Source organism: Luteimonas suaedae (assembly GCF_008312895.1).
Lineage (GTDB): Bacteria > Pseudomonadota > Gammaproteobacteria > Xanthomonadales > Xanthomonadaceae > Luteimonas > Luteimonas suaedae.
This window is the reverse complement of record NZ_VSSP01000006.1, coordinates 113,159-226,440: the sequence shown is the minus strand read 5'-3', so window position 1 is coordinate 226,440 and position 113,282 is coordinate 113,159. Positions and strand designations below refer to the sequence as shown.

The following is a 113,282-nucleotide window of genomic DNA, read 5'->3' as shown; positions in this document are numbered from 1 at the left end:
CGCGGCCGCGGTTGGGCCCGCCCTCGCCGCCGGTGGCGGCGATCGCCTCCATGCCGTTGACGCGCACGCGGGTGAATTCGCCGGACAGGCCACGCACGGAGATGTTGCGGCCCTCGCCGGAGTCGCGGGTGATGGTGATGCCGGGGATGCGCTGCAGCGACTCGGCCAGGTTCTGGTCCGGGAAGTCGGCGATATCCTCGGCGACGATCGCGTCGATCGCGCCGACGCTGTCGCGCTTGAGGTCGAGCGCCTTGACCAGGCTGGCGCGGTAGCCGACGACCTGCACCGTGTCGAGTTCGGTGGCGTCGCGCACCGTGGCAGCCGGTTCCGCCGGCGCCGGCTGCGATGCAGGCTCCTGGGCGATCGCGGTGGCGACCGTCATCTGCAGTGCCAGCCCGATCGCTGCGGCAAGCAAGGTAACCGGTGTCTTTTTTGTCTCGATTGGATACCGCATCACAACCCTCCTCTGACGTCATTCCGCTCTTTGGGCGGTTCTTGACTGGATGAACCCGCTTGATATGGTGTACCGAGCGGCCAAAATGACACCGCTGGTCAAAACCGTAGCAAAACTCGCCCGCCGAAGCATGCTGCGTTGCGGCAACGGTTTCCGGGCACTCTTGGCACCCACACTCTGGCCTCCATGAACGGCATCGGACGACTGACATGACGCAACGACGGATCCTGTGTTTCGGCGAGCTGTTGCTGCGGCTCGGGGCCCCCGGCCGCGAACGGCTGCTGCAGACGCCGGCATTGACGGTGCATGTCGGCGGCGCCGAGGCCAACGTGGCGGTGGCGCTGGCGCGGTTCGGCCATGCCGCGGCGATGGCCGGCACCGTGGCCGACAACGCCCTCGGCGAGGCCGCCCTCGGCGAGCTGCGCCGGCACGGGGTCGACACCCGCGGCGTGCGCCGGACCGGCGGGCGCATGGGCCTGTACTTTCTCGCCACCGGCGCCGGCCTGCGCCCGAGCGAGGTGCTGTATGACCGCGCCGGTTCCGCGTTCGCGCTGGCCGCGGCGGATGCCTACGACTGGCCGGCGCTGCTGCGGGACATCGACTGCTTGCACCTGTCAGGGGTGACGCCGGCGGTCGGCGCGGATGCCGCAGCCGCGGCGGTCGCCGCGGCCGAAGCAGCCGCCGCCGCGGGCACCCTGGTGTCCTTCGACGGCAACTTCCGGCAGCGGCTGTGGGCGGCGTGGGACGGCGATCCGGCAGCGATCCTGCGCCGGCTGCTGGCCGCCGCCGAGCTCGCCTTCGCCGACCATCGCGACATCGCCGTGGTGCTCGGCGAGGATCCCGCGACCGGCGCCGACGTTCCCCACGAGGCCCGGATCGTCGCCGCCGCCGGCCGCGCCTTCGCAGCGTTTCCGCGGCTGCAGCGCATCGCCAGCACGCTGCGCACCCAGCACAGCGTCGATCGGCACACGCTCGGCGCGATCCTGGTCACCCGCGCCGGCGCCGTGCACCGCGCGCCGGCGCGCGAGCTCGAGGCGATCGTCGACCGCATCGGCACCGGCGACGCCTTCGCCGCCGGCGTGCTGCACGGCCTGCTCACCGACATGGGCGATGCCGACGCCCTGCGTTTCGGGCTGGCGGCCGCGTGCCTCAAGCATGCCCTGCCCGGCGACTTCGGCCTGGCCGATGCCGAGGACATCGCCGCCTGCGCGCGCGAGGACCGGCTCGACGTCAGGCGCTGAGCGCGGCCGTCCCGGGCAAGCTTGCCGACGTTTCGTAGGAGCGCGCCATGCGCGCGATGCCGCGGGTGCCGGCAGGATCCGGTGGATGCCGCGATTCCAGGCCGGCAGGCGCGCCGGTCATCGGAATTTACGGCCGGCGAACTGCCCGCGGCATCGCGCGCATGGCGCGCTCCTACGAAACTGCGGCACGCGATTGCGATGCCGCATTGAGCCGGGGCGGCCGATTTAGAACACCGGGCAGAAGCAGTACGCCATGGCCTTGGCCGGCGTACCGCGGTCGTTCGCCAGCGCCTGCTCGAACACGCGCACGTGTCGCTCCATCTCCGGCACCGTGCGCGCCAGCAGCACCTGCGCCAGGCCGGCGTCGTGCAGCAGCGAGGCACCGATCCGGGTGCCGGCCAGGCCGGACAGGAACTGCGCGAACGGCGACGGCGCCTTTTCGATGTAGCGCACGCGGTAGTCGCCTTCCTCCAGCTCGGCGCGGCGGGCGGCATCGGCGATCGCGTCGCGGAAGCCGCCGAGCTCGTCGACCAGACCGCGATCGCGGGCCTGCGCCCCGCTCCAGACCCGGCCGCGGGCGACACGGTCGATCGCCGCCGGCTGGGCACCGCGGCCGGCGGCGACCTTGGTGACGAAGTCGTCGTAGATCTTCTCGACGCTGGACTGGATCAGGCGCCCGACGTCCGGCTCCAGCGGCCGGGTGATGTCGAACGCGCCGGCCAGGCGCGTGGTGCCGACGCCGTCGGTGTGCACGCCGATGCGGTCGAGGGTGCGGGTGATGTTGGGGAACAGGCCGAATACGCCGATCGAACCGGTGATGGTCGAGGGATCGGCATAGATGCGGTCGGAGTTCATGCTGATCCAGTAGCCGCCGGACGCGGCCACGTGGCCCATCGACACCACCACCGGCTTGCCGGCCGCTTTCAGCGCCTCGACCTCGCGGTTGATCTGCTCGGAGGCATAGGCGGAACCGCCCGGCGAGTTGACCCGCAGCACCACCGACCGGATCTGTTCGTCCTCGCGCGCCTCGCGCAGCAGCGCGGCGGTGGATTCGCCGCCGACATTGCCCGGCGGCTGGTCGCCTTCGCTGATCGCGCCCTCGGCCACGACCACCGCCACCTGCGGCTCGCGGCCGAGCTTGGGACCGTCGCGATCGACGTGGGCGAGATAGCCGTCCAGCGCGACGTTGCGGTAGCCGCCTTCGGCATCGTCGTCGGCGACGCCACGCTCGGTCAGCAGCTGCTCCACTTCCTCGCGCGTCTTCAGGCCGTCGACCAGCTTCCGCTCCAGCGCGTAGCGCGCCAGGTCGCCGCCGAGCGCGGCAACGCCGTCGGCCATGCCGTCGATGCCGGCTTCCAGCTGCTCGACGCTGAGCTTGCGCGCCCGGGCGATGTCGCCGAGGTGGCGCTGCCACAGGTCGTTGAGCCAGTACAGGTCGGCCTCTTTGGCCTCGGGCGAAGCGGCGTCGAGCACGTAGGGCTCCACCGCGGATTTGAATTCGCCGACCTTGAACACGTGGATGTCGACGCTGAGCTTGTCCTGCAGCGCCTCGCCGAAGTACGGGCCATAGCTGGCGAAGCCCTCGAGCACGACGCCGCTGCCCATGGGGTCGATGTAGACCTCGTCCGCCTGCGCCGCCAGCAGGTAGGCGCCCTGCGAGAAGCCTTCGCCGTAGGCGACGAGCTGCTTGCCGGACGCGCGCAGGTCGCGCAGCGCGCCGGCGACCTCGCGCAGGGTGGCGATGCCCGACGGCTGCAGCCGGTCGACGCGCAGAAACACGCGCTCGATCCGGTCGTCGTCCGCCGCCGCCTCGATCGCGCGCAGCAGATCGCGCAACTGCACTTCGACGGCACGCTCGTCGCCCATCATCTTCGCCAGCGCGCGGGAAGCCGGATCGGCGGTGTACTGCTCGACGATGCGTCCTTCCGGCGCGATCACCAGGGTGGTGCGATCGAGCAGCGGCCGGCCGGCGCCGCCCGCCGCCAGCGCCAGCAGGATCAGCAGCACGACGAAGAACAGCAGGTTGAAGACCAGTTGCCGGGTGAAATTGATCGCGCCCCAGATGCCTGCCAGGACGCGGACAATGGGACCGCGACGACGCGGTTCGTTCATCGGGTGGTACTCCGGGGGGAATCGGGACTGTCCACAGCTTAGCCGGCCGGCGGCCGGCTTTCATGCGCCGGAGGTCACCGTGCCCTAGGCCACCCGCCGGCTGCTGCGCAGGAAGCGCAACCCCAGCAGCAGCGCGGCTACGGTGAGGCCGGCGATCAGGCCGATCCACATTCCACGCGGGCCCCAACCCAGGCCCAGCCCCAGCCCTGCGCCCAGTGCCATGCCCACGCCCCAGTACGCCAGCGCCGCCAGCACCATCGGCACCCGGGTGTCCTTGAGCCCGCGCAATGCCCCGGCCGACAGCACCTGCACCCCGTCCGGGAACTGGAACGCCGCGGCCAGCAGCAGCAACGAGGCCGCCAGCGTGGCCACCGCCGCATCACCGGTGTACAGGCCCGCCAGCAGCTCGTTGCCGGTCAGCAGCGCCACCCCGGTGATGCTCTGGCTCGCCAGCACCAGCAGCAGGCCGGCGAAGGCGGCACGGCGTACCCCGTCGGCGCCGTGGCCGCCGCCGATTGCGTGCCCGACCCGCACCGTGGTCGCCTCCGCCAGGCCGAACGGCACCATGAAGCACAGTGCGGCGACGTTGACCGCGATCTGGTGCGCCGCCGCCGGCACCTCGCCGAGGCGGCCGATCAGCAGCGCGGTGACGATGAACAGTCCGCCCTCCATCGCCACCGTGACCCCGATCGGCAGGCCCACGCGCAGCAGTTCGCGGATCGACGCCCAGCGCGGCGGATCGAACCGCGCGAACAGGCCGAGGTCGGCGAAGCGTCGCGCGCGCCGCAGGTACAGTGCGAAGGCGATCGTCTGCGTCCACATCATGATCGCCGACGCGGCGCCGATGCCGCCAGCGCCGAGCTCGGGCACGCCAAAGCCGCCGAAGGTGAGCAGGATGCCCAGCGGCACCAGCAACAGCAGCCCGCCGAAGCCGAACACCATCGTCGGCAGGGTCCAGTGCAGGCCGTCGCTGAGGTAGCGCATGCAGTAGTAGAGGGTCAGCGCCGGCACGCCCCAGCGGATCCCATGCAGGAATGCGGCCGCACCGGGGCGAATGCCCTCGGCGATCCCCAGCGGCGCCAGCGCATGCACGCTGAAGGTCATGAACGCGAACAGCAGCAGGCCGAGCGCCGCCGCCAGCCACAGCGACTGCCGGAACAGCGCGCCGATCTCGTGGCGGCGACCGCCGCCGTCGAGCTGCGACACCGACGGCGGCAGCGCCATCAGCGTGCCCATCGGGATCATGATCGGCAGCCAGAACATCGCGGTGCCGATCGAGACCGCCGCCAAGGTGGCGGTCCCGTGGCGGCCGGCGATCATGCTGTCGACGAAACCGATCAGGCCGGTGGCGACGTGACCCACGACCAGCGGGCCTGCGAGCACCGCGGTGGTGCGCACCTCGCGGCCGAAACGCGCGCGGGGAGAAGCGGAAGAAGACATGGGGAGACGGCTCGGACGACTGCGGCCGCGCGGCCGAACGGATGTCGGGCGCTGGCGCCGGGTCGCCGCGGACCGTTATCTTAGCCGTCCGGCAAGCCGGTCGGAACCGGAGCGCATGCCGTCCGTGGTTCCCGCGGCGCCGACACCGGCGCGGGACCGCGCACGCGGCGGACGCCGCACCAGGCGCCGGACGCACGCCGCATGCGGCATCACGGAAATCACGGGGGACCGCACGCATGTCAGAACCCGATCCGCGCAATCCGGCACCGCTGCCGCTGCGCGTCTGCGAAAACTGCAGCACCGCCCTGCAAGGCGCCTTCTGCCATCTCTGCGGCCAGTCCGAGCACAGTCCGACGCGGCACCTCGGCCACGCCATCGAGGAGGTGTTCGAATCGTTCTGGCACCTGGACGGGCGCATCTTCCGCACCCTGCGCGACCTGTTCGTGCCCGGCCGCATCGCCGTGCGCTACCTGTCCGGGAAACGAGTGTGCTACGTCGCGCCGATGCGGCTGTTCGTGATCCTGAGCCTGTTGACGGTGTTCGTGGCCAAACTCGCGATCGGCGATGCGCTCGCGCTGCAGGACGCCGAGCGCATCGCCGAAAGCCAGGCGGTGGCGACCTATGCGGTGGACAAGGACAGCTTCGCCGCTGCGGAATCGACCACGGCGGTGGATGCGCTGCGCGAGCGCGAACTGGACCGGCTGGCCGCCGAACGCGCGGCGCTCGGCGCCGATGCCTCCGCGGCGACGCGCGAGGCGATCGCCGCCGCGGAGCGGGTGGTCAACGCCGAGGCCGAGACCCGCAAGCGGCGGCTGCAACGCGCCCCGAAGGAAGCGTCTGCGGACGCCCCGGAGCCCGATGCGAACGGCTTCAGGGCGCGCTTGGATCGCAACATCGAGGCCTACTCGTCGCGTCGTGACGGTGCTGCCGCGCTCGCCCGCACCCTGATCGGCGCCGCGCCGGTGACGCTGTTCATCCTGGTCCCGCTGTTCGCCGTGCTGCTCAAGCTCTTCTACATCCTCGGCAAGCGGACCTACCTGGAACACGTGGTGGTCGGTCTGTACAGCCACGCCTACCTGATGCTGGCGCTGCTGCTGGTGTTCGCGCTGTCGCTGCTGGCCGGCTGGCTGGGCACGCACGTGCCATGGGCATCCCGGCCGATCGGCTGGCTCCAGGGGCTGCTGCTGATGTCGATGCCGCTGTACCTGCTGTGGATGCAGAAGCGCGTGTACGGGCAGGGCTGGTGGATGACCCTGCTCAAGTACGGCGTCATCGGCCAGATCTATCTGCTCATGTTCCTGTTCGTCGCGCTCGGCACCGGCATGTACGCGCTCGCCGGGATGTAGCGGCCATGGTGATCTACGAAGTCGACATCGAGATCGCCTCCGGGGAGGCCGCCGCGTACCGGAAGTGGCTGGCCGAGCACGTGCGACAGATGCTGGCGCTGCCGGGCTTCATCGGCGCCGAGGTCTTCGAGGTCGCCGATCCGTCGCCCGCGTCGGGGTGGATCGCGCTCTGTGTGCAGTATCGCCTGCGCGACCGCGCTGCGCTCGATGGCTACCTTCGCGATCACGCCGCACGCATGCGCGCCGACGGCGTGGTCCGCTTCGGCGACCGCCTCCGCGCCCACCGCCGCATCCTGCGGTCGGCCGACGCAATCCCTTAGGAGCGCGCCACGCGCGCGATGCCGCGGGCATGGCGCGGCCATGGCATTCCGGCCACCGACGCGCCATTCCGGCTCGTGCCGGGAATCCCAGCCGGGCTACAGACGTCACCAGCATCGCGTATGCGTGTTTTCTAGGGGGCGGCGGCGGCGCGCGCGGGAATCGCGAATTGCGTCGGCGCGGCTATAGCGGGGGCATCGCGCGCATGGCGCGCTCCTACGGAAATCGTGGCCGCTGGTCAGGGCGCCGGACCGGCTTGCCGCCGCAGCCAGGCTGCGCGGCCTTCCGGCGGCGTCGACAGCAGCGCGCGGCGCAGGGCGTCGCGCGCTTCGGGCGGCGTGCGCTGCGCCAGCAACGCCAGGTCCGCGCGCTCGCGCTCGTCCATCGTACGCAGCGCCGCCAGTAGCGGCACGCGCTCGTCGGCCGGCACCAGCGCGAACAGGCCGTGCAGGTTGCCCCAGTCGGCACCGAGCTCCGGGCCGAGCAGCCAACCGTCGCGCTGGTAGCCGTCGAGCTCGGCATAGCGTTCGTTCAGCGCCTGCTGGCGATCCGTCGGCAGTTCGGCATAGGCGCGGGCGGCCGCCCGCAGACGCGCCTGCGCGGCCGGCGCCAGCGCCTGCCAGGCGGCCCAGGCGTTGCGCCGCTGGCGCCGTTCGGCCAGCGGCAGCGCGTCCCATTCGGCGGCCCGCCGGCGCAATGCCTCGCGCTCGGCGGGCGGCAGCGCACGCAGCGTCGCCTGCCGCTGCAGCAAGCGGGCACGCTCGGGCTCCGGCAGGGCCTGCGCGTGCCGCTGCAACGCCGGCGGCAGCGCCGCCGCGGCCGGCAGGGCCAGCAGCAACGACAGCGCAGCGGCGAAGGCGGGCCTAGAGCGCATCGTCGGTTTCGAGTGAGGACTCGTCGACGTCCGCTTCGGTCTCCTCGCGCTGCGGCCGCGCGATATCGCCTTCCTCGCCGCGTTCGAGCTGCACCGACAGCCAGGCATGGAAGGCCGGATCACGCATCGCGGCGTCGCCACCATCGCTCGCCAGCAGTTCGAAGTCGGGATGGGTGAGCAGTGCCGCGTCGGCGTCGTAGGTGGCGGCCGGCGCCCGCGCCGGGGGAAGCGGCTCGGCCAGGATCTCGCGCAGATCACCGTTTCTGTTTGGCGACGACAATGGCCACTCGACGGTCGCTGCCAGCGCGGCGAGCGTGAGCACCACCACCGCGACGGTCGCCGGCCATACCCAGGGCGCCCTGGCGCGCACCGACCGGTCATCGTGTGCCTGCGCCGCGTGCGGCACGTGGACACGCCCCTGCAGCGCGGCCTCGCGCAGGCGCGCCAGTTCGGCCAGGCGCGTGGGCGGCAGTTGCCGCACCGCCTGCTGCGAGGCCTCGCCCAGCGCGCGCCAGGCCTCGGCGTCGGCGCGTCCGTCGGCGTCCCGGGGCAGGGCCCGCTGCAGCGCCAACCGATAGGTCGCGCGCGTCACCCCCAGCACCGCGGCGGCGTCGGCTTCCGAGACGTTCGCCACCAGCCGCAGCAGCAGCGCGGCACGCGGGCCATATCCGGCCTGTGCCAGATCGTGGAACTGGGGCGGCCAAGCCGGCGCCGGCGGCGGTTCGTGCATGGGCCCGGCGGACAGCAGCAGCGCCCAGAAACGGCGCGGCCAGTCGCCGAACGGGACCCGCACCGCAACATCACGGAACGCGCCCATGGCCGCGGACAGGGCGGTGTCGCCGGCCTCGGCATCGCCGATCTGCAACTGCGCGAACACCGCAGCGCGGCGCTCGACGCCGCGCAGGAATGCGGTGAGGGCGGCCGACGCCGCGGCGGCGTCGTTCACGGTGCGGGCGGTCATCGGATCGGCTTCATCGAGCCCGTCATGATAGCCACGCTGCCGCCGAACATGCCTCTTGACAGGGTTCACAAAAAGGCATCACCGGGATTCGGCACGGAAATGGTTGTGCACAGCGGTCACCGGGCCGTCATAGACAGGACCTGCACATTGATGACTCGCCATGTTTCCGAACTGTTTCACGGCTAAGTGGCTGAATCCCATGCGTTATCTTCGATTGGCGTTTTTTTAGCCAACCTCCCCTTAACGCGATACGTGATGGCCGCAAGGCTGCTTCCGGCACTGCCATGCACAGGCTTATCCACAGTGTGTGTGGATAACGGCAAATCTTCTTTCACCACCGTAGCTTGCGAGCGAAACATGGATCCGCTTGCAGCATTCGCACGCAACCTTGCGAGCGCGACGGGCGCCTCTGCGGCGGCGCCGCGCAAAAAATCCCGAGCCGGTGAACGCTGTGGGCCGTGGGTCGCGTGCCCATGGCGTTGGCAGGCCCTAGACTGCCGCGATGCCTGCTGACTCCACCGCCAGCGACGCCGTTCTACGCGTCGCCCTGCCACTGCCATTGCCGCGCCTGTTCGACTATCGCGCGCCGGCCACGGACCCACCGAGCAATGATGACGTCGGCCGTCGCGTGCGGGTGCCCTTCGGACCGCGCGAACTGGTCGGCGTGGTGGCCGACGTCGGTCCGGCCGACGGCACCGCACCCGAGCTGCGCGAGCTGCACGCGCGCCTCGACCCTGAACCGCTGTTCCGCGGCGAGCTGTTCGACTCCCTGCACTGGCTGGCACGCTACAGCCACGCGCCGCTCGGCGAGGTGCTCGCCACCGCGTTGCCGGCAGCGCTGCGGCGGGGCGAACCGCTGCCCGACACCCACGCTTGGGCCTGGCGCCTGACCGAGGCGGGCGCCACCGCGCACGCGGGCATGCGCCAGGGCCGGCCGCGGCGGTTCGCCGACCTGCTGCAGGTCGCCGTGCGCGACGAGGAAGCGCTGGACGACCTGCTCGACGACTGGCGCGGCGCGGCGCGCACCCTGGCCGCGCGCGGCCTGGCCGAGCGCATCGCAGTGCCGGCCTCGCAGCTGGCGCCGACGCCGCAGCCCGGCCCCGCCCCGAACGACGAACAGGCGCAGGCGATCACCGCCCTCGCCGCCGGCGAGGGCTTCGCCCCGACGCTGCTCGACGGCGTCACCGGCAGCGGCAAGACCGAGGTGTACCTGCACGCGATCGCCGACTGCCTGGCGCGCGGCAGGCAGGCACTGGTGCTGGTGCCGGAGATCGGCCTGACCCCACAGACCCTGTCGCGCTTCCGCGCCCGCCTCGGCGTGCCGGTGCACGCGCTGCATTCCGGGCTCAACGACAACGAACGCGCGCGCGTCTGGACCGCGGCCTGGCGCGGCGAGGCGCGGGTGATCGTCGGCACCCGCTCGGCGGTGTTCACGCCGCTGCCCGATGCCGGCCTGATCGTGATCGACGAGGAGCACGACGGCAGCTACAAGCAGCAGGACGGAATCCGCTACCACGCGCGCGACTTCGCCCTGGTGCGCGCCAAGGCACTGGACGTGCCGGTGTTGCTGGGCAGCGCCACGCCGTCGCTGGAGACCCTGCACAACGCCCGCGCCGGACGCTACGCGCACCTGCGGCTGTCGCGCCGCGCCGGCGAGGCCAAGCCGCCGCCGGTGCGGGTGCTCGACCTGCGCAAGCGCACGCTCGACAACGGCCTGTCGCACGAACTGCTGGAGGCGATCGATGCCGCGCTGGCTGCCGGCGGCCAGGTGCTGGTGTTCCGCAACCGCCGCGGCTACGCCCCGGTGCTGCTGTGCCACGACTGCGGCTGGAGCGCGCAGTGCCGGCGCTGTGACGCACCAATGACCGTGCACGGCGGCGGCCGGCGCCTGCAGTGCCACCACTGCGGCCATCGCCAGGCGGCGCCGCCCGCCTGTCCCGACTGCGCCGGGCTCGGGCTGCAGCCGCAGGGCGTGGGCACCGAGCGGCTGGAGGAGGCCCTGGCGCAGCGCTTCGGCGCGCGGGTGCCGGTGCTGCGCATCGACCGTGGCAGCACCCGCGGCCGTGATGCGCTGCAGAAGCACTTCGACACGCTCGGCGACCGCCCCGGCATCCTGGTCGGCACGCAGATGCTGGCCAAGGGCCACGACCTGCCCGGCCTCACCCTGGTGGCGGTGGTCGGCATCGACGAGGGGCTGTTCTCGGCCGATTTCCGTGCCGCCGAGAAGCTCGCGCAACTGCTGATCCAGGTCGCCGGCCGCGCCGGCCGCGCCGAGCGCGCCGGCGAGGTGCTGCTGCAGACCCATCATCCCGACCACCCGTTGTTGCAGACACTGATCCACGGCGGCTATCACGCCTTCGTCGACAGCGAACTGGAGCAGCGCGCCGCGGCCGGGTTCCCGCCGTTCGCGCACATGGCGCTGCTGCGGGCCGAGGCCAAGCAGGCCGATCCGCCGATGGCGTTCTTGCAGCGGGCGAAGGCGATCCTGGCCGAGGCCGCCGCCACCCGCGCGCGCGACGACGGCGAGGGCCTGGTCCTGCACGGCCCGCTGCCAGCGCCGATGGCGCGCCGCGCCGGGCTGTACCGCGCGCAGCTGCCGCTGTCGGCGCGACAGCGACGCGACCTGCACGTCGCCCTGGATCGGGCGCTGCCGGCGATCCATGCGTTGCCCGAGGCACGCCGCACGCGCTGGTCGCTGGATGTCGATCCGGTGGATTTGTACTGATCGGCATTCGTGCCGATATCCGGCATTCGTGTCGCGACTTCCCAGCTGCGGCATGCCGCAGCCACTCCCGCAAAGAACTGCAGCCAATCGATGCGCGGAGGTTGCAGTAGCCGTCCTTCGCCTCCGTGAGGTTCAGAAGTGGCCGTACGGTTCGGCATCGACGTAGTAGAACGTCACCGTCCAGTCCAGCCCCCTGTGGTATCGGCTGTGGACGGCGACGGCAGCATAGTGCTGCAGCAGGTTGGTCGTGCTCGCCTGCTGCCAATAACCGTCGGAGCCGTCGGTCCAGTTGGCCTGCACCTGCCACCCGACCACCAGGAAGCGTGGGTCGGCCGCGAATTCCATCGTCTTCGCGCGCCAACCGACATGCTCTCCTTCGGCGTAACGGTTCGCGGCGCTGAAGACATGGATGTTGTCGGGGTCCGGCGAAGCCAGGGCGCCATAGGCCCAATGGTTGTCGGTACGGGACTCCTCGGTCTTGATTCCCTGTCCCGGCTCGCTATTGCGCGCCTGAAGTACCTGGCCGTGGAAGCGTTGCCGCGAACGCACTGCCATCAGCTGCGAGAACAGTGCGTCGCCTTGTCCGCGAAGAGCGGCGCGTTCCTGCCGGTCCTTCGGCAATATCGCGTGCTTCGCCACGACACTGGAGTCGAATTCGTTGAAGGCATCCGAATAGAACTCCGCGTAGTACTTCGGCAATGAGCCGTACAGTCCACGGATATCCCAAAGCAACGAGTACAGATTGCGCAGTTCGACGAAGACGGAAGGACCGATGTCCACCGAACGCGGATAGCCGGGCTGCAGGGCGCTGTAGTGCACCAGTTTCGCCAGTTGCGGCACGCTCGCACGATGCGCCTTGAACCACCGCAGCGCCCCTGGCACGTCCTGGGGACTGGAGACGACCGGCTGGTCGGCAATGTCGGACACACCCAGCATGTGTACCGACGAGGTGACCTCGATGTCGAGCGCATTCGCCTCGCTCTCGAAATGGGTGCTGCCCGCTTTCGAGAAAAGCCCCTCTGCCGAGACGCCGGCACTGCTCTCGAATTGCTTCAGGTTCGCCTCGGACCGGGCCTTGAGCGCGTACACCGCCCGGAACGAGGAGCCGGTTTCCCGTGATGCGACGAAGTAGTCGCCATACGCGGCACGAAAACGCGCCGGATCGCGCATCAACCGCTGCGCGTCCTCGGTCAGCCTGTAGCCTGTTTCGGGAGCCTCATCGTAAGCGGCATCCACGACGACGTACTCCACGACATAGGTGATCTCCAATGCGCTTTGGCGAATTTCCGTCAGGTACCGCGTCGATTCGTCGATCGCCACCGCACCGATGTTGTAGTCGCCCTTGGTGGCGATTTCCAGCCTTTTCCGCATCGACGCGAAATCGAGGATGGTTTCTATCGTTTCGGTGCTCACCTGCGATCTGCCCGGAATCGTCCGGAACGGCTCGAGAGCGCCGACGGAAATCGTGTTGCCGGTGATGGCATCGACACCGGCGCCGAGGTGGAAGACGTCACGCCAGGCGACGCCTATCAGGGTTGGCTCCAGACTCGAGCTCGTCGTTTCCGGAGCGGCTTCGCTGTTGTTGCATGGAACCTGCGTATCCATTTGTCAGTTTCCTTCTGATTGAGCCGCGTCGCTTTCCACCGTCGAAGGCAGCGGCGACACGACGCAGTATTCATGGCGGCGTTTCTCCCGGCCATCCCCGAAAACGGGTAGCCGCGCCACGGCGCCTACCAGCTGAAACCGGCGCCCGCCGCGACGTTGCTCTCGCTGCCGGCGAAGCCGGCCGAGAGCGAAACGCTCATCCGCGGCCCGACCAGCCGCTGGTAGCCCATCGCGAATGCGGCCTCACCGCCCTGCGAGCCCACGCCCACGCCGAGACGGTTGCGGCCCGGCAGCCCGGCGGTGTTCATCGCCGCGGCCGACATCGCACCGCCCATTGCGCCGACCCGGTCCAGACGCCGGTCGAAGCCGTGCAGGCGCGCATCGACGTCGTCGGCCAGGGAGTCGAACCGGTCGTTGAGCATCGCCACCTGGGTGTCGGTATGGACATTGGCGGACTGCAGCGCGCCGGCTGCAGTGGAGCGGGCGTAGGCCTGCGCGGACTGCAATGCGGCGGTGTCGCCAGCCTCCATCTGTCCCTTGTTGACGGCATCGCCGGCGGCCACCGCATCGGCGAGGTTGGCCACGCGCGTGCCCTGCCCGCCCGCCAGCGTCATGACCCCGCGCCCGGCATCGTCGTACTCGGCGGACAGTTCGCTCCCGGGACCGGACGGTCCCTGGGGGCCTTGCGGACCTTCCGGTCCTTGAGAGCCTCCCGGGCCCTGGGGACCTTCCGGTCCTTGAGAGCCACCCGGGCCCTGCGGACCTTCAGGACCCTCGGGCCCTTGCGGCCCGGGCGTGAATTCGATGGCATCGATCTGGCCCTGCAGGCCGGACAGGCGGGTATCGACCGCGGCGAACGCGGACCCGACGTCGCCGTAGGTCGTTCCCTGGACGTCGTAGCTCGGCGCGGTGAACATCCCGCCGCCGAAGCCGGCGCCACCGCCCAGCGCGGCGGCGAAGGCGCCCAGCTGGCCCACCGTCGCCGCGTCGCTGGCGGCAATGCCGTCGGCCAGGTGGACCATCCGTCGCTTCAGTTCGCTGCCGTAGGCGTTGCCCAGGAAGTCCAGGTCGTCGGCACCATGGCCCACGGACACCACGTCCGCCTCGTCCGCCGCCGAATACGCGCCCAGCGCCACGCTGCCCGCGCCGCGCGCCTGGCTGGCCGTGCCCAGCGCGGTGGCCCGGTAGCCGCCGCCGAAGGCTGCCGAGCCGAGCGCGCTGGCCTGGTCCGCGGAGGTGCGGGTGTAGCGCCCGATTGTGTGTTGGGTCCGTGTATCGCCCAGGAATCCACCCAGCGCGACGCTGTTGTGGCCCTCCGACCGCGCATAATAGCCAACGGCGGTGCCGTACAGCCCGTGCGCGGCGCTGAACCCGCCGACCGCGGTGGCCCCAGAGTTGTGGGCACCGGCTGAGCCGCCCAGTGCCATTGCCCAGTTACCGGAGGCGTTGGCATGGGCGCCCGCCGCGAGCGCGAACACCCCCCCACCCGCCTGCGCCTGAAAGCCGATCGCGACCGCTCCGGAGCCTGTCGCCTGGGCATTGCCACCGAACGCCGCGGCGGCGGTGCCCGCCTGGCTGCCGCGCCCGCAGGCGATTGCGTTGACCTGGCCGGCCACGTCATCGCCCGCGTCGGCCCCGCCGTCGCCGATCCCGTTCTCGGCCGGATCCAGCAACTGGCAGGTCGCGCCGGCCAACGCCGGCGTGGGGGCGGCCGCCGCCAACGCCAGGGCGGCGGCGAGCGCGAGCGGGCGGCAGGAACGGATCGGGTCGGACATGAGGCAACTCCCTGGCTGGAGGAATGCCGCCAGGGCCTTGCGGCGGCGCGCGCCGCGGCATCGACCGTCCCCGGCGGCGAAGCCAGGAGTCTGCGATGCCGGTCGCCATCCGCACATCCCCGAAACCGGGTATCCGGCCGCTCAGGCCGCGAGCGGAAACTCCAGCCCCACCGTGGTGCCGTCGCGGTCGGAATCGATCCGCAACCGCCCACCCAGGCGCATCGCACGCTGCCGCATGCTGGCCAGTCCGGCGCCCCCTTCCGCGGCAGCGGGACCGGCGGATCCCAGGCCGGCGCCGTCGTCGCGCACCTCCAGCCGGATCCGCCCGCCATCGCATTCGACCGTTACGTCCACCCCGCGGGCACGGCTGTGCCGGAACGCGTTGGTCAGCGCTTCCTGCAACAACCGCAACAGGTCGAGGCTGCGGGCGCTGCCGAGCTCCACCCCGTCCAGTCCATGCAGGCGCCAGCGCGCGTCGATGTCGGCCGCCTCCAGCAGGCGGGTGTTGCGGTGGCGCAGCGGCGCGATCAGCGCCGCCAGGTCGTCGTGCTCGCGTGCGGTGCTATCGATCACCAGGCGCAGGTCGTCGCGCATTTCGCGCAGCAGGTCGACCACGGCCTCGCGCGGCATGTCCGCCGGCGCCTGTTGCAGCCGCGCGATCGTGCCCACCAGGGTGCCGCCGAAGCCGTCGTGCAGGTCGCGCACCAGTTGCAGGCGCTCGCCGGCACGGCCGTGGGCCAACTCCAGCGCGTGCTGACGGTTGAGCGACTCGGCCAGCTCGCCGGTGGCCTGCCGGACCTTGCCTTCCAGTTCGGCGTTGAAACCTTCGACCCGCCGCATCGCGCCGACGAAGCGATGGGCGAGCACGAAACCGATCCCGGCCAGGGTGAACACCGAGGTCAGCCCGAGCAGGTAGGTGTCGCCGCGCACCCAACCCATGAACAGCGCGAAGTCGTGGAACGAGACCAGCACCGGGGCCACGACGCACAACGCCAGCACCGTGGTGTCGACGCGCCGCAGGCGCCAGGCCCGGACCAGGAAAAAGCCGATCGCGGCGTAGAAGAACAGCGCGCCGGCCATGATCCAGGGCGTCCGCCCCGGCCCCATCCAGCCCGGCGCCAGCAGTGCGGCGAGCAGCGCCGCGGCACAGGTCGCGCCCATCGCGCGTTCCAGCCGCGGGAACCGGCGTTCGCTGTAGCGAAGCAGGAACATCGCGTAGCAGGCGCCGGTGCACACGTACATCGCCGCGATGAACGCCTGCCAGCCGTCGGTGGTCGGGAACGGCCACGGACCCGACACCAGGAAGTTCGCGCCGTACAGCGAGCCGCTCAGTTCGGTCAGCGCGAACCAGCCGAACACGCTGTCCTGCCGACGCAGCAGCCAGATCAGCAGGAAGAGCGCCCCCAGCACCGCCGCCATCGCCAGGTTGACCAGCTTGATGTCGAAGCGACGGAAATGCTCGCGCTCGAATTCCGCCCGCACCGCCGCCGGTTCGCCCACCGTGACTGTGCCGAAACCCGGCTGGTATGCCGCCAGCCCCGAGACCCGTACCAGCAACGTGTTCTCGCCCTCGCGCAGCAGCGGCGGCGACAGCAAGAAGTACTTCGGCGCCACCCACGCGCGCGACAGCGGTTCCACCAGTTGCCGGTCGCGCGCAACCAGGCTGCCGTTCACGTACACCGCACCGGCCATGCACAGATAGTTGACGAGCAGGCCCGCCGGCCGCGTCGCATCGTCCTGGCGCCAGCGGACGCGGTACCAGACCACGCCGTCGTGGTCGGGCCAGCGCCCGGTCCAGACGTCCATCAGTTCCACCGGCACCCAACCGTGCGCGGGAGGCGCCTCGTCGTTCCAGCCGCCGCGGGCGGCTTCGGCATGCAGCAGCGTGCGCGTCGCCGGCGGCGCGGCCGGCGTGCCCGCGGGCACGTTCCCGCAGGCCAGCATCTGCAGGCACAACAGCCAGGCCCACCACTGCCAGGGCGTGCGCATCAGTTCAGCAGGCCCATGGCGCGCGCCTCGAACACGGCCGCGGTGCGCGAGCCCACCGCCAGCTTGCGGTAGATGCTTTTAGTGTGCCCCTCGACGGTCAGCCGCGACAGGCCCAGCAGTTCGGCGATCTCGCGATTGCTCAGGCCGCGGGCGACCAGGTGCAGGATCTCGGATTCGCGGCCGGAGAGCGGCGCCTCCGTGGGCGGCTGCGTGCCGGCGCCGGAGGAGGCGTCGCCGGCGGACAGCACCTCGAGAATGCGCCGAGCGATCATCGGATCGATCGGGGCGCCTCCCCGCTGCAGGCTGCGCAGCGACATGCGCAGCTCTTCGTCGTCGCTGCTCTTGAGCAGGTAGCCAATGGCGCCGGCACGGATCGCGGCCAGGATCGTATCCTCCGCGGCCCAGGCCGACACGATCACCGCCGTGGTCTGCGGGGCATGCCTGCCGATCCAGCGGATGAGGTCGATGCCGTTGCCGTCGGGCAGCTGGACGTCGACCAGCGCCAGCGGGTACCCGTTCCCGGTGAGCAGCGCGCGCGCCGCGGCCAGGTCCGGCGCCACGTCGATGCGGGCGTCGCTCCCCGCTAGGTCGGCCAGCAGGCCACGCATGCGCCGACCTGCCGCCTGATCGTCCTCGACGACCAGCGCCGGACTCAACGCGACCGGCTGCGGTGTCATGGCTGCGGTTCCCCCTGTCCGGGCGGTACATCGCGCATCCGCCCATAGGGCAGTCTACGCGCATCTGCTCGCCGCAGCCGCTGCGGGACAGTGGCATCTACCTGCCATGACGGCCGTCACACGAAGCATGCTGTGCCGCCCGGCGGCGCGGCGCCGGGTGCTATTTCGCCGCCTTCTTGCGCGTGCGCGATTTCGGCTTCGGCCGCTCGCGAATCTCCACCATCTGGCCCTCGCGGCGCAGCTCGAACAGGCCGGTGGCCTCGATCAACGCACTCAGGTTGCGATACCCGTAGTTGCGTTCGTCGAACGAGGTCTGGTTGCGGATGTGGCTGCCAACGACGCCCAGGTGCGACCAGCCGTCGTCGTTCGCGGTGGCGCTGACCGCGTTGCGCAGCAGGTGCACCAGGGTGGCGTCGCCGCGCAGGTCGGCGCTGCGCTTGGGCCGGACCGCCGGCGACTTGTCCTCGTCCGCCGCCGCGCCCAGCTTCTCCAGGTACAGGAAGGTCGAGCAGGCCTTGACGAAAGGCAGCGGGGTCTTCTCCTCGCCGAAGCCGAACACGCGCATGTTCTCGTTGCGCAGGCGCATCACCAGCGGGGTGAAGTCGGCGTCGCTGGAGACGATCGCGAACCCGTCCAGGGTGCGCGCGTACAGCAGGTCCATGGCATCGATCACCATCGCCATGTCGGAAGCGTTCTTGCCGCTGGTGTAGGCGAACTGCTGGATCGGGCGGATCGCGTAGGCGTGCAGCGTCTCTTCCCAGCCCTTGAGGTGCGGGTTCTTCCAGTTGCCGTAGGCGCGGCGCACGTTGGCCACGCCGTGCCGCGCCAGCTCGGTCAGGATCGGCTCGATCCTGGCGGCCGGTGCATTGTCGGCATCGATCAACAGCGCGATGCGCAGTTCGGTTTCGGCCATGGTCTCGGGTTCCGGATGCGTTGCCGGCAGCCTACCCCATCATCCACCGGCGCCGCATGACGCCCGCCCATTCGCTGGCAGTGAGCGCGACGATGCCGCACAAACGGGAGGCGCCTGATCAATCGCGAGCGCATCGCTGACGCATGTCCGGCAACCACCGTAGGAGCGCGCCATGCGCGCGATGCCGCGGGTGCTTCACCGCCCGTGGATCTTGGTCCTCCGGTCTGCTTTCCGGCTTGCGGCGGGACCGCTGATAACCGAGACCGGAGACGCCCGCGGCATCGCGCGCATGGCGCGCTCCTACGAAGTGCCAGGGCGTCGCGGCGCGTTATTCCCGCTCCGGCGTTCCGGACTGCGACCCGGCCCGCCCGATCAGCGCATATCCCGGGTCGTCCGGCACCGACTTCAGCGCTTCCAGCGCCGCCTGCAGCGCGTCGGACTCGGTGTTGTCGAAGCTGAGCGCACCGTCGCCCTCGTACAGGTTCAGCCCCTGCTCGAGCAGGTGCAGCAGCGCCCGCTCCATCTCCCAGCCATGGCGCTCGGCCACCCGGCGGATGCGGTCGGCGAGCACCTCGTCGACGTCCTTGAGCACGATGTCGGTCATGCCTGCTGCTCCCGCCGCTCCCCCGCGGCCGCGCCGGTGTCGCGGACCGGCTTGTAGATACGCTGCCACAGTGTGGCGAACCACGGCAAGATTGGGGGCACGGTCGCCTCGCTGGGGAAAGTCATGCTGAACGGAGTGGCTCGACGCTGCGACTGCGGCCACCGAGTCTAACCAGTCCGGCTGGCTGGCCGGGACGGGACTGCCGGCAAGGCGAGGCGCTCAACGCCGTTCCCGCCGATAACATTATCAAGGCGTGTTCTGCTACGAGCGCATCGCGCGGCCATGGAGCCATGGATGCCGCCCGCGCTTTTCGGACGCCGCAGTCTCGGGCGGCTCGGTTAGCATAGCTGCATGACGACTCCCCCACCTGCGGCGCACAGCGGCGATCCAATCGCCTGGATCAGGCCCTATCTCGAACGCGCGCCGCTGGGAGCCCTGTTGCTGGGGATCTCCTCCGGATTTCCCTATGCGATGATCGGCGCCACGCTGACCACGCGGCTGGCGCAGGATGGCATCGACAAGAAGAGCGTGACCGCGTTTGCGCTGGCGTTCCTGGTCTACAACATCAAGTTCTTGTGGGCCCCGCTGGTGGATCGGATGCACCTGCCGCTGCTGGGTCGCTTCGGCCAGCGGCGCTCGTGGCTGTGGTTGTCGGCGGCATTGGTCGCGGCGGCGACCATCCACTTGGGCCTGCTCGATCCGAAGGCCGACCTCACGCGGGTCGCATTCGCGGCAGTCGCGCTGGGCGTGGCCGGCGCCACCTTCGATGTCGTCATCGACGCCTACCGCATCGAGCTGCTGAAGCCGCAGCAGCTGGGCGTAGGTTCTGGCATGTCGCAGTACGGCTGGCGCCTGGGCGCGGTCGGCGCTGGCGCGCTGGCATTGCTGGTCGCTGCGCCGCTGGGTTGGAGCGCGGCCTACCTCATCTGCGCCGCGTTCGTGCTGCCGGCGGTATTCGTGGGTTTCTGGCTGGGCGAGCCGGAACGGCATCGCGAACCTACGCCACACCGCGGACTGGCCGCCGCATGGGCTGCCGTCGCCGGGCCGCTGGGCGAGTTCTTCCGGCGCGATGGCGCGATGCTGGTGCTGTTGTTCGTGTTGCTGCACAAGATCGGCGACACGCTGGCCAACCTGACATTCCGCCTGCTTCTCAACGACCTCGGATTCAGCAACACCGAGATCGCCACGTACGACGTCGGCGTAGGCTTCGCGACGATGCTGATCGGCATCTTCGTCGGCGGCATCCTGTATGCGCGCATCGGCCTGAAGCGATCGGTATTCCTCAGCCTGGTGCTGATGGCGGTGTCGAACCTGTCGTTCGCGGTGCTCGCGCAAGTAGGCCACAGCAATGCCCTGCTCGCGTTCACCATGGGCTTCGAGAATTTTGCCAGCGGCGTCGGCGGCGTGGTCGTCGTGGCCTACCTTTCGGCGCTTTGCAATCTGTCGTTCACCGCAACCCAGTTTGCGCTGCTATCGGCGGCGGCGTCGATTGTCGGCCGTTTCGTCACCGGCACCACCGCTGGTGGCCTTATCGAGCAGATGGGCTTCGTCAACTTCTACCTGCTAACCACAGTGCTCGCGCTGCCGGGCGTGGCACTGTTCGCATGGATGATGAAGGCCGGCCTCGTCGATGCGTCGATCGCCGAACAGGACGTTCGCCGCGCGGCGCAGACCGACGCTACGCGCTAGGCAGGGCGCGGGCCCGCTGCCGGGGGCCGACGCTCGCGCAGACCTGTATTCGTCGGAATGCGCTCGCTGCCGCCGTTGGTCATTCGCGATAGTCCACGACGTACGGCGCGTGGTCGGAGAAGCGCGGCTCGCGCAGGATCGAGCAGTCGACCAGGCGCTCGCGCAGCGATGGCGTGACCAACTGGTAGTCCAGGCGCCACCCGACGTTGTTGGCACGCGCGGCGCCGCGCTGGCTCCACCAGGTGTATTCCACCGCCTCGGGTTTGAGCGCGCGGAAGCTGTCGATCCAGCCGTGCGCCGGCTGCGGCGAGCCGTCGCCGCAGGCGTCGGCGATCATACCGTTGAGCCAGGCGCGCTCGGGCGGCAGGCAGCCGGAGTTCTTCTGGTTGCCGGTCCAGTTCTTGATGTCGTTGCGGGCGCGCACGATGTTCCAGTCGCCGCACAGCACGTAGTCGCGGCCGCTGGCCAGCCACTGGTCGAGGATCGGCTTGAGCCAGTCCATCACCTGGAACTTGAAGCCCTGCCGCAGCTCGCCCGACGAGCCCGAGGGGATATAGAACGAGACCACGCTCAGGTTGCCGAAGCGCGCCTCCAGGTAGCGGCCCTCGTCGTCGAACGGCGCCCAGCCCAGCGCCGGCAGGATCTCGTCCGGCTTGCGCCGGCTGTAGATCGCCACGCCGCTGTAGCCCTTCTTGGTGGTCGCGTCGCGGAACACCACGTTGTAGCCGCGCGGGCGGAACGCCTCGCCGGAAAGCTGGTGTTCCTGCGCCTTGGTCTCCTGCACGCACAGCACGTCGGCGTCCTGTGCGGCGAACCAGTCGAAGAAGCCCTTGCTGGCGGCCGAGCGCAGGCCGTTGGCGTTGAAGCTGACGATTCTCATGCGATGACGTCCGGGGATCCGCCGCCAAGCCTACCGGATTCGCGGCCGCGGCCGACACGGTGCCGGGCGGGCCCTGTCCCGTGGCGCGTCTCGTCCGGCACCCGGGCCGCTGCGAAGCGAGGCCCGCAGCGGCCCGGACGGACGGGAAGCGCTTCAAGACGCACGACACGCTCTATGATCGGCCATGGCACTCCCGTCCGACGTCCGCGTCACCCGGCTGGCCCCCGCGCTGGCCGGGGCCGCACGACGATTGCGGCTGGCACCGGGGCAACAGGGCTACGTCGGCGACGTGGCGTGCAACGTCACGCTCGCCGTGGCCGCGCCCCGCTGCGACGCGATGGCGATCCTGTGCGGCGACGAGCTCATTGGTTTCTACCGGCTCGACTATGCGCAGACCATCGTGGCGCGGCGATGGCTGGGCCGGGCGACCGTCAGCCTGCGCTCGTTGGTGCTCGACCGCGGCGTGCAGGGTCGTGGATTCGGCACCCTTGCGGTCGCCGCCTGCTGCGCGGACCTCGAACGGCGACGGCCGGCGCGCCGCCTGCTCGCACTGAACGTGCACGTCGGCAACTGCGCCGCACTGGGCGCCTATCGCAGCGCCGGTTTCATCGATACCGGCGAACTGCACGCCGGCGGCGACGCCGGCCCGCAACACCTGCTGGTCCGACGTCTGGGCATGGGAGAATGGCCGCCATGACCGATCACCGTACCCGCTTCCTGCAACTGGCCGTCGCGGCCGAGGCGCTGCGCTTTGGCGAGTTCACGCTCAAGTCCGGGCGCATCAGCCCTTACTTCTTCAATGCCGGGCGCTTCGATTCCGGTGTGGCGCTGGCCGGGCTGGCCGACTGCTACGCCGAGGCCGTCGACGCCGCGGGAGTCGAGTTCGATCTGCTGTTCGGCCCGGCCTACAAGGGCATTCCTCTAGCCACGGCGCTTGCCTGCGCCTATGCCCGCCGCGGCCGCGACCTGCCGCTCGCGTTCAACCGCAAGGAGGCCAAGGCCCACGGCGAAGGTGGCGCCCTGATCGGCGCGCCGCTTGCCGGGCGGCGGGTGCTGGTGGTCGACGACGTGATCACCGCCGGCACCGCGATCCGCGAGGCGCTGCGGCTGATCGCCGACGGCGGCGGGCAGGCGGCCGGCATCGTGATCGCGCTCGATCGCCAGGAGGTGGTGGACGAATCCGCCCTGCCGCGCCGTTCCGCCGCGCGCGCGGTGGCCGAGCAGCACGGGATTCCGGTGATCGCGGTCGCAACCCTCGGCGATCTGCTTGCGTTCGCCGCCGAAAACGCGACACTGTCATCCGAGCACGGCCGGCTGCGCGACTATCGCGCACGCTACGGCTGCGACTGACCACCGTGCATTCGACCGACCGGGGGGACGGGAGATTGATGAAAACGATCGTCCACATCGCCTGCCTGGCCGTGCTGCTGGCACCCGCCGCTGCCCAGGCGCAGCGGGGCGATGCCAGCAGGCGCCTGTACTGCTGGGAAGAGGACGGCCGCAAGATCTGCGGCGACGCGCTGCCGGCATCGGCGGTGGACAGCGCACGCACCGAAATCAGCGCCAAGACCGGCCTGCGCCGCGACCAGGTCGACCGTGCATTGAGCGAAGAAGAGCGGGCTGCGGCCCGGCTGGCGGCCAGAGTGGTTGCCGCCGAGGCCGAAGTCGAAGCCGCCCGCCGCCGCCGTGACCTGGCCATGGTGGAGTCGTACGACACCGAGGCCGACTTGCGCCGCGCCTACGGCGAGCGCATCGCCCTGGTCGAGGCGTCGGTGAAGACCTCGCAGATGAGTATGGCCAACCTGCGCCAGAGCCTGCTCACGCTGCTGCGGCAGGCGGCGGAACTGGAACTGCAGGCCAAGCCGGTGCGCAAGGCGCTGGCGGACAGCATCCGGCAACAGCACGCCGACCTGCTGCGCCAGGAGACGATCCTGGAGCAGCAGCGGGACGAGCGCGCGCATCTGGGCGCGGACCTGGAGGACGCACTGGAACGCTACCGGGCACTCAAGCGGCCGAGCTCAACGGACGCTGGATAGGCGCACAGCGCGGAACCGCGGTGGCGGTCCGTTGTGGCACCCGCCCTGGCGAGACGCAGCCAGGTGCCGGACCGTCGCGATAACCTCGGCCGCAACCGTCGCGAGCTTTGTCGTAGGAGCGCGCCATGCGCGCGATACCCGCGCGGCCAATCCGCGCGCATAGCCACGACGCACGGCATCACTCCCGCTCCTCCGGTCAACCGAATGGGTCTCCCGTCCAAGGCTGCCGGGACGCGCGGCTATTCCGGATCCGGCGGCGGCATCTCGTGGCGCTGGCGCAGGAACCGCGCGAAGCGCGGCACGCCGTTCGCGGTCAGGCCGTTGTAGCGATAGGTGACATGGCTGCCGATCGGCGGCGGCGCCGCGCGCTGCACGTCGCTGAGGCCGCTGCCGAGACGAAAGCGCACCCCATCTGCGCGTTCCACCACCAGCGCACCGACCATGCCGGCGTACTTGCCCTTGCCGGCGGTGTACCCGATCACGCGCGCCTCGGCGTCGTCGAACGGCTTGAGCTTGAGCAGGTCGTCGCTACGCCCGACGCGGTAGCGCGCGTCGCGCCGATGCAGCATCAGCCCCTCGCCACCGCCGGCCACCACCACACGCAGCCGTGCCTCCAGCTGCGCGGCATCGTCCAGCCGCGCCTGCGCGACGGACCGCAGCCAGGGAATGCCCGTGTCGGCCAACAACGTCCGCATCCGCAGCACCCGCTCGTCGAACGTCCCGCCGCGGTCGGGCAGGTCGAACACCATGAAGCACACCTGCCGCCAGGCCGCGTCGTCCGCGCGGCCGGCGCGCACGATACCACTCACTTCCCCGAAGCGGCCGCGCCCGATCCACAGCTCGCCGTCCATCGGCTCGACCGGCCAGCCGGTGGTGAACCAGGCCGGGGCATCGATGCGATGCCCGCCCCGGGTCCAGAGGGCGCGCCCGTCCCAGCGGCCACGCACGCCGTCGAGTTTTTCGCTGACCCGGTAGTCGGAGACGTCGATACCGGCCTCGTACGTCGAGGCCAGCATCATTGGCGGCGGCTCCGCTGCGCCGGCCGCCGATGCCAGCGGCCACAGGCACGCCAGCAGCACGATCGTCCGCAATGTCATCGCCACCTCCATGTGTGCACGTTGTCCGGCCCGCAGCCTGCCACGGCGGCGGCGCCCGAAGTCATCGGCCGATGCCGCCATGTCGTGTCGGAAAACTCCGCACCGCCATGAACCGGACCGGCGCGCCTGTCACCGGCATCAGCCCGGTGACGGGTATCGCTTCGCTCCATCCATCCCGCGCGGCTTGCGCCTGTCTTGCCCCTTTGAATCAGGAGGTCGGGCGGGCCGAGGGGCAGCCGTTTGCAAGCCACCGGCTTGCGGCCGGTCGAGCGCCCTCGCGCAAGCGGGGGCCGGGAATCGCGCGGCGATATGCCTTGGCTGTGGCCTTCTGGGGACGAAACGACCGCCGGCGGCGCATGGACGAACCCGCCCACGTCCGGCCACCTTGTGGGATAGCATCCGGTGACGCACGCCGGCAAGGGGGGAATCGATGCTGCATCCGCTGCCATCCACCATGGCCGAACGCCTGCACTTGCTGCGCGCCTTCGATCTGCTCGAGGAGCTGCCGGAGGAGGCGCTGGCCGCACTGGCGCACGTCGCGCAGCCCGGCATGCTGCACGCGGGCGAGGTTGCGTTCGCCGAAGGCCACGGCCACAACGCACTGTTGCTGGTGCTGGATGGCGCGCTCGAAGCCATCGAAACCGATGCCAAGGGCGTTACACGATGCGTGCGCCGCATCGGGCGCGGCGAGGCGGTGGATGAACTGCAGACGCTGGCCGGGCTGCTGCACGGGGTACGGGTGCGCGCCACCGCGCCGGTCCGGGCACTCGGCGTCCCGGCACGGGAGATCAACGCCTTGTGCCGCCAGCACGATGCGCTGCGGCTGGTACGCGAACGGATGCACCGCCGACAGCTGCTATGCCGGCTGTCGCCGGTATTCGGCACGTGCGATCGCGAACTGCTCGACACGGTCGAAGAGATGGGGGCGTGGTTGTCGCTCGCCCGGGGCACGACGACGCCTGCAACGACCGGCGGCACGCTGCATCTGGTGATCAGCGGACGCGTGCAGGCGGTCGAGCACGACGCCGGCGACGCATTGCGCGTGATCGACGAAGCCGGACGCGGCGACGCGCTTGGGGAACACACGCTGTTCAACGACGCCGCCGCCCCGCTGCAACTGCGGGCCGTGCGCGACAGCGTGCTGGCGGCGTTCACGGCGCAGGAGATCGAGCAACTGATCGCGCAGCGTCCAGCCATGCTGCGGAATGTGCTGCGCCTGGCGACCTCGGGCAGTCGCGGCAACACCGGGATCGGCATGCCGGCCGGCTGCGTCACCAACGTGGCGCTGATGCCGGCGACCGAGGAGGCGCCGGTCCGCGAGCTTGCTCCGCGCCTCGCGCAGGCCCTGGAAGCCTACGGTCCGGTGCTGCGCCTGACGGCCGAAATGGTAGATGCGTTGACCGGCGAGCCCGGCCTGGCACAGAGCCTGCCCGGCACCGCCGCCGAAACCGCGCTGTTGGCCTGGCTGGACGTACAGGAGAGCGCGTACCGCTTCGTGCTGTACCAGGCCGACGAGGCCGACACGCCATGGGCGCGTCGCTGCGTTCGCATGGCCGATCGCGCGCTGGTGGTCGCGCGGGCCGGCGGCGATCCGGCACCGAGCGCGCTCGAACGCGCATTGTTCGCCGGACAGGACCTCGGCGCGCACGAGACGCTGGTGCTGGTGCATGCCGACGGCACCCGGCCGCCCGGGGGCACGCGGGCCTGGCGTACCGCACGGCCGACGTTCGAGGACCACCTGCATCTGCGCTGGGACCGCGACGCGGACATCGAACGCCTGGGCCGCCTGCTCGCCGGCCGCGCCGTCGGCCTGGTGCTCGGCGGCGGCGGCGCGCGCGGCTTCGCCCATATCGGCGTGCTGCGCGCCCTGGAAGAGGCCGGGATTCCGGTCGACGCCATCGGCGGCACCAGCATGGGCGCCTCGCTCGCCGCGCAATACGCGATGGGCATGAGCCCGCAGCAGATGGCGCAGATCAACGAACGCGTGTGGCTGCAGTTGCGCCCGCATACCAAGTACACGCTGCCGGTGCTGTCGCTGGTCGGCAACCGCAAGTCGACGTTCTGCGGGCAGCTGATGTACGGCGATATCGACATCGAGGACTGCTGGCTGCCGTTCTTCTGCGTCTCCAGCAACCTGACCACCGCCGAGATGCACGTGCACCGGCGCGGCTCGCTGCTGTGGGCCGCCACGGCGAGCGCCTCGATCCCGGCCTTCGCCGTGCCGGTCCTGGATGGCGCCCACCTGCTGGTCGACGGCGGGCTGCTCAACAACGTGCCCGCCGACGTCATGCGCGCGCTCGGGTGCGGGACGGTCATCGCCGTCGAGGTCTCGCCGGGCGCCGACGACGCGTTCACCGCCGAGCGCGTGCCGTCGCCGTGGGAGGTCATCCGCAGCCGCTTCCTGTCGCGCGGGCCGCGGTTGCGGTTTCCCTCGCTCCTGGAAGTGGCCATGCGCGCCACCATGCTCAACAGCGTGCAGCGCGAAAAGGTCGCCATGGCCGACGCCGACCTGTGCCTGCATCCGCCGATCGACGGCTTCGGCCTGATGGCGTTCGACCAGCTCCATGCCATCGTCGAAACCGGCTACGCCTATGCGCGCAACGCGCTGCGGGACTGGCGACCGCCGCACACGAGGCCGTCCTGATCGGGCCTTTACGTTATCTGCTTGGAGCCGCTTGCGCGCCGCCGCCCGCCCGCAGGCGCATCCCGCCCTTGTCCACTGGAGGTCCCCAATGGAATCGAAGTTCAACCGCCTGGTCCGCGCCCTGCAGAAGCGCCCCGCCGTGATCGACGCCGTCGGCGCCGCCGGTGGATTCTCGCTGCGCCTTAAGCAGGGTCCGGCCGTGAACTTCGGCGGCGCTTCGGACTTCACGGTCGTCATCAACGAGCCCGCGGGACTGAGCGCGCTGAGCACCCTGGACGTCACCGCCGCCGGCGAGGCCTACCTCGCCGGTGCGCTCGACGTGGAGGGCAACATCGCCCGGCTGCTGGCGATGCGCGACATGTTCAGCGACCGCCACCCGCTGCGCTACCTCTATCGCTTCGTCAGGCCGCTGCTGTTCGGCCAGGTCAGCACCGACAAGGCGCACATCGCGCACCACTACGACGAGGATCCCGACTTCTTCCGCCTGTTCCTCGACACGCGGCACCGCTGCTACTCGCAGGGCGTGTTCACGGGCGACGACGACACGCTGGAGGACGCGATCACGCGCAAGCTCCGGTTCGCGCTCGACGCCATCGCGGTCAAGCCCGGCGACCGCGTGTTGGACATCGGCGGCGGCTGGGGCGCCTTCACCGAATTCGCCGGCCGGCACGGCCTGCGCGTCACCTCGTTGACCATCTCGCAGGAATCGGAGGCCTTCATCCGCGACCTGATCGACCGGCAGCAACTGCCCTGCGAAGTCCGGCGCGAGCACCTGTTCGAGCATCGGCCCGAGGCGCCCTATGACGCCATCGTCAACCTCGGCGTCACCGAACACCTGCCCGACTATCCCGGAACGCTGAAGCTGTACCTGTCGTTGCTCCGCCCGGGCGGGCGGGTCTATCTCGACGCCAGCGCCGCCCGCACCAAGCACGCCGTCTCGGATTTCTTCGAGCGCCACATCTTTCGCGGCAACGGCTCGCAGCTGTGCCTGCACGAATACCTCGAAGCGGTGAGCCGCACCCCTTTCGAGATCGAGACCGTGCTCAACGACCGCCACAACTACGGCCTGACCTGCCGCGCCTGGGCCGAGCGCCTCGACGCGCACCGCGCGGCCATCGAAGCCCGGTGGGGCCGCTCGCTGTACCGTCGCTTCCAGTTGTACCTGTGGGGCTGCGTGGACGGCTTCGATCGCGACCTGCTGCAGGCGTACCGGTGGGTGTTGCGCAAGCCGGACTGACCGGGCGCGGCGCCGGACAGCGGCGCGGTGGGGGTATCGCTTCGCGCAACCCCTCCTACGAGGGCACCTTCCGTGCACCGTTGCGGGACGTGCCGGCATGCACCGGCATGCCGGCGCACGTCGATTCCCCGTCGGTCGTGCGATGGCTCAGAACGGCAGCGGCAGCTCCGGATCCACCGACAGCAGTTGCTCACGGAACATCTGCTGGATGCGCTTGAGCGCTTCCTCGTCGTCGGCATCGAAGCGCAGCACCAGCACCGGGGTGGTGTTGGAGGCGCGCACCAGGCCCCAGCCGTCGTCCCAGTCGGCGCGCACGCCGTCGATGGTGGACAGGCGCGCGCCTTCCAGACGGGCGTTGTCCTGGAAACGCTTGACGAAGGCGTGCGGGTCGCCACCGGGGGCCTCGACCTTGATCTCCGGGGTCGACACGCCGTTGGGCAGCGTCTTGAACACGGCGTCCGGCGTTTCGTCGCGGGCGGCCAGAATCTCCAGTAGGCGCGCGGCGGCGTAGATGCCGTCGTCGAAGCCGTACCAGCGTTCCTGGAAGAAGAAGTGCCCGCTCATCTCGCCGGCGAGTTCCGCGCCGATCTCGCGCATCTTGGCCTTGATCAGAGAATGCCCGGTCTTCCACATCAACGGGCTGCCGCCATGGCGCACGATGTGCCCGGGCAGGTGCCCGGTGCACTTGACGTCGTAGACGATCACCGCGCCGGGGTTGCGCTCGAGCACGTCGGCCGCGAACAGCATCAGCAGGCGGTCGGGGTAGATGTTCTCGCCCTCACGGGTCACCACGCCGAGACGGTCGCCGTCGCCGTCGAAGGCGATGCCGAGGTCGGCGTCCAGGCGCTGCACCATGCGCACCAGGTCCTCGAGGTTCTTCGGTTCGCTGGGGTCCGGGTGATGGTTGGGGAAGGTGCCGTCGATCTCGCAGTACAGCGGCACCACCTCGGCGCCGATCGCCTCCAGCACGCGCGGGCCGATCTCGCCGGCGACCCCGTTGCCGGCGTCGACGACGACCTTCAGGCGCTGGCCGACCTGCACGTCGCTGGCGATGCGGTCGACGTAATCCTCGTCGATCACGCGCTGCGACAGCCCACCGGGCGCGCCGGCCGTGTACAGGCGGTCTTCGGCGATGCGCGCGTAAAGGTCGGTGATCGCGTCGCCGGACAGCGTCTCACCGCCGACCACGATCTTGAAGCCGTTGTAGTCCGGCGGATTGTGGCTGCCGGTCACCGAGATGCAGCAGCCGGTGCGCAGGTGGAACGCGCCGAAGTAGATCACCGGGGTCGGCGCCATGCCGATGTCGATGACGTTGCGGCCGGCCTTGCGCAGGCCCGCCACCAGGCCGGCGACCAGGTCCGGACCGGACAGGCGGCCGTCGCGGCCGACCACGATGTCGGCCAGATCCTGCTCGCGCATCAGCGAACCGATCGCATGGCCGACCAGTTCGGCCACGCCGGCATCGAGCGTCTGCCCGACCACGCCGCGAATGTCGTAGGCACGAAAGATGCCGCTGTCGATGCGGACGGGAACGGGCTTGGGCATATCCTGGACCTCGATGGGGGATTCGGGGGGTGTCTGGTTCGGCGTTTCGGCCACTGCCTGCAGCAGCGTCGGCGCATCCTCGGCGTCGTCGACCGCCTCGCGCCCCAGCCGCGGCAGCACGCGCCAGACGAAGAACGCCAACAGCAGCAGCGCGGCCGCGACCGCGAACGCCGGCATGCCGCTCAGTCCGAACGGCATCCCCGCCATCTGCGGCGTTGCCGCCACCACGCGCAACCCGGTTCCCGGCACCGCGGCCGCCATGCGCTCGGCCGCCGGCATGTAGTCCTGGTTGCCGCGCTCGAGCAGAGTCACGCTGCCCTGCCGCAGCGCGAGGTACATCGCGTCCTCGTCGAGGTGGGCGTGCTCGGTGGCCAGGGTGGCGCGCGCCAGCGGCAGGCGCACGAAGGCCACGCCGACCAGCCGCTCGCCGCTGCGCGCCGGCGCCGCCAGCGCCACCCGCGGACTGCCGTCCTCGCGGATCACCCAGCTCACCGGACCGTCCTCGACCAGCGCGCCTTCCAGCGCCGCGGCGCGTCCGAAGCCGCCCTCGCCCAGGCCGCCGTAGACGCTCTGCAGGTCCGGAAGGTAGATCGCCGCTTCCTCGAGGTTCGGCCAATCCGCTGCCAACGCAGCCGCCGCATTCTCCAGATCGCCGGCGGCGAGCGCCTGCTGCACCCGCGCCGAGTCGAGCCGTTCGGCCAGCTGCTTCAATTCCGCAGTCAGCGTCCGCGTGGTCGCCTCGACCGTGGTGTCGCGGGTCTGCTGCAGGGCGGCGCGGTTGCCCTCGCCGCGGATCTGCTGCCACCCGCTCCAGGCCAGCCACAGCGCCAACCCGGCCAGCAGCGCCGCGGCGATCGGCAGGTAGGGGCGCAGTCGCACCAGCAGCTGGCGCACGGCGTGCGGTTGCGTTTCGCTCATCGTCTCGTCCTCGTCAGCGCGTGCCGGTGTGACCGAAGCCGCCGGCGCCGCGCGTGCTGTCGACGAAAGTATCCACCAGTTGCAGGGCGGCCCGCACGATCGGAAGGATGACCAGCTGCGCAATTCGGTCACCGGGTTCGATCCGGTACGGATCTCGGCCGCGGTTCCAGGCGCTGATCATCAGCGGCCCCTGGTAGTCGGCGTCGATCAATCCGGTTCCGTTGCCGAGCACGATGCCGTGCTTGTGGCCGAGCCCGGAGCGCGGCAGCACCACCGCGCACAGGGCCGGATCGGCGAGATGGATCGCCAACCCGGAGGGAATCAGCGCCGCATCGCCCGCCTGCAGCGTCAGCGGCGCGTCCAGCGCCGCGCGCAGGTCGAGCCCGGCGCTGGCCTCGGTGGCGTAAGCCGGCAATGGCCAGTCGCTGCCGTAGCGGGAATCGAGTCGCTTGACCTGGAGCGTGTGCTGCATGCGAATTCCGAGAGTGACGTTGGGCTTGTGATCGGCATCCCGGTTGCGGCACGGGCGCGCGGGTCAGTTATCCGGGTGCGCTCGCGGCCTGCATGCGGGCGATGACGAGATCGAGCAGGGCTTCGGCCAGCTGCGTCTTCGGCAACGGGCCGAGTTCGCGCGAGCCGCCGTGCCAGTACACCGACAGCGCATTGTCGTCGCACTCAAAACCGCTGCCGGGCACGCCGACGCGGTTGGCGGCGATCAGGTCGAGCTTTTTCTTTTCCAGCTTGCCGCGCGCGTAATGCTCGACGTCGTCGGTCTCGGCCGCGAAGCCGACCACCATCGCCGGCCGCCGCGGATCGGCAGCCACTTCGGCGAGGATGTCGGGCGTGCGCACCAGTTCCAGCGTCAGCGTGGCACCGGTCTTCTTCATCTTGCCCTTGGCGATGCTGCGCGGCGCGTAGTCAGCCACCGCGGCGGCGCCGATGTAGAGGTCGGCCGGCAGCGCCGCCAGCACCGCCGTGCGCATCTGCGCCGCGGAACGCACGTCGATCCGCAGCACACCGGTCGGCGCCGGCAACTGCACCGGCCCGGCGACCAGCACCACTTCCGCGCCGCGCGCGGCGGCGGCGGTGGCGAGCGCGAAGCCCATCTTGCCGCTGCTGCGGTTGCCGATGAAGCGCACCGGATCGATGTCCTCGTAGGTCGGGCCGGCGCTGACGACGACGCGCTTTCCCGCGAGCATCGCGCTCATCCGGCCAGCTCGGCGACGATCGCGTCGGGTTCGCGCAGCCGTCCCGGACCGGACTCACCCTCGGCCAGCGGGCCGTCGTCGGGGCCGATCACCTGCACGCCTCGGCCCCGCAGGGTGTCGACATTGGCCTGGGTGGCCGGATGCCGCCACATGCGATGGTTCATCGCCGGCGCGATCGCGACCGCGGCCTCGGTGGCCAGGCACAACGTGGTCACCAGGTCGTCGGCGAAGCCGTGCGCCAGCTTGGCGATGGTGTCGGCGGTGGCCGGCGCCACGATCACCCGGTCGGCCCAGGCGGCCAGCTCCAGGTGCCCCATCGCCGCCTCGGCGGCCGGATCCCACAGCGAGGTGCGCACCGGCGCGCCCGAGACCGCCTGGAACGTGGCGGTGCCGACGAACTGCTGCGCGTTCGCGGTCATCGCCACGCGCACCTCGGCGCCGGCGTCGCGCAGGCGCCGGACCAGCTCGGCGGCCTTGTACGCGGCGATGCCGCCGCACACGCAGAGCAGCACGTGTTGTCCCCGCAGTCGGGCGGAATCGACGGTCATCGGGTTCGGAAAAGTCCTACACGGAGCCGGGCTCACAGCTTACCCGATGCCGCGGCGTCCCCCGGCTGCGCCGCCCGGCCACCGGGGGCCTAATGAAGTCCGACGTTGGCGGCCGGTACGGCTCCCCGGCCCGGCTCCACGGCGCATCCCCTGTCGTGACGGCCACCCGACCGCCAACGTCCTTTGTCACCCGCCAGGTATCTCGTCCATGCACATCCGCGACTGGCCCAGCAGCGAGCGTCCTCGCGAGAAGTTGCTCGCACGTGGCGCGACGGTGCTGTCCGACGCCGAACTGCTGGCGATCTTCCTCGGTTCCGGGCTGCGCGGGCGCGATGCCGTCGCCACCGGGCGCGACCTGCTGAACGCACACGGTCCGCTGCGCACACTGCTCGAACGCGGCCCCGTCGAACTGGCGGCACTGCCGGGCCTCGGCCCCGCCCGCGCCTCGCGGCTGGCGGCGGCACTGGAACTGGGCGGCCGCTACCTGGCGGCCGGCCTGGAGCGCGGCGAGGCGCTGACCGACCCGCAGGCGGCCGGGCGCTATTTCGCCCAGCGCCTGCGCGGCCACCCGCACGAGGTGTTCGCGGCGCTGTTCCTCGACACCCGCCACCGCGCGCTGGCGTTCGAGGAACTGTTCCGGGGCACGGTCGACGGCGCCGAGGTGCATCCGCGCGAGGTGGTGCGTCGCGCGCTGGCGCACAACGCCGCGGCGCTGATCGTCGGCCACAACCATCCCAGCGGCTGCAGCGAACCCAGCGCCGCCGACCGCGCGGTGACCGTCCAGCTCAAGCAGGCGCTGGCCCTGGTCGACGTGCGCCTGCTCGACCACCTGGTGGTCGGCGACGGCGCACCGGTGTCGCTGGCGTCACGGGGGTGGGTGTAGCGGTCTGCTGGGCGGAAGATCATCGCCCCGGCCGACCAATGCCTACCGAGACGGATTGGGGCTGACCTGAACATTCCTTGGTCGACATTCACATTGTTCTGCGATTCGGCATCGCCTCGGTCGCCTGTATCGTCATCCCGGCCAAGGCCGGGATCCAGTTGCTTTCGAGGCATATCAAGATGCCCCCGGCTTGACCAGCCATTCGGCTGTTGGAAGCCGCCGGAATGACGAATCGAAAGCCTCTCGCTGAGCCAGTCTTGAGATTTCTGAATGTCTGGATTCAGGACCCCTTCACCTGAAAAGGGCCCCGAGCTACCGGCGGCAATCACGGCTCCATGCCCCGCCCGGGCCTCAGCTACAATGGCGGGCCATCGCAAGACCGCCGTTCACTCCGTGAAATCCCAACTCCGCGCCCTGATCGAACAGGGCATCGCCTCGCTGCGCCAAAACGGCACGCTGCTGCCGGACCTCGACCAGGGGCAGGCCGCCACGCCCGAGTTCGTGGTCGAGCGACCCAAGGACCGCAACCACGGCGATTTCTCGACCAACGCGGCCCTGCTGCTGGCCAAGCACGCGCGCAGCAATCCGCGCGCGCTGGCGCAGGCACTGGTCGCGGTGCTGGACGGCAGCGGGATGATCGCGTCGATCGAGATCGCCGGCCCCGGTTTCATCAATTTCCGGCTGTCGCCGGATGCCTGGCAGCAACAGCTGCGCGAGGTGCATGCACGCGGCGCGGACTTCGGACGCAACGACAGCGGCCGCGGCCATCGCGCCGGCGTCGAATACGTGTCGGCCAATCCTACCGGCCCGCTGCACGTCGGCCACGGCCGCGCCGCGGTCATCGGCGACTGCATCGCACGGGTGCTGGCGGCCAACGGCTGGGACGTGGTGCGCGAGTTCTACTACAACGACGCCGGCGCACAGATCGAGAACCTGGCGCGCTCGGTGCAGGCGCGCGCGCGCGGGCTGACGCCGGACGACGCCGGCTGGCCCGAGGACGGCTACCGCGGCGACTACATCCGCGAGGTGGCGCGCGCCTACCTGGACGGCGCCTCGGTCGAGGTCGACGAGCGCACCGAAACCGCCGCCGGCGACATCGACGATCTCGACGCCATCCGCCGCTTCGCCGTGGCCTGGCTGCGGCGCGAGCAGAACGGCGACCTGGCCGCGTTCGGGGTGGCGTTCGACGTGTATTTCCTGGAGTCGTCGCTGTACACCGACGGCAAGGTCGAGGAGACGGTGCGGCGGCTGGTCGATGCCGGCCACACCTACGAGGACGGCGGCGCGCTGTGGCTGCGCACCACCGACTTCGGCGACGACAAGGACCGGGTGATGCGGAAGTCTGACGGCAGCTACACCTATTTCGTGCCGGATGTCGCCTATCACCTGTCGAAATGGCAGCGCGGCTACGAGCGCGCGATCACCGAGCTCGGCGCCGACCACCACGGTTCGCTGGCGCGGGTGAAGGCCGGCCTGCAGGCGCTCGACGCCGGCATCCCGGGCGGCTATCCGGAGTACGTGCTGCACCAGATGGTGACGGTGATGCGCGGCGGCGAAGAGGTGAAGATCTCCAAGCGCGCGGGCAGCTACGTCACCCTGCGCGACCTGACCGACGAAGTCGGCCGCGATGCGGTGCGCTGGTTCCTGGTCGCGCGCAAGCCGGACTCGCAGCTGGTGTTCGACATCGACCTGGCGCGTTCGCAGTCGCTCGACAATCCGGTCTACTACGTGCAGCTCTCGCACGCGCGCATCTGCGGGCTGCTGCGGCAGCTGCGCGAGCGCGACCTGCCGTTCGACCTCGACAACGGCCTGGCGCAGCCACAGGACGTCGACAATCCCGCCACCCGCGAACTGCTGACGGCGCTGTCGCGCTGGCCGGAGACGGTGCAGGCGGCCGGCCACCAGCTGGAGCCGCACCTGATCGGCGCGCATCTGCTGGAGCTGGCACAGGTGTTCCAGAGCTACTACAACGACCACCAGTTCCTGGTCGACGACGCCGACCTGCGCGATGCGCGTCTGGCGCTGGCGCTGGCCACGCGCCAGGTGCTGGCCAACGGCCTCGACCTGCTCGGCGTCGCCGCTCCGGAGAAGATGTGAGCGCCCGGCCCGTTCAGCCATGCCGCCCCCATCGCCTCGCGGCGATGGATCGGCATACACTCGTCCATGCATTCCCGCGCCGCGTACCGACGATGACCGGCGCGAACGTCGCAATCGATCGGGGCAGGCGCTAGTGGCAGTCAAACGCGGAAAATCACAGGCGCGTCGCAACAGCGGCGGCAACGGCGGCCTTCCCGGCTGGGCGTGGATGGTGCTGGGCGTCGTGCTGACCATCGGCGTGATTCTGGCGGCACCCCGGCTGCTCAAGTCCGATGGCGAGGACGGCTTCTATCGCCCGCGCCCGAATCCCGACGCGCAGCCGGCCCCGGCCAGCGACGACGGCGAAGACAGCGTGGCGCCACCGGCCGCCCCACAGGGCGCGACCGAAACCCCGATGCCCCAGGAAGTCGGCGCCGATTACGACTTCTACACCCTGCTGCCCGGCCAGGAAGTGCCGATGACCGATGCCGAGCTGGCCGCCAGCACGCGCGCGGAGGCCGAGCGCCAGCAACGCGCACAGGCACAACGCGACGCGGACGCCGCCGAGCCGGCCGATGCCGCGACGACGCCGACCACTTCCACGGCCGCCACCGTCACGCCCAGCACTGCACCCACACCAACCGCGGCGGCGACCGGCAGCGACACCTCGGCGCGCTACCTGCTGCAGGCCGGCGCTTTCAGCGCCTCCGGCGACGCCGAGGCATTGAAGGCGCGCATCGCGCTGCTCGGCCTCAGCGCGCGGGTGGAATCGGCCGAGATCGGCGGCAAGACCATGTACCGCGTGCGCATGGGCCCGTATGGCACCGCCTCCGAACTGGCCGCGGCCAAGCGCAAGCTGGGCGACGGCGGCCTGCCGGCGATGGCGATCAAGGTGCAGTAGCCACGATCGATGCGAAGGAGCGCACTCATGATTCGCCACCTCGTCCATATCCGCCTGCGCGCCGGCCTGCTCTCTGCCGGCCTGCTGCTCGGTGCCGGCGCGAACGCGGCCGACGACACTCTGGATTGCGACGCGCCCGGCTCCTGGGCCGAACGCACCGTCTGCCGCACGCCCGCGCTGCGGGCGCTCGACGCCCAGCTGCGGCAGCGGCGCGCGGACGCGCTGCTGCGCAGCGACGACACCGCCGCCTTCACCGCCGAACAACGCGACTGGATCCGCGACAAGCGCGATGCCTGCACCACCGTGCGTTGCCTGGAGACCAGCTACCGCACGCAAATCGACGCGCTCGGCATCCGCATCGCCAGCAGCGAACCGCCACTGCTGCAGCCCGGCGAATACCATCAGGTCACGCGCAGCGGACCCGTGCCCGGCGCCCCGGTACTGCGGGTCGAGCGCCGCGGCCAGCGCCGCTATCTGCTACGGGTGCTCGACGGGCCCGACGCGCCGGACGGCGCGATCGAAGGCGCATTCATCGAGCAGGTCGGTGCCGCGGACTTCAGCGCCGGCGACTGCCGCCTGCACATGAGCTTCGCGCCCGACCTGATCGCGGTGTCCGCGGCCAGCGGCTGCGGCGATGCGCTCGACGGCGCCTATCGGCGGGTGCCATCCGAACCGTGATCGCGGTCCGGCGCGGTCGCGACGGCTGAGAGGCGGCCGCCGCAGAGTGTGGCACCCGGGGAGACGCCCACCATGCCGATCGAAGCCATCCTGATCAAACCCGTCGTCGACGCCCTGCTGGCGCTGTTCCGCCAGGCCGACGACATCACCCTCAAGCGCAACGCCGAAGCCGCCATTCGCGAGGCCATCCGCGAGCTGCTGCAGGCCAATCCCAACGAAAGCCGCACCGAGGCGCGCATCGGCATCGCCAAGGCCGCCGGCATCCTCAGCGAGGACGTGGTGCTGGCCGAGGCGATGCTGAAACGCCATCGCGCCACCCGCGCCAGAACGCGCGGCAAGAGCGCCACCGGCCGCGCGCGCAAACCGGCACCGGCCGAGGACGGCGACAAGACCGGCAAGCCCGCAGCCGGGGCCTCCGCTCCCAGGAAGAAGACGGCGAGGAGGACGGCGAAGCGGACCGTACCCCCGACGGTCCGCACGCCTTAGAGCAATTTCTTATCAAGTGTTTGCACATGTCGCAGGAATGCCCCTCTCCCGCTTGCGGGGCGAGTCCGCACAGCTTGCGCGGCACTGCCGCGCGTTCGGATGAGCGCCCGCGCCGCTGGCGCGGGCCGGGGCGCGGAGCGAGGGTTGGGGTGAGGGCGCTTTTGGCGAGAAATCAAAAGCGCCCTCATCCGCCCTCCGGGCACCTTCTCCCGCAAGCGGGAGAAGGTATCTGTCAGCACTTGCGCCAAGATCGACGTAGCCGCACACGGCTGACACCTCGCGCATACGGCCGAACTGGACAACAACGTCGGCAAGTCGGCCGTGGGCGGTCGCCGTCACGATCGCGTTCTACAATTGCGGGATGGACAAGACCGTACTGATCACCGGCGCAACCTCCGGATTCGGACGCGCCAGCGTCGAACGTTTCGTGCGCGGGGGCTGGCGCGTGATCGCCTGCGGCCGCCGCGCCGAGCGCCTGCAGGCGCTGGTCGAGGCACAGGGTGCCGCCATCCATGCCGCGGCCTTCGACATTCGCGACCAGGACGCGATGCAGCGCGCGCTCGACGCGCTCCCGGCCGGATTCCGCGACATCGACGTACTGGTCAACAACGCCGGCCTCGCCCTCGGCACTGCGCCGGCGCAGCAGGCGGACCTGGGGCAATGGCGGCAGATGATCGACACCAACATCACCGCATTGGTCACCCTGACCCATGCGCTGCTGCCGACGCTGATCGCACGCCGCGGCGCGATCCTCAACGTCAGCTCGATCGCCGGCAGCTATCCCTATCCCGGCGGCAACGCCTACGGCGGGACCAAGGCCTTCGTCACCCAGTTCTCGCTCGGCCTGCGCTCGGACCTGCATGGCACCGGTGTGCGCGTGACCTCGATCGAACCGGGGCTGGCGGAGACCGAGTTCACCCTGGTGCGCACCGGCGGCGACGCGGCCGCGTCGGACGCGCTCTACGCCGGCACCCAGCCGATCACCGCCCCAGACATCGCCGAGACCTTGTGGTGGATCGCCAACCTGCCGCCGCACCTGAACATCAACCGGCTGGAAGTGATGCCGGTCGGCCAGTCCTTCGCCGGCTTCCAGATCCACCGCGACGACACGGAATCGGCCCCGTAGGAGCGCGCCATGCGCGCGATGCCGCGGGCATGTCGCCGCCCGCGAATTCCGGTGACTCGCGCGCCTGCCGGTCCGGAATCGCGGCATCCACCGGATCCGGCCGACCCCGCGGCATCGCGCGCATGGCGCGCTCCTACGGCGTTACGCCAGCGGGGAATCGTCCAGGTAGGTGTATCCGGTCAAGCCTGCCTCCAGCGCAGCGCGCAGGTGCACGGCCTCGGCGCCCGGCAGGCGCGCCGCTGCCACTTTGTCGTCGTAGGCGCGACGCAGGTCGTCGATGCGGTAGCCGACGTAGTCCAGCATCACGTCGGTAGTGTCGCCGCGGCGCTGCTGCTCGATAGCGAAGCCGTCGCCGTCGCTGCGCACCTCGATCGCGTCGGTGTCACCGAACAGGTTGTGGATGTCGCCAAGGATCTCCTGGTAAGCGCCGACCAGGAAGAAACCGAGCCGGTAGGATTCGCCGGCCCTGAGCGCATGCAGCGGCAGCGAGCTGTCCAGGTCCTCGTTCTCGACGTAGGTGTCGATCTTGCCGTCCGAGTCGCAGGTCAGGTCGGCGATCACGCCGCGGCGGGTCGGCGCCTCGTCGAGCCGGTCGATCGGCAGGATCGGGAACACCTGGTCGATCGCCCACACGTCGGGCATCGATTCGAACACGCTGAAGTTGACGAAGTACTTGTCGACCAGGCGCTCGTTGAGCTCGTCCAGCAGCGGCCGGTGGCTCTTCTCGTCGTAGGTCAGCCGCGCCCTGACCGCATGCGCGATGGCGTAGAACAGGTCGTCGATGCGCGCCCGATGCACCAGGTCGACCTGGCCGAGCGCGTACAGCGCCAGGCCTTCGGCGTGGTGATGCTGGGCCTCGTGGAACAGCTCCACCGCCGGGCGCGAGGTCAGCTCGTCGTGGATCTCGCGCAGGTGCCGGATCACCGCCGGCTCGTCGTCGTGCAGGTCCGGCACCCGGCCCTCCGGGGCGGCCTCGACTTCCGACACGTTCGCCACCAGCACCGCGTGGTGCGCGGTCATCGCGCGCCCGCATTCGGTGATGATGCGTGGCGGCGCCAGGCCATGTTCGGCGCAGGCGTCGGCCAGCGGCTGCACGATGCTGCCGGCGTACTGCCGCACGCCGTAGTTGACCGAGTTGTAGCTGCGCGAGCGCGTGCCCTCGTAGTCGATGCCGAGCCCGCCGCCGACGTCGACGTGGCTGATCCGCGCGCCCAGCTTCGACAACTCGACGAAGTAACGGGTGGCCTCGCGCATGCCGTTGGCGATGTCGCGCACGTTGGAGATCTGCGAGCCCATGTGGAAATGCAGCAGCTGCAGCGCATCGGCCATGCCGCCGTCGCGCAGCGACTTCCACAGGTCCAGCAGCTGCCGCGGCGAGAGCCCGAACTTGGCCTTGTCGCCGCCGCTGTTCTGCCACTTGCCGGCGCCGAGCGAGGCCAGCCGCATGCGCACGCCGAGCACCGGCGCGACCCCGAGCGCCGCGGCCTCCTCGATCACCAGCGGCAGCTCCGAGGGCTTCTCGATGACGATGAAGGTCTCGAGGCCGAGCTTGCGGCCGATCAGCGCCAGGCGGATGTATTCGCGATCCTTGTAGCCGTTGCAGACGATCACGCCGCCGGGGCGGCTGAGCGCCATCACCGCCATCAGTTCCGGCTTGCTGCCCGCCTCCAGGCCGAAGCCGTCGCCGGCGTGCGCGGCCAGCGTGCCGGCCACGCCCCGATGCTGGTTGACCTTGATCGGGTAGACCGCGGTGTAGCCGCCGGCGTAATCCCAGTCGGCCCGTGCCTGCGCGAACGCGGCCTGCAGCGTGTGCAGGCGGTCGCCGAGGATTTCGGGGAACCGCACCAGCAGCGGCAGCTGCGCGCCCGCGGCGAGCGCCGCGTCGACCACGTCGGGCAGTGGCAGCTTCGGGCCGTCCGCGCCGGCCGGGGCCACCACGACGCGCCCGGCGCCGTCGACATCGAAATAGCCTTCGGCCCAGTGCGGGATCGAGTAGGTCTTGCGGGCGTGGTCGGGCGACCAGGCGGTCATCGGCGTGCATCCGGGCGACACAGGGGACGCCCATTCTAGCGTCGCGCTGCCGGCGCCCCGTTTATCCCGGGCGCCTGCGATAGACCGGCGCGGCGCACAGCCGCCTGACCCGGCGCGCCAGCGGGCGCTGCCCGCTGCCGGTGAAGACGGTGAAGCTGCCGGGCAGCGCGAGCGCATCGGTGAGTCGCTTGAGCCCGGCGGTCTCGCTGGCGACCGATCCGCGCCAGTCCAGCAACAGGACGTAGTGCGGCGGCGCCTCCGCCATCGGCATGCGCTTGCGCGCCAGCCAGGCCCGGACGATGCGCGGATCCGCCGTGAGCGCTCCGGCCAGCGATTGCAGGGCGGCGGTGTCGAGGTCGTGCGGCAGCAGCTCGTCCCGGGCGTCCGCGGCATCGCGCGCATCCAGTTCATGCGCCGCCGGCGCGAAGGCGTCGCGCAGCGTACGCACCGCTTCGGCGCTGGCCGGCGCCAGGTCGGGATCGCGGTCGAGCGCCTCCAGGTCCGCCAGCACCGGCCGGATGGCGCCGGGATCGAGCGCCATGGCGCGCCGCAGCCCGGCGGCGCCCGCTGCCGCATCGCCGCGGCGCAGCGCCAGCAGGCCGGCGCGATAGTGCGCCATGGCGCTGTCGGGCAGGGCCGCAATCGCGCGTTCGTACAGCGGCGCGGCATCGAAATCGATGCGCAGCGACTCCACCAGCTGCGCATGCTCGAGCCGCTGTTGCGGCGACGGGTCACCCACGCCCTCAACGACGGCCAGGCGGGCACGATCCGCCGCCGCGGCCGCATGGCGTTCGCGCCAGCGCGGGCGGTTCCGATCGCGCCAGTGCTCGTCCAGGCCGCGCTCGATCTCGGCAAGCAGCGCCGGACCGAGCAGGCCGGGCGCGGCCGGCGCACCGCGTGTACGCAGACACGGTTCCGCCTGCATCGCGGCGATGCGCTGCGGCAGGACGGGGTGGGTATCGTCCGGATCCGCGTCGCGGCTCGCGATCGCCAGCAACCGCTCGAGGTCGATCGGCGTGTCGTCCTGCAATACGCGCGCGAGCTGAGCATGGACCTGCGCCGGCGGATGGTTCTGCGCACGGGCGCGACCGAACACCTGCGGCCAGAACCGGCCATGCGCACGCCGTGCGCCGAGTTCGAGCCGGATCAGCGCGCTGGCGGCCGCCTCGCCGCCGACGGTGGCGGCCGCGATCGCATCGGCCTGGTACTCGTTGCGCCGTGCGAGCACGAAGCTGTAGGCGTTGAAGTACGGCACATACCACCCGTAGAACGCCAGCAGCAGGCGGCTGAACAGGAAGCCGCTGTCCGCCAGTCCTTCCAGCACCCGGTGCCAGCTCATGCGCACGCGGTAGATCCAGGCGGTGAAGCGGCCATGGCCGGCGCCGAAATGGCCGAACTCGTGCGCGACCACCGCGGCCAGTTCGTCGCGGTCGAGCAACTGCATCAGCGGCAGCCCCAGCACCAGGTAGTGGCGATGGCCGAGCAGGCCCAGCGCCCGCGGCAGGTTGGCGGCGGCGGCGTTGAGTTCGCCGTCGATGACGATGCCATGCAGCGGCGGCGCCCCGGTCGCCCGGCGCAGGCGTTCGACCTCGGCCTGCAGCGCCGGCGCCTCGTCCGCCGCCAGCACATAGCCTTCGGGTACGCCGAAGCGGATCCACAGCGCCCGCAGCAGCACGCCCCCGAACACCAGCGGCACCAGCATCACGTAGGCCAATTCCGGCCCCGGGCGCGCGCCGTTGACCACGACGTGGCCGAGCATCAGCAGCGGCAATCCGAACGCGATCGCCAGGAGCACCAGCAGCAGCGCGTAGCCAAGCCCCGCCAGCAAGGCCAGCCGGAGCAGATAGCCGCGCGGCGAGCGCTGCGCCTCGGCTTCCAGCCGCTGCGCCAGCTCGCGATGCGCCTGCGTCGGTGCCATGTCCGTCCCTCTCCGGCGCCAAGGCCGTTCCGGGTCACATGTTAGGGCCTTGCCGCTCGCGCGACGGTCCGCTTCGCTACAATTCGCGGCCCTGCCGCCGGCGCCGAACGCCGGCGTGCGCCCTACAGGACGCCGCCATGCCCGCCCCCACCTGGATCCACGAGCAGTTCGCGCCGACCGGCTCGGCGATCGGCTTTCGCGTCACCCGCAAGCTCGACGAGGTGCAGTCGCCGTTCCAGAAGATCGAGATCTTCGAGACCACCGACTGGGGCAACCTGATGCTGATCGACGGCGCGGTGATGCTGACCACGCGCGACAATTTCCTCTACCACGAGATGATGTCGCACCCAGCGCTGTTCACCCATCGCGATCCCAAGCAGGTCGTCATCATCGGCGGCGGCGACTGCGGCACGCTGCGCGAGGTGCTCAAGCACCCGGGCGTGAACAAGGCGGTGCAGTGCGACATCGACGAGCAGGTCACGCGCATGGCGGAGAAATACTTTCCCGAGCTGTGCGAGTCCAACGGCGACCCGCGCGCCGAACTGCTGTTCGACGACGGCATCGCGCACATGCGGAGCGCCGCCCCCGGCAGTCTCGACATCGTAATCGTCGACTCCACCGATCCGGTGGGCCCGGCCGAAGGGCTGTTCAACCGCGTCTTCTACGAAAGCTGCTTCCGTGCGCTGAAGGACGACGGCATCCTGGTGCAACAGTCGGAGTCGCCGCTCGCCCTGCTGGACCTGATCAAGGAGATGCGCGGCGAGATGCGCAAGGCCGGCTTCACCGCCTTCCAGACCCTGCCGTTCCCGCAGCCGTGCTATCCCACCGGCTGGTGGAGCTGCACGCTGGCGCGCAAGTCGGGCGGCTTCGAGTTCCGCGAAGGCGATGCGCGCGGCAAGGCGTTCGACACCCGCTACTACAGCGTCGACGTCCACCACGGCGCGACGGTGCTACCTCCGTTCGTAGCGGAGGCGCTGGGCGGCTGACCGCGAGCCGCCGCGCCCCCCTTGCCCGGCCCTTTGCGCGACGGTGGCCGGGCGCCGGGCGGGCGTTTGCCATGCAGCCGAATCGCGAGAACGCCGGGCAGGACAGGCTTACCAAGCTTCGGGCCGGCCTCCGTTGCCCTCGCCACAGCCCTCACAACGGATGTCGCGTGCCCCAATCGCCGTCTGGCCCTGCTCGCGCTCGGTGCGCAGCTGCGCGACCGTCTTGCAGACGTTTTGGGTGCGATGGCTTCCCGTCGTGCGCTCACGCCGGCAGACCATCCGCTCGTCTTCGGCCTTGTTGACGATCGCCTCGATCGATTCCAGAGAATTGAACAACGTGGTCTGGTCGATTTTCGACAGTTCCGTCGAATGCTCCTTGCCGTCCAGCAGGTCCATTACCTTGTCCTGCTTGGCAAGCAGGTCCCGAATCGTGCGCTCATCCATGTCCTTGTAACGCCCCTTCCGGGCCACGGCTTCCGCACGGATTTCTTCCTGCTGGGCAATGATCGACTTGGCGTCGGTATTGACCAGCACCGGCTGCTCGGCCAGCGCGCCCGCCGATGCAAGCACTGCTGCAAAGCCAACTGCCATCAGTACGAACTTCATCGTCTTCCCCTCTCCATTTCCATTTTGGCTGTTCGGTCAAGATTAGCCCGATCGGGAGTGGTTCACCAACACCAGCAGACACCTTTCCGTCAAGGCCAGGGACGCTGTCTTTCACGCCCCCATTCAGTTTTCTTGGGCCACGCAGGCGCGGGGCGACTACAGCGCGTCGCCGTCCAGCTCGCCGGTGCGGATCCGCACCGCGCGCTCCAGCGAATAGACGAACACCTTGCCGTCGCCGATCTTGCCGGTGTTGGCGGTCTTGAGAATGGCCTCGACCACGACGTCGGCCTGGTCGTCGGTGACCGCGATCTCGAGCTTGAGCTTGGGCAGGAAATCGACCACGTACTCGGCGCCCCGGTAGAGCTCGGTATGGCCCTTCTGGCGGCCGAAGCCCTTGACCTCGGTGACGGTGATGCCGGCCACGCCGGCCTCCGCCAGCGCCTCGCGCACATCGTCGAGCTTGAACGGCTTGATGATCGCCATGACCAGCTTCATCACGTGGTCTCCATACGAATTCACGGCAGCATACCGCCACCGCCCATTGCGGGACACGACCGACTACAATGCGCCGCCCCTCGACCTCCGTCTGTCGGATTTTTCCTACACCCAAATGCGCATCGGCCCGACTGCACGCCATGGCCGCAGGCGGCATGCTGGGCACGTTGCCGCAGGAGTGAGCTTCATGATCGACCTCAACCACATCGACGACCTGGCGCGACGGCTCAGCGGCCTGGTGCCGCCTGCCATGCGCGACGGCCGCGAGGAACTGCAGGAAAACTTCAAGGCCGTGCTGCAATCCGGCCTGACCAAGCTGGATCTGGTCTCACGCGAGGAATTCGAGGTACAGCGGGCGGTGCTTCTGCGCACCCGCGAAAAGCTCGAGGCGCTGGAGCAGGCGGTGGAGTGGCTGGAGGCGGAACTCGCCGCTCCGGAACGCGGCACGCAGACGCCGCAGCACTGAGTCCGGCGCCATGGGACTCGCACTCGTGCATGGACGCGCGCGTGCCGGGGTATCGGCGCCGGCGGTGCAGGTCGAGGTATATCTCGGCGGCGGGTTGCCGTCGATGTCGATCGTCGGACTGCCCGAGCCCGCGGTGCGCGAAGCCAAGGACCGCGTGCGTGCCGCCATCCAGTGCGCGCAGTACGAGTTCCCGCAACGCCGCATCACCGTCAATCTCGCCCCGGCCGACCTGCCCAAGCACGGCGGCCGCTTCGACCTGCCGATCGCGCTCGGCATCCTCGCCGCCAGCGGCCAGGTCCCGCTGGATGCGCTGCGCGACTGCGAGTTCATCGGCGAACTCGGCCTGACCGGCGAACTGCGCGGGGTCGACGGCGCGCTGCCGGCAGCGCTCGCCGCGGCCCGGATCGGGCGCCGGCTGGTGGTGCCGCAGGCCAACGCCGCCGAGGCGGCGCTGGCCACCGGTGTCGATGTCCGCCACGCCCGCACCCTGCTCGAGGTTTGCGCGCAGCTCAGCGGCAGCCGCGAACTGCCGCAGGCGATCGCACTGGCCGCGGTCCGCACGCCCGGCCCGGACATGCGTGACGTGCGCGGCCAGGCGCATGCGCGGCGCGCGCTGGAAATCGCCGCGGCCGGAGGGCATCACCTGCTGCTGGTCGGCCCGCCCGGCTGCGGCAAGACCCTGCTGGCCTCGCGCCTGCCCGGGCTGCTGCCGGAAGCGTCCGAGGCGGAGGCGCTGGAATCGGCCGCCATCGCCTCGGTCAGCGGCCGCGGTCTGGACCCGGCGCGCTGGCGCGAACGGCCCTTCCGCGCACCACATCACACCGCCAGCGCCGCCGCGCTGGTCGGCGGCGGCGCCGAGCCGCGGCCGGGGGAGATCTCGCTGGCGCACCATGGCGTGCTGTTTCTCGACGAGTTGCCGGAGTGGGATCGGCGCGCGCTAGAAGTGCTGCGCGAACCGCTTGAATCGGGCAGCGTGACCATTTCGCGCGCAGCGCGGCAGAGTGAGTTCCCGGCGCATTTTCAGCTGGTCGCGGCGATGAACCCCTGCCCATGCGGCTGGGCCGGAGACGTCTCTGGCCGCTGCCGCTGCAGCCCGGACGCGATCCAGCGCTACCGCGCCCGCATCTCCGGGCCGCTGCTCGACCGCATCGACCTGCATGTCGACGTGCCGCGGCTGCCGCCTGCGCAGCTGCGTCCGGATGCCCCCGAAGGCGAGCCGAGTGCGGCGATCCTGGCCCGGGTGGAGGCGGCCCGCGCCGTCCAGCGCGAACGCACCGGCAGCACCAACGCCGGCCTCGACCAGGCCGCGACCCTGGCCGCCTGCCGCCTGCGCGAGGCCGACCAGCAGCTGCTCGAGCGCGCGATCGAATCGCTGCGGCTGTCGGCGCGCTCGATGCACCGCATCCTGCGCGTCGCACGCACCATTGCCGACCTGGCCGGCAGCGCCGACATCGCCACGCCGCACCTCACCGAAGCGCTGGGTTATCGCAGCCTGGATCGCGGCCCAACGGCGCTGGCGGCCTGAGCAGGCGATCCGCGGGTCACCTGCCATCGGTCACCAGCTGGATTTAACGCCTGTCGAACACGGGCGCGGGGTGGCGACGGTAATGTGGCGCGACAAACCACAGCTCCTGGGGACCGAACCGATGCGACACCTCCTGCTCGCGGCCTGCGCCGCGACCGTGCTTGCCGCGTGCGGCAACCGCAACGACGACAATTCCGAAGCCATGAAAGCCCAGCCACAGACCGTCAACTCGATCGACGATGTCGCCCTGATCCCGCGCGACGCCCTGTTCGGCAATCCCGAGCGCGCCAACGTGCAGATCAGCCCCGATGGCAAGACCCTGAGCTGGATCGCGCCGGTCGACGGCGTGCTCAACGTCTGGGTGGCCCCGGCCGACGATGTCGACGCCGCGCGGGCGGTGACCCGCGATACCGCCCGCGGCATCCGCAACTACTTCTGGTCGCACCATCCCAACACCCTGCTGTACTTGCGCGACACCGGCGGCGACGAGGATTTCCATCTCTACGCGGTCGACCTGGCCAGCGGCGAGAGCCGCGACCTCACGCCATTCGACAAGACCACGGCGCAGGTGGTCAGTGTCAGCCATCTGCATCCGGAATCGATCCTGGTCGGCATGAACGATCGCGATCCGCAATGGCATGACCTGTACCGGGTCGACCTGGCCAGCGGCGAACGCACCCTGGTCGAGGAGAACACGCAGCAGATCGGCGGCTATCTCGCCGATGCCGACTACACCCTGCGCTACGCGCTGCGCTCGCGCCCGGACGGCGGCCAGGATGTCCTGCGCCGAGACGGCGACGCCTGGGTCGAGCACGACGAAATCCCGTTCGAGGACGTGTTGACCACCTCGCCCGCCGGGCTGACCACCGACGGCAAGACCCTGTACATGGTCGACTCACGCGAGCGCGACACCGCCGCGCTGTACGCCATCGACACCGCCAGCGGCGAGAAGACCCTGGTGCACGAGGACCAACGTGCCGACGTCGGTGGCAGCCTGTCCGATCCGCGTACCGGCCAGGTGCAGGCGGTCGCGGTGAACTACCTGCGCGAGGAATGGGCCACGCTGGACGACGGCATCGCCGCCGACCTGAAGAAGCTGGAGGCGATCGGCCCCGGCGAAGTGTCGATCAATACCCGGACCCTCGATGACCGCACCTGGATCGTCGCCTATTCGGCGGCCGAATCGCCGCTGGTCTACTACCGCTACGATCGCGGCGACGCCAATCCAGGCGACGGCAAGCTGACCGAACTGTTCTCCGGGCGCCCGGCGTTGGACGGCCAGCCGCTGGTGCCGCAATGGCCGGTCGAGATCGCCTCGCGCGACGGCAAGACCCTGGTCAGCTATCTCACCCTGCCGGCGCACGCCGACCCGGACGGCGACGGCAAGCCGGATGCGGCCACGCCGATGGTGCTGCTGGTGCATGGCGGCCCCTGGGGGCGTGACGGCTACGGCTTCAGCAGCTACAACCAGTGGCTGGCCAACCGCGGCTACTCGGTGCTGCAGGTGAACTTCCGCGGCTCGACCGGGTTCGGCAAGGCCTTTACCAATGCCGGCGACGGCGAATGGGCCGGCAAGATGCATGACGACCTGATCGATGCCGTGCAATGGGCGGTGCAACAGGGCGTCACCGGCGAGGACCAGGTCGCGATCATGGGCGGCAGCTACGGCGGCTACGCCACGCTGGTCGGCCTGACCTTCACGCCGGACACGTTCGCCTGCGGCGTGGATATCGTGGGCCCGGCCAACCTCAATACCCTGTTGGCCACGGTGCCGCCGTACTGGGCGAGCTTCTTCGAGCAGCTCGCCCGGCGCATGGGCGATCCGCGCACCGAAGAAGGCAAGGCCTGGCTGACCGAGCGGTCGCCGCTCACCCGCGCCGACAGCATCAGCAAGCCGCTGCTGATCGGCCAGGGCGCCAACGATCCACGCGTCAAGCAGGCCGAGAGCGACCAGATCGTCGAAGCCATGCAGGCCAAGAACATCCCGGTCACCTACGTGCTGTTCCCCGACGAGGGCCATGGCTTCGCCCGCCCCGAGAACAGCAAGGCCTTCAACGCAGTCGCGGAAGGGTTCTTCTCGACCTGCCTCGGCGGGCGGGCGCAACCGATCGGCGAAGACCTCGCCGGCTCCAGCATCACCGTGCCGACCGGCGCCGACGGCGTCCCGGGACTGGCCGAAGCGCTGCAGGCGCATACGCAGGACGTGAGGAAGTAGGCCCTGCGGCACGCGAACGCAAACGGGAGACGCCGGCCACGTCCGGCGCTCCCGCATGCCATGGCTTCTGTGGGAGCGACGGAAGTCGCGGCGCTTTTGCCGGCGCTGTCGGATGTCACGGCTTCCGCCGCCCCAACGGGGCCGGATTGAAGCCGCCGACGTCGTAGAGGTCGACGATTGTCGGGGCCTCAGGGTCCGCGAGTTCCCGCACCCTGCCATCAGTCACCCCATCATTTAACGCCGCGCAAACGCATCGCGCACGGCGCGGCGCTAGCTTGGCGTGATTACATCCGTAATCCTTGGGGGAACCGCCATGTCGTGCCGCCTGATCCTTGCCTCGAGCCTGGCGCTCGCGCTCGCCGCCTGCGGCGGTCGCCAGGACGATGCTGCCGCGCCGACCGCTGCGGCCGACAAGCCCGCCACGCCGACCTCGATCGAGGATGTCGCCCTGATCCCGCGCGACGCCCTGTTCGGCAATCCCGAGCGCGCCAGCGTGCAGATCAGTCCCGATGGCAAGTACCTCAGCTGGATCGCACCGGTCGACGGCGTGCTCAATGTCTGGGTCGCGCCGGCCGACGATGTCGGTGCAGCGCGCGCGGTGACGAAAGACGACGCCCGCGGCATCCGCCAGTACTTCTGGGCGCACCAGCCCGACACGCTGCTGTACCTGCGCGACACCGGCGGCGACGAGGATTTCCACCTGTACGCAGTCGATCTGGCCAGCGGCGAGAGCCGTGACCTGACGCCGTTCGAAAAGACCCGCGCCTACGTCAGCGGCGTCAGCCACCTGCACCCGGAGTCGGTGTTGGTGGCGATGAACGATCGCGACCCGCAGTGGCACGATCTCTACCGGGTCGACCTGGCCAGCGGCGAGCGCACCCTGGTCGAGGAGAACACGCAGCAGTTCGCCGGCTACCTGGCCGATGCCGACTACAACGTGCGCCTGGCGACCCGCGCCCGCCCCGACGGCGGACAGGACGTGCTGCGTCCCGACGGCGACGGCGGCTGGGAACTGGCCGAGGAAATCCCGTTCGACGACTTTCTCAGCACCAGCTACATCGGCTTCACCACCGACGGCAAGACCGCCTACCTGGAGGAATCGCGTGGGCGCAACACCACCGCGCTGGTCGGCGTGGACCTGGCCAGCGGCGAGAAGACCGTCATCTCCGAGGATCCGCGCGCCGACGTCGACGACACCCTGACCGATCCACGAACCGGCGTGGTGCAGGCCGCGGCCTCCAACTACCTGCGCAAAGAATGGACTGCCATCGACGACGACATCGCCGCGGATCTGGAAAAGCTCGAGGCGATCGGTCCCGGGGAAGCCTCGGTCAGCGCGCGCACCCAGGACGACCGCATCTGGATCGTCGCCTACTCCGCGGCGGAAGCCCCGGCGGTGTACTACCGCTACGATCGCAAGCAGGGCAGCGGCGAACTGACCGAGCTGTTCTCCTCGCGCCCGGCGCTCGACGGCCAACCGCTGGTGCCGCAATGGCCACAGGAGATCACCTCGCGCGACGGCCTGCCGCTGGTCAGCTATCTCACCCTGCCGGCGCATGCCGACCCGGACGCCGACGGCAAGCCGGATGCCGCCGTACCGATGGTGCTATTCGTCCACGGCGGTCCCTGGGCGCGCGACAACTACGGCTACAACCCGTACGCGCAGTGGCTGGCGAACCGCGGCTACTCGGTACTGCAGGTCAACTATCGCGGTTCCACCGGCTTCGGCAAGGACTTCGTCAACAAGTCCAACGGCGAATGGGCCGGCAAGATGCACGATGACTTGATCGACGCCGTGCAATGGGCGGTGCAGCAGGGCGTCACCACCGAGGACCAGGTCGCGATCATGGGCGGCAGCTACGGCGGCTACGCGACCCTGGTGGGCATGACCTTCACCCCGGAGGCCTTCAAGTGCGGCGTCGACATCGTCGGCCCGTCCAACCTGATCACCCTGTTCGAGACCTTCCCCGCCTACTGGGCCAGCTTCATGGAGCAGTGGTACAAGCGCGTCGGCGACCCGCGCACCGAGGAAGGCAGGCAGCTGCTGCTGGACCGCTCGCCGATCACCCATGTCGACCGCATCAGCAAGCCGCTGCTGATCGGCCAGGGCGCCAACGACCCGCGCGTGGTGCAGGCCGAGAGCGACCAGATCGTCGAGGCGATGCAGGAAAAGAACATTCCGGTGACGTATGTGCTGTTCCCCGACGAGGGCCATGGCTTCGCCCGGCCGGAAAACAGCAAGGCTTTCAACGCGGTCGCCGAAGGCTTCCTGTCGACGTGCCTGGGCGGCCGCGCGCAACCGATCGGCGAGGACTTCGCCGGTTCCAGCATCAGCGTGCCGGTCGGCGCCGACGGCGTGCCGGGCCTGGCCGAAGCAATGGAGACGCACGAACAGGCGGTCCGCAAATAGGTTCGTGAGGAGCGATGGCGGTATACCGCCGGAAAGTCGCGACTGCCGTCGCTCCCACACGATTCTCCTTTCACCGTCTTTGCATCGGCCACGAACCGCCGATCCCACACGGAGTCGAGCCGCCCGGCGTACCCGGAACCTGCGCAGCGGGGCAGGACCGTTCTGGCGCGCGGAAGCGATGCGCTATCGTGCCGGAATCCGCATGCATGCTCGGGAGCACCCATGACCACCGCACACGCCCAATGCTTCTGCGGCGACATCCAGCTGCACGCGGAACTGCCCAGCCAATGGGTGGCCCATTGCCACTGCAGCATGTGCCGGCGCGCGCACGGCGCCGCGTTCGTGACCTGGGTCGGCATGCGGGCCGATCGCTGCCGTATCGAGGACCCGCATGCCCGTCTGTGCTGGTACGCCTCCTCGCCCGGAGCCGAACGCGGCTTCTGCAGCCGCTGCGGTACGATGCTGTTCTTCCGCTCCGAACGCTGGCCGGGCGAGCTGCACATCGCCCTGGCGCACTTCACCACCCCGGTCGATCGCGATCCGCAGCTGCACGCCTATTGGGACAAGCACGTCGCATGGGCGGCCATCGACCCGGACGACGGCCTGCCGCGGGCGACACCCACTTGACCACGGGAAGCGTGCGGCGCGCGGTCCGCCAGGCCGACCCGCGCCGTTGCCCATCGGGTGCGGGCCACATCTTGTGGCGCTATGCCGCCCTGGAGGCGAACTGTTCCTCCTCGGTGGAGCCGGTCAGGGCCGTGGTCGAGGACTGCCCGCGCTGGATGGTCTGGGTGACCGTGTCGAAGTAGCCGGTGCCGACCTCGCGCTGGTGCCGGACCGCGGTAAAGCCGCGCTCGGCGGCGGCGAACTCGGCTTCCTGCAACTCCACGAAGGCGCTCATCTGCCGGCGCGCGTAGCCATGCGCGAGGTGGAACATGGAGTAGTTGAGCGCATGGAAGCCGGCCAGGGTGATGAACTGGAACTTGTAGCCGTAGGCGGCGATCTCCCGCTGGAAGGTCGCGATCGTGGTGTCGTCCAGGTTCTGCTTCCAGTTGAAGCTCGGCGAACAGTTGTAGGCCAGCAGCTTGCCCGGGTACTGCGCGTGGATCGCCGCGGCGAACTTGCGTGCGAACTCCAGGTCCGGCTTGCCGGTCTCGCACCAGATCAGATCGGCGTACGGTGCATAGGCCAGGCCGCGGCTGATCGCCTGGTCCAAGCCCTTGCGGGTCTTGTAGAACCCTTCCGGGGTGCGCTCGCCGGTGCAGAACGGCCGGTCGTTGTCGTCGATGTCGCTGGTGAGCAGGTCGGCGGCCTCGGCGTCGGTGCGCGCGATCAGCAACGTCGGCACGCCGGTCACGTCCGCGGCCAGGCGCGCGGCCGCCAGCTTGTCGACCGCCTCGCGTGTGGGCACCAGTACCTTGCCGCCCATGTGGCCGCACTTCTTCACCGACGCCAGCTGGTCTTCGAAGTGCACGCCGGCCGCGCCGGCCTCGATCATGGCCTTCATCAGTTCGAAGGCGTTGAGCACGCCGCCGAATCCCGCCTCGGCGTCGGCGACGATCGGCTGCAGGTAATCGATGTCGTCGCGCGCGCCATCGCCGCCGTTGCGCTCGGCGTGCTGCAACTGGTCGGCGCGCAGTAGCGTGTTGTTGATGCGCTTGACCACCGCCGGCACCGAGTCCGCCGGATACAGCGACTGGTCCGGATACATCTGCCCGGCCAGGTTGGCGTCGGCCGCCACCTGCCATCCCGACAGGTAGATCGCCTTCAGCCCGGCCTTGACCTGCTGCATCGCCTGGTTGCCGGTAAGCGCGCCGAGTGCATTGACGAAATCCTGCGTCTGCAGGTAGCCCCAGAGTTTCTCGGCGCCGATCCTGGCCAGCGAATGCTCGATCGCGACGGTGCCGCGCAGGCGCACCACGTCGGCAGCCGAGTACGGGCGGGTGATGCCGGCCCAGCGCGGATTGTTGTTCCAGTCCAGTTGGACCTGTTCGGCGGTGGGGAGGGTGTGCTTCGTCGGGGCGGGTCTCATCGGAGCATGTTCCATCGGTGTGTCCTCGATTGGAGGTCGGAGAAGCATGTGATCCCTGTGGGAGCGGCTTCAGCCGCGACGGCGCGCAAGCTGACACCTGGCGCCCACCGCAGTCGTTTCCCTTCGCAACAGGCGGTGGCGCGTTCATCGCAGTCGCCGCTGGTGGGACTGCCTGCCGTGGTCGCGGCTGAAGCCGCTCCTACATGGGAAATCAGTCCAGGCGTTCGTAGGCCGGCAGGGTGAGGAAATCCTCCAGCGCGTCGCGGCGGGTGAGTTCCTCGAGCAGGGCGATCGCCTCCCGCACGCGCGTCGCGCCCGGGAGCGCCTGCCCGGCCAGCCGCGAGGGCAGGCCCAGCAACACCGCTTCGAACAGCACCCAGTCGATCGCGGTGCCGTCGTCGAGGCACAAGCCGTCCAGGAGCCGGCCGTCGCCAGATCCGCCGTTCGCGCGATCACCGTGATGCAGCCATTGCCACAGTTGTGCGCGCGCGATTTCGGCGGTGGCGGCGTCCTCCATCAGCCAATGGATCGGCACGCAGCCGTTGCCGTCGAGCCAGGCCGCCAGATAGCGCACGCAGACCTCGACGTTGCCCTCGAAGCCCGCGCGGGTGATCGTGCCCGGCGGCGCCTGGATCAGGTCGTCGCGGATCACCAGCACGTCGTCCCGGCGCTCGTGCTGCTGGTGCGGCGTCGGCATGCGCTCGTCGAAGATCTGCTTCGCCACCGGGATCAGCGCCGGATGCGCGACCCAGGTGCCGTCGTGGCCTGCGGCGACCTCGCGCAGCTTGTCGGCGCGCACCCGCGCAAGCGCACGGGCATTGGCGTCCTCGTCGCCGGCGATCGGGATCTGCGCGGCCATGCCGCCCATCGCGTGCGCGCCGCGGCGGTGGCAGGTCTGGATCAGCAGTTCCGAGTAGGCCTTGAGGAACGGCTGGATCATCGTGACCTGGCCGCGCTCGGGCAGCACGCGCTTGCGATGGCGGCGGAAGGTCTTGATGTACGAAAAGATGTAGTCCCAGCGCCCGCAGTTGAGCCCGGCGATACGGTCGCGCAGCACGTACAGGATCTCGTCCATCTCGAACGCCGCCGGCAGCGTCTCGATCAGCACCGTGACCCGGATCTGCCCGTGCGCCAGCCCGAGCATCGCCTCGATGTGGGAGAGCACGTCCTGCCACAGCTGCGCCTCCTCCATCGACTCCAGCTTCGGCAGGTAGAAGTAGGGGCCGCGATCCTTCGCGGCGAGCGCATCGGCGTTGTGGAACGCGAACAGGCCGGCATCGAACAGCGCAGCGGACAGGCGCTCGCCGTCGACAAGCACGTGCTTCTCGTCCAGGTGCCAGCCGCGCGGGCGCACCAGCAGCACCGCCTGCTCCGGATACGGTCGCAACGCGTAGCGCTTGCCCGTGTCGCCGGTGAACGATAGGGTGCCGGCAACGGCTTCGCGCAGCGCCCGCTGCCCGGTCAGCAGCGCGTCCCAGGTCGGCGCGGTGGAATCCTCGAAGTCGGCCATGTAGCAGCTGGCGCCCGAGTTCAGCGCATTGATGACCATCTTCGGATCGACCGGCCCGGTGATTTCCACCCGGCGGTCGCGCAGCGCCGAGGGCAGCCCGGCCACCCGCCAGTCACCCTCGCGGATGGCGCGGGTGTCGTCGCGGAAATCGGGCAGTCCGCCGGCGTCGAAGCGCGCCTGGCGCTCGCGGCGCGTGGCCAGGCAGCGGCGGCGGCGCGGCTCGTAGCAGCGGTGCAGGTCGGCGAGAAAGGCCTGCGCCGACGGATCCAGCAGATCCTCAGGCGCCTGCGCGGTGAAAACGATCCCGCCAGCGGCGGCTTGTTCCTTGAGTACAGCGGACATGGGGGGGTGTCTCCTGCGTTTACGGCACAGGCCCACCATCCGACCGGGTACTGTATTTGACAACACAGTTTTTTCAATGCTTAGTATTAGTTACATTTATATCGATGGCAGATATGGCCGAAAAGCGCGCCGTGCCAACGCATTTCGCCTACAAGGGCGACCGGCTCAAGCCCCTGCGGGCGTTCTGCCAGACCGCACGGCTGGGTTCGGTCTCACGCGCGGCCGAGGCGCTGTTCGTCAGCCAGCCCGCCATCACCCTGCAGCTGCAGGCGCTGGAGCGCGACCTCGGCGTGCGGCTGTTCGAACGCAGCGGCCGGCGCCTGATCCCCACCCGCGAGGGCGAGGCCCTGTACGAACTGGCACGGCCGCTGGTCGAAAGCATCGACGCCCTGCCCGCCACGTTCCGGCAGCAGTTGCGCGGCCTGGATGCCGGCGAACTGCAGATCGCCGCCGGGACCTCCACGATCCTGCATCTGCTGCCGCCGATCATCGAAGCGTTCCGCCAGGCGCAGCCCGACGTGCACCTGAGCCTGCACAACGTCACCGGCGCCGGCGGTCTCGACCTGCTGCGCTCCGACGCCGTGGACCTTGCCGTCGGCTCGATGCTCGACGTGCCCGCCGATCTCGACTACGCGCCGGTCTACCGCTTCGACCCGATGCTGATCACGCCGCCGGACCACCCGCTGGCGCGCAAGCGGGACCTGGCGCTGCAGGATCTCTCACCCTACGGCCTGATCCTGCCGCCGCGGCGCCTGACCACCTACCGCCTGGTCGACATGGTGTTCCACCAGCAGCGGGTGCCGTACACGGTGGCGTTCGAGGTCGGCGGCTGGGAGGTGATCAAGCAGTATGTCGCCATGGGCATGGGCATCAGCATCGTCACTGCGATCTGCCTGAGCGACGCCGATCGCGAACGGCTGGCCGCGCGCTCGCTGGCCGACTGGTTTCCGCAACGCAGCTACGGCGTGGTCGTGCGCAAGGGCAAGTACCTGTCGCCGCAGGCGCGCGCGTTCGTGGAGCTGATCAAGCCGGACCTGTTCGTGCGCGGGGACTACTACGACAGCGGGCATTCGGAGCGGTGACCATTGCGTCCGGGGCGCCAGGCATGAACTAGTTCATGCCCCTATACCGTTCCGCGGTTGCGGCCCATCCACGGCTGGTACCACTCGCGCAGGCGGGCGATGTCGGCGTTGGCATCGTCGCTGGCGTGGAACAGCTCGCCAAGGCCGATGGTCTTGTTGGGATAGTGGAAATACGCCGGCAGGATCGGCACGCGGGCGGCGTGGGCGATCTTCCAGAAGCCGGTCTTCCATTTCTTGACCTGCTTGCGCGTGCCCTCCGGGGTCACCGCGAACCACAGGTGGTCGGCGCGCACCATCATCTCCACCACCTGCCCCACCGTGCCCTGCGACACGCTGCGGTCGATCGGGATCACCCCCAGGCGCCGCAGCAACGGCCCCAGCGGCCACCAGAACAGCTGGCGCTTGCCGAGCACGCGGATTTCCAGCCCCATCGCCAGTTTCGCGGCGAAGCCCCACAGGCCGTCCCAGTTCGACGAATGTGGGGCCACGATCAGCACCAGCTTCGAGCAATCGGGAATCGTGCCGGCCACGCGCCAGCCGCCGAGGCGCAGTACGCTGCGGCCAACCCAGCGGGTGAAGGCGTTGGCGCGCACCCGCGGCACATTGGGCGGCACGACCGGAATCAGCGGTTGCGCGTCGTCCAAGCGCTTCACTCCAGGTCCGGGGCGCCGCGACCGCGCTTGACGTCGGCACGCTGGCGCTTGCTGTCCAGGCGCCGCCGCTTGGCGGCGCGGCTTGGGCGGGTGGCGATGCGCGGCTTCGGTGCCTGCAGGCCGGAGGCGATGAACGCCTCCAGGCGTGCGCGTGCGTCCTCGCGGTTACGCTCCTGGGTACGGAAGCGCTGCGCGCTGATCACCAGCACGCCGTCGTCGGTGAGGCGACGGTCGCGCTTGGCCAGCAGGCGCGCGCGCACCGCCTCGGGCAGCGACGGCGACCGGGCGACGTCGAAGCGCAACTCGACCGCGGTCGCGACCTTGTTGACGTTCTGCCCGCCCGGGCCGCCGGCGCGCACGAAGCGCTCGACGAGTTCCTGTTCGGGAATGTGCGGCATCGGCTGCGACATGCGACCTCCGGGCGCGATTGTAGTCATGGTCCGCGACGCCGTGTTGACGCGCTGCGATGCAGGCACCACCATCCGGGCCTCCATCCGAGGGAGACGCCCCGATGAAGCCGATGTTCCGCGCGCTGGCACTGGTCGCGCTGTTGCTGGCCGCCCCGTTGGCATCTGCGCAACAGGCCAGCCAGGCCCAGGTCGATCGCCTGCTGGAAGTGATGCGGGCACAGGAGACCGTCGATGTGATGCTGCCGCAGGTGCAGGCTTCGCAGCAGCAGATGGTCGCCCAGCTCACCGCCGGCCAGGAGATGAGCGAAGCCGATCGCGCCAAGCTCGAGGCGACCATCGCCAAATCCAACGAACGGATCGCGGAAGCGCTGTCGTGGGAAACGCTCGAGCCGCTGTACCGCGACATCTACGCCAAGACCTTCACCGGCGAGGACATGGACGCGATGATCGAGTTCTATGGCAGCCCGGCCGGCCAGAAGCTGCTCGACAAGATGCCGCAGCTGATGCAGAACACCATGACCGCCGTGCAGCAGCTGATCGTGCCGATGCTGCAGCAGCTGGAGCAGGACGTCCGCGAACAGACCGCGGCGGAATAGCGACCGCCGCCGTACGACGGAGCTTGGCTCCACCCCGCGCCCTCCGGAGCCGCGCGTAGAGCCTCGCTTGCTCGGCTGCGTCGGCTCCGGAATCGAAGGCAACGCCTACGCAGCGAACAGCGCCAGAGCCCTGGCGAACTCCGCATCCGGCGGCGCCTCGACCGCAATGCGACGGCCATCGGCCGGATGCAGGAACGCCAGGCGCTGCGCGTGCAGCAGCATGCGGTGCACGCCCAGCATGCGGAAATGGCGGTTGTGGCGGCCGTCGCCATGGCTGGTGTCGCCGATCAGGTGATGCGAGGCGTGCTTGAGGTGGCGACGGATCTGGCGGAAGCGTCCGGTTTCCGGAACCGCGCGCAGCAGCGCATAGCGCGAAGTCGGAAATCGGGCCGACGGCAGTTCGAGCTCGGCGGTGGCCAGGCGCACGAAGCGGGTGAGCGCCGGCTTCTTCTGTCGTTTCCCGGGCCCGCCATCGAGCGGGTGATCGATCGTGAACGCCGGTTCCGGCCAGCCCCGGCAGACGGCCAGATAATGCTTCTCGACGGTGCGCGCCATCAGCTGTTCGCCGAGCGCGCCGGCGGTGGCGCGGTCGAAAGCCAGCAGCACGCAGCCGCTGGTGGCCCGGTCGAGTCGATGGGCCAGGAACACCGGCCGGCCGAACTGGGCGCGCACCCAGTCCACCAGGAATTCGGACTCGCGGCCGGCCAGTCTGCTGTCGTGGACCATCACACCGGCGGGCTTGTCCACCACCGCGAGCCGCTCATCGGCGTACAGCACGCCGACGGCTGCCGTCGCGCATGGCGGCGGCGGCGCGGCAGCATCGATCCGCGCCGCATCGCAGCCTGCCGTCACTGCCCCAACCCGGCACGAGCCTGGTGGTTCACCATCGATGGCCCCATTGCAGCCGGCTACCGCCGCGGCCAAGCGGCCAGTAGCGCCCACAGTCCGCCGAGGCCCGCGACCCAGGCCGCCGCCGGTATGCCGACAAGGGTCGGACCACCGGCTTCCAGCGCGTACAGCACCGCCGCCGCGATCAGCAGCCCGGTGCCGAGGATCGCCGCCACCGTGCGCCGCTGCAGCGCCCGCATCACCTGGGTGAGTTGCGCCAGGTCGTGCGAACGCAGGCGCAGTTCGTGCTGGCCGGCGACCTGCTGGGTCAACCAGGTGTGCAGCAGCCGCGGCATGTCCGGCGCGTGGGTGATGAACTCCGGTAGCCGCTTGCGGAACTCGCCGGCAAGGCGCTGCGGGCTGTAGCGCTCGACCAGGATCCGCTCGAGCACCGGTCGCGCCACCGCCCAGATGTCGAGCTTCGGATCCAGCAGCCGGCCCACGCCCTCGATGCTGAGCAGCGTCTTCTGCAGCAGGATCAGCTGCGGCTGCAGGGTGAGCTCGTAGCGCTGCGCCGTGCGGAACAGCTTGCCCAGCACCTCGGCCAGCGAGATCTCCGACAGCGGCCGGGTGAAGTAGGGCTCGCACACCGAGCGTGCCGCGGCCTCGAGCTCGTCGATGCGGATGTGCGCCGGCATCCACCCGGCCTGCACGTGCAGTTCGGCGATGCGGCGGTAGTCGCGGTTGAAGATCGCCATGAAGTTCTCGGCGAGGTAGTACTGATCCTCGCTGGAGAGCTGGCCCATGATGCCGAAGTCGAGCGCGATGAAGCGCGGGTTGGCCTTGCGCTCCAGGTCGACCCAGATATTGCCGGCGTGGGCATCGGCATGGAAGAAGTTGTCGCGGAAGACCTGCGTGTAGAACACACGCACGCCCTTGGCGGCGAGCGCCTTGCGGTCGATGCCGGCCGCGTCCAGCGCGGCGATGTCGTCGCTGGGAATGCCGCGCACACGCTCGAGCGTGAGCACGCGATCGGCGGTATGCGACCAAATCACCTCCGGCACGTAGAGATCGTCGGAATCGAGCCAGAAGCGCCGCAGCACCGATGCGTTGGCGCCTTCGCGCTGCAGGTCGAGCTCGGCGGCGAGCGTGTTCTCGATCTCGGCGACGATCTCGCGCGGGCGGATCTTGTCGGCGTTGGGATGGGTGCGGTCGACCAGCGCGGCGATGCGCTTGAGCAGCGCGATGTCGGCGGCGATCTGCTTCTCGACACCTGGTCGCAGGACCTTGACCACCACCTCGCGCCCGAGGGTGCCCTCGGTCGCGTGCAGGATCGCGGGGTGCACCTGCGCGATCGACGCCGACGCCAGCGGCACCGTGTCGAATCCGGCGAAGGCGTCGGCGACGTCGCGTTCGAGCGCGCGCTCGACGATGGCGCGCGCGGCATCGCCGTCGAACGGCGCCACCCGATCCTGCAGCAGCGACAGCTCCTCGGAGACGTCCGGCGGCACCAGGTCGCGACGGGTGGACAGGATCTGCCCGAACTTGACGAAGATCGGGCCGAGCTCCTGCAGCGCCATGCGCAGGCGCGCGCCACGCGGCATCGCCTCGATCTCACGGGCGGCGCGCGGCACGAACGGCCGCATCAGCTTGAGCCAGCGCTCGGCGGGCGTCTCGTCGAGCAGCGCGTCGAGCCGGTAGCGCAGCAGCACGCGGCCGATGCGCATGGCCCGCACCAGCGTGCTCATGCGTGCTCCCCTGCCGGTCCGGCCGCGAACGCATCGCGCAGGCGCTGGACGCGCACCGCCATGCGCTCGACGTCGTCGCGCAGGCCGTCGACATCGTCGAGGAAGGCCTCGAGCTCCTCGCGCCCGACCGCGTCGCGCGACTCCTCGGTGAGATATTCGGCAGCGCTGTGCGCCAGGCTGCCGCCGGCCGCGCGCGCCTGCGCCAATGCCGAGGCGAAGGCGCGGGCGACCTGCACGCCGAGCACGTCGCCGAACACCGCGGCGAACGGCCGTTCCCAGTCCGGGTCGAAACGTTGCGCCAGCCGCTGCAGCTGCCGCGCCAGTTCGGCATCGCCTTCGATCCGGATCCTGCCGACCGGCGCCGCGGCGTCGCGTTCGCCACCGAGCAGGCCCGGCAGTTGCGCCAGCAGGCCGCCGAGGGTGCTGCGCACGGCCAGGTCGGGTGGACTGGCCTCGTCCACCGGTCCCACCTGCAGCCGCTCGCCGGCGACCGTCAGCTGCAGCGCCAGCGGTGGACTGTCGAGCCGCAGCACGATGCTGCGCCCATGCATCCGCGAAAGCGCGGCACGGGTTTCCGGGTCGAGCGCGAGCGCGCGCTCGAGCGCCGCCTCCAGGGCACGGCCGGCAGCCGGCTTCAACGCGGCGAACGGGGAGGAGGCAGAATCGGCCATGCCGCATTGTAGCCGCGGCACCCGATCGCGAGCGGGAGGCCGCGGTCAAAAAAAAGGCCCGCCTGTGCCGGCGGGCCCCGTCGGGCCGACGCCTGGCGTCAGACCCTTCGACCGCGGATCAGCGACACGACCGCCAGGATGAGGAAGATGACGAACAGGATCCAGGCGATATTGGTCGCGGCGCCGGCGATACCGCTGAAACCGAGCACGGCCGCAATGATCGCGATGACGAAGAAGATCACGGCGTAACGCAGCATCTCGAACCTCCCAGGGGGAAACGGCCGGAAGTGGCGTAGCGCGATCTTCGACCGCGGGCGGTCGTCATCCGGTGACGGTCGTGCCCGCGCGCCAGGAAGCCTTCAGCCGCGTGAGTCCGTCGTGAATCGTGACCCGCGGAACGTAGCCGAAATCGCGCCTGGCCGGCGCCATGTCGTACCAGTGGGTGGTGGCGAGCTGCTCGGCGAGGAACCGCGTCATCGGCGGCTCGCCGGACAGCCGCAGCAGCGGCCACAGTCCCTCGCAGACCGCGCCCACGGCATAGGCGACGCGGAACGGGATGGTCCTGTCCACCTCCGGCGCGCCCGCCGCGCGCAGCAGCGCGTTGACGATCTCGCGCGCCGGCTTCGGCTCGCCGTTGCTGATGAAGTAGGCACGCCCGGCACAGGCCGCACCGGGTGCAAGGTGCTCGAAGGCGTCGAAATGCGCCTGTGCGGCATTGTCGATGTACGTCGTGTCGATGCGGTTGCTGCCGTCGCCGACGAAGCGCAGGCGCCCGGCCCTGGCGCGCTCGACCAGGCGCGGCAGCAGCTGGTTGTCGCCCGGCCCCCAGATCAGCCGCGGCCGCAGCGCGACGGTGGCCAGGGTATCGTCGTTGGCCGCCAGCACCGCGCGCTCGGCGATCGCCTTGGTCGCGGCGTAGGGCGCCTTGAAGTCTTCGCCGTAGGGCACGCTGTCGGCGGTGCCGCCCTCGACCGGATGGGTGGCGCGGTGGGTGACGCTGGGCGTGGAGGTATGGACCAGGCGGCCGATGCCGTGCGCACGGCAGGCGTCGATCACGTTCTGCGTGCCGACCACGTTTGGCAGCCGGTAGCTTTCGTAGCTGCCCCAGGCGCCGGCCTTGGCCGCGTTGTGGAAGATCGCATCGACGTCGCGCGCGGCGGCGAACACCGCATCGCGATCGGCCAGGTCGCCGCGGCATTGGCGCACGCCCAGTGTATCGAGCTCCGGATACAGGCCGCGGTTGAAGCTGGCCACCTCGTGCCCGCGTTCGCGCAGCCCTCGGCACAAGGCCTGGCCGAGGAAACCGCCGCCGCCGGTGACCAGGATTTTCATGACGGCCCGTCCACTCCCTCCCCTGCCTGCAGGGGGTGAGGGTGGCCCGCTTGCGCGGCACTGCCGCGCGGGCCGACCGAACGCCTGGCGCGCTGCGCCAGGCCGGGCGGGTTGCGGAGGGGTTGCGTGATCGCCCGCAGGATTCGTTCGAGCACGTCTTCCATTCTCAGGAGCACATCATCATTCCAGAAGCGAAGCACGCGGTATCCGTTGACCTGAAATTTTCGAGATCGCTCCGCATCGTACGACACTTGTTGCTGGTGTTGAGTGCCATCCAATTCAACGACCAACCGGGCTTCCGGCAAGGCGAAATCCGCGACGTATCCAGTGATCGGATACTGACGGCGAAACTTCACGCCCAGCTGCTTTCCACGCAATCGGTGCCATAACTTGCGCTCGGCATCGGTTGCCGCGTTGCGCAATGCTTGCGTTTTCCCAGATCGATTGCATGGCATGGGCCTCCTGGCGCGCTGACGTCCTTGTAGACAGTATATCGGCGTCGGCGCCACTCCCTCCCCTCCCCCTGCATGCAGGGGGAGGGGCTAGAGCTTCGCAGCCGCCCACCTTGCGAGCTTTTCGCGGCCGATCTTGGCGTTGTGGCGGATGTCGACCGGGAACCCGGGATGGAACAAAAAGACTTCCACCTGCGCCGCGTGCGCATGCCCTTCGCCGATGCGACGCAGCGCCTCGGTGATGCGCGCGTGGTCGGCGCGCGGCGTGTGCGGCAACGGTTCCACGCACAGCACTGGGCGTTGCGCGCCAGGGGCGCCAACACCGACCAGCGCGGTGCGCCGCACCGCCGGATGGGTGTTGAAGACCGGCTCGACCTGCTCGGTATGCAACGTGCCCTGCGCCGTCACCACGCGCTGCGACTTGCGGCCGCAGAACCACAGCCGGCCTTCGGCGTCGAAGTAGCCGAGATCGCCCATGCGATGGACCACGCGCTCGCTGCCGTCCGGTAGCCCCTCGCGGATCTTGGCGAGGCGGGTCTGCGCATCGCGGTTGAAATAGGTATCGGTGGCGGTCGGCCCGGCCACGGTGATCTCGCCGACCGTGCCGGCGGCGACCGGCAGTTCGTCCGACCAGCGTTCGATGGCGCCGTCATCGACACGGATGATCCGCACCTCGTTCGGCGGCACCGGGCGGCCGACGCAGGTACCGGCCCCCTGCTCGGTGCGCGCCCGCAGGTCGATCAGCTCGCGGCCCTCGATCACCGCCACCGGCAGGCACTCGGTGGCGCCGTACGGGGTCCAGAAGCGCGCGTCGTCGGGCAGCAGTTCGCGCATCGTCGCGATCACCTCGGCCGGCACCGGCGCGCCAGCCGAGGTCACGCGCCGCAGCGTCGGCAGCGGCGCGCCGTGCTCGGCCAGCACCCGCATCAGCACCGGCGAGCCGAACAGCTGGTCGACGCCGAAACGCTCGATCGCGCGCAGCAGCTTGCGCGCGTCGGCCTGCGCTGGACGGGTCGGGTCCATGTCGGGAATGATCGAAGTCAGCCCCAACGCCGGATCGAACAGCGCGAACGGCGGAAAGGTCGGCAGGTCGACGCCGCCCGGCACGATGCCGAAGGCGGTGCGCATCATCGCGATCTGCGCGACCAGGTGCCGGTGCCGGTACACCACGCCCTTGGGCACGCCGGTCGAGCCGCTGGTGAACAGGATCGCCGCGGTCTCGTCGGCATCGGTGGTGGCGAGTTGCGCACCGGCACCGGCACCGTCGCGCTCCACCCGCGCCAGCGTGGCATCGGCGAACCAGGCGCGGCGGCCGGTGCCGATGCGCACCCGCGCCGATCGCGCCCAGCCCAGCAGCCTGCGCGCGAACATCGCCAGCGGCACGCCGATGAAGGCTTCGGGCTGCGCCTCGTCCAGGCACTGCTTCAGCGCGCGTCGGTCGATGCCGGGATCGACCAGCACCGGCACCGCGCCGGCCTTGAACAGCGCGAACATCAGCAGGAAGAACGCCGGCGTCGGCCGCACCATCACCACGGTGCGGGTGCCGCGAACCACGCCGTGCCGCGCCAGGCCCGCGGCGATGGCGTCGCTGCGGGTGTCGAGTTCGGCATAGGTCAGTGCGGTCCGGTAGCGGCCGTCGCGGCCCGGGCAGCGCATCGCCACCTGGTCCGGGCGCTCGGCCGCCAGCCGCGGCAGGGACGCGGCGATGTTGCAGGGCGCGCCGGGCGCGCCATCGGGGGTAGGAACGGGGTCGTCGGTCACGCGCACAGCTTACCCGCTCGACCGCCGCGCCCAGCCGCTTGCACCCAACCGCGGAACCTGCAGAATCGCGCGACTTTCCCTGTCGTCCTGGCCGCGAGATGTCCCACCCCTGCCTGTCCTGCGGTGCCTGCTGCGCGCACTTCCGGGTCGGTTTCCACTGGTCCGAAGCGGTGCCCGAACTCGGTGGCGTTGTGCCCGTGGCGTTGACGGAACCGCTGGATGCCCATCGCCTGGCGATGCGCGGCACCTGGGCACGGCAACCCCGCTGCGTGGCCCTGGACGCGGAGCTCGGCGTGCGTTCGCGCTGCACCATTCATCCGCTGCGGCCGAGCGTCTGTCGCGAAGTGCCGGCGTCATGGGAGCACGGCGAAGCCAGTCCACAGTGCGACCGTGCGCGGCTGGCTCACGGCCTGCCGACGCTCACCGCGGATGACTGGCGACCGCCGGCGCGCGTGCAGATCGGGGTGGTGACGCGGGCTGACGCCGCTGCGGGCGCAATCGCGGCCTGCGAACCCGGCGCCGACACGCAGCCGCTCCCGCCCGGCCATTGCGCGCTGAAGCCGGCCTGAGCCGCTGCCGTCCTCCCGCGAAAGCAGGCCCCGCGACTGTAGGAGGGGCTTCAGCCCCGACCTCGCGAACGAGCGAAGCGCGGAGACCCAAGCGCGCAGCTTCCCGACCGGCACCGCGCGCTTACTGTTTTTCTTCCGCGATCTTCGGCGGGTCGGGGCTGAAGCCCCTCCTACACGGATGGGCGGAGGGCGTGAAGATCGGTGCAGCCTAGAGCGGATTGCGATCCAGGAAACCGCGGATCGCCGGCACCAGGATCTCGTGGCGGTCCTCGAGCACGTAGTGCCCGGCGTCGTCGAACGCGTGCACCTCGGCCTGCGGCAGCGCTTCACGGAAGCCTTCGAGGAAATGCCGGTCGAAGACGAAGTCGCGCAGGCCCCAGCCGATGAAGGCCGGGCGGTCGGCGTAGGCCGGCAGCCGGCGCGCGGACTCGGCCAATAGCGGCCAGGCCGCATCGCCCTCGCCCAGCGGGATGTCCTGCATGAAGCGCAGGGTGGAGATGGCGTTGCGCCAGCCGCGGTAGGGCGCGATGTAGGCGCGTCGCACCGGCGCCGGCAACCTGCGCTCGGTGCCCAGCCATGCCGCGCCGCGCGCGAACAGGTTGAAGGCGCGGATCAGGAAGCCGCCGATCCTGGAGTCGCGGCCCAGCGACAGCTGCCAGGGCATCGACTTGGCGGCCGGCAGCGGGAACGCGGCGGTATTAAGGATCACCAGCCGCCGCACGCGCTCGCTGCGCGCCAGCGCCCAGCCGAACCCGATCATCCCGCCCCAGTCGTGCACCGCCAGGGTCACCGGCCCGTCGATGCCGAGGCGGTCGAGCAGCGTCTCCAGGTCCTCGATGCGCGACTGCAGCGTGTAGCGGTAGCCGGGCCGCGCATCGGCGCCGTCGTCCGGCCTGTTCGACAGGCCCATGCCGACGTGGTCCGGCACGATGCAGCGATAACCCTTGCCGAGAGCCGGCTCGCGCAGGCCCAGCACCAGATGCCGCCAGTAGTAGCTCCACGACGGATTGCCGTGCAGCATCAGCACCACCTCGCCGTCGCGCGGGCCCTCGTCCAGGTAGTGCATGGCGATGCCCGGCCGTACTTCGAGGCGATGGCCGGTGAACGGATAGTCGGGAAGATGCACGCGCTTGCGAGACCGGGAGCTGCGGGAGCGACCGGCATTGTAGGGAATCCGGCGGGGAAGTCCCGGCCGGCTGCTGCCGGCCGGACCCGGGGCGGCGGACGCCGGCGGCCACGCGGCTTGGCAACGGCGCCGCCGCCCGCTACGCTGCCGCGCCTTATGTCGGTGCCGCGCGCATGTCGATCCCGTCCACGCCCCGCCTCAATCCCCTGCCGGCGCTGATCTTCAGCTCGCGCTGGCTGCAGTTGCCGCTGTACCTGGGCCTGATCGTCGCCCAGGGCGTGTACGTGTTCATGTTCGGCAAGGATTTGTGGCACCTGCTGCAAGGCGCCGGCGGCTATGGCGAGCAGGAGATCATGCTGATCGTGCTCGGCCTGATCGACGTGGTGATGATCTCCAACCTGCTGGTGATGGTGATCGTCGGTGGCTACGAGACCTTCGTCTCACGGCTGCGGCTGGAGGGCCACCCCGACCAGCCGGAGTGGCTGAGCCACGTCAACGCCAGCGTGCTGAAGGTGAAGCTGGCGATGGCGATCATCGGCATCAGCTCGATCCACCTGCTCAAGACCTTCATCGAGGCCGGCATGGTCGGCGGCCTGCCGCTGTGCGGCACCATGGATGCGCTGGAGGCCGCGCGCGCCTATGCGGAGTTCGGCAGCGCCGGCACCAAGACCTGCACCACATACACCGCCGCCGGCGTGATGTGGCAGGCGACGATCCACACCATCTTCATCCTCTCGGCAATCGGCATCGCCTGGACCGACAAGCTGATGCAACAAACCGCCAGCAAGCGTAAGCACGTGGCGCACGGCTGAGGCCGCCGAGGCCGCGCGAGACCGCGGTAAAGGCGTGTCTTGCCGGTCTCATGGCTCTCCGGGTTCGGACAGCCAGCAGGCGGTTCCGGCGCAGCTCCCTTGCGCGATGCCTTCTCTCCTTCTGAAGGCTTCACGCCGCGTCCGGGCCGGGCATCGCAGATGCCATCTGCTCCCGCGCATACCGCGTTGGCGGCGGTCCGACATGCAGGTGGGTGCGACGCTGAACGCGCTTGCGGAGCCGTAGTCGCAGCGTTCCGCAACTTCGGCGCCGCCACACGTCTCTCCGCCGCAGCCGTCGCGATCACCGGATGCTCGTCCGGGCGTGGCCTCGATACCGCCCGGTAGTTACTCGATTGCGACCGGCAAGTCATCACCGCGCGGGGACGTTCTGCCGGCAAAAAGGTGCTTTCCATCGCCCGTCGATTGCGACCGCGCTCCACGCGCTACAGTTGCGACAACGTCCAATTCAGGCTGCCTTCTCCATGACCCGCACCAAAGCCTTTGCCCGGCTCGCCGCTCTGGTTGTTGCGATGCTCCTTTCGGCCTGTTCGGAAGGCCAGCGCACCCAGGAAATTGCGTCGCCGGTTGCGCCGCCTGCCGAGCGTCCGGACGCTTCCCCGAGTCCGGACATTTTCCGCTTCAAGATCGGCGCCCTGGAGGCAGCAGCCCTGAAGGACGGCGACATCGACGCCGCCAATGACGGCAAGACCTTCGGCGTAGGCCTGCCGACCGAGGAGGTGTCCGCGGTGCTCGCCGCCGCCGGTCAGCCGACCGATACCCTCCACCTCAGCATCCAGCCGCTGCTGGTCCGGAGCGGGCCACGGGTGCTGCTGTTCGATACCGGTGCGGCCGACGCCTCGTTCGCCGAGGCCGGCCGCCTGCCGGCTTCGTTGCGCACCGCCGGCATCGAGCCGTCCCAGGTCACCGACATTTTCATCTCGCATGGTCATCCGGACCACGTCGGCGGCCTGCTGCTGTCCGATGGCGCGCTTGCTTTTCCCAACGCCGCCATCCACGTTGCGGCGCCCAAATGGGAGAGCCTCCAGGCCGATGGCGCCTCCGCCGACCTGGTGTCCGCAGCCGCGCCGAAGGTCGTGGCGTTCGAGCCCGGCGCCGTCATCCTGCCCGGCCTGGTCACGGCGGTCGCGGTCGATGGCCACACGCCGGGCCATAGCGCCTACGAGATCGCCTCGGGCGACGAACGCCTGCTCTACATCGGCGATGCGGCGCACCACCATGTGATTTCGGTCCAGCGACCCGAGTGGACCATCGCCTACGACACAGATGCCCCCACCGCCCAGGCCAGCCGTCGCGCCCTGTTGCAGCACGCCGCCGACCAGCATCTGCGCGTCTACGCCGTTCACTTCCCCTTCCCGGGCCTGGGCCATATACGCCGCCAGGGGGAAAGCTTCGCCTGGGCGCCGGAGCAATGAGCCCGTTCGCAGGCCTTCCTGCGCGGCCGATTCACCAGCGATGCGATGCCGCTGTGGGAGTTCGAGCGCGACGGTGAGTTGCTGGGCATCGACCCGACGGGGCCGCTACTCGCACTGGCCGCATGAGCGCCTCCCCGAGGGAGAGGCGCACGGGTCTACCAGACCACCTCGGCCATCGAGCAGTTCAGGCCCGAACCGATGCCGAGCAGCGCCACCCGGTCGCCCTTCTTCAGGCGGCCCATCTCGCGCAGCTTGCTGAGCACGATCGGCACCGAGGCCGGGCCGATGTTGCCGTGCTCGCCGAAGATGGTCATGACCTTGGCCGGATCGATGCCGAAGGCCTTGATGAAGGCCGCGGTGTGCACTTTGCTGACCTGGTGGATGACGAACTCGTCCAGTTCCTCCACTGCCCAGCCGAGCGCGATCTTCGCGGCGATGAAGGTCTTCTGCGCCAGCTTCATGCCTTCGATCAGCAGCGTGCGGGTGTCGGTGACCATGCGGTCGAGGTTGCCGCGGCACAGGCTGTTCCATTCGGTCGCGGCGCGGGTGACGCCGCCGCGGTAGCGTGGCGCGCCCGGGGCCAGCTCGGCCCGCGCCAGCACCATGCCGGCGGCGCCGCAGCCCAGGGTGAGCGTGGCCATCTCGTTGCGGAACTGCTCGGCGGTGACGTCGGGATGCAGCAGGCGTTCGAGGGTCTTGTCGTACGCCTGGTTGGCGGTCTCACCGTCGACCACCAGGGCGTAGTCGATCTCGCCGCGCTCGATCATGCGGCTGGCGATGTCCATGCCGTTGAGGAACGCCAGGCAGGCGTTGGCGACGTCGAAATTCTGGCAGGTGTCCGACAGGCCGAGGTTGCCGCTGACGATGCTGGCGGTGGACGGCTCGAGGAAGTCGCGGCTGACCGAAGTGTTGACCAGCAGGCCGACCCTGGCCGGATCGATGCCGGCATCCGCCAGCGCCTTGACCCCTGCGAGCGTCGCCGCGTCGGAGGCCTGCACCTCGTCGTCCCACAGGCGCCGGGCGTGGATGCCGGCGATGTCCTTGAGCACGTCGGTACGGATCTTCAGCCGGTCCAGCGTAGGCTTCAGCCTTGCATTGATCTCATCGGTCGAGAGTCGTCGCGGGGCATCGATGTGCGCGAGGCCGGCGATGGCGACGTGTTGGAACAGCATGGGCTGGCCACCGGTTGGGCAAAAGGGCGCATAGAGTACCGGCTTCCGGCCTGCCACGCATTTTCGCGGGCCGACCGGCGGCCCGGGCGGTCACGGAGCGCTCCAGAGAAGGTCTGGACCTGTCCATCCGCGGACTTGTCCAGACGTTGCGCATCCGGCCCACGTCCGGACGCGCGCCCGCAGACCTTCCTGGTTTGCGGAATCTCTGAACTGTTCAGGGGCCCTCTTGGCCGGAACGATGCGTCGCCGGCGCGCGTGCCGGACCGGCAGGCCGATTAGCCGCCACAGCGCCAGGCGGCGAAGCGCTGGCTGCCGCGCACCGGCTCCGACAGCGGGTGCACGGTGTCGGCACCGAGCCCCGGGGCCTCGTTGCGGGCCAGGGTCTCCAGTTCATCGCGCACCCGCAACGGGTTGCGCTCGACGAAGGCGATGCTGTGCTTGACCGAGACTTCGACCTCGCCGCGCTTCTCGCAGCCGGTCGGCGCCGCGGACGCCACCCGCACGGCGCTGGCGCCGGGCGCCATGTGCACCCAGGTGCAGGCGGTGGCGGTCAGCATCAGGGCAAGCAGGAGGGGCAGGCGCATGTGGTGACTCGCTCGCTATCGAGGTCGGCAGGCATAGTGCGCGCCCGCCGCGCCGGCGGCAACTGCCGCTCGACCGATGCGTTCATGGAGATTGGTCCGCGGGAGCGCTGGCGCAATCGCGGATGCATGCGGCCCCGGCACATCCGGGGGATTGTCCATAGCTTCCTTAATGTGGGAGCGACGGAAGTCGCGACGGCTTTCCGGAGGCGCGGGGTCGCGACTTCCGTCGCCCCCACAAAAGAACTTCTGATTCGTGTGACCCGACTCGCCACTGCGCGGCTCATCCCATACCGAATACGGGGCAGACTCTTCGGGCCGGCTTCGCCGCTAACGCGCTACGTCCGTTTCGTCGCTCCCACAGCGGAAATCCCTGATTCCTTCAGGCGCTCGCAGGCGGAAGCCAGCGCGTCAGTGCCCGGCCTCGCCGCCGCCATCAGGAATCACCGGATTGCCGTCGGCATCGACGATCGACACCGCGCCCAGGTCCAGATCGCGGATCGGCTGCTCGATCTGCTTCAGGTCCCCGACCACCACCCAGGTCAGGGCATCGGGATCGATGACGCCGGCGGCGGCGCCGACCTGCGCCGGGGTCAGCGCCTCGATCTCGGCGCGGCGCCGGAACACGTAGTCGTCCGGGCGGCCGAAGCGGACGATGCCGCCGATCTCCGACAGCACCGCACGCGCGGTCTCGTAGGACCCGGGCAGCCCGCGGATTTCCTGCGCCCGAATCTTCTCCACCTCCTCGGCGGTGGGCGGCGCGGCGCCGCCGGCGTAGTCGGCGATCTCGCGGCGGAGCTCCTGCAACGACTCCACCGTCTTGTCGATCTGCACCGGCGAGAACGCCAGCCAGGGCCGCGGGCCGACCGCGCCGGAGGTGAAGCTGTAGGCGCCGTAGGCCCAGTGTTTGTCCTCGCGCAGGTTCATGTTCAACCGCGAGGAGAAGGTGCCGCCGAGCACCGCGTTGGCGATGTCGAAGCGGGTCGCGCCGGGATCGCGCGTCGACGGCACCACCTGGCCGACGAAGAGGTTGGCCTGCACCGCGCCGGGCTGGTCGATCAGGAACACGCGCGTGCCATCGGGGCGCTCGACATTGCCGACTTCCGGCACCGGGGGTATCTCCCCGGCGCCGCGCCAGTCGCCGAAATGGCGCTCGAGCACCGGCACGATCTCGTCGAGCGTGGTGTCGCCGACCACGATCAGGGTGGCGCCTTCCGGCCGCACCCAGTCGCGATGGAAGGCGACCAGGTCGTCGCGCGTCAATGCCGTCACCGACGCTTCGGTGCCGGAGCCGCTGAAGGGAATCCCGTAGGGATGATCGTCGCCATACAGCAGCGGCGGCAGCACCCGCAGCGCGGCGCCGTTGGGCCGCGCCTTCTCCTGGCGGATGCCGGCGATCCAGGTCGCCTCGACCCGATCGATCTCGTTCTGGTCGAAGCGCGGCGCGCGCACCATGTCGGCGAACAGCGCCAGCGACGGATCGAGGTTCTCCTTCAGTGCCGACAGGTAGGCGTTGCCGCCGTCGAGCGCGGCGCCGGCACCGATGCTGGCGCCCAGCGATTCGGCGCGGTCGGCGAACGCCAGTGCGTCCAGCTCGCCCGCGCCCTCGCCGAGCATCGCCATGGTGAAGCCGGAGGTGCCGAGCCGGCGCCCCTGGTCGGCGCTGTAGCCGCCCTGGAACTCGTAGCTGAGCTGCACCACCGGCACGTCGTGGCGTTCGGCCAGGATCAGCCGGGTGCCGTTGCCGAGCGTCGCGCGCTGCAGCTCCGGGAACTTCAGTTCGGGGAACGTCCCGGTCCGCGGCACACCCTGGCTGCGATCGACCGGGCTGGGCACGGTGGTGTAGCGCGGATCGGGTTCGGGCAGATCGAACGGTGCCGGCGTCACCGCCGGGTCTTCCGGAATCTCGCGGCGCTCGCCCGGCACCACGGTCAACACGTGATCGCCTCGGGACAGCCATTTGCGGCCCGCCGCGGCGACATCGGCCGGGGCGGCGGCGGCGATGTTGGCCAGCGAGGTGCGGAAGCACCCCGGGTCCTGTTCGTACACCGCGCATTCGGCCAGGGCGTCGGCCTTGCCGCCGAAACCGCCGATGCGTTCGATGCCGCGGATGAAGCCGGCGCGGACCACGGTCTGCGCCTGGGTCAGTTCCTCGGCGCTCGGGCCTTCGGCGATGAGCCGCGCCAGCTCCTCGTCGATCGCCGCCTCGACCGCCGCGGCGTCCACGCCCTCGCGCACGTTGGCCATGATCATGAAGTTCGAACCGAGCTGCGAGCCCCAGGCAGTGGCGCTGACGCTGTCGACCAGCTTGTCGGCGTGCAACAGGCGTCGGTCGAGCCGCGAGGACTTGCTGCCGCCGAGCACGCGCGCGAACAGCTGCAGGTGGTCGAGATCGACGGTGCCGGTCTCGGCCACGTTCCAGACCCGGTAGATCCGCGTCTGCGGCACCTTGTCCTCGAGCGTGCTGCGGGTGGTCTTGGTGCGCGCCGCGACATCGACCGGCGGCTGCGCCATGGTCGGGCCGGCCGGGATGTCGCCGAAATAGCGCGTCACCTTCTCCTTCGCGGTGGCCACGTCGATGTCGCCGGCCAGCACCAGCACCGCGTTGTTGGGGCCGTACCAGGCGCGGAACCACTGCTTCACGTCGTCCAGCGTGGCCGCGTTGAGGTCGTTCATCGAGCCGATGGTGCTGTGGTGGTACGGATGCCCCTTCGGGTACAGCGCCTTGCCGAGCACCTCCCAGACCTGGCCGTAGGGCTGGTTCTGCCCTTGGCGCTTTTCGTTCTGCACCACCCCACGCTGCTCGTCGAGCGCGGCCTGGTCGATCGCGCCGAGCAGGTGGCCCATGCGGTCGGACTCCATCCACAGCGCCATGTCGAGCGCGGTGGTCGGCACGTTCTGGAAGTAGTTGGTGCGATCGGAGTTGGTGGTGCCGTTCATGTCGGTGGCGCCGACCCGTTCGAACGGGGCGAAATATTCACCGTCGTGATGTTCGGAGCTCTGGAACATCAGGTGCTCGAACAGGTGCGCGAAACCGCTGCGCCCGGCCGGCTCGTCCTTGCTGCCGACGTGGTACCAGACGTTGACCGCGACGATCGGCGCCTTGCGGTCGGTATGCACGATCACCCGCAGGCCGTTGGGCAGGGTGAACTGCTCGAAGCCGATGTCGACGGGCGCCTCGTCGACGGCGATCTCGTCCGCGGTAGGCTGGGCGGACGCCGGCAGCCCCGCCAAGCCGGTCGCCAGCACGACACCGAAGACGGCGGCCAGCAGGCCGGCGCGCGGCCGGGCGCGAAGGACGGTCAGGATCGGCGACGGCATGCGGGCTCTCCTTGCGAGCGGATCGATTCCACCATCCTAGCCGTGCCGGCGCTCCCGAGCACCGGGCCAGAAGTCCCGGTGTGGCGGCGATGACGCCGCTCCAACGCCGGTTGCGGCAGACTGTCGGGCATGAACACTGCCCGACATGTCCTGGTGACCGGCGCCAATCGCGGCCTCGGCCTGGAATTCACCCGCCAGTTGCTGGGCCGTGGCGACCGCGTGGTCGCCGCCTGCCGCCAGCCCGGCAAGGCCACCGCGCTCAACACGCTGGCCGGCGAATATCCCGGTCGCGTGCACGTGCTGCCGCTCGACGTCACCGCGCCGAAGTCCCACGCCGAACTCGCGCGCGAGTTGCCGCTGGTGCTGGGCGAAGGCGTCCATCTCGACCTGCTGATCAACAATGCCGGCGTGCTGCATTCAGGCGAACGCTTCGGCCACGTCGGCGCCGACAACCTCGAGCACAGCTTCCGCACCAATGCCGCCGGGCCGTTCCTGCTCACCCAGACGCTGGCGCCGCTGCTGCGCGACGGCGCGCGCGTGGTCAACCTGTCCTCTCGGCTGGGATCGATCGCCCTGACCGAACGCTTCGGCACGCCCAGCTACGCCGTCAGCAAGGCGGCGCTGAACATGGCCACGGTGCTGCTGGCGCACGCGCTGGCCGAGCGCGGCATCGTGGTGGTGGCGGTGAGCCCGGGATGGGTGCGCACCGAGATGGGCGGCGAGAACGCCGAAGTCGCGCCCGCCGATTCGGTGGCGGGCCTGCTGCGGCAGATCGACGGGCTGGGAGCGGACGACGGCGGGCGCTTCATCGACTGGCAAGGCGACGCGATCGCGTGGTAGCCGTGCGGGGGCGCCCGCCCGCGCGGCCTGCACCTGCAACGGCCGGGCAGGTTCCATAATCGCGACATGTTCGACGTCTTGCTCTACCAGCCCGAGATCCCGCCCAACACCGGCAATGTCATCCGCCTGTGCGCCAATACCGGCGCGCGTCTGCACCTGGTCGCGCCGCTGGGTTTCGATCTCGACGACCGCAACCTGCGCCGGGCCGGGCTCGACTATCACGAGTATGCGCGGCTGCAGGTGCACGATTCGCTCGCGGCCGCGCTGGCCGCGATCCGGCCGCCGCGCCTATTCGCGCTCAGCACCCGCAACAGCCGGCGCTACGACACCGTGCCTTACGCCGCGGGCGATGCCTTCCTGTTCGGTCCGGAAACCCGCGGCCTGCCCGCCGAGGTGCTGGCGTCGGTGCCCGCCGAACAGCGGCTGCGGCTGCCGATGCGGCCGGACAACCGCAGCCTGAATCTGTCCAACTGCGTGGCCGTGGTCATCTTCGAGGCCTGGCGGCAACTGGGGTTTCCTGGCGCCGTGACGACGCCTTAGCGGCTGGTGGGACGGGCCGCTGGGTGTGCAGCCGGACATCACGTTCCCGGGAGCGGGATTCCGCCTCCCGATGGCTTGCCGGGACTGGATCCCGGCCTGCGCCGGGATGACGGTTTATCGGGGCTTCGAGCCAGGGTCCTCCACCGGCGTAAACAGCAGGTCCTGGTAGTCGTAGCTGAAGTCCGCCAGCGGCGACACCGCCTTCATCGTGATGCGATCGACCTTGCCGTCGGCATCGAGCGCGAAGGTGACGTAGGCCGGCTCGATCGCGCGATCGTCCCAGTCGGCGCGGAAGGTGTCGTACTGGTGGTGCGTCAGCGTGCCGACCATGCCCGGGCTCTGGCTGAAATCGATGCGCAGCCTATCGCCCTCGTCGCTGATCGCGATCGGGCCGTACCACGGATCGGCGTAGGCGCCGGCGTAGCCGGACGGCGGCAATGACGGCTTGCCGGTCTTGCGCCCGCCCTCGTCTGCCGCATCCAGCGCAGCCTGGCCGGCTTCGAAACGCGTCCGGTTCCACGCGTCGAAGGCGGCGATCCAGTCCTTCTGCGGCGCGTCAAGATAGTGGTCGAGCAGCTCGTACATCAGCCCGCGCAGCACCACCACCTCCTCGGAATTGATCTGCAGCGAGAAGCCGATGTCGTGGTCGGGCACCAGCACCACCATGGTCAGTACGCCGAACACCGCGCCGCCATGCTGCACCAGCTTCACCCCGCGGTAGTCCTGCACGCTCCAACCCAGCGCATAGGTCGAGAACTGCGGCGTGATCCCGTCGATCGGCGGCGGGAACTGGCGCACCGGGGTCAACACCTGCGGCGTCCACATCTCGCGCGCATTGGCTTCGCTGTACAGGCGCGCATCGCCGTCGCCGGGCAGCGCGCCCTGGGCGAGCTGGATCTGCAGCCAGCGGGCGAGATCGTTCGCGCTCGAGGACAACCCGCCGGCCGGCGCCGCGACCTGGCCCAGGCCCTCGCGCTCGGGCAGCACTTCCTGGGCGCCGAGGCCACGCATGCGGCCGTCGATGCGCGCATGCGGATGGACGCGATTGGGATTGGCGAAGCGGTCGTCCTCGTGGCTGACCGAACTCGCCATCCCGGCCGGCGCGAACACGCGCTCGCGGATGAAGTCCTCCCAGCGCATGCCGCTGACCGCGGCGACCAGTTCGCCGGCGACCACGTAGAGGATGTTGTCGTAGGCATAGCCGCTGCGGAAGCTGGTCGCCGGGGCGATGTGGCGCAACGCGCGCACCACCTCGGCGCGGCTGCGCGAGGTGCGCGGCACGAACAGCAGGTCGCCGGCGCCCAGCCCCAGGCCGCTGCGATGCACCAGCAGGTCGCGCACGGTCATCTCGCGGGTCACCCACGCATCGTGCATGCGGAACTCCGGCAGGTGGTCGATGACCCTGTCGTCCCAGCCAAGCTTGCCGTCGTCGACCAGGATCGCCAGCGCCGCGGCGGTGACCGCCTTGCCGGTGGAGCCGGTGGGGAAGATCGTGTCCGCGTCCACCTTTTCCGGCGAACCGAGCTTGCGCACGCCATAGCCGCGGGCCAGCACGACCTCGCCACCCTCGACGATGGCGATCGCCATGCCGGGCACACCGTGGGCCTGCATCGTTTCCTGCACGCGCGCGTCGAAGCCTTCAGGCGGGGCGGCGAGGGCGGTGGCGACTGCGAGCAGTGACGCCGCGAACAACGCGAAGCCGGTTGGGAATCTGGACCTGGACATGTTCAACACCTCGTTCTGGAAACATTTCTTGCCACGGATTTGCACGGACGAGCGCGGATGACGCATAGGGCGGATCATCCGCCGGCGTCATCCCGCGTCGTCTGCTTTCGCCTTGTCCGCGTCGATCCGTGTAGATCCGTGGCCAATGAAGGGGTTGCCTTTGCGAACAGCCGCCACACGCCGACGGTCAGCAGCGGCAGCACGAAGACGAACAGGATCATCCAGGCCAGCGCCCGATAACCGTGGGCGATCAACGCGACCAGTCCGAAGCGCCCGGCGATGAAGATCGAGCCGACCAGCAGCGCGGCGGCGATGGCCAGCCGCGTCCCGCGCGGCAGTTCGCCCGAGCCGCGCCCGCGCCAGGCGCCGGCGACGCGCTCGTTGATCGCATGCACCGCGCCGACGCCGCTTTCCAGCAGCGCGGAGAAGATCATCGCCTGGAACAGCAGGTGGAACAGCGGACGTTGCATCTGCTGCAGCAGGAAGTCGGCCGGCAGCGGTTCGGCGGCGATCCCCGGCCACCAGGCGGCCATGCAGGCGAAGAACGCGATCGCCGGCAGGATCGCGATCGGCCCGGCCAGTAGCCCGGCGACGGCGGCATCGCGGCGGCTGGTGAAGTGCCGCGCCACCGGCAGGATCGCGACCGCGCCGACGATGTTGTAGCAGGCATAGGTCAGGCCACCGCGGATCCAGTCGCTGGTGAGCCCGCCCGCCGTCGACTGCGGTATCGACAGGCTGGCGACGATGCGATCGCCGAAGGCCGACCACGCGAACACCACGAACAGAAAGTACACCGCGTACAGCAACAGCGAGGCCCAGCCGAACAGGCGCTCCACCGAGCGGTTGCCGAAGGCGACCACCACGCCGATCGCCAGCATCAGCGCCAGGGTGCCGACGATCGGCGGCCAGCCGGTCGCGGCGGCCACGATCGCGCCGGCGGCGGCCCCGAACACGGCGAGGATCAACACCATGAAGACGATGTACGCGACCTCGAACGCGATCCAGCCGCGTCCGACCAGGTGACCGAAGAAGGCGCGGTAGTCGTAGCTGCGCGTGGCCCGGGCGAAGACGAAGGTCAATGCGCACACCGTGCTCCACACGAACATCGCCAGGCCCAGCCCGAGCAATCCGCCCTGCGGCCCGCTGGGCAGGAAATATTCGGCCAGCTCGCGCCCGGTGGCGTAGCCGCCGCCGATCACGAAGCCCTTGAACGCCAGACCCGGGAGAATCCAGCGTTGGAAGCGCGAGGCGGAGGCGGTCATGGCCGCAGTCTCGTGCGGGCGCCGGAAAACGGCCTGTCATCCCCGCGAAGGCGGGGGTCCATGGACGTCGGCTCGGCGGCGAACGGAACAGCGAACGTCCTTGGGCCGCCGCTTTCGCGGGGACGCCGGCGTCCCTGTGTTCTTTCCTCGATGGCGGGCGTCCCGGACATGGACTCCCCCATCACGCCAGGCAGGCCTGCGCCAGCCGCCGGAACGCCTCGCCGCCGCGCATCGGATCGGCGACCGGACAACCCAGGCGCTCGCTCTCGGCGGCGATCAACCGTTCGGCCTGCGCGGCGTCCAGCCTCGCGGTGTTCAGGCTGACCCCGGCGCAGCGGATCTGTGGATTGGTGCGCCGGCCCAGGCGCAGGTTCAATTCAATGGTCTCCTCGATGCCGGGCAGCCCATAACCGGGGTGGCCGAGCACGGTGTCGCGTCCGGCTTCGTGGCAGGCCACGATCACGTCGGGCTGGCTGCCATGCAACAGCGCCAGCGACACCCCGGCATAGGCCGGATGGAACAACGATCCCTGGCCCTCGATGACGTCCCAGTGCTCCGCGCCGGCGTCGGGCGACAGGGTCTCCGCGGCGCCGGCGGCGAAATCGGCGACCACCGCGTCCAGGGGAATGCCCCGCCCGGCGATCAGGACGCCGGTCTGGCCGCTGGCGCGGAAGTCCGCGTCCACGCCGAGCGCGCGCAATTCGCGGACCAGCACCAGCGCGGTGTATTTCTTGCCCACCGCGCAGTCGGTGCCGACGGTGAGCAGGCGCATGCCACTGCGCTTGCGGCCGCTGGCGATCGGAATCCCGGACGGCGGCTGGCGCACGTCGATCAGCCGCCGCCCCAGCCGACCGGCGGCGCTGCGCAGCGAATCGATCGCTTCCAGCCGCGCATGCATGCCGCCAATCAGGTCCAGCCCGGTCTCCAGCGCCTGCAGCAGCGCCGGCAGCCAGGCCGGCGGAATGCGGCCGCCGGGATTGGCCACGCCGATCACCATCGATCGCGCGCCCTCCGCAAACGCCTGTTCCGGGGTCATGAAGCGCAGTCCGGTGCTGACCTCGGCGCCGACGCAGGCGTATTCGCCGACGCAGCGCTCGCCGGCCCAGTCGCGCAGACCGAATGCGGTCTTGGCATAGGCCGGCTCGGCGATGTCGCCGAGAAACAGCAGGTAGGGCTGCGGCAGCGGATCGATCGCGCCTGGCGCGGCCTGGATGGAGCGTGCGGATTGCGGCATCGGCGGGTCCGGTCGACTTGCAGGCGTAGCGCAAAAAAATGGCGCCGCTGCGACCACCGATCTCCGGCGGCGGCGGCGCCCGTCCCGATTTCAGAACCGGTAGTCGAACTCCACGCCCCAGGTACGCGGCTGGATCGGCACCGCGCGCAGTTGCACGACCTCGCCGGTCAGGGCGCTTTCGGTCCGACCCATCGACGACCAGCCGCGCTCGTCGGTTACGTTGTTGACATAGGTGCGGATCGACCAGCTGCCGTTGCCGATGCGCGCGTACAGGTCGAGCGCCTCGTAGCCGCCCACGTCCAGCGGCGGGGTGATGTCGTCCTGCAGCACGGTCCCGTCGGGCAGGACGACCTGCTGGCGGTTGCTGGTGCCGGCGACGCGGTCGCCGACGTGGCGGAATGCGCCGCCGACGCTGCCGTTCCAGCTCCCGGCCAGGTCGAAGTAGTACTCCGCGGTGGCCGACCATGCCAGCTTCGGCACGTAGGGCATGCGGTCGCCGGCCAGGCCGGTGTTGAGGATCACGTCGAAGCCGTCCTGCGGGATCACCGTGGACTCGAAGTCGTTCTTCACCCTGGCCTTGGTGTACGCCCCGTTGAGTCCGAACTGCAGATTGTCGGTCGCGCGGAACAGCGCCGACAGCTCCAGGCCTTCGCTGCTCGCCTCGCCGCCGTTGACCAGGCCGCCGACGCCTTCGAACTGCACGCCCACCTGGATGTCATCCCAGTCGATGCGGAACGCCGCCAGGTCGAGCTGCACGCGGCGGTCGGCGAATTGCGACTTCAGGCCCAGCTCGTAGCTGGCCAGCATCGACGAGTCCACGCTCGGCGGCATGCCGGGCAGGGCGACGTTGGGGCCACCGGGCTGGTAGCCGGTGGCGGCGCGCGCATACAGCATGGTGTCCTCGCCGAGCTTGAACTGCGGACTCAGGCTCCAGGTGAACACGTCCTCGCTGGACGAACCCGGCGAACTGCCCAGCTCGATCAGGAAGCCCTCGGTCACGTCCTGGCTGAAGCTCTGGTCGTTGCGCGCCTGGCGCACGCCGGCATCGATCTTCAAACGGTCGGTGACGCGCCATGAGCCGTTGGCGAACAGCGCCGTCTCCTTGTAGCTGCTGGGCAGCGCCAGCAGGGCCGCGGTACCGAACATCGCATCCAGCGGCGCCGGCAACGGCGAACCATCGCGCTGCCCCAGCCAGACGTGCTGGCCCTGCACGCCCTCCTCCTTCGTGTAGAACCCGCCGAGCATCCACTCGAACCGTCCGCCGCTCTTCGAAGCCAGGCGGAATTCCTGGGTGAGCTTCTCCAGGTCCAGGCTGTAGCGCGTGGAGCTGCTGCCCGACTCGGGCAGGCCGAGCAGCAGGTTGGTGATCTCGCCGAACTGGAGGGTGGTGTCGATCTGATCCACCGTCTGCGTGTCCGACCAGCCGGTCGCGGACACGAAGTCGGCCCAGCCGAGGTCCCAGTCCAGGGTCAACGCATAGAGGTCGATGTCCTTGCTGAAGGGCCGGGGCGTCCACAGCTGGTCGACGACCTCGCCGAACATCTGCCGCCCGGTGTCCGGGTCGAGGGCGACGCTGGCACGGTCGTCGAAGTCGAGTTCCTGGCGCATCGCCGACAGGCGCAGGTTGAACGCATCCCCGCTCCATCCGAGCGCGATGCGTGCACTGGACTGGGTGCCGCCGTTGATGTCCTCGCGGCCATCGTGCTGGCTGTCGGTGTAGCCCGGCAGGTCGTTGTAGGCATAGCCCACGCGCACCGCCATGCGATCCTCGACCAGCGGCAGGTTGGCGCCGAAGCGGCCGTTCCAGCCGGTGCCGCCCTTCTTCACGGACGAGCCGCCGCCACCGATGCGGAACTCGCTCGCGGTCGGGTCGGGCTCCCGGCTCACGTACTTGAGCAGGCCGCCGATCGCGCCGGCGCCGTACAGCGTGCCCTGCGGCCCGCGGGTCACTTCCACCCGATCGATGTCGTACGGCAACAGGTCCAGGTTCAGCGTGTTCGCCGCCTGGTACAGGCCGCTGGAGCCGAGCGGCACTTCGTCGAGGTAGCTGGCGACGGTGGCGCCGGACGAGATCGCGGCGATGCCGCGCATCGAGACCGCGGTCAGACCAGGCACGCCGTTGTCCTGCACCTGCAGCCCGGGCACGTAGTCGGCATAGTCGGACAGCGAGTTGGCGGCCATGTTCTCCAGCTGCCGTTCGCCGATCAGGGTGATCGACGCGCCGACCTCGCGCACGTTCTCCACGCGCTTGTTCGCGGTCACCACCACCGCGTCCAGCTCGGTCGCCCGGTCCTCCACGCCGGCCGGCGCCGACTCCTGCGCGATCGCCGTCGCCGATGCCAGCAGCGCCAGCGCCGCGGCGGTCGCCACGAACAGCGGCCTGCGTTGCGGCGCCCGGCCGTGGATCCCCATCTCCCCTGCTCGCTTCATGACTCCCCTCCTCGAAGAATGTCGTGACCGCCTCGCGGCGGCTTTCAGCCCCAGATCTCGCCCAGCAGGCGCCGGAAGTTGCCGCCCAGGACCAGTGCGATGTCGCCGTCCGAATAGCCGCGCCTGGCCAGCGCCGCGACGAGGTTGCGGAACTTGTCCGGCGCATCGAAGCCGTCGGTGTCCAGCCTGTCGCGGAAGGCGTAGCTGGACTTGTAGAGGCCGCGCAGCATCTTCAGCTGGTCGGCCGGCATGTCGTCGTAGCCGTGCAGGTCGGCGTCGGAACCGATGCCGACGTGCTCCACGCCGACCAGCTGCGCGACGTGGTCGATGTGGTCGACGACGTGCTCGACCGTGGTCGGCTCGCGGGCGCGGACGAAGTTGCGCACGCCGGTGATCCCCATCACCCCGCCCTTGGCGGCGAGCTTGCGGATCGCCTCGTCGGTCTTCAGGCGCGGATGGTCGTTGAGCGCGCGGCAGTTGGAATGGGTGATCGCGATCGGCGTCGACGACGCCTCGATCGCGTCGAGCGTGGTGCGGTCGCCGCAGTGCGAGACGTCGACCAGCATGCCGGCGGCGTTCATCGCCGCGACGATCTGCACGCCGTAGTCGCTCAGGCCGCTGTCGACGCGCTCGGTGCCGCCGGTGCCGAGGTAGTTCTGGCTGTTGTAGGTCAGCTGTGCGCAACGTTGGCCGAGTTGATGGAAGACCTTCACGTCCTCGGCGGTGCGGAAGTGGTCGGCGTTCTGCACGCCCATGATCACCGCGACCCGGCCCTGCGCCTTGGCCCGGTCGAGGTCGGCGACATTGCCTGCCAGGCAGAACACCTCGCTGTTGCGGGCGATGAAACCGTTCCACGCGGCCAGGTAGGCCAGCACCTGCTCGTGGGCCTCGTGTCCTTGGAAGCCGATCGCGTGGTGCATCACGGTGATGCCGCTGGCACGGAAGTCGGCGGCTTGCGCCTCGGTCAGGTGACCGGCGTAGGCCTCGGGCCGGAAGTCGATCTTCAGCGGCGCCAGCATGTCGATGACCATGGCGCGCTCGACCAGCCCGTCGACGCCCCCGTCGACCGCCGCACCGGCCGCGGACGTGGCGCCGGCCATCGCCGGTGGCAGGGCCGACGCCAGCGTGCCGGCCGCCAGCGCCTGCAGCAGGCGACGCCTGGAGAGGTCAGCAATTGTCATGCAGCGCCTCGATTTCTCTTATTAGGCATACTGATCCTAATTGGAGAATTGTCAAATCCGCACCGTGGCCGTATCCATGGCCGCTTCGCCGGGCCGTGCTTCCGCCTCCATCCGCCGCGCCGACCGGTCCAGCAGGCCCAGCAGCACGCCGGCGCCGGCGGCCACCGCCGCCATCAGGGCGAAGAACGCGGCCGGACCGAGCCGGCTCCAGGCCATCCCCAGCAGGCCGGCCAGCAGGTTTCCGCCGAACGCGGCGAAGAACCACGCCGCCACCGTGGTCGCCCGATGCTTCGACGGCGCCAGCCGCGCGAACAGCCCCAGGCCGACCGGCAGGATGAACAACTCGCCCATGGTCAGGACCAGGAAGAACAGCGCCAGCCACACCCAGCTCGCCTGGCCCGCCGCCGTGCCGGCGCTGACCGCGGCCAGCAGCAGGTAGGCCAGCGCCACCCCGCCGGCGCCCAGCGCCATCTTCCGCGCCGATCCGGGCTCGCGGCCGCGCCCGGCCTGGCGCGACCAGTGCGCCACCAGCACCGGCGTCAGCAGGATCACCAGCATCGGATTGAGCGCCTGGAACCAGGTCATCGGGATGGTCAGCGCGCCGAGGCTGCGATCGATGCCGGTATCCGCCCACAGCGCGATGGTGTTGCCGATCTGCTCGTAGGCGCCGCGGAACAGCATCACGCACAGGGCGATCGCGAGCAGCACGCGCAGGCGCAGGGCGAGGCCGGTGTCGTTCGCCTCGTCGGTGGCGGCGACCACCTCGCGCCTGCTCGCCTCGGCCGGCAGGTAGCGGCCGCCGCCCACGTAGACGGCCAGGCCCAGCAGCATGCCGATGCCGGCGGCGCCGAAGCCGTAGTGCCAGCCGTACAGCTCGCCCAATGTGCCGCAGACCAGCGGCGCCAGCAGTCCACCGACATTGATGCCGACGTAGTAGATGTTGTACGCGGAACCGCGGCGCGGATCGCGGCGCTGGTAGAGGCCGTCGACCTGGCTCGGCAGGCTGGGCAGGAACAGGCCGTTGCCCAGCGCGATCGACGCCAGCGCCAGATAGAACAGGCTCTCGGAGGCCATCAGGAAGTGGCCGATGGCCATGATCGCGCCGCCGATGATCACCGCGCGGCGGCGGCCCAGCCAGCGGTCGGAGACAACGCCGCCGAGGATCGGGGTGAAGTACACCGTCGCCGCGTACAGCCCGTAGACCAGCGAGGCCTGCTGCTGGCCCATCAGCAGCTGCTTGGTCATGTAGTAGACCAGCAGCGCGCGCATCCCGTAGTAGGAGAAGATCTCCCACATCTGGGTCAGGAACAGGATCGTCAATCCGCGCGGCTGGCCGAACCAGTCCCGTTGCGCGGGCGCCGTGCTCATGGACTCCCCCAGACGTCGGCCGGGCAGTCGAGGTAGCCGTCGCGATAGACCACGCCCGGCTTGCGGTCTTGCTTCAGGAACACCGGTCCGTCCAGGTCGACCACGTCGCAGAACTGGCCCAGCACGAACGCCGGTGCCATCGCCAGGCTGGAACCGGCCATGTTGCCGACCATGACCCGTTTGCCCAGTTCGCGCGCGCGCCGCGCCATGTGCAGGCCTTCGCTCAGGCCGCCGCACTTGTCCAGCTTGATGTTGATGACGTCGAAACGATGGTGCCGCGCCTCGAGCTCGGCGAGGTCGAGGATGCTCTCGTCGGCGGCGAAGGGCAGCACGCGCTCGAGGCCGTCGAGGTCGGCCTCGTGACCGCGCCTGCACGGCTGTTCGAGCAGGGAGATGCTTTCCGCGACCAGCACCGGCAGCAACTCCGGCAAACTGCCGGCGTCGTAGCCCTGGTTGGCGTCGACGCCGATCCACGCATCCGGGCAGCGCCTGCGCACCGCGCGCACGCGCGCGCCATCGAGCTCCGCTTCGCCGGTGAGCTTGAGCTTCAGCGCGCGGGCGCCGGCATGGGCAGCGGCGCGTTCGGCCATCAGCTGCGGATCGTCCGCGCCGACGGTGAAGGTGGTCAGCAGCGGCCGCACGCCGTCCAGCCCGGCCAGCTTCCACACCGGCACGCCGCTGCGCCTGGCATCGAGTTCCCAGAGCGCGCAGTCGAGCGCGTTGCGCGCGCCGCCCGGCGGTAGCAGGGCATTGGCGGTGGCACGATCGATGCCCGCTTCGATGCGCGATCGCATCGATTCCAGCGTGGCGAGCATGCCTTCGGGGCGGTCATCGTTGTAGTACACGCCGGCGGCTTCGCCGCGGCCGACGTGGTTGCCGTCGCGCAGGGTCACCACGGTCGCCGGCATGGCGTCGAAGACATAGCCGGCAATGCGGAACGGCGCCGACAGCGGCAGCGGTTCGTTGTGCAGTTCGAGTTGCAGGCTCATGCGCGTCCCCGCAGGTTGGGGATGCGGGCCGGCGAGGAGGCTGCCGGTCCCGCATCGATCGGCAGCAGGGATCAGTAGTAGGCGCCGTAACCGAGCAGGTGATGCGAGATGCCGATCCACAGCAGGAACAGGCACGACAGCGCCAGCACGATGCTCCACAGCTTGGCGAGCAGGCGGCGCCGGCTGCGCAGGACCTTCCAGCAGTTCCACAGCGCGGCCAGTGCGCCGAGCGGCAGCACCACCAGCGCGAGCAGGCGCATGAGGTTGAACACCACATCGGTGTCCGCGCTCAGCCTTTCGAGGTCGCTCATCATCCCCACGATCAGGCCGAGCGCGCCGGCCATGACCACCAGCACTGCGAGCGCGGCGATGCGGATGATCCGGTGCATGCGCGCATCCTCGCCGGACAGCCTGTACGGCACGCCGTAGTACCGGCGGACCAGCGCGGACACCGGCCACGCCAGCACGGTCGCGGCCAGCGCCAGCAGGCTCGCCGCCAGCAGCGTCAGCAGCAGGCCCGGCGATTTCCACCAGGGCAGACGCTGGAACACCATGATCGCGGCGTACGGCTCCATGCTGAAGCGGGTCACCTTGCCGTCGACCACGTCAGCGGCCAGGCGGTCGCCGCTGGCGACGTCCTGCCACAGGTACGGCGAGATCTCGCGCCACTTCTTCGGTGCGCCTGAGGCATCGAGCGCGATCGACACACTGATGGTGCCGTCCTCGTTCGGGAACACCTTGACCGGGCCGAGCAGGTTCAGCAGCGACATGAAGTTGCTGTCGGGACGGCGGCTGCTGGTGTAGGCGCCGGCGATCTGCTCCGCGTGCAGCTTCGCATCTGCTTCGGACACCGTGCTCACCGGCGCCTCCGGGCCCGGCAGATAGCGGTCGGCGAAGCCTTCGGCCAAGTTGTCGCGGATCTGCAGGGGCGCGCCATTGCGGCCGGAACTGTTCATCGAGACGTAGATGCCGATGCCGTCGTCGATGAACAGCTGCAGGTCGCTATGGAACCACAGCGTGTCGCCGCCGTGCGAGATCGCGCGGTGGCCGTTGAGCGAGGTCTCGTAGAAGCCGAGCATCATCTTGTTCAGTGCACCTACCGAGGTCTGCCCGGTGGTGTGCATCGTCTTCGCGGTGTCCTCGTCGAGGATGCGCGCGTCGCCGTACGCGCCACCTTGCAGGTGCGCGATCATGAACTTGGCCATGTCCGCGCCCGTGGCGGCGAGACTGCCGGCCGGCGCCAGACTGATGAATTCGTAGTCGCGTGGCTTGCCGTCCGAGGCACTTTCGTAGCCCTTGGACATGTTCGCCAGCAACGCGGCCGGCAGCGGCTGGCGGAAGCTGGAATCCTCCATGTCCAGCGGCGCCAGGATGTGTCTGTCGATATAGTCGTAGAACGATTCACCCGACACGCGCTCGATGATGTAGCCGGCCAGCGCGGTGGCGTAGTTCGAATAGGCCGGCGTGGTGCCGGGCGTGTGGATGCGCTCGGGCACCCAGCGCTTGAGCGCCTGCTCGAGCGGCACGACCTGGTCGGCCTTGCTGGTGATCAGGCCGCGGATCTGCTCTTCGAACCCCACCGTGTGGGTCATGACCTGGCGCAGCGTGGCCGGCTTGCCGCCCTGCGCCGGGATCTCGAAGTCGATGTACTGGTTGAGGTCGGCGTCCAGGTCCAGCTTGTCCTGTTCGACCAACTGCATCACCGCGGTCCAGGTGAACAGCTTGGAGATCGAGCCCGGACGGAACAGGTGCAGCTCCGGATCGACCGGCGTGCGCGTCTCCAGGTCGGCATAGCCGTAGCCCTTCTGCAACAGCACCTGGCCATCCTTGACCACCACCACCACGGCGCCGGCGATGTCGCCGGTCTGCAGGGCGTAGGGCATGTAGCCGTCCAGCCAGGCCTCGAGATCCGGGCGGGTGAGGTTGGCCGGCCCGGCCTGGACGGTGGCGTCGGCGACGGTCGCGGCGTCCTCCGCATCCGGCTCGCCGGTCTCCGGCACCAGCTCGGGCGGAACGATCGACGCCGGCGGCGCGGCCGGGACAGCCGCAAGCGGCAGGGCGAGCAGCATCCCCGCGACAAAGGAAAGAATCGTGGATACGCGCATCGCAAGCCTCCTGACTGGTTCCCCGGCAGGCGCACTGCGAGTGCGGCCTGTTGACGCCAACACAGCCCGATCAGGCCTGTTAATGCGATAATGATCCTAATCAGAGAATTGTCAACCTGCCCCGGTCTGGCGGTCGACGCCGCAATCGCGCGAATATGCCCCGATACGGGCGGCATTGGCCGCATCCGCTTCTACAGGAGTTCCAGGCGAATGCCCTCGCAACACCCCACGATCGGCCACCTGCTGCGTGCGCTGCGCACCCGCAACGGCTGGACCCTGAAGGAAATGAGCCAGCGCTGCGGCATTCCGTTGTCGACGCTGTCCAAGGTCGAACACGACCGCCTGAGCCTGACCTACGACAAGCTGCTGCAGATCAGCCAGCGCCTGAACATCCGCATGTCGGAACTGTTCGCCGAGCCCGACACCGGCAACGAACCGCCGGTCACCGCGCGGCGCAGCATCGCCCGAGTCGACGATGCGATCCGGGTCACCACGGACAACTACGACTACTTCTATCTATGCCCGGAACTGCGCCGCAAGCGCATGATTCCGGTCCTGACCCGGGTGCGCGCCAAGAGCCTGCACGAGTTCGGCGAGCTGGTGCACCACTCCGGCGAGGAGTACGTCCACGTCATCGAGGGCCGGGTCGAGGTGCACACCGAGTTCTACGACCCGATCGTGCTGGAAGCCGGCGAGGGCGTGTACATCGACTCCAACATGGGCCACGCCTACCTCGCCGGCGCGGACTGCGACGAGGCGCTGTTGCTGGGCATCTGCTCGAGCGCCGACGAACAGCTGCTGCAGGCGCTGTTGACGCTGCACGGCGACAACGGCACGCCGGCGAAAAAATGACCTTCGCCGGGGCCGGATCCTCAGAACGGCCCAGCCTGCTGCCGTAGCCGCCTTTCGCGCACGCCACCGGACGGTGGTGGCCGCGACGCGGTCCGGCCCCAGGCCGGAAGCGTGCCGTTCCGTGGACGCATGCGCCATCACGAGGCGTACAAGGCAGCGCGCAGCGGCGGATACACCGATACCCACCAGATGGGGCGCGGCACGCGACCTGGCCCATTGCAATCCCGGGACACCACGCGTCGCGGTATGATCCAGCGGCGGCGCCGGCAGCGGGCCGCAAGGGGTTTCGGCAGCGTGCCACGTACGTCCACGTCATCCACGCACTACGGCGGGTATGCCATGACCAAGCCCAAGCTGCATCCGATCGTCCGGCTCGACTACATCGTCCGGATGTCGTGCTTCCCGCTACTGATCGCCATTTTCTACTCGGTGTTCCACGCGGCCGGCCGATCGAGCAACAACGTGATCGCACTGCTCCTGCTGTGGGGGTTGGTTTGGCCACAGGTGGCATACCTGCTTGCGCGCTACAGCCGCGACTCCAAGCGCGCCGAGCACCGCAACATGCTCATCGACTCGGTGATGGTCGGAGCCTGGGCCGCCGGCATGCACTTCAGCCTGTGGCCGAGCATCATGTTCCTGACGGCGGTCAACCTGGGCAACCTCGGGGTGGGTGGCACCCGTCTGGCGGCCAGGGGCTGGATCGGCATCGCGGTCGGTGTCATCGGCTGCGGCTGGCTCACCGGTTTCGCGTTCGATTTCGACGCGCCGGCGCTGCCGACCGCGGCGAGCATCGTCGGCATCTTCCTCACCAGCTCCGTGTTCGCCCTGCACTCCTACCTGCAGAGCAAGCGCTTCGTGCGCAATCGCAAGTTGCTCCAGGAGCAGAACCTCAAGATCGAGGAGAAGAGTGCGCAACTGGCGCAGGCCAAGGAGGAGGCCGACGCGGCCAACCGGTCCAAGAGCCTGTTCCTGGCCAACATGAGCCACGAGCTGCGCACGCCGCTGAACGCAATCATCGGCTATAGCGAACTGCTGGTGGAGGAGGCCGAGGACGCCGGCAACGCGGCGGCCGTCCCCGATCTGCAGAAGATCCATGGCGCCGGCAAACACCTGCTCGGCCTGATCAACGAAGTGCTCGACCTCTCAAAGATCGAGGCCGGCAAGATGGAACTGCACCTGGAGGATGTCGAGGTCGGGCCGGTACTCGATGATGTCATGGATACCGTGCGGCCACTGGCGCAGAAGCGCGGCAACCGGATCGCCATCGAGGCGGGCGACCTGGGCGGCATGCGTACCGACGTCACCAAGCTGCGTCAGATGCTGTTCAACCTGCTCGGCAATGCGGCGAAGTTCACCGAAAAGGGCGAGATCCGCCTGCGGGCGCGCCGTGAGCGTGAGGGTGCCTCGGAGTGGATGGTGTTCGAGGTCGAAGACACCGGCATCGGCATGACGCCCGAGCAGCAGTCGCGCCTGTTCCAGCCGTTCTCCCAGGCCGACACGTCGACCACGCGCAAGTACGGCGGAACCGGCCTTGGCCTGGCGTTGTCGCGCCATTTCGCCGAGATGCTCGGCGGCGGGATCAGCTTGCGCAGCGCGCCCGGCGCCGGTACCACGTTCATCATCCGCATCCCGGCCGATGCCGGCGATGCCTCGCAAGCCACCACGATCGCCGACGCGCCGGAGACGGACGCGGCGGCGCGCACCGTGCTCGTCATCGACGACGACGATGCCGGCCGCGAACTGGTGGGCCGCATGCTCGTGCGCCATGGCCTGCGCGTCGCATCGGCGACCAACGGCACCGACGGCATCCGCCTCGCCCGCACGCTGCAGCCCAGCCTGATCCTCCTCGACGTGCTGATGCCGGGTGAAGACGGCTGGAGCGTGCTCGCGCAACTGAAGGCGGATCCGCAACTGGCGCAGATCCCGGTGATCATGATCTCGGTGACCGAGCAGCGAACCCTCGGTTTCGCGGTCGGCGCGGCGGACTACCTGGTCAAGCCCGTGGAGCAAGAAAGCCTGGTGCTCGCGGTCGAGAAGCACATGCATGCGCCGGCGGCTGCGCAGCCGATCCTGGTGATCGACGACGATGCGACCACGCGCAGCATGCTGCGGCGGCAGATGGAACGGCAGGGTTGGCGCGTAGTCGAGGCCGCGAACGGCATCGAGGGACTGGCCCGCATCAAAGACGCGACGCCCGCGCTGGTGCTGCTCGACCTGATGATGCCGCACATGGGCGGCTTCGCCTTCCTGGACGCCTTGCGTGCGAAGGAGGGCGCCGCCGCGGTTCCCGTCATCGTGCTGACCGCCAAGGAGTTGACGCAGGACGAACAGCAGGAGCTTTCCGGCCGCGCCCGCAAGGTCATCGCCAAGGGCAGCTATAGTGGCAGCCAGCTGGAACAGGAAGTGCGGCGAGCACTGGCCATCGCACCGCACGCCGGTCGGGCAGGAGGGGTGGAATCGGAGCCGACATGAAGATCCTGCTCGTCGAAGACAACGAGATGAATCGCGACATGCTCTCGCGGCGCCTGGCCCGGCGCGGCCACACGGTCGTCATGGCGACGGATGGCCAGATGGCAGTGGCCGCGACGCTCAGCGAACAACCGGACCTGGTGTTGATGGACATGGGCCTGCCGGTGATGGATGGCTGGGAGGCCGCGCGCCGCATCAAGGGCGATGCGCGCACCTCGTCCATCCCCGTCATCGCATTGACTGCGCATGCGATGGCCGAGGACCGCGAGCGCGCCCTGGCCGCGGGCTGCGACGATTTCGACACCAAGCCGGTGGACCTGGAGCGCCTGGGCAGGAAGATCGACGCACTCGTGAAGGATCAAGCGTCGCCATGACGCCTCCCGCATCTGGCGCCGGTACCGAGTTCCGTGCCATGCGGATGCAGGATCTTGGCGCGCTGGCGACATTCCTGGAACGCGCCTGCGCGGGGGCGGGTGCCGACCAGGAGGCGACATCCGCCGTGCGCCTCGCCACCGAGGAGGTGTTTTCCAACATCTTCCGGCACGGCTACGGCGATCGACCCGGGCCGGTGACGGTGCGCGTTGATGCCGCGCCCGGGCGGATCACCGTGATCCTCGTCGACGCCGCGCCCGCCTTCGATCCGGCCGGTGTCGCCAGGCCGGATCTGGACGCGGACTGGGTGGAGCGCAGGCTGGGTGGCATGGGCTGGCACCTCGTCCGCGAGGTGATGGACGAGGTCAGGCGAGAACCCAGGGCGGCGGGCGGCAACGTGTTCACCCTGGTCAAGAAGTTTCCGGCGCATCCGCCGGACATTCAGGACATATGAAAGGAGAGGAACCGATGAAGATCGAGATCCAACCCGGCGAGCATGCCGCGGTCGTCGTCATCGCCGGCAGCGTGGACGGGCTCACCGCCGACGTCCTGCTCGGCACGCTGCAGGGCTACGTCGAAGCGGGCCACACGCACCTGGTCGCCGACCTCGAGCGGGTCGACTACACCAGCAGCGCCGGGCTGCGTGCGCTGCTTGCCACGGTGAAGCAGGCCCGCCAGCGCGGTGGCGACCTGCGCCTGGCGAACATTTCCCCGCCGGTGCTGAAAGTGCTCGAACTGAGCGGCTTCACGACCATCATGAAGTGCTACGACGACGTTGCCAGCGCCATGGGCAGCTACGCCGCCTGACGCGCCGGGGAGGATGCGAGATGGATGCAGTCACCACGTCGTCGCCGCCGCGCAAGCGGGTGGCCCTGGTCATCGGCTCGGGTAGCGTGAAATGCGCCGCCGCGCTCGGCATGTGGAAGGTGTTGCAACGCGAGGGCATCGGCATCGACATGGTGGTTGGGTGCAGCGGCGGCAGCCTCTATGCCGCGGTGATGGCGCTGGGCCACGACATCGACACCTGCGAACGTCTGACGCGCGAGCTCTGGACTCCCGGCCTGACCACGCGCCGCGACCTGCGCTCGCTGCTCGGCGCGGTGTTGCCCCGGGTGTTCGGCTTCGACGGCTCGTTCGGCATGGTCAGCGACAAGCCGCTGATGACGGCGCTGGACCATCTGTTCGGCGCGCGTCGCTTCGACGAGACCAGCATCCCGCTGCACATCGTCGCCACCGACCTGGCGAACGGGCAGATGGTCGCGTTGTCGGAGGGCAGCGTGCGCGACGCGGTGCGCGCCAGCATTGCGATCCCCTACATCTGGAAACCATGGAAAGTCGGCGATCGCTGGCTGCTCGACGGCTGCGCGTCCGACCCGCTGCCGATCGACGTCGCGATCCGAGAAGGCGCGGACGTGATCCTGGCGATGGGGTTCGAAAGCCCGTATCCGAGCAGGATCCGTTCCGCCACGCGTTACGCGTTCCAGGTCAACAGCATCTATACCAACAACCTGCTGCGCGCCAACTATGCCTTCCACAACCTCGCCCATCATGCCGAGATCATCCCGGTGCTGCCGGACTTCGACCGCCCGGTGCGGCTGTTCGACACCCACGAGATCCCGTACGTGATCGAGGAGGGCGAGCGCGCGACCGACGCGCAGCTCGGCTACCTGCGCCAGGCGCTCGAGGCCGCCCATGCCTGAGGCAGGAGCCGCGCCGGAGGGCGGGCCGCGGCGTCGTGGGCGGCTCGCGGTGGTGGTCGGATCGGGTGGCGTCAAGTGCGTCGCCGCAGTCGGCATGTGGAAGGTGCTGCAAAGCGAGGGTATTCAGGCCGACCTCGTCGTCGGCTGCAGCGGTGGCAGCCTCTATGTCGCTTCGATGGCGCTCGGCATGGACGCGCTGGAGGCGGAGGAGCGCAGCCACCGCATGTGGCACGGCTTGTTCAAGCGCATCCACTACCGCTCGGTGCTGCGCAGCCTGCTGCCGCGTCGTCTCGGCTTCAGCGAGCGCATCGGCCTGGTCAACGACCGCGCCGTCGGCGCCACCGTGCGCGAGCTCTATGGCGACGCGACCTTCGCCGACACCCGCATCCCGTTGTACATCGCCGCGACCGACCTGCATACCGGCGAGAAGGTGGGCCTGAACTCCGGCTCGATCGCCGATGCCGTTCGCGCCAGCATCGCCATGCCGCTGCTGCTGCGGCCCTGGCCCGTCGGCGGGCGGCTGCTGATCGATGGCGGCGCATCCGATCCGCTGCCGATCAGCCTGGCGATCCGCGAAGGCGCCGACATCATCCTGGCCATGGGCTTCGAGAATCCGCCGGCCGAGCGGCTGGATTCGCTGGTCGGTGTCGCGACCCAGTCGATGTCCATCGCCATCAATAACCTGCTGCGCTCGACCTACGCGTTCTACAGCGCCGTGCACCACGCCGAGATCATTCCGATTATGCCGACCTTCGACCGACCGATCCACGTCGGCGACACTCACCTCATCCCATACATCATCGAGCAGGGGGAGCGCGCCACGCTGACGGCATTGCCCTACCTGCGCCAGCTCGGTCTCGCCGCGGCCCCGACGGCGGCGACATGACGGGCGCGCACGACGCCGTCGCACGCATCCTGGTCGTCGACGACAACGAGGCGAACCGCGACCTGCTGGTGCGCCGCCTGCAGCGCGAGGGCCATTCGACCGCGCTCGCGGTCGACGGGCGCGAGGCGCTGGCCCTGCTGCTCGAGGACGCGTTCGACCTGGTACTGCTCGACATCATGATGCCGGAGATGAACGGCTACGAGTTGCTGGAGCGCATGCGCGCGGATCCCGACCTGCGCCACGTACCGGTGATCCTGATCTCGGCGCTCGACGGCACCGACAGCATCATCAAGGGCATCGAACTCGGCGCGGACGACTACCTGCCGAAACCGTTCAACCTGCACATCCTGCGCGCGCGGGTCAACGCCAGCCTGGCCAGAAAGCGGCTGCACGACCGCGAGCAGTTGTACGCGCGCAGCCTGGAGCGCGAGATGGACATCGCGCGCGAAATCCAGGCCGGCTTCCTGCCCGGCGAACTGCCGGTCGCCGCCGGCTGGGAGCTGGCGGCCTGGTTCCAGCCCGCGCGCCACGTCAGCGGCGATTTCTACGACGCGTTCGCATTGCACGGCGGACAGCGCATCGGACTCGTCGTGGCGGATGTCTGCGGCAAGGGCGTCGGCGCCGCGCTGTTCATGGCGCTGTTCCGCAGCCTGGTCCGCGCGCTGGCCGAGCGTATGTTCACCCACGATGGCGACTGCGCGGCGCAAGCGCGGCAGCTGGTCGGCAGCGTGAACGACTACATCGCGCGCACGCACGACCGCGACCACATGTTCGCGACCCTGTTCTTCGCCACCCTCGATCCGGGCACCGGCGCCCTGTTCTATGTCAATGGCGGGCACGAGGCGCCGACCATCAGCGGCCGCGACGGCGTACACAGGCGGCTAGCTCCGACCGGCCCCGCCGTCGGCATGCTCCCCGACATGGCGTTCAAGGCGGTGCGGGAAACGATCGCCCCGGGCGAGACGCTGGTCGCGTTCACCGATGGCGTCACCGATGCCGTCGATGCGGGCGGAACCCGCTACTCGGAGCAACGCCTGATGGCCCTCCTGGCACGCCCCGCCGGGTCGGCGGACGAGACCCTGCGGCGCATCCAGGCCGAGGTGCAAACCGATGCCGGACACGCGTCCTTCGACGACATCACCGTGTTCGTGGTGCATCGGCAGGCAGGCTGAGCGCGTCGACACCGGTCAGAACGCGCGAACCATCCCCACGCTGGCGAACGGCGCGGTGGCCCGTTCCACCACCGGGCTGTCGCGGGCGTCGCCCTGCAGGCGATTGACGCCGGTGGCGGTGACCAGGCTCCAGCGGCTGCCGGCGAAACGGTGCAGCCAGACGGCCGAGGCGCCAACCGACTTGATGCCCGAGGAAGCGGCGTACGCAGGCAGCCCCGCTTCGCTGCGCGCCGCCTGTTCCGGGGTGATGCCGAACCAGGTTTGCATGCGATCGTCGTCGGCCCACTCGACGTTGGCGCCGAGCGTGACCACGTCGCGTTCGCGCTGCAGCACACGGTATCCGGCGCGCAGATCGATGGTGGCGCCATAGCCGCTCTTGGCCGCGCGCCGGTACGCCGCGCTCGCCGAGAACCGTCCCGGCTCCCAGGCCAGGAAGGCGCCATAAACGGCGTGGGTGTCGAGGTCCTCCAGGCCGCGCAGGATCTCGGCATCGTCGGCATCGCGGCCCAATCCGACGCCCAGGAACAGTCCGGCGACCAGATCCGCCTCCGTCGACCACTTCACGCCCAGCGCCGGCAGCCCGGCGCGCGGCGAGAAGAAGAAGTGTTCGGTCTCGTAGCGGATCAGCGGCAACGGCAGGTAGCGATCGTCGTCGGCGCCTTCGTACTCGGGCACCATCGCCACACCGATGCCGGCGTAGTTCTGCGCCACCGCCTGTTGCGCGCACAGCGCCAGCCCGAGCGCGAGCAGGCAGCGGCGTAGCTGCCGCGAGCGCCGGACCTGCGTGAAGAGCGATGTCATGGATGGCGCCTCGATCCTTGGATGGAAGCGCAGCATGGCCCGCCGTGTTTAAGTTTTCTTTAAAGCGCGGCGCAAAAGCGCGCATTCGCGCCGACCGGGCCGCCAGGCGCCGTTTAAACCTGTTTTAATCGCTTTCCGCGAGCCTGCCCGGCCGCATCCGCATTCCGGCGCTTTCATGGACTCCGTGCTCCTGGTCGAAGACGATCGCATGCTCGGCGACGCGCTCGCGGCGGCGCTGGCGCAGGACGGCTGGCGCGCCGACCGCAGCGAGGACGTCGCTGCGGCGCGGCTGGCGCTGGTCGACCATGCCTACGCCGCGGTGCTGCTCGATCTGGGTCTGCCGCGCGGCTCGGGGCTCGACGTGCTGGCGGCGATGCGCGCCCGCTACGACACCACGCCGGTGCTGATCATCACCGCCCGCGACCAGCTCAGCGACCGCATCCGCGGCCTCGACAACGGCGCCGACGATTACATCGTCAAGCCGTTCCAGCGCGACGAACTGCTGGCGCGGCTGCGCGCGGTGGTGCGCCGCAGCCGCGGCCGGGTGGCGCCGCAGCTGCGCTGGCGCGACGTGGTGCTGGATCCGGCCGAGCGCAGCGTCACCCGCGGCGGCGCGCCGGTGGCCCTGGGCGCACACGAGTACCGCACCTTGCTGGCGTTGATGGAATGCCAGGGGCGCGTGCTCGACCGCGAACGCCTGGAGGAGCGCATCTACGGCAGCGACGGCGTGATCGGCAGCAACACCGTGGCGGTCTACATCCACCAACTGCGCCGCAAGCTCGGCGAGGACATCGTGGTCACCGTGCACGGCTACGGCTACCGACTCGGGGATCGGCAATGATGCGTTCGCTGCGGGCGCGGTTGCTGGTGGTGCTGACGCTGGTCGTCCTAGCCGCCTGGGCGATCTGGTTCGGCTGCCAGTACCAGCAGATGACGCGGCAGCAGAGCGGCCTGTGGGACCGCTCGCTGCGCAGCATCGCCGAGCAGATCCTGCTGTCGCTGCCCGGCGACATCGAGGCCACCGGCGCCGGCCCGCGCCTGCAACTGCCGCGCGATACCACCGCGCTGTCGAGCAAGTTCGACAATCTGCATTTCCAGATCTGGGTGCTGGCGCGCCGCGAAGGCATCGTCGCCTCGACGCATGCGCCGGCCGGGCCGATGCGCGCGGACTTCTCCGACGGTTATGCCGAAGTGCTGGTCGAAGGCGCGCCGTGGCGCGTCTTCGCGGTCAGCGACGCCGACGGCCGGGTGCAGGTGCAGGTCGGCCACGACGCCTCCCTGCAACACTACGAAATCAAACGCTGGGCGCACGCCAGCCTGACCACCGCGTTGCTGGTGCTGGGCGGACTGGCGCTGGCGGTGTGGGCGGTGGTGCGCTGGTCGCTGCAGCCGGTGCTGCGGGTGCGGCAGGCGATGGCGGCGCGCGAGACGTTGGACCTGACACCGCTGCCGGGGACCGGATTGCCGGCGGAAGTGCGGCCACTTGTGGATTCGTTCAACACGCTGCTGCAGCGCCTCGACCATGCCCTGCAGAACGAGCGCCAGTTCCTGAGCGAGGCCGCGCACGAACTGCGCACACCGCTGGCCGCCTTGCTCACCCAGGCCCAGGTGGCACTGCACTCGAGCAATCCGGACGATACCCGCGAGGCGCTCAACCGGTTGATCCGCGGCATCGAGCGCACCTCGCGCCTGGCGCAGCAACTGCTCGATTCGGCGCGGGTCGAAAGCGGCCGCGGCGAGGATCGTCGCCAGTCGGTCGACCTGGCGCAGGTGATCGAGATGGTCGCGCAGGAGTTCGAGCTCGTGTCCGCACGCAAGCGGCAGAGGATCGTGCTCGATACCGAACCCTGCATCGTCGCCGGCAACCTCGACGACCTCGGCATCCTGGTCCGCAACCTGCTCGACAACGGCCTGCGCTACGGCCACGAGGGCGGACGGGTCGAGATCGCCTGCCGGCAGTCGCCGGAGGAAAGCGTGCTGACCGTGCGCGACGACGGCGCCGGCGTCGTCGCCGACGAACGCGAGCGGATCTTCGAGCGCTTCTTCCGCGGCAGCAACGGCAACGGCGAGCGCGGCAGCGGCATCGGACTGTCGCTGGTGGCGCGCATCGCCCGGGCGCACGGCGCCAGCGTGCAGGCGCAAAGCGGTCTCGACGGCCGCGGCTTCGGCGTACGCCTGGTGTTTCCGGCGCGCCACGACGCCGGTCAACGCTAGCGCGAGCGACACGCATCTCCCACCGCGCCCCACGGCACCAATCCCTTGTAGGAGGGGCTTCAGCCCCGACCCCGAGAACGAAAAAGACCACGCACACGGCTTCCCGGACGCCACACGCTGCCGGTGGCCTGCCGCAATCTTCGACGCGTCGGGGCTGAAGCCCCTCCTACAGGGATCGCCGCGGGGTGAATCACGATTCGGCCTGGAGCGCTGGCTTTGCTAGCGTGCCGATTCCGCGGTGGCGCCGGTGCCGATCGCATCCGGCGCCTGCTCGCGCGGCATGCGCCACCAGGGTTCGAGCGCCGGCGGCTGCCGCACCGGGACGGCCTGGCCGATGCGCGGCAGCGTCACGAAGATCCCGCGCGCCGCGGCGAGTTGCGCGATGCGCTCCATCGGATCGTTCCAGCGGTGCATCGCCAGGTCGAAGGTGCCGTTGTGCACCGGCAGCAGCCGGCGGCCGCGCAGGTCCAGGTGCGCCTGCAGGGTCTGCTCGGGCAACATGTGCACGCCTTCCCAGGACGGATCGTAGGCGCCGCATTCGAGCAAGGTCAGGTCGAACGGGCCGTAGCGCTCGCCGATCTCGCGGAAGCCGTCGAAATAGCCGCTGTCGCCGCTGAAGAACAGGCGCAGTTCCGGACTCTGGATCACCCACGACGCCCACAGCGTGGGATTGCCGGCGAACGGCCGCCGCCCGGAGAAATGCTGCGCCGGCGTCGCCACCAGGCGCACGCTGCCGATGGTGGTCGCCTCCCACCAGTCCAGCTGGCGTACGCGCGCCGGATCCACACCCCAGCGGATCAGCAGGTCGCCCACGCCCAGCGGCGCCAGGAACCAGTCGGTTTTCTCCGCCAACGCCCGCACCGCCTGCTTGTCGAGGTGGTCGTAGTGGTCGTGCGAGAGGATCACCGCACGGATCCGCGGCAGCTGCGCGATCGTGATCGGCGGCGGATGGAACCGGCGCGGCCCTGCCCACTGCAGCGGCGAGGCGCGCTCGGAGAACACCGGATCGGTCAGCCACCAGCCGCCGGCCAGCTTGATCAACACGGTCGAATGGCCGAGCCGGAACACGGTGCCGTCGTCGACGTCCTGCAGGCGCACCGGATCCATCGTTTCGACCGGCGGTGGCTGCGGCGGCGTGGTGCCGGCGGGCCGGTCGAACATGAAGCTCCACCAGGCCTTGGGCAGCTCGCGCCAGCCCAGCGTCTTGGGCGCGACCGGATTGCGGAAGCCGCCGTCGCGGAACTGCGGCGAACCCGGATAGTGCGTGCCGCTCCACGCGGCGATCGAGAAATAGGCCATCACCAGCACCAGGCCGAGCAGGAAGACCCGTAGCGCGATGATGCGCGGACGGCGGGCCTTGCCACGCCCGCGCCGCTCAAGCGTCATGCGCCGCGCCGTCCTGGGCGGCGAGCGGCAGCACGTAATGCACCGAGTCCGTGCGCACCGCCACCGCCGGCAGCTGGGCCTCGATACGCGCGGCCTGCGACGCGGGCAGGCGCCACTGCAGATTCAGGCAACCGAGCGTGCGCGCCATGCGCAGCGCCTGCAGGAACAGCCGGCGTTCGATCTCTTGCGCCTGCGGATGCGCCCGCGCGTACAGCGATTCGAGCTGAAAGTAGTTTCCGCGCTCCAGCAGCGAACAGCCGGCCACCGCGCCGGCATAGCCGATGGCCTCGCCGTCGGCCTCGGCGATCCAGGCCCAGACCCGGACCGGCGGATCGAACAGCGCCTCGACCAGGTCGCTGGCGTCGCCCCGTCCCGGCCCGAACGGCGCGCGCTCGGACGATGTCCGCCCGGCGTGTTCCCGGCACAGGCGCAGCAGTGACTCGCCATCTTCGGCACGGACGGCACGAATCACCGCCGGACCGGCGATGGGCGCCGACGCGGCGCCGGACCGGCGGGCACGGCCGGCGACGGGAGCGGCGGAAGGATTCGGATACAACAGGGCGGGCGCGGACATGCACGATCTCCGTCGCGGGTCGGGGGAGCGATGACCTTGCGCCGTCGGCATTAAGAAGTCTTTAAGCGTCTCGCTCGGCGCTGCGGCGAAGCGCCGATCCTGCGCGCCGGCTGTGGCGTGGCCGCGAATCCATTCACCGCCATGCAGCGCCGCCTTCTTCCGCCGGCTTCAGGCGTCCCCCGACCGGTCGCCGTCGCCGTCGTCTCAAGCCAGCGCGGCCGCTGCCCTTGCCGACTGCAGCATATCGCCGCCCCCTTTCGCCAGGTCGATGATGCGATGGGTCGCCGTCGCCGTCGCCAGGACCTCACCGTGCTCGTCCAGAAGCCGTCCGGACGTGAAGCCGATCAGGCCCTTCAAGTGTTCGAGTTTTCCGATCCCCATGATCTTGCCGGGGACGGCGGGGCTGACGAAGCTCGTTTTGGATTCGATCGTCACCGCAAGCCGGTTCGGCGGCAGCTCCAGGTAGAGCGCCGGACCCATGCTGTCGTCGAGCATGGCCGAGAGCATGCCGCCCTGGATCTTGCCCAGTGGATTGGTAAACGCGGCTTTCGCATCGAACTCGACGTGGATCTCCTGCGTCTCCTCGACATACCGGATGAATTTCCAGCCCATCATTGTCGCGGCACTCGGCAGTGGAAATTCTCCACTGATGATCTTCCAGAAAAGCGCTTCCTTGTTCATTGAGCCTCCAAAATCCGGATTATGTGGATACGGGCGGACGCGCACAGGCGCCCGTCGACGCTACAACGCAAACTCCTCAGAAGTGATCGCCAGAACGAAACCCAGCAGGCACAGGAGTATCGCTGCCGCTGCGCTCCCTGTCGGCGTTGGTGCGGACGACTTGCGCTTGACATGAAAAGCCACGAGCAAGGGCGGGAGCGAAACCGACAGCGCAAAGATTTGAAGGCCAATCAGCGGCCAGAATCCGGTCGCATGCTTGAACACGACATACACCGCGAACAGCCCGGTCACGGCCAATACGAGCCAGGCCGAACCGATCACCCGGAGCAACGCCAAAATCAACAGACGCATGCGCGCATCGATGTCCGTCCACGCGACCCCGACTGCGACGCTGTGATAAGGCATGAACTCGGTCCGCCCCAAATAGGCAAGCGCGAATCCTAGAAGGAGGAGAAAACCGAGCGCATAACTCGCCGCAGCGGCGACAAACAGAACATCCATCGGTTCGCTCTCCTTCCATGCCGCGCCAATGGATCTGACCACCATGGTCCGTTTGGCGAATGTCATGCGCGGCAAAGACGCCGTGCATGGAATCGTTCTTCTGCCTCTGCGCCTGGCAGCGATCGGCGTGATCGCGGTGGCTATGATCAATCTAGTGATTGAATGTCGGTGGGACAGCGATATTGATCACACTTAAGCACTTGAAGGTTCAGCGAAAAAAGAGCACTGCCCACGGCTTGGGCATTCGACCGAAGTAAGCACGCCCTGATCGAGTACGTGCAGACGGGTGACGGATGCTGCCGTATTTCACCGACGGCCTTCGGCCCGTCGGCCGACCGGAGCATCGTCGAAGCACGCCAGGTTCGCCGCGCTCGCGCGTGAGGTCGCATCATCCAAGCGAGCGCGACTGGCTCGACAGTCGCACGCCGGCAACCGCGATGTTCGCTTCACCACGCCGTGGTTCGTGTCCGTGCCCCTATCGGGATGTCGTCCACGGCGGGAGAACGTGATTTTCGCTAACTGGGATCCAGCCATCATCGGCTCGCCACGGTTGGCATCCATCAAGGAATGGCGAAGCAGCAAACGCACCGAACGCTCGCGCAGCTTCGGTCCTCTGATCTCGCAGATCCTGGGGATGAGCGGACTCACCGCATCCGTGATTCGCGGCTTGGCGGTACGAACCAGACGTTCCCGCCCCAGGGGCAATGCCTACGCGTACCTGAATGGGCCCGAAAAGTTCCTGAACTTCCCGGTTCACTATTCAGGCCATGTTGCGCTTGCCCACGCACAATGCACGCACCGGCCCGGGTGGTGGTCGTGCTTTCAGCCACTGAACTGCACTTCCCTCCCCCTCCCTCGCCACCCGGGCCGGCCTTCTTCGAATAACAAACGCTTCCAACAGAGAGGCTTCCCATGAAACGTTCCTTGCTTGCCCTGACCCTGGCCGCGGCGCTGCCGTTCGCCGCCGCCCACGCCGCCGAAGGCGTCTCCTACAACTACGTCGAAGGCGGCTACAGCGCCACCAACCAAGATGCCGATGCCGACGGCTTCGGCGCCAACGCCTCGGTCGCCTTCCACCCCAACTTCCACGCGTTCGGCGGCTACCACAACCAGGAGATCGACGACTCCAACATCGACTTCGACCAGTGGCGCGTTGGCATCGGCTACAACCATGAGATCTCGCCGCGGGCCGACCTGGTCACCCGCATCGCCTACGAGAAGTACGACTTCGGCCGCATCGGCGGCCAGCGCCTGGATCCGGACGGCTACAGCGCCGAGGTCGGCGTGCGCGGTGCGCTGACTACGAACCTCGAGGGCTACGCGATGGCCGGCTACGAGGATTACGGCAGCGACTACGGCGACGACTTCTACGGCCGTCTCGGCGCACAGGTGAAGTTCACCCCCAACTGGGGCGTCAGCGGCGACGTCAAGTTCGCCGGCGGCGACACCCAGTGGTTCGTCGGCCCGCGCTTCACCTGGTAAGCGCACCGGCACAACCCCGCACCATCGCGATCGACTCTCTCTCCCCGGAACGTCGCGATAGGCCCCGGTCGGCAACGACCGGGGTCTTTTTTTGGGAGCCGTGATTGGTGATTAGATTCGTGATTGGCAAGAGCAGGTAGAAGCCGCGCTCCTGCTTTACGAATCACCAATCACCAATCACCGCTCTCAAATCACGAATCACCGCTCTCAAACATCCGCGCCGGATACTCCGCCTTGCGTTCGCGCGCCATCAGCCGCGCCAGGCCCTCGGCCGGGGTGATGTCGCCGTGCAGCACGTCGCGCACGTTGCTGGCGATCGGCAGCTCGATGTCGTGGCGGTCGGCCAGGCGCATCACCTCGTCGGCGGTCTGCAGCGACTCGACCACCTGGCCGATCTCGCGCACCGCGTCCTCGATCGAGCGGCCGCGCCCCAGCGCCAGCCCGAGGCGGCGGTTGCGCGACAGGTCGCCGGTGCAGGTCAGCACCAGGTCGCCGAGGCCGGCCAGCCCCATCAGCGTTTCCGGGCGCCCGCCGATCGCGATGTTGAGCCGCAGCATCTCGTTGAGGCCACGGGTGATCAGCCCGGCGCGGGCATTCAGGCCCAGGCCCATGCCGTCGGCCACGCCGGTGGCGACTGCCAGCACGTTCTTCATCGCGCCGCCGAGCTCGGCGCCGCACATGTCGTCGCCGGTGTAGGCGCGGAAGGCCGGGCCGTGCAGCACGTCGGCGACCGTCTGGGCGAACCCCTCGTCGTCGGCGTGCACCGTCAGTGCGGTCGGCAGCCCGACCGCGACTTCCTTCGCGAACGACGGGCCGGTCACCACCGCCAGCGGCACGCCGCGGCCGAGGGTCCCGGCGGCGACCTCGTGCAGGAAACGCCCGGATCCCGGCTCGAAGCCCTTGGTCGCCCAGGCCACGCCGGCATTCGCCGGGCGCAGCGGCGCCAGCGCCTGCAGGGTCTCGGCGAACGCGTGCGAAGGCACCACCACCAGCACCAGGTCGGCGCCACGCAGGGCGGCACCGAGATCGGTGGTCGCGTGCAGCGACTCCGGCAAGGTGATGCCGGGGAGATAGCGCGGATTCTCGTGCTGTTGCGCGATCGCCTCGATGATGCCGGCGTCGCGGCCCCACAACACCGTCGCGGCGTGATGCCGGGCGATCAGCGCGGCGAGCGCGGTCCCCCAGGAACCGGCCCCCAGCACCGCGACGGACGGCGGTGTCGCCATCGGTCAGGCGTTGCCGACGGTCTCGGTGTCACCGTTGCCCGCGCCCGGCTGCTGCTTGGCGTTGCGCTGGCGCAGGCCCTCGGCGTAGAGCGCCTCGAAGTTGATCGGCTGCAGCAGGAATGGCGGAAAGCCGCCGGCCTGGATCAGCTCGCCGAGCAGCTGGCGGGCATAGGGATAGAGCACGTTCGGGCAATGGGTGCCGAGCATCGCGTCGAGCACGTTCGACTCGAAGCCGGACAGGCCGAACACGCCGGCCTGCTGCACCTCGGCCACGTACACGGTATTGCCCTCGCCCTCGCCCAGGGTGCAGGTCAGGGTGATTCCGAGCACCACCTCGTAGCCGGTCTCGCCGACCTTCTGCACGCGCTGGTTGAGGTTCATGTTGAGCTGCGGCTGCGCCTGCTCGTTGAACACCTGCGGCGCCTTCGGCGACTCGAACGAGACGTCCTTGACGTAGATCTTCTCGACGCTGAACTGGGCGCCGGCGGGCTGCGCGGGAGCGGCGGCGCCGTTGGCGTTGTCGGGTTGTTGCTCGGCCATGGTGGGAAAACTCCAGCTGGATTGGGAAAAGAGGGCGATTATGGCATTGCGCTGCGACGCGCGAATGACTCAGCGGCCGCGGCCCTTGCTCAGCGGCAGGTCGGCCTGTTGCCAGCCGGCGATGCCGCCGTCGAGCACGTACACCTGCTCGAAGCCGGCCTTCTTCAGCCGCGACGCGGCGCCGGATGCGGTCTGCCCGGTCTTGCACACCAGCACCACCGGCAGCGCCTTGGCCGTGTTCAGCTGCTTGCTCTCCGGATCGAACTGGCTCATCTGGACGTTCTTCGAACCGGGGATGTGGCCCTTCTCGAAATCGGCCATCGGCCGCAGGTCGACCACCAGCGCGTTGTCGCGGTTGACCAGCGAGGTCAGCTCCGCCGGGCGCAGCCCCTTGTATCCGCGAAACAGGCGCGCGACCTCGGTCGCGATCAGGGCCAGGGTCACGCCGACCAGGGCCAGGGACAGCAGTTGGTGGCGGCCGGCGAACGCCAGCAGTTCTTCGAGATTCACGGGACCGGATGCAGGAGACAGCGGGCGGCGATTGTCGCCCAGCGCGGGACGCAGCGCAAAGCGCCCATCGTCAGCGGGGCCCAGCCCCGCCGTAGGAGCGCGCCATGCGCGCGATACCGGCGTCGCCGGATGCGCCCGGAATCACCGCCGATCCCGCTGCAGCCTCCCGCGGCTTCGCGGCCATGGGCCGCTCCTACTGGCCGGCCCACAGGTCCGGCAGGCCGTTGCTGATCCACCACTGCCCGGTTTCCGGGTCGTAGCGCCACTGTTCGGTGTAGCGCGTCGAGCGTTCGGTCATGTTGTGCCGGTTGATCACCCCGAGTTCGATCTCGCGCACCGCGGTGCCGTCGTCCAGTACCTGCGCGCCGCGCTCGCGGTAGGCCGAGACCTGCACGTGGTTGTAGCGCTCGAACTCCAGCTCGGTCATCGGGTTGGCCTCGCGGTACTCCGGGTCCACCAGATTCCACGCCCCTTCGAAGTCGCCCCAGCGGATCGCCGCCGAGTACGCGTACTGCAGCCGCTGCAGCTCGCTCATCTTCTTGCCGCCACTGGCGCATGCGGCCAGCACCAGCGCCATCAGCAGCAACAGCGCGCCCTTGCCCATGATCCGCATTGTCTTCCCCTCCGGTTGTTCCGCGGATGCTACCGCTTTGCGATTGCCACGTATCGCGCGCGGGCCGTGGTGGCGACGCCGCCCTCGGGCAGCGGCACGCGCGCGACCAGGGTCGTGCGTGCGCGGCCGCGCACCCGCAGCGTGGTGGTGAAGTCGTCCCAGGAGCCCTCGGGCGCCAGCTGCGACTCGGCCTCGAGGTCGGCGAACAGCGGGGCCAGGTAGCGCACCTCGGTGTCGGCGACATAGACATCGGCCTGCAGCCCGGCCTGCTGCACGCGCAGCGAGACCAGGCCCCATGCCGACAGCGTCATCAACGAGACCAGGCTGCCGCCGAAGGCGCAGCCCTTGTCGTTGAGGTGTCGCGCCAGCGGCGCGTGCAGGCGCAGGCGCTCGCCGTCGTAGCCGGCGACGCGCACGTGCATCGCCGCCACCGGCGGCATCGCCTGGTAGTGGGCGTCGAGCGCCTGCAGGGATTCATCGAGAGTCATCCGCAAAGGAGTCCTGATCTGGGGCATGTCTGGGGAACCGGGGTTGGGTGCATACGCGGCTTGCGGGCGCTGCCGGCAGCCAGCAAGCTGGCGCGCATGGCAGGCACGACGGCTTCCGCGGCACTCCAGGGATGCTACGTCATCTCGCTGCGACCCGTCGGCAGTCACGCGGGATTGCGGCAGGCGGCGGCGCGACACGGTGCGCGCGTGCTCGCACTGTCACCGTGGCGACTGGTCGCGCGCGACGACGCCGACAGCGCACGCGCGCTGCGGCGCGCATTGTCGGCGTCGCGGGTGATTTTCACCAGCCCGGCCGCGGTACGCGCCGCGCATGCACTGCTGCCGTTGCGGCCGCGGCGCGCGCAGCTCTGGCTCGGGGTCGGTGCCGGCACCCGGGACGCGCTGCGCCGCGCCGGAATCGACGGGGCGATCGCGCCAGCGCGGATGGACAGCGAAGGCGTGCTGGCACTGCCGGCGCTGCGCGAGGTCCGCGGAACGGACGTCGGCCTGATCACCGCGCCCGGCGGCCGCGGCCACATCGCCGCCGAACTGCGCCGGCGCGGCGCGCGCGTGCTGCGCGCCGACGTGTATGCGCGGGTCGCGGTCGCACCTTCGCCGCGCGCGCTGGCGCGCCTGCGCGCGACGACCGCGCCGCTGCTGCTGGCACTGAGCAGTGGCGAGGCGCTGCAACGCAGCCTCGCCGCACTGCCGGCCGACGTGACTGCGCGCCTGCGCAGGGCGCGCGTGCTCGCGGCCAGCGCGCGACTGGCGACGCTGGCCCGCCGCCATGGCTTTGCCGACATCACGGTCGCCGCCGATGCGCGGCCACGTTCGCTGCTGGCGGCGGCACAGGAGCGCGGCATCGAACCGGCGATCCGGTAGCATCGCGCGACCGGCGCATGCCGGCCTGCCCCGGATCGCACTCCCCATGAACGACGCCCCCGAACCCACCCCAAAGCCGAGCGCCCCGCGCACGCGCGGCGGCGGCCTGGCGTGGTGGCTGGTGCTGGTGCTGGTACTTGGCGGCGGCTGGGCCGGCTGGCGCTGGTGGACGGCGCAGGAAGACGCACGTCGCGCCGGTGCCGACGACACTCTCCAGCGGCTGGCGGCGCTGGAAGCGCGCAGCGACCGGGTGCGCGGCGAGCTGCGCGCGCAGAGCCAGCGCCTGCAACAGGCCGAATCCACCAACCGGGTGCTGCGCGACGAGTTGCTCGGCATCGGCCAGCGCGCCGCGATTCTCGAAGAAAACCTGGAGAATAAACTGGCCGCGCTGGCCGATCCGCCGCGGTCCGGGGCCCGGGCGCTGCGGCTGGACGAGATCGCACTGCTGCTCGGCCAGGGCCAGCAGCGCCTGCAGCTGGCGGGCGATCTCGATGGCGCCCGTCGCGCCTACGCACTGGCGGCGCAGCAACTGGCCGAGCTCGAGGACGCCGATCCCGCCCTGGTCGACCTGCGGCAGACCCTGGCCCAGGAACGCGCCGCGCTCGAGGCACTCGGCGACGATCCGCGCCGGGTCGCGGCGGGTCGCCTAGATGCGTTGACGGCCGCGCTGGCCGCGCTGCCGGTGCAGGCGCCCGCCGATGCCGCCGATGCCGCGACCTGGTGGCAACGCGCGTTCGTGCGCCTGGTCGATGTCCGGCGCAGCGACGACGTACTGGCGGTGGAACCGGCCGACCGCGCCGCCGGGCTGGCCGCATTGCAGCTGGAGCTCACCCTGGCACAGGCCGCGATCGAGCGCCGCGACGAGGCAGGCCTGCGGGCGGCGCTGGCCCGCGCCGATACCTGGCTGACGCGGTTGTGGCCGGACTCGCCGGCCTTGCGCACGCAACGCGCCAAGCTGAAGGCACTGCGGCAATTGCCGCTGTCGCCGGCGCTGCCCACGCTCGGCAGCAGCCTGGAACAGCTGCGCACGCTGCGTGCGCGGCGCTGAATCGGGAATCGGGAATCGGGAATCGGGAATCGGGAATCGGGAAAAGCGTAGCGCCCTGCTCGCCATCCCAGCGCAAACTGGGATCCATTTAGACGTCGCGGGAAAACAACCCGGATCTGAGGTTTCCCCACATTTCTCGCAGCCTATCTTCCCCTTTGAAAAAGGGGGATTGAGGGGGCAAAGCCGCCGTTTGCAAGCCGCAGGCTTGCGGCGGCTTGAGCGCTCCCGCGCGCTACGCGGGGGCCGGGAATCGCAAAGCGATTTGCTGTTGCTTGGCCGGGCACCGAGCAAATCCCCCCAACCCCCCTTTTTCAAAGGGGGAAAGCAGCCAAGCCGTTGAATCGATTGCAGGAAAACAGGGGGAACCTCAGAACCCGGATCCCAGCTTGCGCTGGGATGGCGAACGAACGGACGTCCGACTCTTTTGATTCCGATTTCCGAGTCCGGATCTTTACTGATCTCGGACACGGGTCCCTGGTCTCGGATTCCACTCCGACCAGCGGCTCCACGCGCCACCGACATGAACCGGGCTACCGTGTCTCGGATGCCAAGGAGCCCCGACACATGAACCTGTTCCGCAACCTGCTGTTCTGGATCGTCCTGGCGGTGCTCGGCGCGCTGCTGGCGCAGATGCTGCTCACCCAGGACCATGGCTTCGTGCTGGTGCGCTACGGCGGCTACGACTACACCACCACCCTGGTCAAGGCGATCGGCATCGCGGTGCTGGCGCTGCTGGTGCTGTGGCTGCTGTGGCGGGTGCTCAGCTTCCCGTTCCGGAGCTGGAACCGGCACCGTGATCGCCAGAGCCGCGCGCGCCTGGGCGACGGCTTCGAGGCGTTGCACCAGGGGCACTACGCCCGCGCCGAAAAGCTGCTGGCGCAGGCCGCCAAGGATCCGCATGCCGAGGGCCCGGCGCGGGTGGCTGCCGCCCACGCCGCCTGGGCCCGCGGCGACACGGCGCGGGCACGGCAACAGCTCGACGGCTTCGGCGAGCGCCACGCCGGATCGCGCGCGATCGCCGCCGCCGAGCTGGCGCTGGCGGAAGGCCGCCCCACCGACGCGCTGGTCGCGCTCGACGCGCCGGCGGCGCAGCCGCTGCCGCCGCGCGGCCTGGCCCTGCGCGCCGAGGCGCTGGCCACGTCCGGACAGGCCGCCCAGGCCTACGGCCTGCTCGGTGCGCTGCGCCAGCAGCAGGCGTTGCCGGAGTCGCGCCTGGCCGACTACGAAATCCAGTGGGCGGCCGCGGCGCTGCGCGAGGCGGACGACGCCAACGTGCTCGCCGACCGCTGGGAGGCGCTGCCCAAGGCACTGCGGGCGGAACCGGCGGCGGTCGCCGCCTACGCCGACCGCGCCGCGGCGCTGCGCTGGGAGGAAGCCGCGACCAAGAGCCTGGAGCAGGCCCTGGATGCACGCTGGGACGAGACCCTCGCCGAGCGCTACGGCATGCTGCCGCTGGGCCGGCTGGAGCACCGCCGCGAAGTCGCCGAACGCTGGCTGCGCAAGCACCCGTCGAGCCCGGCGCTGCTGCTGACCCTGGCGCGCCTGGCGCGCGAGCAGGGCCAGTGGAGCCAGGCCGAAGGCTATCTGCACCGTGCCCTGGCCCAGGGTGCCGGCAGCGACGCCTGGGAAGCGCTCGCCCACGGCTACGAGGCGCACGGCGACGAACCGCGTGCGCGGCTGTGCTACCGCAATGCGCTGCGTGCCGGCCGTGGCGAGCCGATCGAGGCATTCGCCGACCGCGACCTGCGCCAGCGCATCTTCGACGAGGCCGCCGGCGAGGACCGCGACGAGCACGGCATGCCGCGGTTACGCGAATGAAGCGAGAAACGAGAAACGAGGAGTGAGAAACGAGAATGGCGTCGTCGGAACCGCGCGCTCACTCGTTTCTCACTCCTAGTGACTCACTCCTAGCCCTTCAGCGTTCCAGGATCGCCACCACGCCCATGCCACCGGCGGTGCAGATCGACACCAGGCAGCGGCCGCCGCCACGCTCGGCCAGCTGCCTGGCGGCGGTGGCGACGATGCGCGCGCCGGTGGCGGCGAACGGATGACCGGTGGCCAGCGACGAGCCGACCGGGTTGATCTTCGCCGGATCGATCCGCCCCAGCGGCGCCTCCAGGCCCAGCCGGTTGCGGCAGTAGTCCTCGCTTTCCCAGGCGCGCAGCGTGCACAGCACCTGCGCGGCGAAGGCCTCGTGGATCTCGTAGATGTCGAAGTCCTGCAGCGCCAGGCCGTTGCGCCGCAGCAGCTCCGCCACCGCCACGGTCGGCGCCATCAGCAGGCCCTCGCCGTGGACGAAATCGACGGCGGCCACGTGCGCATCGCGCAGCCAGCACAGCGGCTCGTGCCCATGGGTGCGCGCCCAGTCCTCGCTGGCCAGCAGGCAGGCGGCGGCACCGTCGGTCAGCGGCGTGGAGTTGGCCGCGGTCAGGGTGCCGCGGCCGGTGGTGCGGTCGAAGGCCGGCCGCAGCGTGGCCAGCTTCTCGATCGAGGTGTCCGGGCGCAGGATGTTGTCGCGCGCCAGGCCGCGAAAGCTCACCACCAGGTTGTCGAAGAAGCCGCGCTCGTAGGCCGCGGCCAGCTTGTGGTGCGAGGCCACCGCCAGCTCGTCCTGCGAGTCGCGGGCGATGTTCCATTCCTTGGCCATGTCCTCGCAGTGCTCGCCCATCGACTTGCCGGTGCGCGGTTCGGCCACGCCGGGGAAGTCGGGCTTGAGTTCGCGCAGGCGGAAGCCGCGGAAGGCGCCCAGCTTGTCGCCAGTGGTCTTCGCCGCCGCGGCACGCAGCAGGCGACGGCGCAAACTCTGGCCGTAGACGATCGGCACGTCGGAGGTGGTGTCGGAGCCGCCGCCGATCCCGGCCTCGATCTGGCCGACGGCGATCTTGTTGCCGACGGTGATCAGGCTGTCGAGCGAGGTTCCGCAGGCGCGCTGCAGGGTGATGCCCGGCGTCAGCGGCGACAGCCCGGACGACAGCGCCGCCTCGCGTCCCAGGTTCCAGTCGCTGGCGTGCTTGATCACCGCGCCCATCGCGACCTCGCCCAGCTGTTGGCCGTGCAGCCCGAAGCGTTCGACCAGGGCGCCCAGCGTGCGTACCGACATGCCGAGGTTGCCGACGTCCGCATAGGCGGTGTTCTGGCGGCAAAACGGAATGCGAACGCCGCCGAGCACGGCAACGGGACGACCTTGCGGCATCGAGAACACCTCGCGACGGAGCCCGTCGGTTGGGTGACGGGCATAATGTAATCAGTCTAACGCCGCCGCCGTGCACGGCCAATCACGATGACCCAATCCGTGCTGAACCCTCCGACCGTGCGTGCCGCCCTGGCGCTGGAACTGGCGCCGGGCAGCAGCGCGCGCCACGCCGCGCTGGCCCAGCACGAAGCCGGCGCCCTGGCGACGCTGATCGCGCGCGACCTGGCCGGCTTCGCCGCCGACGCCGCGCAACTGGACCTCGCCCTGGTCGGCGCGCACTACGACCCGGTGGAGCTGCTGCGCCCGGGCTGGCCGCTGCACCGCGAACTGGAACGGTTGTCCGCGCGGGCGCCGGGCGAAGCCGGCGCACGCGTGATCGCCTTCGGCACCCACCGCGATCGCCTGCCGGAAGCCTTGGCGCCTGCGCAGGAACACGCCGGCGGGCCGCTGCGATTACTGCCGCTGGTCCTGACCGGCGAGGCGGCGGCCGTGGCCGGCGTCGGCGCGCAGTTCGAACAGGCGCTGATGGAGCGTGGCATGGCCGGTGCCGAAACCGCGCTGCGTGCACAGGACGCCTTCGGCCTGCGCGTCGAACATGCGCGCTATCTCACCCTGCACGACCTGTGCGCGATGACCGCGCTGCAGTACGAGCACGCCGGCCTGGCGGCGTTGTGGCCGTTGCTGGAGACCGCGCTACTGGCGCCGGACGAGGAAGCGTGGCTGGACGCCCCGCCGGAACCGCTGCTGCACTACATCGCCGGCGAAGTCCGCATCGCCCTGTTCTCGCCCGACGGCTGGCGCGCCCGCCATGCCGCGGACGACGAGGACGAGGCGCGCCTGGAACGCGGCTTTGCCCGGTTCGAGGCACGCCAGCGCCAACTCGCCGCACTGCTGCAGGCGCACGGCATTCCCGTCACCTACAGCCACTGCCGCTCGCGCGTCGACCCGCACGACGAATTGGCCTGAGCCCGGATCCTCGTAGGAGCGCCCCATGGGCGCGATGCCGCGGGCAGTTCGCCGCCCGCACGGTGACCGGCGCGCCTGCCGGTCGGAATCGCGGCATCCACCGGATCCTTCTGGCACCCGCGGTATCGCGCGCATGGCGCGCTCCTACGGGTGCGCGGACACCGTGCTTTTTTTGCGGCCGCGCTACATCACCTCGATCACGCCGCAGGCCAGGCGCGCACCGGCGTTGCCGGTCGGCTGGCTGGTGTAGTCGTCCGGATCGGCATGCACGATCACGCCCTTGCCGGCGATGTCGGTGGCGGCGCCGTCACCCAGGGTCGCGCCCTGTAGCTGCGCGTCTATCATCGCCACGCCTTCGTCATTGGCGGTGATGTTGTCGCTGTCACCGGCGTGGTGCTCGCCCTGCCCGACGCGGCCGTGGTCGCTGTCGTCAGGATTGAAATGGCCGCCGGCGCTGGTCGCGTCCGGCGCGCTGCAGTCGCCGGTCTCGTGCACGTGGAAACCGTGCGCGCTGCCGGTGGGCAGGCCGCGGACCTCACCGCTGACGCGGATCGCGCCGTCTTCCGCGGTGAACGTCAGCTCGCCGCTGGTGTCATTGCCGGCGGTTGGCTGCAGCGTCGCCCGCGCGGTGGTGGCGGTGGCCATCGGCTCGTCCGGCATGGGCGTCGCGGTCTGCTCAGATTCGGCGGTCTCGGCGGCGATCTCCGCTTCGGTCGCCGGATCGCCGGACGGGGTGCATGCGGCGAGCGCGAACAAGGCCGGTGTCAACAGCAGTACACGGGAATTGCGCATCGGGTTTCTCCTTCGGTTGGTGTCGGATGTCTCTGCATCGGTCGGACGCGATGTCCGACCATACGCCCGCCGGCGTCACCCGGCCGTCATCGCGTCACCTGGACCTCGCCGCAGGCCACGCGCGCGCTGAACGCGCCGGGGGTGGCGCCCAGCACCAGCAGCGCGCGCCCGGCAATGTCGTTGGGCGCGCC

The 113,282-nt window shown here is 69.8% G+C and carries 99 protein-coding genes and 2 pseudogenes (2 of these 101 running past the window's edge); 45 read left to right on the top strand and 56 right to left on the bottom strand.

Going from position 1 to position 113,282, the window contains the following annotated elements; genetic code table 11:
* Positions 1-454: the 5' end (the start) of a TonB-dependent receptor gene (locus FXO19_RS11535; protein ID WP_223115488.1), read on the bottom strand. It extends 2,339 nt beyond the left edge of the window; only the first 454 of its 2,793 coding nucleotides appear in the window; its start codon is at positions 452-454; the stop codon falls past the left edge of the window.
* A 209-nt stretch (positions 455-663) separates the two neighbouring features.
* Here FXO19_RS11535 and FXO19_RS11530 point away from each other — a divergent pair, with 209 nt between their 5' ends.
* On the top strand, positions 664-1,695 hold the full coding sequence (locus FXO19_RS11530) for a sugar kinase (RefSeq protein ID WP_149195243.1): 1,032 nt from the start codon (positions 664-666) through the stop codon (positions 1,693-1,695).
* A gap of 225 nt (positions 1,696-1,920) precedes the next feature.
* Here FXO19_RS11530 and sppA read toward each other — a convergent pair whose 3' ends face one another.
* Both sppA and FXO19_RS11520 read right to left on the bottom strand, forming a co-directional pair.
* Positions 1,921-3,807: a signal peptide peptidase SppA gene (gene sppA, locus FXO19_RS11525; RefSeq protein ID WP_149195242.1), complete on the bottom strand. Its 1,887-nt coding sequence runs from the start codon at positions 3,805-3,807 to the stop codon at positions 1,921-1,923.
* Positions 3,808-3,891: 84 nt separating this feature from the next.
* Positions 3,892-5,247, bottom strand: a complete 1,356-nt coding sequence (locus FXO19_RS11520; protein WP_149195241.1) for an MATE family efflux transporter — start codon at positions 5,245-5,247, stop codon at positions 3,892-3,894.
* Positions 5,248-5,483: 236 nt separating this feature from the next.
* On the opposite strand from FXO19_RS11520, the pseudogene FXO19_RS19830 reads away from it, so the two are divergent.
* Positions 5,484-5,799, top strand: a pseudogene (locus FXO19_RS19830) (DUF3667 domain-containing protein); the annotation flags it as partial.
* A gap of 799 nt (positions 5,800-6,598) precedes the next feature.
* Positions 6,599-6,913: a DUF4286 family protein gene (locus FXO19_RS11510; RefSeq protein ID WP_149195239.1), complete on the top strand. Its 315-nt coding sequence runs from the start codon at positions 6,599-6,601 to the stop codon at positions 6,911-6,913.
* Between the two features lie 236 nt (positions 6,914-7,149).
* Here FXO19_RS11510 and FXO19_RS11505 read toward each other — a convergent pair whose 3' ends face one another.
* A complete protein-coding gene (locus FXO19_RS11505) occupies positions 7,150-7,785 on the bottom strand; it encodes a DUF3106 domain-containing protein (protein ID WP_149195238.1) in 636 nt (211 codons plus the stop codon).
* On the bottom strand, positions 7,775-8,746 hold the full coding sequence (locus tag FXO19_RS11500) for an RNA polymerase sigma factor sigma-70 region 4 domain-containing protein (protein WP_149195237.1): 972 nt from the start codon (positions 8,744-8,746) through the stop codon (positions 7,775-7,777). The genes FXO19_RS11505 and FXO19_RS11500 overlap by 11 nt, the downstream gene beginning before the upstream one ends.
* A 502-nt stretch (positions 8,747-9,248) precedes the next feature.
* Between FXO19_RS11500 and FXO19_RS11495 the strand changes: the two genes are divergently transcribed.
* Positions 9,249-11,471, top strand: a complete 2,223-nt coding sequence (locus FXO19_RS11495; RefSeq protein ID WP_149195236.1) for a primosomal protein N' — start codon at positions 9,249-9,251, stop codon at positions 11,469-11,471.
* A gap of 132 nt (positions 11,472-11,603) precedes the next feature.
* On the opposite strand, the gene FXO19_RS11490 is transcribed toward FXO19_RS11495, so the two are convergent.
* The 6 genes from FXO19_RS11490 to FXO19_RS11465 all read right to left on the bottom strand — a co-directional run bounded on the left by FXO19_RS11490 (position 11,604) and on the right by FXO19_RS11465 (position 19,034).
* Positions 11,604-13,076 (bottom strand): hypothetical protein, encoded by a 1,473-nt coding sequence (locus FXO19_RS11490; protein ID WP_149195235.1) that lies wholly within the window; start codon positions 13,074-13,076, stop codon positions 11,604-11,606.
* A 125-nt stretch (positions 13,077-13,201) separates the two neighbouring features.
* Positions 13,202-14,851: a YadA-like family protein gene (locus FXO19_RS11485; RefSeq protein WP_187775748.1), complete on the bottom strand. Its 1,650-nt coding sequence runs from the start codon at positions 14,849-14,851 to the stop codon at positions 13,202-13,204.
* A 141-nt stretch (positions 14,852-14,992) separates the two neighbouring features.
* The gene (locus FXO19_RS11480; protein ID WP_149195233.1) at positions 14,993-16,840 is read right to left on the bottom strand and encodes a sensor histidine kinase; all 1,848 of its coding nucleotides are present in this window, start codon (positions 16,838-16,840) and stop codon (positions 14,993-14,995) included.
* Positions 16,840-17,517 carry a response regulator transcription factor gene (locus tag FXO19_RS11475; RefSeq protein WP_149195232.1) on the bottom strand — a complete coding sequence of 226 codons (678 nt, stop codon included), beginning with the start codon at positions 17,515-17,517 and terminating at the stop codon, positions 16,840-16,842. The genes FXO19_RS11480 and FXO19_RS11475 overlap by 1 nt, the downstream gene beginning before the upstream one ends.
* Positions 17,518-17,677: 160 nt before the next feature.
* Positions 17,678-18,430, bottom strand: a complete 753-nt coding sequence (locus FXO19_RS11470) for an NYN domain-containing protein (RefSeq protein WP_149195231.1) — start codon at positions 18,428-18,430, stop codon at positions 17,678-17,680.
* A gap of 328 nt (positions 18,431-18,758) precedes the next feature.
* The gene (locus tag FXO19_RS11465) at positions 18,759-19,034 is read right to left on the bottom strand and encodes a hypothetical protein (protein WP_149195230.1); all 276 of its coding nucleotides are present in this window, start codon (positions 19,032-19,034) and stop codon (positions 18,759-18,761) included.
* 351 nt (positions 19,035-19,385) lie between these two features.
* On the opposite strand from FXO19_RS11465, the gene FXO19_RS11460 reads away from it, so the two are divergent.
* Positions 19,386-20,723 carry an AmpG family muropeptide MFS transporter gene (locus FXO19_RS11460; RefSeq protein ID WP_149195229.1) on the top strand — a complete coding sequence of 446 codons (1,338 nt, stop codon included), beginning with the start codon at positions 19,386-19,388 and terminating at the stop codon, positions 20,721-20,723.
* A gap of 79 nt (positions 20,724-20,802) precedes the next feature.
* On the opposite strand, the gene FXO19_RS11455 is transcribed toward FXO19_RS11460, so the two are convergent.
* Complete coding sequence (locus tag FXO19_RS11455; protein WP_149195228.1) at positions 20,803-21,603, bottom strand: exodeoxyribonuclease III; 801 nt, start codon at positions 21,601-21,603, stop codon at positions 20,803-20,805.
* Between the two features lie 184 nt (positions 21,604-21,787).
* On the opposite strand from FXO19_RS11455, the gene FXO19_RS11450 reads away from it, so the two are divergent.
* The 3 genes from FXO19_RS11450 to FXO19_RS11440 are packed head-to-tail and all read left to right on the top strand — an operon-like array spanning position 21,788 to position 23,639.
* Complete coding sequence (locus tag FXO19_RS11450; RefSeq protein ID WP_149195227.1) at positions 21,788-22,300, top strand: GNAT family N-acetyltransferase; 513 nt, start codon at positions 21,788-21,790, stop codon at positions 22,298-22,300.
* On the top strand, positions 22,297-22,953 hold the full coding sequence (gene pyrE / locus FXO19_RS11445; RefSeq protein ID WP_149195226.1) for an orotate phosphoribosyltransferase: 657 nt from the start codon (positions 22,297-22,299) through the stop codon (positions 22,951-22,953). Before FXO19_RS11450 ends, pyrE begins: the two co-directional genes overlap by 4 nt.
* Before the next feature lie 38 nt (positions 22,954-22,991).
* Positions 22,992-23,639, top strand: coding sequence for a hypothetical protein (locus tag FXO19_RS11440; protein ID WP_149195225.1), 648 nt, complete (start codon positions 22,992-22,994; stop codon positions 23,637-23,639).
* 239 nt (positions 23,640-23,878) lie between these two features.
* Here FXO19_RS11440 and FXO19_RS11435 read toward each other — a convergent pair whose 3' ends face one another.
* Positions 23,879-24,736 (bottom strand): DNA ligase, encoded by an 858-nt coding sequence (locus FXO19_RS11435; protein ID WP_149195224.1) that lies wholly within the window; start codon positions 24,734-24,736, stop codon positions 23,879-23,881.
* A gap of 430 nt (positions 24,737-25,166) precedes the next feature.
* Here FXO19_RS11435 and FXO19_RS11430 point away from each other — a divergent pair, with 430 nt between their 5' ends.
* A complete protein-coding gene (locus FXO19_RS11430) occupies positions 25,167-27,380 on the top strand; it encodes a patatin-like phospholipase family protein (protein ID WP_149195223.1) in 2,214 nt (737 codons plus the stop codon).
* 88 nt (positions 27,381-27,468) lie between these two features.
* Positions 27,469-28,617: a class I SAM-dependent methyltransferase gene (locus FXO19_RS11425; RefSeq protein WP_187775747.1), complete on the top strand. Its 1,149-nt coding sequence runs from the start codon at positions 27,469-27,471 to the stop codon at positions 28,615-28,617.
* A 147-nt stretch (positions 28,618-28,764) separates the two neighbouring features.
* On the opposite strand, the gene FXO19_RS11420 is transcribed toward FXO19_RS11425, so the two are convergent.
* The 3 genes and pseudogenes from FXO19_RS11420 to coaBC form a co-directional block, all read right to left on the bottom strand.
* Positions 28,765-31,080, bottom strand: a complete 2,316-nt coding sequence (locus FXO19_RS11420; protein ID WP_149195221.1) for a phosphomannomutase/phosphoglucomutase — start codon at positions 31,078-31,080, stop codon at positions 28,765-28,767.
* 13 nt (positions 31,081-31,093) lie between these two features.
* Positions 31,094-31,552 (bottom strand): dUTP diphosphatase, encoded by a 459-nt coding sequence (dut, locus tag FXO19_RS11415; protein WP_149195220.1) that lies wholly within the window; start codon positions 31,550-31,552, stop codon positions 31,094-31,096.
* A gap of 67 nt (positions 31,553-31,619) precedes the next feature.
* Positions 31,620-32,836 (bottom strand): annotated as a pseudogene (gene coaBC / locus FXO19_RS11410) (bifunctional phosphopantothenoylcysteine decarboxylase/phosphopantothenate--cysteine ligase CoaBC).
* Between the two features lie 208 nt (positions 32,837-33,044).
* Between coaBC and radC the strand changes: the two are divergent.
* The 6 genes from radC to FXO19_RS11380 all read left to right on the top strand — a co-directional run bounded on the left by radC (position 33,045) and on the right by FXO19_RS11380 (position 38,986).
* Positions 33,045-33,719 carry a RadC family protein gene (gene radC / locus FXO19_RS11405; protein WP_149195219.1) on the top strand — a complete coding sequence of 225 codons (675 nt, stop codon included), beginning with the start codon at positions 33,045-33,047 and terminating at the stop codon, positions 33,717-33,719.
* Positions 33,720-34,112: 393 nt separating this feature from the next.
* Positions 34,113-35,816, top strand: a complete 1,704-nt coding sequence (gene argS, locus FXO19_RS11400) for an arginine--tRNA ligase (protein WP_149195218.1) — start codon at positions 34,113-34,115, stop codon at positions 35,814-35,816.
* A 133-nt stretch (positions 35,817-35,949) separates the two neighbouring features.
* On the top strand, positions 35,950-36,696 hold the full coding sequence (locus FXO19_RS11395) for an SPOR domain-containing protein (protein WP_149195217.1): 747 nt from the start codon (positions 35,950-35,952) through the stop codon (positions 36,694-36,696).
* Between the two features lie 27 nt (positions 36,697-36,723).
* Positions 36,724-37,374 carry a lysozyme inhibitor LprI family protein gene (locus FXO19_RS11390; RefSeq protein WP_149195216.1) on the top strand — a complete coding sequence of 217 codons (651 nt, stop codon included), beginning with the start codon at positions 36,724-36,726 and terminating at the stop codon, positions 37,372-37,374.
* 72 nt (positions 37,375-37,446) lie between these two features.
* Positions 37,447-37,860: a hypothetical protein gene (locus tag FXO19_RS11385; RefSeq protein ID WP_149195215.1), complete on the top strand. Its 414-nt coding sequence runs from the start codon at positions 37,447-37,449 to the stop codon at positions 37,858-37,860.
* A gap of 361 nt (positions 37,861-38,221) precedes the next feature.
* Positions 38,222-38,986, top strand: coding sequence for an SDR family NAD(P)-dependent oxidoreductase (locus tag FXO19_RS11380; protein ID WP_149195214.1), 765 nt, complete (start codon positions 38,222-38,224; stop codon positions 38,984-38,986).
* Between the two features lie 141 nt (positions 38,987-39,127).
* Here the strand turns inward: FXO19_RS11380 and speA are convergent, their stop codons facing one another.
* Positions 39,128-41,017 carry an arginine decarboxylase gene (gene speA, locus FXO19_RS11375; protein WP_149195213.1) on the bottom strand — a complete coding sequence of 630 codons (1,890 nt, stop codon included), beginning with the start codon at positions 41,015-41,017 and terminating at the stop codon, positions 39,128-39,130.
* 61 nt (positions 41,018-41,078) lie between these two features.
* Positions 41,079-42,935, bottom strand: a complete 1,857-nt coding sequence (locus FXO19_RS11370) for a M48 family metallopeptidase (RefSeq protein ID WP_149195212.1) — start codon at positions 42,933-42,935, stop codon at positions 41,079-41,081.
* A gap of 137 nt (positions 42,936-43,072) precedes the next feature.
* On the opposite strand from FXO19_RS11370, the gene speE reads away from it, so the two are divergent.
* Positions 43,073-43,921, top strand: a complete 849-nt coding sequence (gene speE, locus FXO19_RS11365) for a polyamine aminopropyltransferase (RefSeq protein WP_149195211.1) — start codon at positions 43,073-43,075, stop codon at positions 43,919-43,921.
* Positions 43,922-44,029: 108 nt separating this feature from the next.
* On the opposite strand, the gene FXO19_RS11360 is transcribed toward speE, so the two are convergent.
* Positions 44,030-44,527: a hypothetical protein gene (locus FXO19_RS11360; protein WP_149195210.1), complete on the bottom strand. Its 498-nt coding sequence runs from the start codon at positions 44,525-44,527 to the stop codon at positions 44,030-44,032.
* A gap of 156 nt (positions 44,528-44,683) precedes the next feature.
* Entirely contained in the window at positions 44,684-45,022 is a 339-nt protein-coding gene (locus tag FXO19_RS11355) for a P-II family nitrogen regulator (RefSeq protein WP_149195209.1), read from the bottom strand.
* A gap of 187 nt (positions 45,023-45,209) precedes the next feature.
* On the opposite strand from FXO19_RS11355, the gene ubiK reads away from it, so the two are divergent.
* The 5 genes from ubiK to FXO19_RS11330 all read left to right on the top strand — a co-directional run bounded on the left by ubiK (position 45,210) and on the right by FXO19_RS11330 (position 52,265).
* Positions 45,210-45,488: a ubiquinone biosynthesis accessory factor UbiK gene (gene ubiK / locus FXO19_RS11350; RefSeq protein WP_149195264.1), complete on the top strand. Its 279-nt coding sequence runs from the start codon at positions 45,210-45,212 to the stop codon at positions 45,486-45,488.
* A 10-nt stretch (positions 45,489-45,498) separates the two neighbouring features.
* Positions 45,499-47,013: a YifB family Mg chelatase-like AAA ATPase gene (locus tag FXO19_RS11345; RefSeq protein ID WP_149195208.1), complete on the top strand. Its 1,515-nt coding sequence runs from the start codon at positions 45,499-45,501 to the stop codon at positions 47,011-47,013.
* Positions 47,014-47,134: 121 nt separating this feature from the next.
* Positions 47,135-49,228, top strand: coding sequence for a S9 family peptidase (locus FXO19_RS11340; protein ID WP_149195207.1), 2,094 nt, complete (start codon positions 47,135-47,137; stop codon positions 49,226-49,228).
* Between the two features lie 313 nt (positions 49,229-49,541).
* The gene (locus tag FXO19_RS11335) at positions 49,542-51,638 is read left to right on the top strand and encodes a S9 family peptidase (RefSeq protein WP_149195206.1); all 2,097 of its coding nucleotides are present in this window, start codon (positions 49,542-49,544) and stop codon (positions 51,636-51,638) included.
* A 222-nt stretch (positions 51,639-51,860) separates the two neighbouring features.
* Positions 51,861-52,265, top strand: a complete 405-nt coding sequence (locus FXO19_RS11330; protein ID WP_149195205.1) for a GFA family protein — start codon at positions 51,861-51,863, stop codon at positions 52,263-52,265.
* A gap of 79 nt (positions 52,266-52,344) precedes the next feature.
* Here the strand turns inward: FXO19_RS11330 and aceA are convergent, their stop codons facing one another.
* Together aceA and aceB are read right to left on the bottom strand one after the other, a co-directional pair.
* Complete coding sequence (gene aceA, locus FXO19_RS11325; protein WP_149195204.1) at positions 52,345-53,670, bottom strand: isocitrate lyase; 1,326 nt, start codon at positions 53,668-53,670, stop codon at positions 52,345-52,347.
* 211 nt (positions 53,671-53,881) lie between these two features.
* Positions 53,882-55,522, bottom strand: a complete 1,641-nt coding sequence (gene aceB / locus FXO19_RS11320; RefSeq protein ID WP_149195203.1) for a malate synthase A — start codon at positions 55,520-55,522, stop codon at positions 53,882-53,884.
* Positions 55,523-55,635: 113 nt separating this feature from the next.
* On the opposite strand from aceB, the gene FXO19_RS11315 reads away from it, so the two are divergent.
* On the top strand, positions 55,636-56,604 hold the full coding sequence (locus tag FXO19_RS11315; protein WP_149195202.1) for a LysR family transcriptional regulator: 969 nt from the start codon (positions 55,636-55,638) through the stop codon (positions 56,602-56,604).
* 41 nt (positions 56,605-56,645) lie between these two features.
* Here FXO19_RS11315 and FXO19_RS11310 read toward each other — a convergent pair whose 3' ends face one another.
* Positions 56,646-57,248: a lysophospholipid acyltransferase family protein gene (locus FXO19_RS11310; protein ID WP_149195201.1), complete on the bottom strand. Its 603-nt coding sequence runs from the start codon at positions 57,246-57,248 to the stop codon at positions 56,646-56,648.
* A gap of 5 nt (positions 57,249-57,253) precedes the next feature.
* On the bottom strand, positions 57,254-57,667 hold the full coding sequence (arfB, locus tag FXO19_RS11305) for an alternative ribosome rescue aminoacyl-tRNA hydrolase ArfB (protein WP_149195200.1): 414 nt from the start codon (positions 57,665-57,667) through the stop codon (positions 57,254-57,256).
* 101 nt (positions 57,668-57,768) lie between these two features.
* Here arfB and FXO19_RS11300 point away from each other — a divergent pair, with 101 nt between their 5' ends.
* Entirely contained in the window at positions 57,769-58,263 is a 495-nt protein-coding gene (locus FXO19_RS11300; protein WP_187775746.1) for a DUF2059 domain-containing protein, read from the top strand.
* Positions 58,264-58,368: 105 nt separating this feature from the next.
* Here the strand turns inward: FXO19_RS11300 and FXO19_RS11295 are convergent, their stop codons facing one another.
* The 7 genes from FXO19_RS11295 to oleC all read right to left on the bottom strand — a co-directional run bounded on the left by FXO19_RS11295 (position 58,369) and on the right by oleC (position 65,055).
* A complete protein-coding gene (locus FXO19_RS11295; RefSeq protein WP_255516388.1) occupies positions 58,369-59,088 on the bottom strand; it encodes a pseudouridine synthase in 720 nt (239 codons plus the stop codon).
* A gap of 83 nt (positions 59,089-59,171) precedes the next feature.
* Complete coding sequence (gene ubiB, locus FXO19_RS11290; protein ID WP_149195198.1) at positions 59,172-60,839, bottom strand: ubiquinone biosynthesis regulatory protein kinase UbiB; 1,668 nt, start codon at positions 60,837-60,839, stop codon at positions 59,172-59,174.
* Complete coding sequence (locus FXO19_RS11285; protein ID WP_149195197.1) at positions 60,836-61,510, bottom strand: ubiquinone biosynthesis accessory factor UbiJ; 675 nt, start codon at positions 61,508-61,510, stop codon at positions 60,836-60,838. Before FXO19_RS11285 ends, ubiB begins: the two co-directional genes overlap by 4 nt.
* 98 nt (positions 61,511-61,608) lie before the next feature.
* Complete coding sequence (locus FXO19_RS11280; RefSeq protein ID WP_149195196.1) at positions 61,609-61,767, bottom strand: DUF1328 domain-containing protein; 159 nt, start codon at positions 61,765-61,767, stop codon at positions 61,609-61,611.
* 64 nt (positions 61,768-61,831) lie between these two features.
* On the bottom strand, positions 61,832-62,842 hold the full coding sequence (gene oleD, locus FXO19_RS11275) for a 2-alkyl-3-oxoalkanoate reductase (protein WP_149195195.1): 1,011 nt from the start codon (positions 62,840-62,842) through the stop codon (positions 61,832-61,834).
* Positions 62,839-63,297 carry an endonuclease domain-containing protein gene (locus tag FXO19_RS11270; RefSeq protein WP_149195194.1) on the bottom strand — a complete coding sequence of 153 codons (459 nt, stop codon included), beginning with the start codon at positions 63,295-63,297 and terminating at the stop codon, positions 62,839-62,841. The genes oleD and FXO19_RS11270 overlap by 4 nt, the downstream gene beginning before the upstream one ends.
* Before the next feature lie 87 nt (positions 63,298-63,384).
* Positions 63,385-65,055, bottom strand: a complete 1,671-nt coding sequence (gene oleC, locus FXO19_RS11265; protein ID WP_149195193.1) for an olefin beta-lactone synthetase — start codon at positions 65,053-65,055, stop codon at positions 63,385-63,387.
* A gap of 98 nt (positions 65,056-65,153) precedes the next feature.
* On the opposite strand from oleC, the gene FXO19_RS11260 reads away from it, so the two are divergent.
* Positions 65,154-65,624, top strand: coding sequence for a YkgJ family cysteine cluster protein (locus FXO19_RS11260; RefSeq protein WP_149195192.1), 471 nt, complete (start codon positions 65,154-65,156; stop codon positions 65,622-65,624).
* Positions 65,625-65,832: 208 nt separating this feature from the next.
* On the opposite strand, the gene FXO19_RS11255 is transcribed toward FXO19_RS11260, so the two are convergent.
* Positions 65,833-66,750: an alpha/beta fold hydrolase gene (locus FXO19_RS11255; RefSeq protein ID WP_149195191.1), complete on the bottom strand. Its 918-nt coding sequence runs from the start codon at positions 66,748-66,750 to the stop codon at positions 65,833-65,835.
* 173 nt (positions 66,751-66,923) lie between these two features.
* Between FXO19_RS11255 and FXO19_RS11250 the strand changes: the two genes are divergently transcribed.
* Together FXO19_RS11250 and FXO19_RS11245 are read left to right on the top strand one after the other, a co-directional pair.
* Positions 66,924-67,562 (top strand): TIGR00645 family protein, encoded by a 639-nt coding sequence (locus FXO19_RS11250; protein ID WP_149195190.1) that lies wholly within the window; start codon positions 66,924-66,926, stop codon positions 67,560-67,562.
* 482 nt (positions 67,563-68,044) lie between these two features.
* The gene (locus FXO19_RS11245) at positions 68,045-68,995 is read left to right on the top strand and encodes an MBL fold metallo-hydrolase (RefSeq protein WP_149195189.1); all 951 of its coding nucleotides are present in this window, start codon (positions 68,045-68,047) and stop codon (positions 68,993-68,995) included.
* A gap of 155 nt (positions 68,996-69,150) precedes the next feature.
* Here FXO19_RS11245 and FXO19_RS11235 read toward each other — a convergent pair whose 3' ends face one another.
* From FXO19_RS11235 to FXO19_RS11225, 3 genes are all read right to left on the bottom strand, one after another.
* Positions 69,151-70,167 carry a 3-oxoacyl-ACP synthase III gene (locus FXO19_RS11235; protein ID WP_149195188.1) on the bottom strand — a complete coding sequence of 339 codons (1,017 nt, stop codon included), beginning with the start codon at positions 70,165-70,167 and terminating at the stop codon, positions 69,151-69,153.
* 275 nt (positions 70,168-70,442) lie between these two features.
* Complete coding sequence (locus FXO19_RS11230; protein ID WP_149195187.1) at positions 70,443-70,751, bottom strand: DUF4156 domain-containing protein; 309 nt, start codon at positions 70,749-70,751, stop codon at positions 70,443-70,445.
* Positions 70,752-71,159: 408 nt separating this feature from the next.
* Positions 71,160-74,069 carry a M16 family metallopeptidase gene (locus tag FXO19_RS11225; protein ID WP_149195186.1) on the bottom strand — a complete coding sequence of 970 codons (2,910 nt, stop codon included), beginning with the start codon at positions 74,067-74,069 and terminating at the stop codon, positions 71,160-71,162.
* Positions 74,070-74,198: 129 nt separating this feature from the next.
* Here FXO19_RS11225 and FXO19_RS11220 point away from each other — a divergent pair, with 129 nt between their 5' ends.
* Together FXO19_RS11220 and FXO19_RS11215 are read left to right on the top strand one after the other, a co-directional pair.
* A complete protein-coding gene (locus tag FXO19_RS11220) occupies positions 74,199-74,909 on the top strand; it encodes an SDR family oxidoreductase (RefSeq protein ID WP_149195185.1) in 711 nt (236 codons plus the stop codon).
* A gap of 66 nt (positions 74,910-74,975) precedes the next feature.
* Positions 74,976-75,449, top strand: coding sequence for a tRNA (cytidine(34)-2'-O)-methyltransferase (locus FXO19_RS11215; protein WP_149195184.1), 474 nt, complete (start codon positions 74,976-74,978; stop codon positions 75,447-75,449).
* 114 nt (positions 75,450-75,563) lie between these two features.
* Here FXO19_RS11215 and FXO19_RS11210 read toward each other — a convergent pair whose 3' ends face one another.
* From FXO19_RS11210 to FXO19_RS11175, 8 genes are all read right to left on the bottom strand, one after another.
* Entirely contained in the window at positions 75,564-77,174 is a 1,611-nt protein-coding gene (locus FXO19_RS11210; protein ID WP_149195183.1) for a serine hydrolase, read from the bottom strand.
* Between the two features lie 74 nt (positions 77,175-77,248).
* Complete coding sequence (locus FXO19_RS11205; RefSeq protein ID WP_149195182.1) at positions 77,249-78,436, bottom strand: YkvI family membrane protein; 1,188 nt, start codon at positions 78,434-78,436, stop codon at positions 77,249-77,251.
* Positions 78,437-78,617: 181 nt separating this feature from the next.
* Positions 78,618-79,670: an N-acetyltransferase DgcN family protein gene (locus FXO19_RS11200; RefSeq protein WP_149195181.1), complete on the bottom strand. Its 1,053-nt coding sequence runs from the start codon at positions 79,668-79,670 to the stop codon at positions 78,618-78,620.
* A gap of 90 nt (positions 79,671-79,760) precedes the next feature.
* On the bottom strand, positions 79,761-82,100 hold the full coding sequence (locus FXO19_RS11195) for a TonB-dependent receptor (RefSeq protein WP_149195180.1): 2,340 nt from the start codon (positions 82,098-82,100) through the stop codon (positions 79,761-79,763).
* Between the two features lie 44 nt (positions 82,101-82,144).
* Entirely contained in the window at positions 82,145-83,281 is a 1,137-nt protein-coding gene (locus tag FXO19_RS11190) for a dipeptidase (RefSeq protein ID WP_149195179.1), read from the bottom strand.
* A 51-nt stretch (positions 83,282-83,332) separates the two neighbouring features.
* Positions 83,333-84,649: a peptide MFS transporter gene (locus FXO19_RS11185; RefSeq protein WP_149195178.1), complete on the bottom strand. Its 1,317-nt coding sequence runs from the start codon at positions 84,647-84,649 to the stop codon at positions 83,333-83,335.
* On the bottom strand, positions 84,646-85,638 hold the full coding sequence (locus FXO19_RS11180) for a dipeptide epimerase (protein WP_149195177.1): 993 nt from the start codon (positions 85,636-85,638) through the stop codon (positions 84,646-84,648). Before FXO19_RS11180 ends, FXO19_RS11185 begins: the two co-directional genes overlap by 4 nt.
* 71 nt (positions 85,639-85,709) lie before the next feature.
* A complete protein-coding gene (locus FXO19_RS11175; protein ID WP_149195176.1) occupies positions 85,710-87,743 on the bottom strand; it encodes a serine hydrolase domain-containing protein in 2,034 nt (677 codons plus the stop codon).
* A 210-nt stretch (positions 87,744-87,953) separates the two neighbouring features.
* Here FXO19_RS11175 and FXO19_RS11170 point away from each other — a divergent pair, with 210 nt between their 5' ends.
* From FXO19_RS11170 to FXO19_RS11135, 8 genes are all read left to right on the top strand, one after another.
* The gene (locus tag FXO19_RS11170) at positions 87,954-88,595 is read left to right on the top strand and encodes a helix-turn-helix domain-containing protein (protein ID WP_149195175.1); all 642 of its coding nucleotides are present in this window, start codon (positions 87,954-87,956) and stop codon (positions 88,593-88,595) included.
* Positions 88,596-88,934: 339 nt separating this feature from the next.
* A complete protein-coding gene (locus FXO19_RS11165) occupies positions 88,935-91,067 on the top strand; it encodes a response regulator (protein ID WP_187775745.1) in 2,133 nt (710 codons plus the stop codon).
* Positions 91,064-91,438 (top strand): response regulator, encoded by a 375-nt coding sequence (locus FXO19_RS11160; RefSeq protein WP_149195173.1) that lies wholly within the window; start codon positions 91,064-91,066, stop codon positions 91,436-91,438. Before FXO19_RS11165 ends, FXO19_RS11160 begins: the two co-directional genes overlap by 4 nt.
* A 38-nt stretch (positions 91,439-91,476) precedes the next feature.
* Complete coding sequence (locus tag FXO19_RS11155) at positions 91,477-91,890, top strand: ATP-binding protein (RefSeq protein ID WP_187775744.1); 414 nt, start codon at positions 91,477-91,479, stop codon at positions 91,888-91,890.
* Between the two features lie 14 nt (positions 91,891-91,904).
* Positions 91,905-92,243, top strand: coding sequence for an STAS domain-containing protein (locus tag FXO19_RS11150; RefSeq protein ID WP_187775743.1), 339 nt, complete (start codon positions 91,905-91,907; stop codon positions 92,241-92,243).
* A gap of 20 nt (positions 92,244-92,263) precedes the next feature.
* Positions 92,264-93,136 carry a patatin-like phospholipase family protein gene (locus FXO19_RS11145; RefSeq protein ID WP_149195170.1) on the top strand — a complete coding sequence of 291 codons (873 nt, stop codon included), beginning with the start codon at positions 92,264-92,266 and terminating at the stop codon, positions 93,134-93,136.
* Positions 93,129-94,022, top strand: a complete 894-nt coding sequence (locus tag FXO19_RS11140; RefSeq protein WP_149195169.1) for a patatin-like phospholipase family protein — start codon at positions 93,129-93,131, stop codon at positions 94,020-94,022. The genes FXO19_RS11145 and FXO19_RS11140 overlap by 8 nt, the downstream gene beginning before the upstream one ends.
* On the top strand, positions 94,019-95,194 hold the full coding sequence (locus FXO19_RS11135; RefSeq protein WP_149195168.1) for a PP2C family protein-serine/threonine phosphatase: 1,176 nt from the start codon (positions 94,019-94,021) through the stop codon (positions 95,192-95,194). Before FXO19_RS11140 ends, FXO19_RS11135 begins: the two co-directional genes overlap by 4 nt.
* Before the next feature lie 15 nt (positions 95,195-95,209).
* Here the strand turns inward: FXO19_RS11135 and FXO19_RS11130 are convergent, their stop codons facing one another.
* Positions 95,210-95,995: a MipA/OmpV family protein gene (locus tag FXO19_RS11130; RefSeq protein WP_149195167.1), complete on the bottom strand. Its 786-nt coding sequence runs from the start codon at positions 95,993-95,995 to the stop codon at positions 95,210-95,212.
* A 175-nt stretch (positions 95,996-96,170) separates the two neighbouring features.
* On the opposite strand from FXO19_RS11130, the gene FXO19_RS11125 reads away from it, so the two are divergent.
* The gene (locus tag FXO19_RS11125) at positions 96,171-96,836 is read left to right on the top strand and encodes a response regulator transcription factor (RefSeq protein ID WP_149195166.1); all 666 of its coding nucleotides are present in this window, start codon (positions 96,171-96,173) and stop codon (positions 96,834-96,836) included.
* A complete protein-coding gene (locus FXO19_RS11120; RefSeq protein WP_149195165.1) occupies positions 96,833-98,209 on the top strand; it encodes a sensor histidine kinase in 1,377 nt (458 codons plus the stop codon). Before FXO19_RS11125 ends, FXO19_RS11120 begins: the two co-directional genes overlap by 4 nt.
* A 219-nt stretch (positions 98,210-98,428) precedes the next feature.
* Here FXO19_RS11120 and FXO19_RS11115 read toward each other — a convergent pair whose 3' ends face one another.
* The 4 genes from FXO19_RS11115 to FXO19_RS11100 all read right to left on the bottom strand — a co-directional run bounded on the left by FXO19_RS11115 (position 98,429) and on the right by FXO19_RS11100 (position 101,351).
* Complete coding sequence (locus FXO19_RS11115; RefSeq protein ID WP_149195262.1) at positions 98,429-99,508, bottom strand: MBL fold metallo-hydrolase; 1,080 nt, start codon at positions 99,506-99,508, stop codon at positions 98,429-98,431.
* A 76-nt stretch (positions 99,509-99,584) separates the two neighbouring features.
* Positions 99,585-100,169: a GNAT family N-acetyltransferase gene (locus FXO19_RS11110; protein WP_149195164.1), complete on the bottom strand. Its 585-nt coding sequence runs from the start codon at positions 100,167-100,169 to the stop codon at positions 99,585-99,587.
* Between the two features lie 204 nt (positions 100,170-100,373).
* On the bottom strand, positions 100,374-100,850 hold the full coding sequence (locus FXO19_RS11105; RefSeq protein WP_149195163.1) for a PaaI family thioesterase: 477 nt from the start codon (positions 100,848-100,850) through the stop codon (positions 100,374-100,376).
* A gap of 60 nt (positions 100,851-100,910) precedes the next feature.
* The gene (locus tag FXO19_RS11100) at positions 100,911-101,351 is read right to left on the bottom strand and encodes a hypothetical protein (protein ID WP_149195162.1); all 441 of its coding nucleotides are present in this window, start codon (positions 101,349-101,351) and stop codon (positions 100,911-100,913) included.
* A 28-nt stretch (positions 101,352-101,379) separates the two neighbouring features.
* On the opposite strand from FXO19_RS11100, the gene FXO19_RS19265 reads away from it, so the two are divergent.
* Together FXO19_RS19265 and FXO19_RS11095 are read left to right on the top strand one after the other, a co-directional pair.
* Positions 101,380-101,547, top strand: coding sequence for a hypothetical protein (locus FXO19_RS19265; RefSeq protein WP_187775742.1), 168 nt, complete (start codon positions 101,380-101,382; stop codon positions 101,545-101,547).
* A gap of 716 nt (positions 101,548-102,263) precedes the next feature.
* Positions 102,264-102,833, top strand: coding sequence for a porin family protein (locus FXO19_RS11095; protein WP_149195161.1), 570 nt, complete (start codon positions 102,264-102,266; stop codon positions 102,831-102,833).
* A 191-nt stretch (positions 102,834-103,024) separates the two neighbouring features.
* Here the strand turns inward: FXO19_RS11095 and FXO19_RS11090 are convergent, their stop codons facing one another.
* The 5 genes from FXO19_RS11090 to FXO19_RS11070 form a co-directional block, all read right to left on the bottom strand.
* Positions 103,025-104,059, bottom strand: coding sequence for an NAD(P)H-dependent glycerol-3-phosphate dehydrogenase (locus FXO19_RS11090; RefSeq protein ID WP_149195160.1), 1,035 nt, complete (start codon positions 104,057-104,059; stop codon positions 103,025-103,027).
* A 3-nt stretch (positions 104,060-104,062) separates the two neighbouring features.
* Complete coding sequence (gene secB, locus FXO19_RS11085) at positions 104,063-104,599, bottom strand: protein-export chaperone SecB (RefSeq protein WP_149195159.1); 537 nt, start codon at positions 104,597-104,599, stop codon at positions 104,063-104,065.
* A gap of 69 nt (positions 104,600-104,668) precedes the next feature.
* Entirely contained in the window at positions 104,669-105,109 is a 441-nt protein-coding gene (locus FXO19_RS11080) for a rhodanese-like domain-containing protein (protein WP_149195158.1), read from the bottom strand.
* 193 nt (positions 105,110-105,302) lie between these two features.
* Positions 105,303-105,713, bottom strand: coding sequence for a hypothetical protein (locus FXO19_RS11075; protein ID WP_149195157.1), 411 nt, complete (start codon positions 105,711-105,713; stop codon positions 105,303-105,305).
* A gap of 38 nt (positions 105,714-105,751) precedes the next feature.
* The gene (locus FXO19_RS11070; RefSeq protein ID WP_149195156.1) at positions 105,752-106,210 is read right to left on the bottom strand and encodes a YiiD C-terminal domain-containing protein; all 459 of its coding nucleotides are present in this window, start codon (positions 106,208-106,210) and stop codon (positions 105,752-105,754) included.
* 96 nt (positions 106,211-106,306) lie between these two features.
* Between FXO19_RS11070 and FXO19_RS11065 the strand changes: the two genes are divergently transcribed.
* The 3 genes from FXO19_RS11065 (at position 106,307) to FXO19_RS11055 (ending at position 109,958) form a co-directional block, all read left to right on the top strand.
* Positions 106,307-107,092, top strand: coding sequence for a uroporphyrinogen-III synthase (locus FXO19_RS11065; RefSeq protein WP_149195155.1), 786 nt, complete (start codon positions 106,307-106,309; stop codon positions 107,090-107,092).
* 46 nt (positions 107,093-107,138) lie between these two features.
* Positions 107,139-108,140: a uroporphyrinogen-III C-methyltransferase gene (locus FXO19_RS11060; protein WP_149195154.1), complete on the top strand. Its 1,002-nt coding sequence runs from the start codon at positions 107,139-107,141 to the stop codon at positions 108,138-108,140.
* Between the two features lie 564 nt (positions 108,141-108,704).
* Positions 108,705-109,958: a heme biosynthesis HemY N-terminal domain-containing protein gene (locus FXO19_RS11055; RefSeq protein ID WP_149195153.1), complete on the top strand. Its 1,254-nt coding sequence runs from the start codon at positions 108,705-108,707 to the stop codon at positions 109,956-109,958.
* A 97-nt stretch (positions 109,959-110,055) separates the two neighbouring features.
* Here the strand turns inward: FXO19_RS11055 and FXO19_RS11050 are convergent, their stop codons facing one another.
* Complete coding sequence (locus FXO19_RS11050; RefSeq protein WP_149195152.1) at positions 110,056-111,333, bottom strand: acetyl-CoA C-acetyltransferase; 1,278 nt, start codon at positions 111,331-111,333, stop codon at positions 110,056-110,058.
* An 87-nt stretch (positions 111,334-111,420) separates the two neighbouring features.
* Here FXO19_RS11050 and FXO19_RS11045 point away from each other — a divergent pair, with 87 nt between their 5' ends.
* Positions 111,421-112,299 carry a hypothetical protein gene (locus FXO19_RS11045; protein ID WP_149195151.1) on the top strand — a complete coding sequence of 293 codons (879 nt, stop codon included), beginning with the start codon at positions 111,421-111,423 and terminating at the stop codon, positions 112,297-112,299.
* 183 nt (positions 112,300-112,482) lie between these two features.
* Here FXO19_RS11045 and FXO19_RS11040 read toward each other — a convergent pair whose 3' ends face one another.
* A complete protein-coding gene (locus tag FXO19_RS11040; RefSeq protein WP_149195150.1) occupies positions 112,483-113,091 on the bottom strand; it encodes a superoxide dismutase family protein in 609 nt (202 codons plus the stop codon).
* Positions 113,092-113,177: 86 nt separating this feature from the next.
* On the bottom strand, positions 113,178-113,282 hold the end of the coding sequence (locus tag FXO19_RS11035) for a superoxide dismutase family protein (protein ID WP_149195149.1). Its footprint extends 441 nt past the window's final position; only the last 105 of its 546 coding nucleotides appear in the window; its start codon lies beyond the right edge, outside the window — the gene reads right to left on this strand; it ends in the stop codon at positions 113,178-113,180.

Coding starts and splice junctions, on each gene's coding strand:
- FXO19_RS11530 (WP_149195243.1), top strand. CDS start 664: ATGACGCAACGACGGATCCTGTGTTTCGGCGAGCTGTTGCTGCGGCTC.
- sppA (WP_149195242.1), bottom strand. CDS start 3,807: ATGAACGAACCGCGTCGTCGCGGTCCCATTGTCCGCGTCCTGGCAGGC.
- FXO19_RS11520 (WP_149195241.1), bottom strand. CDS start 5,247: ATGTCTTCTTCCGCTTCTCCCCGCGCGCGTTTCGGCCGCGAGGTGCGC.
- FXO19_RS11510 (WP_149195239.1), top strand. CDS start 6,599: ATGGTGATCTACGAAGTCGACATCGAGATCGCCTCCGGGGAGGCCGCC.
- FXO19_RS11505 (WP_149195238.1), bottom strand. CDS start 7,785: ATGCGCTCTAGGCCCGCCTTCGCCGCTGCGCTGTCGTTGCTGCTGGCC.
- FXO19_RS11500 (WP_149195237.1), bottom strand. CDS start 8,746: ATGACCGCCCGCACCGTGAACGACGCCGCCGCGGCGTCGGCCGCCCTC.
- FXO19_RS11495 (WP_149195236.1), top strand. CDS start 9,249: ATGCCTGCTGACTCCACCGCCAGCGACGCCGTTCTACGCGTCGCCCTG.
- FXO19_RS11490 (WP_149195235.1), bottom strand. CDS start 13,076: ATGGATACGCAGGTTCCATGCAACAACAGCGAAGCCGCTCCGGAAACG.
- FXO19_RS11485 (WP_187775748.1), bottom strand. CDS start 14,851: ATGTCCGACCCGATCCGTTCCTGCCGCCCGCTCGCGCTCGCCGCCGCC.
- FXO19_RS11480 (WP_149195233.1), bottom strand. CDS start 16,840: ATGCGCACGCCCTGGCAGTGGTGGGCCTGGCTGTTGTGCCTGCAGATG.
- FXO19_RS11475 (WP_149195232.1), bottom strand. CDS start 17,517: ATGACACCGCAGCCGGTCGCGTTGAGTCCGGCGCTGGTCGTCGAGGAC.
- FXO19_RS11470 (WP_149195231.1), bottom strand. CDS start 18,430: ATGGCCGAAACCGAACTGCGCATCGCGCTGTTGATCGATGCCGACAAT.
- FXO19_RS11465 (WP_149195230.1), bottom strand. CDS start 19,034: ATGACCGACATCGTGCTCAAGGACGTCGACGAGGTGCTCGCCGACCGC.
- FXO19_RS11460 (WP_149195229.1), top strand. CDS start 19,386: ATGACGACTCCCCCACCTGCGGCGCACAGCGGCGATCCAATCGCCTGG.
- FXO19_RS11455 (WP_149195228.1), bottom strand. CDS start 21,603: ATGAGAATCGTCAGCTTCAACGCCAACGGCCTGCGCTCGGCCGCCAGC.
- FXO19_RS11450 (WP_149195227.1), top strand. CDS start 21,788: ATGGCACTCCCGTCCGACGTCCGCGTCACCCGGCTGGCCCCCGCGCTG.
- pyrE (WP_149195226.1), top strand. CDS start 22,297: ATGACCGATCACCGTACCCGCTTCCTGCAACTGGCCGTCGCGGCCGAG.
- FXO19_RS11440 (WP_149195225.1), top strand. CDS start 22,992: ATGAAAACGATCGTCCACATCGCCTGCCTGGCCGTGCTGCTGGCACCC.
- FXO19_RS11435 (WP_149195224.1), bottom strand. CDS start 24,736: ATGACATTGCGGACGATCGTGCTGCTGGCGTGCCTGTGGCCGCTGGCA.
- FXO19_RS11430 (WP_149195223.1), top strand. CDS start 25,167: ATGCTGCATCCGCTGCCATCCACCATGGCCGAACGCCTGCACTTGCTG.
- FXO19_RS11425 (WP_187775747.1), top strand. CDS start 27,469: ATGGAATCGAAGTTCAACCGCCTGGTCCGCGCCCTGCAGAAGCGCCCC.
- FXO19_RS11420 (WP_149195221.1), bottom strand. CDS start 31,080: ATGAGCGAAACGCAACCGCACGCCGTGCGCCAGCTGCTGGTGCGACTG.
- dut (WP_149195220.1), bottom strand. CDS start 31,552: ATGCAGCACACGCTCCAGGTCAAGCGACTCGATTCCCGCTACGGCAGC.
- radC (WP_149195219.1), top strand. CDS start 33,045: ATGCACATCCGCGACTGGCCCAGCAGCGAGCGTCCTCGCGAGAAGTTG.
- FXO19_RS11390 (WP_149195216.1), top strand. CDS start 36,724: ATGATTCGCCACCTCGTCCATATCCGCCTGCGCGCCGGCCTGCTCTCT.
- FXO19_RS11385 (WP_149195215.1), top strand. CDS start 37,447: ATGCCGATCGAAGCCATCCTGATCAAACCCGTCGTCGACGCCCTGCTG.
- FXO19_RS11380 (WP_149195214.1), top strand. CDS start 38,222: ATGGACAAGACCGTACTGATCACCGGCGCAACCTCCGGATTCGGACGC.
- speA (WP_149195213.1), bottom strand. CDS start 41,017: ATGACCGCCTGGTCGCCCGACCACGCCCGCAAGACCTACTCGATCCCG.
- FXO19_RS11370 (WP_149195212.1), bottom strand. CDS start 42,935: ATGGCACCGACGCAGGCGCATCGCGAGCTGGCGCAGCGGCTGGAAGCC.
- speE (WP_149195211.1), top strand. CDS start 43,073: ATGCCCGCCCCCACCTGGATCCACGAGCAGTTCGCGCCGACCGGCTCG.
- FXO19_RS11360 (WP_149195210.1), bottom strand. CDS start 44,527: ATGAAGTTCGTACTGATGGCAGTTGGCTTTGCAGCAGTGCTTGCATCG.
- FXO19_RS11355 (WP_149195209.1), bottom strand. CDS start 45,022: ATGAAGCTGGTCATGGCGATCATCAAGCCGTTCAAGCTCGACGATGTG.
- ubiK (WP_149195264.1), top strand. CDS start 45,210: ATGATCGACCTCAACCACATCGACGACCTGGCGCGACGGCTCAGCGGC.
- FXO19_RS11345 (WP_149195208.1), top strand. CDS start 45,499: ATGGGACTCGCACTCGTGCATGGACGCGCGCGTGCCGGGGTATCGGCG.
- FXO19_RS11340 (WP_149195207.1), top strand. CDS start 47,135: ATGCGACACCTCCTGCTCGCGGCCTGCGCCGCGACCGTGCTTGCCGCG.
- FXO19_RS11335 (WP_149195206.1), top strand. CDS start 49,542: ATGTCGTGCCGCCTGATCCTTGCCTCGAGCCTGGCGCTCGCGCTCGCC.
- FXO19_RS11330 (WP_149195205.1), top strand. CDS start 51,861: ATGACCACCGCACACGCCCAATGCTTCTGCGGCGACATCCAGCTGCAC.
- aceA (WP_149195204.1), bottom strand. CDS start 53,670: ATGAGACCCGCCCCGACGAAGCACACCCTCCCCACCGCCGAACAGGTC.
- aceB (WP_149195203.1), bottom strand. CDS start 55,522: ATGTCCGCTGTACTCAAGGAACAAGCCGCCGCTGGCGGGATCGTTTTC.
- FXO19_RS11315 (WP_149195202.1), top strand. CDS start 55,636: ATGGCCGAAAAGCGCGCCGTGCCAACGCATTTCGCCTACAAGGGCGAC.
- arfB (WP_149195200.1), bottom strand. CDS start 57,667: ATGTCGCAGCCGATGCCGCACATTCCCGAACAGGAACTCGTCGAGCGC.
- FXO19_RS11300 (WP_187775746.1), top strand. CDS start 57,769: ATGAAGCCGATGTTCCGCGCGCTGGCACTGGTCGCGCTGTTGCTGGCC.
- ubiB (WP_149195198.1), bottom strand. CDS start 60,839: ATGAGCACGCTGGTGCGGGCCATGCGCATCGGCCGCGTGCTGCTGCGC.
- FXO19_RS11285 (WP_149195197.1), bottom strand. CDS start 61,510: ATGGCCGATTCTGCCTCCTCCCCGTTCGCCGCGTTGAAGCCGGCTGCC.
- FXO19_RS11280 (WP_149195196.1), bottom strand. CDS start 61,767: ATGCTGCGTTACGCCGTGATCTTCTTCGTCATCGCGATCATTGCGGCC.
- oleD (WP_149195195.1), bottom strand. CDS start 62,842: ATGAAAATCCTGGTCACCGGCGGCGGCGGTTTCCTCGGCCAGGCCTTG.
- FXO19_RS11270 (WP_149195194.1), bottom strand. CDS start 63,297: ATGCCATGCAATCGATCTGGGAAAACGCAAGCATTGCGCAACGCGGCA.
- FXO19_RS11260 (WP_149195192.1), top strand. CDS start 65,154: ATGTCCCACCCCTGCCTGTCCTGCGGTGCCTGCTGCGCGCACTTCCGG.
- FXO19_RS11250 (WP_149195190.1), top strand. CDS start 66,924: ATGTCGATCCCGTCCACGCCCCGCCTCAATCCCCTGCCGGCGCTGATC.
- FXO19_RS11245 (WP_149195189.1), top strand. CDS start 68,045: ATGACCCGCACCAAAGCCTTTGCCCGGCTCGCCGCTCTGGTTGTTGCG.
- FXO19_RS11235 (WP_149195188.1), bottom strand. CDS start 70,167: ATGCTGTTCCAACACGTCGCCATCGCCGGCCTCGCGCACATCGATGCC.
- FXO19_RS11230 (WP_149195187.1), bottom strand. CDS start 70,751: ATGCGCCTGCCCCTCCTGCTTGCCCTGATGCTGACCGCCACCGCCTGC.
- FXO19_RS11225 (WP_149195186.1), bottom strand. CDS start 74,069: ATGCCGTCGCCGATCCTGACCGTCCTTCGCGCCCGGCCGCGCGCCGGC.
- FXO19_RS11220 (WP_149195185.1), top strand. CDS start 74,199: ATGAACACTGCCCGACATGTCCTGGTGACCGGCGCCAATCGCGGCCTC.
- FXO19_RS11215 (WP_149195184.1), top strand. CDS start 74,976: ATGTTCGACGTCTTGCTCTACCAGCCCGAGATCCCGCCCAACACCGGC.
- FXO19_RS11210 (WP_149195183.1), bottom strand. CDS start 77,174: ATGTCCAGGTCCAGATTCCCAACCGGCTTCGCGTTGTTCGCGGCGTCA.
- FXO19_RS11205 (WP_149195182.1), bottom strand. CDS start 78,436: ATGACCGCCTCCGCCTCGCGCTTCCAACGCTGGATTCTCCCGGGTCTG.
- FXO19_RS11200 (WP_149195181.1), bottom strand. CDS start 79,670: ATGCCGCAATCCGCACGCTCCATCCAGGCCGCGCCAGGCGCGATCGAT.
- FXO19_RS11195 (WP_149195180.1), bottom strand. CDS start 82,100: ATGAAGCGAGCAGGGGAGATGGGGATCCACGGCCGGGCGCCGCAACGC.
- FXO19_RS11190 (WP_149195179.1), bottom strand. CDS start 83,281: ATGACAATTGCTGACCTCTCCAGGCGTCGCCTGCTGCAGGCGCTGGCG.
- FXO19_RS11185 (WP_149195178.1), bottom strand. CDS start 84,649: ATGAGCACGGCGCCCGCGCAACGGGACTGGTTCGGCCAGCCGCGCGGA.
- FXO19_RS11180 (WP_149195177.1), bottom strand. CDS start 85,638: ATGAGCCTGCAACTCGAACTGCACAACGAACCGCTGCCGCTGTCGGCG.
- FXO19_RS11175 (WP_149195176.1), bottom strand. CDS start 87,743: ATGCGCGTATCCACGATTCTTTCCTTTGTCGCGGGGATGCTGCTCGCC.
- FXO19_RS11170 (WP_149195175.1), top strand. CDS start 87,954: ATGCCCTCGCAACACCCCACGATCGGCCACCTGCTGCGTGCGCTGCGC.
- FXO19_RS11165 (WP_187775745.1), top strand. CDS start 88,935: ATGACCAAGCCCAAGCTGCATCCGATCGTCCGGCTCGACTACATCGTC.
- FXO19_RS11160 (WP_149195173.1), top strand. CDS start 91,064: ATGAAGATCCTGCTCGTCGAAGACAACGAGATGAATCGCGACATGCTC.
- FXO19_RS11155 (WP_187775744.1), top strand. CDS start 91,477: ATGCGGATGCAGGATCTTGGCGCGCTGGCGACATTCCTGGAACGCGCC.
- FXO19_RS11150 (WP_187775743.1), top strand. CDS start 91,905: ATGAAGATCGAGATCCAACCCGGCGAGCATGCCGCGGTCGTCGTCATC.
- FXO19_RS11145 (WP_149195170.1), top strand. CDS start 92,264: ATGGATGCAGTCACCACGTCGTCGCCGCCGCGCAAGCGGGTGGCCCTG.
- FXO19_RS11140 (WP_149195169.1), top strand. CDS start 93,129: ATGCCTGAGGCAGGAGCCGCGCCGGAGGGCGGGCCGCGGCGTCGTGGG.
- FXO19_RS11135 (WP_149195168.1), top strand. CDS start 94,019: ATGACGGGCGCGCACGACGCCGTCGCACGCATCCTGGTCGTCGACGAC.
- FXO19_RS11130 (WP_149195167.1), bottom strand. CDS start 95,995: ATGACATCGCTCTTCACGCAGGTCCGGCGCTCGCGGCAGCTACGCCGC.
- FXO19_RS11125 (WP_149195166.1), top strand. CDS start 96,171: ATGGACTCCGTGCTCCTGGTCGAAGACGATCGCATGCTCGGCGACGCG.
- FXO19_RS11120 (WP_149195165.1), top strand. CDS start 96,833: ATGATGCGTTCGCTGCGGGCGCGGTTGCTGGTGGTGCTGACGCTGGTC.
- FXO19_RS11115 (WP_149195262.1), bottom strand. CDS start 99,508: ATGGCCTATTTCTCGATCGCCGCGTGGAGCGGCACGCACTATCCGGGT.
- FXO19_RS11110 (WP_149195164.1), bottom strand. CDS start 100,169: ATGTCCGCGCCCGCCCTGTTGTATCCGAATCCTTCCGCCGCTCCCGTC.
- FXO19_RS11105 (WP_149195163.1), bottom strand. CDS start 100,850: ATGAACAAGGAAGCGCTTTTCTGGAAGATCATCAGTGGAGAATTTCCA.
- FXO19_RS11100 (WP_149195162.1), bottom strand. CDS start 101,351: ATGGATGTTCTGTTTGTCGCCGCTGCGGCGAGTTATGCGCTCGGTTTT.
- FXO19_RS19265 (WP_187775742.1), top strand. CDS start 101,380: ATGGATCTGACCACCATGGTCCGTTTGGCGAATGTCATGCGCGGCAAA.
- FXO19_RS11095 (WP_149195161.1), top strand. CDS start 102,264: ATGAAACGTTCCTTGCTTGCCCTGACCCTGGCCGCGGCGCTGCCGTTC.
- FXO19_RS11090 (WP_149195160.1), bottom strand. CDS start 104,059: ATGGCGACACCGCCGTCCGTCGCGGTGCTGGGGGCCGGTTCCTGGGGG.
- secB (WP_149195159.1), bottom strand. CDS start 104,599: ATGGCCGAGCAACAACCCGACAACGCCAACGGCGCCGCCGCTCCCGCG.
- FXO19_RS11075 (WP_149195157.1), bottom strand. CDS start 105,713: ATGGGCAAGGGCGCGCTGTTGCTGCTGATGGCGCTGGTGCTGGCCGCA.
- FXO19_RS11070 (WP_149195156.1), bottom strand. CDS start 106,210: ATGACTCTCGATGAATCCCTGCAGGCGCTCGACGCCCACTACCAGGCG.
- FXO19_RS11065 (WP_149195155.1), top strand. CDS start 106,307: ATGGCAGGCACGACGGCTTCCGCGGCACTCCAGGGATGCTACGTCATC.
- FXO19_RS11060 (WP_149195154.1), top strand. CDS start 107,139: ATGAACGACGCCCCCGAACCCACCCCAAAGCCGAGCGCCCCGCGCACG.
- FXO19_RS11055 (WP_149195153.1), top strand. CDS start 108,705: ATGAACCTGTTCCGCAACCTGCTGTTCTGGATCGTCCTGGCGGTGCTC.
- FXO19_RS11050 (WP_149195152.1), bottom strand. CDS start 111,333: ATGCCGCAAGGTCGTCCCGTTGCCGTGCTCGGCGGCGTTCGCATTCCG.
- FXO19_RS11045 (WP_149195151.1), top strand. CDS start 111,421: ATGACCCAATCCGTGCTGAACCCTCCGACCGTGCGTGCCGCCCTGGCG.
- FXO19_RS11040 (WP_149195150.1), bottom strand. CDS start 113,091: ATGCGCAATTCCCGTGTACTGCTGTTGACACCGGCCTTGTTCGCGCTC.